Origin of the sequence: Xenorhabdus aichiensis, from assembly GCF_028598775.1 — a bacterium.
Classification (GTDB): Bacteria; Pseudomonadota; Gammaproteobacteria; order Enterobacterales; family Enterobacteriaceae; genus Xenorhabdus; species Xenorhabdus bovienii.
On record NZ_JAQRFO010000017.1, the window covers coordinates 1 to 93,018 of the forward strand.

The following is a 93,018-nucleotide window of genomic DNA, read 5'->3' on the forward strand; positions in this document are numbered from 1 at the left end:
ATAGAAAATATGAGTAATTCTATTAATTAAAAAATTACATTTCATGGTATATCAATTCATTCTTATTTTAGTTATTTACTTTTTTGAGGAAAAATAAATGTCAAACACGATTCAGAGAAGCTGGTTTGATCAGTATATGGTCCCTTGTTTTTCACCGGCTCAATTTATTCCTGTCCGAGCTAAAGGCTCTCGTGTATGGGATCAGGAAGGGAAAGAGTACGTTGATTTTGCTGGTGGTATCGCGGTGAATTCATTGGGACATGCTAATGATGAGTTAAAGAAAGTATTAGCTTCTCAAATAGAAAGTATGTGGCATGTTGGTAATGGTTATACGAATGAGCCCGTTTTGAAACTGGCAAAAATACTTGTCGAAAATACCTTTGCTGATAAGGTTTTTTTCTGTAATTCGGGTGCTGAAGCGAATGAAGCCGCACTAAAGATTGCGAGAAAATATGCTTTAGATAAATATGGCAGTCATAAGAACGAAATCATTTCATTCGAAAATTCCTTCCACGGTAGAACATTATTTACCGTGACTGTGGGCGGCCAACCCAAATATTCACAAGATTTCGCACCATTGCCGCAACAAATTAGCCATCTTCCCTATAACGATATTGACGCTATCAAAGCTCATATTTCGGAAAATACTTGTGCTGTGATTGTGGAACCTATCATTGGTGAAGGCGGTGTTATTCCTGCTGATCCTGCCTTTTTGAAAGCCTTGCGGGAACTGTGTGACCAACATCAGGCGTTGTTGATTTTTGATGAAATTCAAACAGGAGTCGGCCGGACAGGGTATTTTTATGCTTACGAAGAAACAGGTGTTGAGCCAGATATCCTGACTAGCGCCAAAGGCCTTGGTGGAGGCTTCCCTATCGGAGCCATGCTGGTTAAACAGTCTATAGCAGAAGTTTTCCAGCCGGGTTCACACGGTACAACATTCGGCGGTAATCCGCTGGCGGCGGCGGTTGCCAATCAGGTAGTTGCTTTAGTCAACCAACCGGAATTTCTGGAGGGAGTACAAGAGCGCCATCATGAATTCATCAAGCGTATGTCAGACCTGAACCAACGTTATCACGTGTTCAGTGAATTACGTGGAAAAGGCTTGCTGCTGGGAGCCGAACTGGAGAAAAAATATCAGGGTAAGGCTAAAACCCTGAGCAATATCGCTGCGGAAGAGGGGTTGATTGCCTTGATTGCCGGTCCAAATGTGTTGCGTTTTGCCCCTGCGTTAAATATCGAAGAGCAGGACATCAATGACGGTTTCGCCCGTCTTGAAAACGCCCTCAAGCGATTTGTTCAGGAATAATACAGGTTTGAGGTGATATCATGATGCTATTTAGATCCGTTCAACATCAAGATTTAGGGGATATTCTCGATCTTTCGTCCCGTGCTGGCGTTGGTCTGACATCGCTGCCACACAATCAGGAATACCTGACGGCACGGATTTCACGCAGCATTGATTCATTTAACGATGTAAAGGGACGAGCACAGCAGGGATTCCTATTTACTCTGGAAGATACGGAGAAGCATCGTGTTGTTGGTGTTAGTGCACTGGAAGTTGCGGTAGGGCTGGAAGAGGCATTCTATAATTTCCGTTTACAGCGGTCGGTGCGTGCATCCCGTGAACTGGGCGTTTACAACACATTTGAAACGCTTATGGTGGGGCAGGATTATACGGGGTGCAGTGAGTTATGTACGTTGTTCCTCGACCCTGATTATCAGGGGGGAGGTAATGGTGTTTTCCTTTCCAGAAGCCGCTTCCTGTTTATTTCGGCATTCAGGCATCTCTTTCCAAAATCTATTTTTGCGGAAATGCGTGGGGTGGTGGATCTACAGGGAGAATCCCCGTTTTGGAATGCCCTTGGGCAACACTTTTTCAATATCCCTTTCGCTCAGGCCGATTACTTGACCGGCATTGGTATAAGAACGTTTATTGCGGAATTGATGCCATTCCATCCCATTTATGTACCACTACTGCCGGAAGATGCGCAGAAAGCCATCGGTCAGGTGCATGAGAATACCGTACCCGCTCGCGCCATCTTAGAAAAAGAAGGTTTCTTCTATAACGATGGGGTCGATATTTTTGATGCAGGCGCCATCTTGCAAGCAGAAATTGATAATGTGCGTTCGATCAAGGCAAGTCGGCTTGCCTATGTCAAAAAAAGCGAAAAGGTCTCCCGACAGAGTGGTGGGGTGCCGTGTATTGTTTCCAATGTGCATTTTCAGGACTTTAGGGCTCTGCTCCTGAATATCCCTGATCCGTTTAGTCATGATGAACTGCAACTGACTCCTGCGGAGATGGAAGTGCTCCATGTGGATGAGGGGGATGCTGTGCGCTTTATTTCTCTTTTTTCTGAGGGATCTTCACAATGAATCATCAAGCAAATTATATCGGTAGTGAGTGGGTGGCAGGGCAAGGCGAACCCGTCATCAAATATTCTCCTCTTGATCAGCGGATTCTATGGCAGGCAAACAGTGCTTCTGCCAGTCAAGTGAATGACGCTTGTCAATCTGCTCGCAGGGCGTTCCCGGCATGGGCGAAACTGACGGCTGAAAAACGCATAGCCATTATTCAGGTGTTTGCTGATTTACTCACACAGGAAAAAGAGGCCATTGCCCGTGTGATCAGCGAAGAAACCAGTAAGCCTTTGTGGGAAACAAGGACAGAAGTTCAGTCTATGATCGGTAAAGTTGCTATTTCCATTGAAGCATGGCAACAGCGGACTGGCTATTCAGAAACGCCTATGCCAGATGGCAAGGCGATATTGCAGCACCGTCCCCACGGTGTGATGGCAGTTTTCGGCCCTTATAATTTCCCCGGCCATTTACCTAACGGCCATATTGTTCCGGCGTTGATTGCCGGTAATACACTGGTATTTAAGCCAAGTGAATTGACGCCCATGACGGCGGAAAAAACCGTGCAATTATGGATCAAAGCGGGGTTGCCTGCGGGGGTGTTGAATCTGGTTCAAGGGGGAAGAGAAACAGGCGGTGCATTGTTGGATAGCCGTGAAATTGATGGTGTGTTGTTTACCGGCAGTGCAGCGACAGGTTTTCATTTCCACCGCGTGCTTGCGGGTCAGCCTGAAAAAATGCTGGCGCTGGAAATGGGCGGCAACAATGCTCTGATTGTGGATGATTATGACGATCTTGAGGCCGCGGTTTACACCATCATCCAATCTGCGTTTATTTCTGCTGGGCAACGTTGTACCTGTGCCCGCAGGCTGCTGGTGAAACGTGGAGATAAGGGGGATGCTCTGATTCAACGGCTACTTGATACCGCAGGTCAGATTATTCCATCTCGCTGGGATGCCGATCCCCAACCGTTTATAGGCGGGGTGATCTCGTTGCCCGCAGTAGAAAATCTGCTGGATGCTCAGTCACGATTGCAGACATTGGGCGGGGTTTCGCTGCTGACTATGACTCAACCTAATCCTGACTCAACGTTCATGACACCCGGCATTATCGATCTGACCGATGCCAAAGAGGTTCCTGACGAAGAATATTTCGGGCCTCTGCTAACCTTGAAGCGTTATGACACTTTTGAGGAAGCTATCTCCATCGCAAATGATACGCGCTTTGGTCTTGCAACGGGGTTGATTTCGCCGGATGCCACTCTATTCGAGCATTTATTGCAGGAAGCGAGGGCAGGGATTGTGAATTGGAACAAGCCGTTGACTGGCGCCTCCAGCGCTGCCCCGTTCGGTGGCATTGGTGCATCGGGTAATCATCGTGCCAGTGCGTACTATGCCGCAGATTATTGTGCTTGGCCAATGGCATCTCTGACGGCAGACAGGCTGGTTTTGCCTGATGCACCTGCGCCGGGTCTGGATTTTTTCCGTTCTTGATTTTTGTCACTAATAGCTTAGAGAGCAGAGGTAATTATGTCGGGAATTGAAGCAAATTTTGATGGACTGGTGGGGATGACACATCATTACGCCGGGCTGTCAATGGGGAATGAAGCCTCGATGACCCATCGGGGGCAACAGTCCAATCCCCGCAAAGCCGCGCTTCAGGGATTGATGAAAATGAAGTCGCTGTCTGATATGGGGCTGGTTCAGGGGGTTCTGCCCCCGCAGCAGCGTCCTAATCTTCCTGCACTGCGGCAGTTGGGTTTTACTGGCAGTGATGAGCAGGTATTAAGCAAAGCTGCACGGTATTCACCCTTGTTGCTGTCTAATCTCAGTTCCGCTTCTTCCATGTGGACAGCAAATGCAGCAACGGTTTCACCTTCTGCTGACAGTGCTGATCAACGAGTCCATTTTACGGTGGCGAACCTGAATAACAAACTGCATCGTTCATTGGAAAGTACAGTCACCGCGCGAGTGCTGGAAGCCGTCTTTCCTGATCAGGCTTGTTTTGCCCATCATGATCCTTTACCTCAACATGGTGATTGGGGAGATGAAGGTGCGGCAAACCATAATCGTTTCTGCGGCGAATATGGTGAAGCGGGTGTGCAGCTATTTGTGTATGGCCGCAGTGTGTTACAGGAAGGCGCGGCCCCTAAACGCTATCCGGCAAGGCAGACATTGGAAGCCAGCCAGGCGGTCGCTCGTCTGCACCAACTTGAGGCCGCTCAAACGGTATTTGCCCAGCAGAACCCTGTCGCTATTGATAGCGGGGTGTTTCATAACGACGTGATCGCTGTCAGTAACCGCAATGTTTTTTTCCATCATCAGCAGGCACTGGTGAATCAGCAGTCCGTATTAGCTGAACTTGAGGAAAAAATGGCGCGGCTTGGGCAAAAATTGATTGCGGTTGAAGTCCCTTCATCACAAGTGACGCTTCAGGATGCGGTTGGATCCTATCTTTTTAACAGTCAGTTATTGAGCCAACCTAATGGCGATATGATGCTGATCTTGCCAGAAGAGTGTCGCCAGAATGTTAATGTCTGGGCATATTTGCAGGCTTTGGTTGCTGGTGCTGATTCCCCTATTAAGAAACTCCACTTTTTTGATTTACGGGAAAGTATGCGTAATGGCGGAGGCCCTGCCTGCCTGCGGTTGCGCGTCGTCTTGAAAGAACAGGAGTTAGCGGCGGTGAATCAGGCTGCTCTGATGACGCCGGAACTGTATCAACGCCTGACCTCTTGGATTGAACGGTATTATCGCGATTCCCTGTATACCGCAGATTTGGTTGACCCCCAATTGCTGAGTGAAGTCTATTTTGCCCTTGATGAACTGACCCAGATTCTCAAGCTCGGTTCGATCTATGAGTTTCAGCGTTAATCAGGAGAAAAAATGGATTTATTGACCTTATTACTTGAAAAGAAACTTGAGAAGGCTCTGCATTTCCCTCCTGCTTTAAAAGCCTCATGGCTGGCGGAGGGAGTATTGCAGTTGCTGCCACAGGAGAGCAAAGCGGATACGTTGATTCTTTCCGTCGGTATCCACGGTAATGAAACCGCGCCCGTGGAGATCCTGATTCAGTTAGTGTCGCAACTGGCTCAGGGAAGCCTACCGTTGCAGCACAACCTTCTGCTGATTTTTGGCAATGTCCCCGCCATGCGTGAAAATAAGCGTTATATTGATAATGATCTCAATCGCATGTTTGGTGGTCGCCACCAGAATTTTCCTTTAGGGAATGAATCGAAACGAGCGATGGAGCTGGAAGCGGTTGTTCGCCAGTTCTTTCGTGAGCCAGCGGTTATGGCGTCAACACGGCGCTGGCATCTTGATCTGCATACGGCGATTCGCGGTTCCTGCCATGAACAGTTTGCCTTGCTGCCGTTTCAGGCGCGTGAATATGCATCTGATTTCCTACAGTGGCTGGAGGGGAGCGATATTGACGCTCTGGTCTTCCATAACGCAGCAGGCGGGACGTTCAGTCACTTTACCAGTGAACATTTCAACGTAGAGAGTTGTACGATGGAGGTGGGTAAAGCGCGTTCTTTTGGGCAGAACGACCTGAGCAGATTCAATAATATTACGGTGGCATTACGCGATGTCGTGGCGGGTTCGTTTTCGATTAAACGGGAAAAGCCGGCAATGAAGCGTTACCGTGTAATCGATGCGATTATCAAACAAGGGGACAGTTTTCGGCTCCATATTCCTGAGGATACGAAAAACTTCACTGCGCTGCCGGACGGGTTCGAAATTGCCAGCCAGCAGAATCAGTTCTGGAAAATCACTTCTCCTGCAAACTTTATTCTATTTCCCAACGCTCATGTTGCCATTGGGCAGCGTGCGGGTCTATTGCTGGTGCAATTAACGTAAAGAAGCCGATGGAGGTTATCGATGACGAGAACGGTAAAAACACCTGTGGAGCAATCCGCAGGTGCGCAGAAACTTCACCGCGGATTAGGCAAACGTCATGTTCAATTAATTGCTATTGGAGGAGCTATTGGTACAGGGTTGTTTATGGGAACGGGAAAAACCATTGCCGTGTCAGGCACTTCAATAATCCTGACTTACCTGCTGATCGGTTTTTTTGCTTTCATGGTCATGCGGGCAATGGGAGAACTGTTGCTCACAAAATTGGATTACCGGACCTTTGCTGATTTTGTAGCGGATTATCTCGGCGAGAAAGCCAGTTATTTTCTTGGCTGGACATACTGGATGAGCTGGGTAGTCAGCTGTATTGCGGATGTTGTAGTGTGTGGTGGCTATATCCAATATTGGTTTCCTGATGTTTCACTCTGGTTCACGGCTCTGTCACTTTTGGGGCTGATATGTTTGAGTAACTTCTTTTCGGTAAGGTTATTCGGCGAAACTGAATTCTGGTTCGCTATGATCAAAGTCGTGGCAATCGTCGCACTGATTATCGTGGGTGTCGGCATGGTGTTTGTCGGATGGACATCGCCTAATGGTGTGACAGCGTCTGTTCGTCATCTGACCGATCCTGAAGTGTTCTTGCCGAACGGGATGTTTGGGTTTCTGGCCGGCTTTCAGATTGCCATTTTCTCTTTTACTGGCATTGAGCTGGTTGGCACCGTGACTGCGGAAACTAAAGAACCAGAAAAAGTCTTACCGAAAGCCATCAACACTATTCCCATCAGGATCATCATTTTCTATGTGCTTTCTATTATGTGCATTATTGCCGTAACTTCGTGGCAGAATATTTCCCCTGAAGTCAGCCCGTTTGTGACGCTGTTTGCGTTGGCTGGGTTGCCTGCGGCGGCGGCAGTGATTAATTTCGTGGCTCTGACTTCGGCGATGTCCTCGGCTAACAGTGGCTTATACGCGTGTACCCGGATGCTGTATGGCTTGTCCACAGAAAAGCTGGCGCATGGTAAATTCGCGCAACTTTCAGTGAGCAGTGCAGTTCCCATCTTCAGTTTGATATTTTCTGTTATCTGCATGGCAAGCGGGGTATTCCTGTTGTTCATTGTTCCCAACGTGATGAAATTATTTACCATTGTCTCAACGGTGGCGGCTATTATGGTCATTTATAGCTGGGCAATGATATTGATTGCTTATCTGGCTTACCGTAAAAAACGCCCTGATCTGCATAAAATTTCCATCTATAAAATGCCTATGGGCATACCAATGACATGGTGTACCTTGATCTTTTTTGCCTTCACGGTAGTGATTATGGTGTTTGACTACGATACCCGCGTTGCATTATATGGCACACCCATATGGTTTGTGATATTGGAAGTTTTGTGGCGTATGCGGAAAAATCGAAAGCAACGTGTAATAGAAGAAAGAGTGGCAAATTAATCTATAGTTAATTAAATGGAGCAAAGGGATTTATATTGGTCTTTAATATTATGGTTTTTATAAAAAGGCTTATCGAATATTTAATTGATTATTACTATAAAAAAATAACCCCAGCCAAAAAGAATGGGGTTATTTTACCTGTCTCAGTTATCTCATCATGTTTCTCACAATCAGATAAAACGACTCAAGAAATAGAAAATTACGCATTTTCTTGTTGAGCCGCCTGAATCGCAGTTAGTGCAACGGTATAAACGATATCGTCAACCAATGCGCCACGGGACAGGTCGTTAACTGGCTTGCGCATTCCTTGCAGCATTGGCCCGATGGAAACCAGATCCGCAGAACGCTGCACTGCTTTATAAGTGGTGTTACCGGTGTTCAGGTCTGGGAAAATGAACACGGTAGCCTGACCCGCCACTGGCGAATTTGGTGCCTTGGATTTTGCTACGTCTGCCATGATAGCGGCGTCGTACTGCAATGGACCATCGATGATCAGATCCGGACGTTTTTCCTGTGCCAGACGCGTCGCTTCGCGAACTTTCTCTACATCGCTGCCCGCGCCAGAGTTACCCGTGGAGTAGGAGATCATCGCAACGCGAGGATCGATGCCGAATGCTTTGGCTGAATCCGCAGATTGGATGGCGATTTCAGACAGTTGCTCTGCGGTTGGATCCGGGTTAATCGCACAGTCGCCGTAAACCAGTACTTGTTCTGGCAGCAGCATGAAGAAGACAGAAGAAACCAGTGAACTGTTTGGTGCCGTCTTAATTAACTGCAACGGTGGGCGAATGGTGTTTGCCGTGGTGTGAACTGCACCGGAAACCAGACCGTCAACTTCGCCTTGTTCCAGCATCAGCGTACCCAGAACAACGTTGTCTTCCAGTTGCTCACGTGCCACAACTTCGGTCATGCCTTTACTTTTACGCAATTCAACCAGACGCGGAACGTAACGTTCGCGCACAGCGGCTGGATTAACAAGTTCAATGCCCGCGCCCAGTTCAACACCTTGAGCCGCAGCGACACGGCGGATTTCTTCCGGATCACCCAGCAGGATACATTCCGCAATGCCACGTTCAGCACAGATAGCCGCTGCTTTGACCGTACGTGGCTCGTCGCCTTCTGGCAGAACGATACGTTTGCCAGCCTGACGTGCCAATTCGGTCAGTTGATAACGGAATGCAGGTGGAGATAAACGGTTTGGACGCTCAGAAGTTGCTGCCAGAGAATCGATCCACTCGCTGCTGATGTGCTGTGCAACGTAGTCTTGCAGTTTTTCGATACGCTCGTGATCATCCGCAGGAACTTCCAGGCTGAAGCTTTGCAGGTTCAGGGAAGTCTGCCAGGTGTTGGTTTTCACGGTGAAAACCGGCAGGCCAGTGCTGAATGCGCGTTCGCACAGTTCACGGATAGAATCATCAATCGCGTAGCCGCCGGTCAGCAGAACTGCACCTACGTCAACACCATTCATTGCGGCCAGACATGCCGTGATCAGCACGTCAGGACGGTCAGCAGAAGTGACCAGCAGGGAACCCGGACGGAAGTATTCCAGCATGTTAGGAATGCTGCGAGCACAGAAAGTCACCGATTTAATACGACGGCTCTGAATGGCACCTTCGTTGATAATGTCTGCTTTCAGGTGTTTCGCCATGTCGATTGCACGGGTTGCGATCAGGTCGAAACTCCACGGAATGCAACCGAGAATAGGTAGTGGGCTGTTTTTGAATACGGTTTTTGGATCGATGTAGGCAACGGTCGCTTTGGAGGCTTCGTCGAAGATTTCTGACAAATCCGGGCGAGTACGGCCTTGATCATCAACAGGTGCATTCAGTTTGTTAACAATCACACCGATGATATTCTGGTTTTTGATACCACCGTATTCTGCGCGGCTCAGTTCAATCTGCTCTTTCAGCTGTTCTGGAGAATGAGTGCCCAGTGCAGTGACAAATACAATTTCCGCATTCAGCGTTTTGGCAATTTCATAGTTCAGGGATTGGGCAAATGGGTGCTTGCGAGTTGGCACCAGACCTTCAATCAGAACCACTTCAGCGTCTTTGGTGTTTGCGTGGTAACGAGCTACGATTTCTTCCATCAACACATCTTTCTTATTGGTGGTCAGCAGGGATTCCACATGTGCCATCTCCAGTGGTTCAGCAGCGTGAATGCTGGAGTGAGAACGGATGATAGATGTGGTTTGATCCTGAGAACCATTATGACGTGGTTGTGCGATAGGTTTGAAAACATTCAGGCGAACGCCTTTTTGCTCCATGGAGCGAATTACGCCCAGGCTGACACTGGTTAAACCAACGCTGGTGCCAGTAGGGATCAACATAATTATACGGGACACAGAAACCTCTTTAACGATTGCTCGTCAGTCAATCAACGTGACTCAATGCTATATGAATAGATGAAAAATGAGTCAACGCAATAGATATCAATGAAATATTAATCAATGCATTCGTGAATAGAGAACCGCCAGCAATGCTGGCGGTTCTTGAAATCATGTGACTTATGCGGTCAGGCGCGCTGCATCCTGAGCGATCACCAATTCTTCATTGGTTGGGATCACCAGAGCAGGACGGCTGTTATCAGTAGTGATAACGCCAGATTTGCCGAATCGGGCTGCAATATTACGCTCGTGATCATATTCGAAGCCCAGCAGAGCGACTTTTTTCACTGCCAGTTCACGAACCAGTGAGGAGTTTTCACCGATGCCGCCAGTGAAGATAATCGCATCCAGACGGCCTTCCATCAGTGCACTGTATGCGCCGATGTATTTCGCCAGACGGTGGCAGTAAACGTCCATTGCACGTTTAGCATCAGTTTTGGTTTCGTAGTTATCTTCTACATAACGGCAGTCGCTGGTGACTTCAGTCAGACCCAGGAAGCCAGATTCTTTAGTCAGCAGAGTATTGATCTGATCAATGCTCATGCCCATTGCATCGTGCAGGTGGAATACGATAGCAGGATCGATGTCACCACTACGAGTCCCCATCACCAGACCTTCCAGTGGAGTCAGGCCCATGGAAGTGTCAACACACTGACCGTTAACAATAGCAGAAACAGAACCACCATTGCCCAGATGGCAGGTGATGACGTTCAGCTCTTCCACTGGCTTGTTCAGCATTTTGGCAGCTTCACGAGTAACGTAGAAGTGGCTGGTGCCATGTGCGCCGTAACGACGGATGCCATGCTCTTTGTACAAGTTGTATGGCAGAGCGTACAGGTACGCTTCTTCAGGCATAGTCTGGTGGAATGCAGTGTCAAATACTGCAATGTTTTTCTCAACCAGATGAGGGAACCCTTTTTTCGCTTCTGCGATACCAATCAGGTGAGCAGGATTGTGCAGTGGTGCGAATGGGATAGCAGCTTCAATACCTTGGATCACTTCATCAGTGATAACAACGGAAGAAGTGAACTTTTCACCGCCGTGAACGATACGATGGCCGATGGCTGAAATTTGCGCAGAAAGTTCTGGCTTTTCAGACAAAATAGTATTAACAATGAAGTTCAGTGCTTCACTGTGTGCTGCGCCGGCACCTAAAGCAGCTTCGTTTTTCGCGCCATCCATTTTCCATTTAATACGGGCTTCAGGCAGGGTAAAGCACTCTGCTAAACCAGAAAGATATTCTTCACCATTGGCAGGATTGATGATAGCGAATTTCAGGGAGGAGCTACCGCAGTTAAGAACCAGTACCAGCTTACTTGACATGGAAATACCTATTATCTTGTTGTGATCTAATCTTGAATAAGAATAATGTTAAAAAATGAAATAATCTGTTAACAAACTGAACCAACGTGTTGCGAAAAAGGGCAATTTTTCTGTTTTGCTACTGCAACAACATAAAAGTCTGTGTAGGATACCGTTTGCTAGCAATAAAGACAAAATATACTTAATAGTATTAATACTACAAAAAAGATTTTATCTGTTGTAGGGATTTTTTAAAAATTATACCTTTAATTGATTGAGGTCATGATGAATACGACGCCACCTGTCAACCAAGGTTGGTTTAAGAGAGTACAATTAGGGCAGCAATATTTGAAAACGTGGCCGCTGGAAAAACAGCTCGCGCCGGTTTTCCCTGAAAATCGCATTATCAGAGCGACCCGGTTTGGCATTCGTTTTATGCCGCCGCTGGCGATTTTTACCTTGACGTGGCAAATTGCATTGGGTGGGCAATTGGGGCCATCTGTCGCAACTGCGCTGTTTGCCTGTAGTTTGCCGTTGCAGGGATTATGGTGGTTGGGAAAACGTGCAGCAACGCCTTTACCAGAAGGGCTGCTGAAATGGTTTTATGAAATTCGTGAGAAATTTGCCGAAGCGGGGATTGCCATGATGCCTGTGGAAAGCACACCAACCTACTTCTCGCTGGCTGAACTGCTTAAACGGGCATTCAAGCAATTAGATAATGCTTTCCTTGATGATATTTGAACCGTCAGATTCCCGCCCTGACGGTTGCTGAATCAATTAACTGATAAACCCCCTTTCAGATCAATAAATGGTTGTTTTGCGCTACTCATAAAAAATGGGTAGTGCGATGATGTGGTCAAGATAGATCCTTCTCTTTAAGGAATTCCACAATGGAAATGACCCATGCACAACGCCTAATTCTCTCTAATCAATACAAAATCATGTCCATGCTGGAGCCTGAACATACGGAACGCTATCGTCGTTACCAGACCGTCATCGAACGGGGCTTTGGGTTACAATTGCGTGAATTAGATCGTGATTTTGGTGAATTATCTGAAGAGACTTGTCGCCTTATTGTCAATATCATGGAAATGTATCATGCGCTGCATGTTTCATGGAGCAACCTGAAAGACAAGCAGGAGCTGGATGAGCGTCGCATGGTATTCTTGGGCTTTGATGCAGCCACTGAGCCGCACTATCTTGCCTATGTTCGTTTCATGGTGAATACAGAAGGGCGCTATACTCATTTTGATTCCGGCAGTCATGGGTTTAACTCGCAGACGCCGATGTGGGATAAGTATCAGCGCATGTTGGCGTTATGGCTGTCCTGTCCTCGCCAATATCACCTGAGCACCGTTGAGATATGTCAGATTATTAACGCATGATTGAGTTTGGAGGGGTTGGGTGTGGTACTGAAATGCAGAGGTTTCTTATTCGATCTGGATGGTACGTTGATTGATTCATTACCGGTAGTTGAACGTGCATGGTGCCAGTTTGCAGATAAAATGAGCATCGATAGAGATGAAGTGTTGAGTTTTGTTCATGGTACTCCGGCCATGATATCACTACGTCATTTTATGCCTGATGCAAGTGAAGAGGAGATCAATCGCACTTTTAAGTGGATTGAAAAAATCGAATCAGAAGATACAGAAGGAGTTACTGCCTTACCCGGTGCGGTTGCGCTGATTGATAAACTCAATGCGCTGGACATTCCGTGGGCGATAGTAACTTCGTGTACGGTTCCCCTTGCTTCTGTCCGCCATAAAGTGGCGGAGTTGCCTGAACCCGCTCATTGGGTGACTGCTGAGAGTGTCAATAATGGGAAACCGAACCCTGAGCCTTATCTGCTGGGAGCCAGTATGCTGGGGCTGCCGCCAGAGGAGTGTGTGGTTTTTGAAGATGCTGCTGCTGGTATTCATGCTGGTTTGGATGCCGGCTGTCAGGTGGTGGTTGTCCATAATTTGCCGGGTATTCCACGTCGTGATGAACTTCATCTTGTGCTCAATAATCTGGAAGACATTGAAATTAGCAAATCTGGCGGCTATGTAACAATTTATGCCTCAAATGAGGAAAATTGTTGATCTTAACGAGGGATTTATCCTGAGAAAAATGGTCTACTTACGCGCTTAATGCCTATACCGATAGGCTCTTGATAACGCCCAATCTGCCTATCGGCAGATTGGTATTGCTGATGGGATATTCCTTAAGGTATAGCTGATTAGATACTGTTGATAGAGGCCATATTGAATAGCGAACTGTTGTGGGTATTGACCCTGCTATTAGTAGCCATTGTTCTTTTCACCACCAATAAAGTCAGAATGGATGTTGTGGCGTTATTGGTGATCATCGCATTTGTCCTGAGTGGCACGCTCTCCCTGAATGAAGCTACTATCGGTTTCAGTGATCCGAATGTCTTGTTGATTGCTGCTCTGTTTGTCATTGGCGAAGGGCTGGTGAGGACAGGTGTTGCCTACCAGATGGGGGATTGGCTGGTTCGTGTTGCCGGTAGCAGTGAGACCAAAATGCTGGCTCTGCTGATGCTGTCAGTTGCCGGGCTGGGGGCTTTCATGAGCTCCACGGGGGTTGTGGCTATCTTTATTCCTGTTGTCCTGAGTGTCGCCGCTAGAATGAAAACCTCTCCAGGCCGGCTGATGATGCCGTTGGGCTTTGCTGGCTTGATCAGTGGCATGATGACGCTGGTCGCAACACCACCCAATATGGTGGTCAATAGTGAATTGGTGCGTGAAGGTCTGCGGGGCTTTGACTTTTTTTCCATTACGCCGATAGGTATTTTAGTGTTGCTGGCGGGAATTGTTTACATGCTTGTTACCCGTCGTTGGCTAGGTGTGAAAACGCCTCAGAAACTGGACGAACGTTACCATCGTACGTTCCGTGACTTGATCCGCGACTATAAATTAGCTGGCCGTGCCCGCCGTCTTGCTATCCGCGAAGGTTCCCCATTGATTGGCCGTGCTCTGGATGAATTGAGTCTGCGCGCCCACTATGGTGCCAATGTGATTGGTATTGAACGCTGGAGGAAGTTTCGTCGGGTGATGGTAGCGGCCACCGGCGAAACCGAGTTACATCAGCAGGATGTGCTGCTGGTGGATATGTCCGATAGCGATGTGGATCTGCGAGAATTTTGCAGTGAGCAACGATTAGAGCCGATGATATTGCGTGGGGAATATTTTTCGGAACAGTCCCGTGATGTGGGAATGGCCGAAGTTTCTGTGATCCCTGAATCAGAACTATTGGGGAAATCGTTGCGTGATATGAAATTTCGCACACGTTATGGTCTCAACGTGGTGGGGATTCGTCGTAGCGGTAAAGCCATTGTTGACAAATTAGTCGATGAACCTGTACACCTTGGTGATACCTTACTGGTGATTGGCGATTGGAAACTGATTCGTGCATTGAAAACCAAAACACCTGATTTCATTGTGTTGAACCTGCCCGTTGAAGTAGAAAGTGCCGCTCCCGCAGCATCACAGGCGCCTCATGCTCTGTTTTGCCTTGCCCTGATGGTGGCGATGATGCTGACCAATGAAATTCCCAATTTTGTTGCTGCCTTGATTGCCTGCCTGCTGATGGGAAAATTTCGCTGTATCGATATGGAAAGCGCCTATCGCGCCATTCACTGGCCGAGCATCATTTTAATTGTCGGGATGATGCCTTTTGCTCTGGCACTACAGAAAACGGGTGGTATTGATTTAATTGTCAAAGGTTTGATGGATATTGCCGGCAACATGGGGCCAAGGGTGATGCTGTTGTGCCTGTTTGTACTTTGTGCGCTTATCGGCTTGTTTATCTCCAATACAGCGACTGCCGTATTGATGGCACCGATTGCTATTGCTGCGGCGAAACAGATGTCTGTTTCACCCTTGCCCTTTGCGATGATTATTGGTGTTGCGGCTTCGGCTGCGTTTATGACACCTGTTTCATCTCCCGTTAATACGCTGATACTGGGGCCTGGTGGATATCGATTTGCTGATTTCCTGAAACTCGGCGTACCTTTTACGCTGATCGTTATGGGGATTAGTGTGGCGATGATCCCGATACTTTTTCCATTCTGATCTTTTTCCCAATCAACTGTTTCAGGGATTTCAGTTGGCTAAGTTTAAATAGTGCAGCTTCCGCATCAAGGAAGCTGCATTGTGGTTACAGGCTGATTTCATCAAGGGAAAGACTGAAACTTGGCACAAACACTGTCAGAAAATAATCCATCTCTTCACTGTGGCGTTCGGCCAATGTTTTTTCCAAGCGTGATTTGGCCTGATTGAATTCAGCGTTGCCAGCCGATAGTTCCTCCAGACATTTCAAATAAGCACATAACGCATCGGCCTGTTTGACAATGGCAGTTTCTTCATCCGTGTGAAGCTGATCATCCAAAATAGAGCGAAAATCATCCTGTAATTCAGAAGGCAGCATAGCCAATAATTTATGTTGGGCGATTTTTTCTATTTTTTTATATTCGTGGGCAATTTGGGGATTGTAATATTTAATTGGGGTAGGCAGATCTCCGGTGATGACTTCGCTGGCATCATGGTACATGGCCAGCAGGGCGATCCGTTCGGCATTGATACTGCCGTTGAATTTACGGTTTTTGATCACTGCCAGTGCGTGGGCGACAAAAGCGACTTGCAAACTGTGCTCTGAAACATTTTCTGTACGCACATTTCGCATGAGAGGCCAGCGATTGATCAACTTCAGGCGAGATAACTGGGCGAAAAAATGACTCATAATTTTCTCTTGCTGCGGGACAATGTGATTAATTGTGGGCGGAGCCAGGATGGAAGTAAACCCATTAGGAGCCAAAATAAGTTCTGAAAGGCAACTGGAATCTGTACTGAATGAGGATGTGGGGATATGTGCGGCATAGGGATATTAGAGCCGTTTAGGCTCTAATATTCACGCAGGATGGTTATGCTTATTGACGATAATTGCCGATAAAGCGAGCAAATTTCTCAATCGCTATTTGCAAATCAGTAGTATGTGGCAGTGTGACAATACGGAAATGGTCAGGTTCTGGCCAGTTGAATGCCGTACCTTGAACCAGCAGCACTTTTTCCTGTAATAACAGATCCAGCACCATTTTCTGATCGTCATGGACATTGAAACGTTTGGTGTCTATTTTCGGGAACATATACAGGGCGCCCATGGGTTTCACGCAGGAAACACCTGGGATCTGATTAATCAATTCCCATGCGCGATTACGCTGTTCATAGAGGCGGCCACCCGGAAAAATAAACTCACTGATGCTCTGATAGCCCCCCAAAGCCGTTTGAATGGCGTGCTGCATTGGGACGTTGGCGCAAAGACGCATGGATGCCAGCATTTCCAGCCCTTCAATATAACCTTTTGCCTGTTTTTTCGGGCCATTCAGTACCATCCAGCCTTGACGGAAACCCGCAACGCGATAGGTTTTTGACAGGCCATTAAAGGTAACGGTAAAGAGATCGGGTGCCAGTGCCGCGATGGAATGGTGCTGGGCATCATCGTACAGAATTTTGTCGTAAATCTCATCGGCGAAAATAGTCAAATTATGCTGACGGGCAATTTCCACGATTTCCAGTAGCAGCTCTTTGCTATATACCGCTCCCGTTGGGTTGTTCGGGTTAATAATGACAATCCCCCGGGTACGCGGGGTGATTTTACGGCGAATGTCATCTAAATCAGGGAACCAGCCTTGTTGTTCATCACATAGGTAATGAACAGCCTTGCCGCTGGAAAGTGATACCGCTGCTGTCCAGAGAGGATAATCCGGCGCAGGCACCAGCATTTCATCCCCAGTATTGAGCAGAGCTTGCATGGATTGAACGATCAGCTCAGAAACACCGTTACCAATAAAGATATCTTCAACGGTAATATCCAGCATATTTCTGGCTTGATAATGCTGCATTATCGCCTTACGCGCGGAGTACAGCCCTTTCGAATCAGAGTAGCCCTGAGCGGTTGAAAGATTGCGAATAACATCGACCAAAATTTCATCGGGTGCTTCGAAGCCAAATGGCGCCGGATTACCAATATTTAATTTCAGTATCTTATTGCCTTCTTCTTCAAGTCGCTTGGCTTCTTTGAGGGTATTACCCCGGATGTCGTAGCAGACATTATCTAATTTGCTGGATTTATTAATGGAAAACATAGAGTGCCTTAACCTCGTGGCAAGAAGTGGGTTTTACCTGGCATACAAAGTGTGGTGATTAAAGTGTAATGATCAATGTACTCCTCTCAGTCTGTATTTTGAAGATGCTTTGATATCTTTGGTGAAAACGGTTGTTTTAAAGACTAATGTATAAGTTTGCCCTCTAAAAATGCGTATTTTATTGGTGTTTTATTCTTATTTTTTATTTATTTTTGGTTTTTTATTTTAAGTAATGGCGTGTTTTTAGTTGGTTGAATAAGGAATAGGTAATTTAATGATGAATTTTTAGTCTGCAACATTAAAGGCAACTCGAATTGTCAATAAAAGTAAGAAGATTTGTATAATGTATTCTTATAATTTATCTTTACTGACGTAAAGTTAATTAAGGTTTTTATCACATGATACTTTTACAATGTTTTTGAATTTTTACCCGTAACATTTTCAGGTCTTTTCAATGAAAAAGTTAAACCATTAAGAATATTAATATTTTTGGGTTGAGATAAATTTTCTTCATTCAGTTACGCTATTCTTTGAGGTAAGTCAGAAAAAGGATATTTGTACTGGAAATTGGTGATTATGTGATGTAAATAGAGTTTTATCTCCGCTTTAATTTGGAGATTGCATAAATTTTGTTAAGAAAGGAGAAATTAAAACCCATGATTATATAGATAGTAAAAAAAAAAGCAGTAAACCTTTGCCCTCTTTAATAGAGTAGAGTAATGTCACAATCGGTATTATTTTATTTGATACTGCTGAAGTAAAAACACCAGGTTAGTTAGTAATTAAAATCAAAAAAAAGTGATGAATAAACAATGATAAATGCAAATCGTCAGATAATAAACCTCGATCTCGATCTGCTAAGAACTTTTGTTGCCGTTGCTGACTTAAATACTTTTGCAGCCGCAGCAGCAGCAGTTTGTAGAACGCAATCGGCTGTGAGTCAGCAAATGCAACGTCTGGAGCATCTTGTGGGGAGAGAATTGTTTGCTCGCCACGGACGTAACAAGCTCCTGACTGAACATGGGCTTCAACTTCTTGGTTATGCACGTCAGATTTTGCGTGCCAATGACGATGCTACTGCATCATTGACGTACAATGATGCTGACGGTGAATTAAGAATAGGGGCATCTGATGATACTGTTGATACCCTTCTTCCTTTCCTGTTAAATCGCATTGCTTCTGTCTATCCACGCATGGCTGTTGATGTGCGAATCAAACGCACTCAGTTTATTGAAAGCATGCTGGATAACCATGAAATTGATTTGGCATTGACCACAGCAAAAATTAATCACCATCCAAAAACGGCTCTGCGCTCTTCGCCTGTATTATGGCACTGTGCGCCTGATTTTCAGTTGCAGACGAACGAAGCTGTACCGTTGGTTGTAATGGATGAAACCAACCCATTCCGTCAGATCGCGCTGGATACGCTGGATACGGCCGGTATTTCATGGCGTATTGCTTATGAAGCGGCTTCCCTATCAGCTGTTCGGGCAGCTGTGAATGCTGAAGTTGGCATTACTGCCCGCCCTCTGGAAATGCAGAATGCAGATCTAAGAATTTTGGGGGAAAGTGAAGGGCTGCCACGCCTGCCAGAAATACAATTCTTCTTGTATCGAAACAGTAACGAACAGAATGAATCTGTCCTAACTGTTTTTGATGCGATAGAAAATAAGAAAACACCTTATACCGTAACTACTGTCGAAGCTGATGAAACCGACGAGATTGATGAATCAGTTGAAATATCCTCTGTTGAAAATATAGACGAGTAAGTATTACGTGTTTTATAGGCTAATATTTCCATTTTATTTGTGGAGATATTAGCCTGTTTCTAAACTGTTATTAATAATTCTTTCAGGTTTTCGTTTCCATTTCTGATATTTCCCTCCAAAAATATGCCCTATTAATTTTCCTATCTCTTTCGAATTTTAGTTAAAGGAATGTTGTTTTGTTAACAACTTTCATTTTTCTAAATTGATAAAATAAATTCGCTCTTGGAAATAGTTGCTAGATTGCGGTTCTACAGTCCTTTTTAGAAATAATTTATTAAGGATTGAATGAATTACATTCAAGTGTTGAATATTTTTCAATGAAATTGTGCACTCGATCATAAAAATACTCTGAGTAGTGCGGTGGAAAGACAGGTTTTTCCTGAGATAATAGTGTAGTAAAGTCGAGTTATCGGTTAAACTAGTTATGGCGCGTTGGTGGTTTTTTACTCGACTGACACGTTTTAGCGATATATAAGCACAATCTGTTAATTAATGGTTTTTTGTTTGTAAATAAATAGGTAGTCGCTTTTGCCATGCGGGCAAAATATTGTTTAGAGGAATAAAAACCAAGACGATTCAAGCTATTAATGATATTGATTAGCACTGTTTCATATTTGGTTGTTATCCCTTCCCATGAATCGATGTGGTGCAACACTGCCGGCAAAAAGAGCAGATATCTTGACACCACTTTTGATGAGTAAACAACGAGTATGTCTACATCCACTGGAGTTTTTGCCCATCACTGGGCGTTTGCAGTTTTCCTGCTAGGTGCTTTTGGTCTGTGTGCGCTTATGTTATTGGGTGCATACTTCCTGGGGGGCAGGTCGAAAGGCAGAGCGAAACACATACCTTATGAATCGGGTATCGATTCTGTCGGCAGCGCCCGTCTCCGCCTGTCAGCGAAGTTTTATCTGGTCGCCATGTTTTTTGTCATCTTCGACGTTGAAGCCCTTTACTTATACGCATGGTCAGTTTCTATCAAAGAAAGTGGCTGGCTGGGTTTTGCCGAAGCAAGTATTTTCATTTTGGTGTTATTGGCAGGCTTGGTTTATCTGGCTCGCATTGGAGCACTGAACTGGACTCCTGCGCGCTCACAACGTCAAGTCAGTAAACCCAGTGCTGACATTCATACCAACAACAGTCATATGCAGTAATAGCGAGGCATAAAGATGGATTATACGCTCACCCGCATAGATCCGAACGGTGAGAATGACCGTTATCCCCTGCAAAAACAGGAACTTGTCAATGATCCCCTAGAGCAGCATGTTCACCGCAGTGTCTATATGGGCAAACTGGAACATGCTTTGCATGACATGGTGAACTGGGGAAGAAAGAATTCCCTATGGCCTTATAACTTCGGACTTTCCTGTTGTTATGTAGAAATGGTCACGTCATTTACTGCCGTTCATGATGTTGCGCGTTTCGGCGCGGAAGTATTGCGGGCATCTCCACGTCAGGCCGACTTCATGGTGATTTCAGGAACCTGCTTCGTCAAAATGGCTCCCGTTATTCAACGTTTGTATGACCAGCTGCTTGAGCCAAAATGGGTAATTTCCATGGGTGCCTGTGCAAACTCCGGCGGTATGTACGATATTTATTCTGTCGTTCAAGGGGTCGATAAATTTATCCCTGTTGATGTTTATATTCCGGGCTGTCCTCCCCGCCCCGAAGCCTATATGCAGGCACTGCTGCTGTTGCAGGAGTCTATAGGCAAAGAGCGCCGCCCTCTATCATGGGTTGTCGGCGATCAGGGGGTTTACCGCGCCAATATGCAATCAGAAAGAGAACGGAAGCGCGGTGAACGTATTGCAGTGAAAAACCTGCGTACCCCAGACGAAATTTAAGGCTTTTAGCCATATAGCGTACGTAACCAGAGCAATGTGTTGCGATCACAATAAACCCTGATCAAGCGTTGTGGTGAAGAATGATGACAGATCAGATAGCGCAAGAAAGCGCACTGCCTGCTTGGGAAACACGGGATCACCTTGATGATCCGGTCGTAAGCGAGCTTAATCGTCAATTTGGCCCGGATGCCTTTTCCGTCCAGCCTACCCGTACCGGTATGCCGGTTGTCTGGGTTAGGCGAGAACAATTACTGGCAGTAATAACGTTCCTGAAAAAATTGCCCAAACCTTATGTCATGCTGTTTGATCTGCATGGTGTCGATGAGCGTCAGCGCTCTCACCGACAGGGGCTTCCTGCGGCAGACTTTTCGGTGTTTTATCACTTGATTTCCATTGAGCGTAATCGTGACATCATGCTGAAAGTCGCACTCAATGAAAAAGACTTGAATGTCCCAACCGTCACGTCAATTTACTCTAATGCTAATTGGTATGAGCGTGAAACGTGGGAGATGTTCGGGATTACATTCAATGGTCATCCGAATTTGCGTCGCATCCTGATGCCGGATACATGGGAAGGACACCCGCTGCGCAAGGAATATTCCGCACGCGCTACGGAATTTGACCCTTTCATGTTGACCAAGCAGAAAGAAGATCTGGAAATGGAAGCACTGACTTTCAAACCAGAAGAGTGGGGCATGAAACGTGGTACCGAAAATGAGGATTTTATGTTCCTCAACCTCGGCCCTAACCATCCTTCAGCTCACGGCGCATTCCGCATTGTTCTTCAGCTTGATGGCGAAGAAATCATTGATTGTGTTCCCGATATTGGCTACCACCACCGTGGTGCGGAAAAAATGGGTGAACGTCAGTCATGGCACAGTTATATCCCTTACACTGATCGTGTCGAGTATTTGGGAGGATGTGTCAACGAAATGCCGTACGTGCTGGCCGTTGAGAAGCTGGCTGGCATTGATGTGCCTGATCGCGTGAAAACCATCCGCGTCATGCTGTCTGAGCTATTTCGCATTAACAGTCATCTGCTCTATATCAGTACATTCATTCAAGACGTTGGCGCAATGTCTCCAGTGTTCTTCGCCTTTACAGACCGTCAGAAAGTTTACGATGTCGTCGAGGCGATTACCGGATTCCGTATGCATCCAGCATGGTTCCGTATTGGTGGTGTTGCCCATGACTTGCCCCGCGGCTGGGATAAACTGCTGCGAGACCTGCTTGACTGGTTGCCAAAACGTTTGAACTCCTATGTCAAAGCGGCACTGAAAAACAGTGTTCTGAAAGGGCGTTCTGTAGGCGTAGCTTCTTATAACTCCAAGCAGGCATTGGACTGGGGAGTGACAGGTGCAGGTCTGCGTGCAACCGGAATCGGCTTTGACGTGCGTAAATGGCGTCCTTATTCCGGCTATGAAAACTTCGATTTTGAAGTGCCAACAGGTTACAACGGCGACTGTTACGACCGTGTCATGCTGAAAGTGGAAGAGATCCGCCAGAGCATGCGCATCCTTGAGCAGTGTCTCAAGAATATGCCAGAAGGCCCGTTCAAGGCTGATCACCCGCTGACCACGCCGCCACCCAGAGAGCGTACCCTGCAACACATCGAAACCATGATCAACCACTTCCTGCAAGTGTCATGGGGGCCGGTCATGCCTGCCAATGAATCATTCCAGATGATTGAAGCAACCAAGGGTATCAACAGTTATTACCTGACCAGTGATGGTAACACCATGAGTTACCGTACCCGCATCCGTACACCGAGTTTTGCTCACTTGCAGCAGATCCCATCGGTGATCCGCGGCAGTCTGGTTTCTGACCTGATCGTTTATCTGGGCAGTATCGATTTTGTTATGTCTGATGTGGATCGCTAACGATGCAAAGTGAATTTAACGCAAACAAGCAAGTACGTCTTGATGTGATTAACGTAACGGACGCTCAGACACAGGGTGCGTTTGTACTGAGTACCGCAGAACGTGATGCCATCGAGCAGGAAAAACACCATTACGAAGATCCGCGTGCCGCGTCAATTGAGGCACTGAAAATTGTACAGAAACAGCGTGGTTGGGTGCCGGACGGTGCCATCTATGCCGTTGCTGAAGTTTTGGGTATTCCCGCCAGTGATGTGGAAGGGGTGGCGACGTTTTACAGCCAGATTTACCGCCAGCCAGTAGGGCGCCACATTATTCGCTATTGCGATAGCGTTGTGTGTCACATCACAGGTTATCAGGGTGTTCAGGCAGCGATAGAAACGCACTTGAACATTCGTCCGGGGCAAACTACGGCAGATGGGCGTTTCACACTGTTGCCAACCTGCTGTCTGGGGAACTGTGACAAGGGGCCTACCATGATGATTGATGAGGACACTCACAGTTACGTGAAACCAGAAGAAATTGAAAAACTACTGGAGCAGTATCCATGACAACGCACTCAGGAGTGAAAGAAATTATCCGCGCAGCGGAAACTCATCCCCTGACATGGCGGTTGCGTGATGACCAACAACCTGTCTGGCTGGATGAATACCGTAGCAAGAGTGGTTACAAAGGAGCCGAAAAAGCACTGAAGGGCATGGTTCCTGATGAAATTACCACGCTGGTGAAAGATGCTGGTTTGAAAGGGCGTGGTGGCGCAGGTTTCTCCACGGGCTTGAAGTGGAGCCTGATGCCAAAAGATGAAAGCATGAACATTCGCTATCTGCTGTGTAACGCGGATGAAATGGAGCCGGGAACCTACAAAGACCGTCTGCTGATGGAGCAGCTGCCTCATCTGCTGGTGGAAGGGATGCTGATCAGCGCATTTGCGTTGAAAGCCTATCGCGGCTACATCTTCCTGCGTGGAGAATATGTCGAGGCGGCGGTACATCTGCGCAGAGCAATTGAAGAAGCTAAAGCGGCCGGTTTGCTCGGTAAAAATATTCTTGGTAGTGGTTTTGATTTTGAACTGTTTGTTCATACTGGCGCAGGGCGTTATATCTGTGGTGAAGAAACCGCGTTGATTAACTCTCTTGAAGGGCGTCGGGCGAATCCCCGTTCAAAACCGCCATTTCCGGCTACGTCCGGCGTATGGGGTAAACCAACGTGTGTAAACAATGTTGAAACCTTGTGTAACGTCCCTGCGATCCTTGAACATGGTAAAGAGTGGTACATCGGTCTGAGCGAAGGCAAAAGTAAAGATGCCGGCACCAAACTGATGGGCTTCTCCGGTCGGGTCAAAAATCCGGGCGTTTGGGAACTGCCTTTTGGCACCACTGCCCGTGAAATTCTTGAAGATTATGCGGGTGGTATGCGTGACGGTCTGAAATTCAAGGCTTGGCAGCCCGGCGGAGCGGGAACCGATTTCCTGACTGTGGATCACCTTGATCTGCCGATGGATTTTGAAAATATCGCTAAAGCAGGCAGCCGCTTGGGAACTGCACTTGCAATGGCCGTTGATCATGAGATCAACATCGTTTCTCTGACCCGTAACCTTGAAGAGTTTTTTGCCCGTGAATCCTGTGGCTGGTGTACGCCATGCCGTGATGGTTTGCCGTGGAGCGTCAAAATCCTCCGCGCCATTGAGAACGGGAAAGGTCAGCCTGGTGATATCGAGACTTTGGAACAACTCTGCCGTTTCCTCGGCCCCGGCAAAACTTTCTGTGCCCATGCGCCCGGCGCTATGGAGCCTTTGCAGAGTGCTATTAAGTATTTCCGTGATGAATTTGAAGCGGGAATTGTCACCAAAGACTACGGCAACACCAGTCTGATTGCGGGCATACAGCCAAACCTGCTCAAGCAGCGTTGGTAAGGCTTGTTTGCAGGAACGGTTCGCTAAAGCAGAATTTTTGATTAACGCCTGCCACGGCAGGCCATTGGGAAGCATGCTGACTATGGCTACGATACATGTAGACGGCAAAGAATATGATGTAAACGGGGCTGATAACCTGTTACAAGCCTGCCTCTCATTGGGGCTGGATATACCTTATTTTTGCTGGCATCCAGCGCTGGGAAGCGTTGGCGCTTGCCGCCAGTGTGCGGTGAAGCAATATCAGAACGCGGAAGATACGCGTGGTCGTCTGGTGATGTCTTGTATGACACCAGCGACAGAAGGCACGTTTATCTCCATTGATGATGAAGAAGCGAAGCAATTTCGCGCAAGTGTCGTGGAATGGTTGATGACCAACCATCCCCATGACTGCCCTGTCTGTGAGGAAGGGGGTAACTGTCACTTGCAGGATATGACGGTGATGACGGGGCATTCATTCCGTAAATACCGTTTTACCAAACGTACTCACCAAAATCAGGAACTGGGGCCATTTGTTGCCCATGAAATGAACCGCTGCATCGCCTGTTACCGTTGCGTTCGCTACTACAAAGATTATGCGGACGGCACGGACTTTGGCGTTTATGGTGCGCATGACAACGTTTATTTTGGTCGCACTGAAAGTGGTACGCTGGAAAGTGAATTTTCCGGCAACCTTGTTGAAATCTGCCCGACAGGGGTATTTACCGACAAGACCCACTCAGAGCGTTACAACCGTAAATGGGATATGCAGTTTGCGCCAAGCATCTGCCAACAGTGCAGTATTGGCTGTAACACCAGCCCCGGTGAACGTTATGGTGAAGTACGCCGGATCGAGAACCGTTACAACGGCACCGTTAACCACTACTTTATGTGTGACCGTGGTCGTTTTGGCTACGGTTATGTTAACCGTGACGATCGTCCTCGCCAGCCACAGCAACTGCGTGGTGATCAGTGGATTTCACTGAATGCCGAGCAGGTTATGCAGGGTGGGGCGGATATTTTGCGCCAAGCCAAAAATGCTATTGGTATCGGTTCACCACGCGCCAGCATAGAAAGCAACTTTGCTCTGCGTGAGCTGGTTGGCGCAGAAAACTTCTATAGCGGCATATCAGTGGAAGAACAGAACCGACTCGATATGATGCTGGAAATTCTTCAGCAAGGCGGCGTCTATACTCCATCCCTGCGTGAGATTGAAGGTTACGATGCAGTGTTGATTTTGGGTGAAGATCTGACCCAAACGGGGGCTCGCATGGCACTGTCTGTACGCCAGGCGGTCAAGGGCAAGGCACGTGAAATGGCGGCGGCTCAGAAAGTGGCCGATTGGCAGATTGCCGCAGTGATGAATATCGGTCAGCACGCCAAATATCCTTTGTTTTTAACCAGCGTTGATGATACCCGACTGGATGATATTGCAGCATGGAATTACCGTGCACCAACGGATGATCAAGCCCGGTTTGGTTTTGCTGTGGCACATGCCCTGAACAGCATCGCACCTGCCGTCAATGATCTGCCGGATGAGTTGAAAACGAAGGTAGAAATTGTTGCACAGGCACTGCGTGATGCGAAAAAACCATTGATTATCAGTGGCAGCAATGCTGGTAGTGATGCATTGATTCAGGCGGCGGCCAATATCGCATGGGCACTGAAAGACAAAGGCGCAAATGTTGGGCTTTCCTTTGTTGCGGCTTATGCTAATAGCCTCGGTCTGGCGATGATGGAAGCACAGCCGTTGGATGTTGCTTTGCAGCGTATTGCCAAAGGCGATTCTGATACCGCGATTGTGGTGGAAAACGATCTCTATCGTCATGCGGCAGCCGATAAGATTGACAGTGCATTAGGCAGCCTGAAAAATCTGATCGTCGTTGATCATCAACGTACTGCTATCATGGATAAGGCTCACTTGATTCTGTCAGCTGCCAGCTTTGCCGAAAGTGACGGTACGCTGGTGAATCAGGAAGGCCGTGCCCAGCGTTATTTTCAGGTTTATGAACCGTCATTCTATGACAAATCTATCGTTATGCTGGAAAGCTGGCGCTGGATGCATTCCCTGTATACCACTTACACACAATGCCAGACTGACTGGGCGCAACTTGACCATGTGATTGAAGCTTGTGTCAAAGCTATGCCTCAATTCAAAGGTATCGTCAATGCCGCTCCGGATTCCACATTCCGTATCCGTGGTCAGAAATTGGCTCGTTCACCTCATCGTTACAGTGGCCGTACGGCAATGCTGGCCAATGTCAGTGTCCATGAGCAGCGCCAACCGCAGGATATTGACACGGCATTTGCTTTCTCAATGGAAGGGAACAACAGCCCGTTTGCCGAACGTCAGCAAATCCCATTTGCATGGGCGCCCGGCTGGAACTCCCCGCAGGCATGGAACAAATTCCAGGCGGAAGTCGGTGGCAAACTGCGTTTCGGTGATCCTGGTATGCGTTTGATTGAAACGACCGATGGTGGGTTGAACTACTTTGACAGCATTCCGGCTGCATTTGCTGCACAGAAAAACCAATGGTATGTCGCGCCTTATTTCCACCTGTTCGGCAGTGAAGAATTGTCACAGCGTGCAGAAGTAATACAGGAACGTATGCCTGAGCCGTATGTGATGATGAATCATCAGGATGCTGAACATCTGAATGTGAAAGAAGGTTCCATGATGGAATTTGACTGTGCGGGTCAACAATTGCGCCTGGCTGTGCGCTTAAGCGGCAATCTGGTGCAGGGTCAGATTGGCCTGCCGCTGGGAATGCCTGGTATTCCACCTGTTCTGGCGGGTAAATCAGTCAATAACTTACGGGGGATTGCACAATGAGTTGGTTTACTCCCGATGTGATTGAAGTCTTGATTACTATTCTGAAAGCGGTTGTCATTCTGCTGGTTGTTGTTGTTTGCGGGGCGTTCATGAGTTTCGGCGAACGCCGCCTGCTTGGGCTGTTCCAGAACCGCTACGGGCCAAACCGTGTGGGTTGGGGCGGTTCATTGCAGCTCGTCGCTGACATGCTCAAAATGTTTTTTAAAGAGGACTGGGTACCGCGTTTCTCCGATCGGGCTATTTTCACTCTGGCTCCAATCATTGCTTTCTGCTCGTTACTGCTGGCGTTTGCTATCGTGCCAGTCAGCCCAACGTGGATGGTGGCGGACCTGAACATCGGCATTCTGTTCTTTATGATGATGGCTGGTTTGTCGGTTTACGCGGTGCTGTTTGCCGGTTGGTCGAGCAACAATAAATATTCCCTGTTGGGGGCAATGCGTGCATCGGCACAGACACTGAGCTATGAAGTTTTCCTTGGTCTTGCTCTGATGGGCGTCGTAGCACAGGCTGGCTCCTTCAACATGGTGGATATCGTCAATTCACAACAACATATGTGGAATGTCATTCCCCAGTTCTTTGGTTTCCTGACCTTTGCTATTGCTGGTGTGGCGGTGTGTCACCGTCACCCTTTTGACCAGCCGGAAGCAGAGCAGGAATTGGCGGATGGTTATCACGTCGAATATTCCGGCATGAAATTCGGTTTGTTCTTTGTCGGGGAATATATCGGTATCGTGACGGTATCTGCTTTAATCGTCACATTGTTCTTTGGTGGCTGGCATGGGCCTTTATTGCCTTCCTTCATCTGGTTTGCGTTGAAAACGGCATTTTTCATGGTGATGTTCATTCTGATCCGTGCTGCATTGCCGCGTCCGCGTTATGACCAAGTGATGTCATTTGGCTGGAAAGTCTGCCTACCGTTAACTTTACTCAACTTGCTGGCGACCGCCGCAGTAATTTTATACAACGCTCAATAAAGGGGGGGATTGGACCATGACATTGAAAGAGTTAGTGGTTGGTTTCGCCACCCAGGTACGCAGTATTTGGATGATAGGGCTTCATGCCTTCCATAAACGCGAAACAAAAATGTATCCGGAAGAGCCGGTTTATTTGCCACCCCGTTACCGTGGGCGCATCGTTCTGACGCGTGATCCTGACGGTGAAGAGCGTTGTGTCGCCTGTAACTTGTGTGCGGCGGTGTGTCCAGTAGGATGTATCTCACTGCAAAAAGCCGAACATAAAGATGGCCGATGGTATCCTGAATTTTTCCGTATCAACTTTTCGCGCTGTATTTTCTGCGGACTGTGTGAAGAGGCTTGCCCAACGACCGCTATCCAGTTGACACCGGATTTCGAACTGGGTGAATTCAAGCGTCAAGATCTCGTATACGAAAAAGAAGATCTGCTGATTTCAGGACCGGGTAAATATCCTGATTATAACTTTTACCATAAGACAGGCATGGCGATTGATGGCAAAGATAAAGGGGAAGCGGACAATGAAGCTAAACCTATCGATGTTAAAAGCCTGTTGCCGTAAGGAGCGATATTCATGGAATTTACATTTTATGTCGCAGGGCTGGTTGCCATCCTCGCTACACTTAGGGTGATAACGCACACTAACCCAGTACATGCGTTGCTGTACCTGATTACTTCTCTGTTGGCACTTTCGGTCGTGTTCTTTTCACTGGGCGCATATTTTGCCGGTGCACTGGAAATTATCGTTTACGCGGGTGCGATCATGGTGTTGTTTGTCTTCGTCGTGATGATGCTCAACCTCGGTAAATCTGTTGTCGAGCAAGAGCGGGCATGGTTGCAGCTCAGCGTTTGGATCGGCCCGGCTATTCTGGCTACTGTGCTGCTGATTGTGTTGATCTTTGCTATCAGCAGCCTGCCAACGGCTGAGATCAGTGGTGAAGTGGTCAGTGCCAAAGAAGTGGGCATTAGCCTGTTCGGGCCTTATGTCCTGGCAGTAGAACTGGCATCACTGTTACTGCTGGCAGGTCTGGTAGTGGCTTATCACATTGGCCGTGAAAATCGTCAGGGTGAAGTGATCAGTAATCGTACGGAGGACCAACAATGATACCTTTAGAACATGGTCTGATTCTGGCGGCTATTTTGTTTGTATTGGGCTTTGTTTGCCTGATTGTCCGCCGCAATCTGTTATTTATGCTGATCGGGCTGGAAATCATGATCAATGCTTCGGCTCTGGCGTTTGTTGTTGCCGGCAGCTATTGGCTCCAGCCTGATGGTCAGGTGATGTACATTCTGGCCATTACTCTGGCAGCCGCCGAGGCGAGTATCGGTCTGGCACTGTTACTACAGTTGTACCGTCGTCGCCAGAGTCTGAATATTGATATAGTCAGTGAGATGCGCGGATGAACCTACTCTATTTAACAATTCTACTGCCACTGCTGGGTTTTTTACTATTGGCATTCTCTCGTGGTCGCTGGTCTGAAAATCTGTCAGCTACCATTGGGAGTGCTTCTGTTGGGCTGGCAGCATTAGTCACATTCTGGGCCGGGATGGATTTCCACGCTCAAAATGAGACAGGGGGGCTGGTTTACAGCCAAACGTTGTGGAACTGGATGGCGGCAGATAACTTTAGTATTCCGGTTAATCTGGTACTGGATGGGCTATCTCTGACCATGCTGAGTGTTGTGACAGGCGTTGGTTTCCTGATCCACATTTATGCTTCATGGTATATGCGCGGTGAAGAAGGTTACTCCCGTTTCTTCGCTTATACCAACCTGTTTATTGCCAGCATGGTAGTTTTGGTACTGGCGGATAACATGCTGCTGATGTACCTCGGTTGGGAAGGCGTGGGGCTGTGTAGTTACCTGCTAATCGGGTTCTACTATAAAACGCCTGCCAATGGCGCAGCGGCAATGAAAGCCTTTATCGTAACCCGCGTAGGTGACGTGTTCCTTGCTATTGGGATGTTCATCCTTTATGACCAGCTTGGTACATTGAGTTTCCGCGAATTGGCGGTATTGGCACCGCAGCATATCGAAGCAGGCTCTACGGCGATTACTTGGGCAACCTTGATGATTCTGGGTGGTGCCGTGGGTAAATCGGCTCAGTTGCCATTGCAAACGTGGCTGGCAGATGCGATGGCAGGCCCGACACCGGTTTCTGCCTTGATCCACGCGGCCACCATGGTTACTGCCGGGGTTTACCTGATTGCCCGCAGCCATGCGTTGTTCCTGATGGCGCCGGATATCCTGCATCTGGTTGGTACTATTGGTGCTATTACCTTGCTGCTGGCAGGCTTCGCAGCGCTGGTGCAGACCGATATCAAACGCGTGCTGGCCTATTCCACCATGAGTCAGATTGGTTATATGTTTCTGGCTCTGGGCGTTCAGGCGTGGGATGCCGCCATCTTCCACCTGATGACTCACGCATTCTTCAAAGCACTGTTATTCCTTGCTTCTGGCTCCGTGATTCTGGCTTGTCACCACGAACAGAATATCTTCAAAATGGGTGGCTTGAGTAAGCGCATTCCGTTTGTTTATCTCTGCTTCATCGTGGGTGGTTCGGCACTGTCAGCGCTGCCACTTCTGACTGCGGGTTTCTACAGTAAAGATGAAATTCTGTGGGGCGCACTGGCGAATGGTCATATGAACTTGATGCTGGCGGGGCTTGTCGGTGCTTTGATGACATCACTGTATACCTTCCGCATGATCTTTATCGTGTTTCACGGTGAAGAAAATACCAAGGCTCATCCAGTCAAAGGGATTACCCACACCTTACCTCTATCGGTACTGCTGGTGCTCTCTACTTTTGTGGGAGCGCTGATTGTGCCACCGTTGGCGGGAGTTCTGCCGGAAAGTAGTACAACAGCAGGGCATGACGACAAACTGACATTGGAGATTGTTTCTGGTGTGGTTGCTGTTCTCGGTATCTTGCTGGCAGCAGCGTTGTACTTGGGCAAACGTGCTGTGGTTAAGGCCACTGCAAACAGTGCACCGGGGCGTTTCTTCTCTACATGGTGGTTCCATGCATGGGGATTTGATGCACTGTATGATTGGGTATTCGTGAAACCATTCAAAGGCATTACGCAACTATTACAGAATGATCCTTTGAACTCATTGATGAATATTCCTGCCATATTGTCACGTTGGGGCAATAAGGGGCTTGGCTTAAGTGAGAACGGTCAAGTCCGTTGGTACGCTACCTCTTTGGGGTTGGGTGCAGTGCTGGTTTTGGCTCTGCTGCTTTTGATTTAATTAAGGGACACATTGCGCCATGCTACTACCTTGGCTAATTCTTCTACCCTTCATCGGCGGCTTGCTGTGCTGGCAGACGGAGCGCTTCGGCACCCGTATGCCGCGTTGGATAGCGCTTCTGGCGATGGGGCTGACTCTGCTGCTTTCCCTGCAACTTTGGTTGCAGGGCGGTTATACGCTGACCAACCCACAGGGCATTCCACAGTGGCAATCAGAATTTCTGATCCCGTGGATACCTCGCTTTGGCATCTCCATTCATCTGGCTTTGGATGGTTTATCACTGCTAATGGTGGTCTTGACAGCACTGCTGGGCTTGATGGCAATTCTCTGTTCGTGGAATGAAAACCAGCCATATCAGGGATTCTTCCATCTGAACCTGCTGTGGATACTTGGCGGTGTGATGGGTGTCTTCCTTGCCATCGACCTGTTCCTGTTCTTTTTCTTCTGGGAAATGATGCTGGTGCCGATGTATTTCCTGATCGCTCTGTGGGGACACAGAGGTTCAGGCGGCAAAACCCGTATTACGGCAGCGACGAAATTCTTCATCTATACCCAAGCCAGTGGTCTGGTGATGCTGATTTCGATTCTGGCATTGGCCTTCGTTTATCACGATGCAACGGGAGAATGGTCATTCAGCTATGAAAAACTGCTGAATACACCGATGTCACATACCGTTCAATACTTACTGATGCTGGGTTTCTTCATCGCATTTGCTGTAAAAATGCCCGTTGTGCCTCTGCATGGTTGGTTACCGGATGCCCATAGCCAGGCACCGACTGCGGGTTCAGTTGACCTTGCGGGGATTTTGTTGAAAACGGCGGCGTATGGTCTGTTGCGTTTTAGCTTGCCTCTGTTTCCACAAGCCTCTGCGGAATTTGCGCCGATTGCGATGTGGCTGGGTGTCATTGGTATTTTCTACGGTGCCTGGATGGCCTTCAGCCAGACTGATATCAAACGCCTGATTGCTTATACCAGTGTTTCTCACATGGGTTTCGTACTTATTGCCATCTACACCGGCAGCCAACTGGCTTATCAGGGGGCGGTCATCCAGATGATTGCACATGGTCTGTCAGCCGCTGGCCTGTTTATCGTGTGTGGGCAATTATATGAACGTCTGCATACCCGCGATATGCGTAATATGGGCGGTTTGTGGGCAAGAATTCAACTGTTGCCTGCGATATCGCTGTTTTTCGCTGTGGCGACACTGGGTATGCCGGGAACCGGTAACTTTGTTGGTGAATTCATGATCCTGTTCGGCAGTTTCAGCAAATTCACCCTTATTACTACCGTATCCGTATTTGGTTTAGTTTTTGCCTCCGTTTACGCACTGTATTTAATGCAGAAAGCGTATTACGGCACGCCAACAACTGATAAGCCACTACAACGGATGGATGTGCGTGAAATCTCCATTTTGCTACTGTTGGTCGTCTTGCTGGTGATTGTGGGTGTCTATCCGCAACCGGTCCTTGATACCTCAGCGGCGGCGATGAGTAACATCCAAAATTGGTATTCAGCTTCACTTTTAACTACAAGGCCGTAACTCGCCATGACAATAACTTCTGAACAATTGATCGCACTGTTGCCGCTATTGATCGTCGGATTGACGGTGGTGGTTGTGATGCTGTCCATTGCGTGGCGACGCGATCATTTGATCAATTTCACCTTAACGGTAATTGGTCTGAATCTAGCCCTGCTTTCCCTCTATTTTGTTGGACAGCAGGAGCCGATGGATGTCACGCCACTGATTCATGTGGATAGATTTGCAATGTTTTATACCGGCCTTGTGCTGATTGCGAGCCTTGCAACGACCACATTTGCTTACTCATGGCTGGAGAATTATCCCGATAACAAAGAAGAATTTTATCTGTTGGTGCTGATTGCGGCTGCCGGAGGAATTCTGCTTTCTTCTGCTAACCACATGGCATCACTGTTTATCGGTATTGAATTGATTACCCTGCCATTATTCGGCTTGATTGGTTATGCGTACCGCCAGAAACGTTCACTGGAAGCGAGTATTAAATATATGCTGCTGTCCGCAGCGGCGTCCTCGTTCCTGCTATTCGGTATTGCACTGTTGTACGCAGAATCAGGTGACTTGTCCTTTGCGTCACTGGGTAGAAGCCTGAGTGATAGTCAACTGCATGAACCGCTGATCTTGGCAGGGCTGGGAATGATGCTTGTGGGGCTGGGTTTCAAACTTTCCCTCGTACCTTTCCAACTTTGGACACCAGACGTCTATCAAGGCGCCCCGGCACCTGTATCGACTTTTCTGGCGACAGCAAGCAAAGTCGCTATCTTTGCGGTGATAATGCGTTTATTCCTCGAAGCACCTGTGGCTGAAAGTGAAACGCTGCGCATTGTGCTGACCGTGATGGCAATTGCTTCCATCCTGTTTGGTAACTTGCTGGCACTGACACAAAGTAATATCAAGCGTCTGCTTGGTTACTCATCGATTGCGCACTTGGGTTACTTGCTGGTGGTCTTGGTTGCCATTCGAAGTCACACATTGGCAGAAGAAACGGCGGGTATTTATTTGGCGGGTTACCTGTTTGCCAGCATCGGTGCATTTGGGGTAGTCAGCCTGATGTCCAGTCCATACCGAGGGCCAGATGCTGACTCACTGTACTCATACCGTGGCTTGTTCTGGCATAAACCGATTCTGTCAGCAGTCATGACCACCATGATGCTGTCTCTGGCAGGAATACCGTTAACATTCGGGTTTATCGGTAAATTCTATGTTATCGCTACGGCCGTAGAAGCAGAATTGTGGTGGCTGACGGGGGCTGTCGTGCTGGGTAGTGCCATTGGCCTTTACTATTACCTGCGAGTGATGGTTAGTCTGTATCTGCCTGCACCGAAGACACTGAATCGCGATACGCCAAGCAACTGGGCGTTGACTTCAGGTGGGATCGTTGTGTTGATCTCTGGGTTGCTGGTGTTGATCCTCGGTATTTGGCCACAACCAGTGATTGATATCGTTCAGCAGGCGAAAAGCGTTATGTAGGGCATAATCTTAATAAAACTTCATTGAAGACTCAGCCGTTTTTGGCTGGGTCTTTTTTTTGAGGTATGGGGAAGATATCATGAAATAGCATTTATTACGGTAATAGCATCAGAATGGTTTCTACTATGCAGCAATAAGAAATCATCAATGTGTATCACTTGTTCAATATTAAGGATGAATGATGAAACTAAGTAAGCTATTTATCACTCTTTTTTTCTTTTCTGCTGAAGGTTCCGCTCTGATAAATACGGAAAATGCCATATGCCAGGAAGAGGATATGGTTGACTTTTCGCATGTTATTCCGTGTTACCGTGCGAAATTGGCTGCGCTTCCGGTTAAATATTCGCTCCAAGGCAAAAAATCACTACCTAATATTGAATTGCTAAAATATGAAATGACATCACAACGATGGTCGCCGGGAAATTTGGTATCCCCTGATAGCTGGCAACATGACGTTGACATGTATATCCCGGATAACCCTAAATCGCAACATGCGCTCGTCGTGGTAAATAATGGAACAAATTATGATGATGGCAGCAAAAAAACAAGCCAGCCAACAAATTTCAGCGAGAAATCACTGGCAGAGATTGCGCGGTCCACGAGTACGATAGTTATTTCTGTCAGTAATATTCCGAATCAGTACATTACATATGAAAATAATAAACCACTCAAAGAAGATGACAGCGTTGCGCGTAGCTGGGCATTGTTTATGGATGGGCCGGAACAGAGAGAATTAATTCCGTTACATATTCCTATGGCTGTTACTGTATCTCAGGCTATGAGGGTGGCAAAACAGGAACTGAAGGAATGGAATATTAATAAATTTATTGTCACTGGAGCATCAAAGCGCGGGTGGACAGCTTGGTTATCTTCTATTTCAGATCCTGACGTTGATGCTATTGTGCCCTTTGTTATGGACTTACTTAGTACCGACTTGGCTCTTGAGAATATGTATCGTACTTACGGTGGAAACTGGCCGATTACCTTTTCCCCCTATTATCAACAAGGTATCGACAAGTTAATAAAGACACCCAATTTCCTAAAGTTGATGAAATTAGAGGACCCATTACGATATCTGGATTCAGATTATCAGTCACGTCTCACCATACCTAAATATATCATCAATGCCAGCGGAGATGATTTTTATGCTCCTGATAATTCTCGTTTTTATTATGATAAACTTCCGGGAGAAAAGTCCCTGCGTGTTGCTCCAAACTCCGATCATTATGGTATTCAGGGAGTCGTAGAACAATCTTTAATTTCCTTCATAAATCGTTTTCAGAATAAAACAGCACTTCCGAAATTAATGGCAACTGTTCACGAAAACAAAACGGAACGCACACTCACCGTGAATTTTTCAGAAAAACCCGTGAAAGTTACTCGTTGGACGGCTATAAATCTAGCTGCAAGAGATTTTCGTTACGTATGTGGTATCAGATATACTTCTTCATCACTTGAAATTAGCACAGGGGAAAGCGTTAAGATCCCATTGAGTTATAAAGCACCCGGTTGGGAAGCTACTTATATAGAAGCAACCTTTCATGATGGATATGTGGCAACAACGCAGGTTTATATCACTCCAGATGAGAAATACCCAGTAGTGGCTCCTCCTTCGAATGGTATAGCATGCCAAACTCTGCCCGGCCGTGGGTTAGGGGAAAGTAAACCGTGAGTAAATAGCATCTTGTCAAGAAAGAGCGAAGCGAAAGTCCCAGGACAGAAAATCTACAAAAAAGGTTTATGTGCCGGATGTCGTCAAATCGTAGCTTCGCTCCCAATGGATCTTTTTCTAGTAAACTTCGCTGATATGGCAGCCACGGGGTTGAGTGAGAACAAAACCATTGGCCTCGATCGGGTGGATAATCTCCTGTTACATGGATATTCTCATTGCTTAATTGATGAAATATTCTGGCAAAAACCACTCATAGCATGTCTATCGGTGAAACTATCCCAGATTTGTACCTTCTACAAGCCCTTTACGGCACTGGGTACAGGGGATGAAATTGACATACCCCCAGTCTCAGTCCATGAATCTGCTGGCTGACAGTTTGACACAGGCCGCCACCGCTCCCGTTCCAGAAAATAATACCGAATGCTGGAAGAAAGTTATCACGAAATCCGTCATTTTAAGGCTCTTGCCAATGATCTGGGTATCGATAAATCTTTGGCAACAACGATTGACCAGCATATGCAGCAAAAATGGATAGCACTAAATATTAGGCATAATAGTAATAATTAAGGTTTAAATTGGCCTGTAATTGTTACCATAATAACAGAAAAAGTGAAGAGTATTTGGAATCTGTTTCATTCTTAAAGCCTGTACTGCAAGTAGCAAGAGTAATACAGAGGAAACAATTCCGATAAAACAGGTGTAACTGAGCAAGGCCGGAAAATTGTTGTGATGATATTGCCAAATGAGTCCCAAATAAAATATTTTGAAATTACGGTGATTTGACATAGGAAAAAAGATCAAGATGGTCATGGTTTTACTGATCCTTGTGAAATCGTCTTCTGGTCGAAAATTCTGAACTTGAAACAGGCACTTAGTTCAATTTTTTATCCAAAACCCAGGTAAATTACCTCTTTTTTGTTTTTTGAGTATTTTTTAACATATACCTTATTCACTAATAGGGTCAAAGAGGTTACAAAAAAACGTGTAAAACCCTCACATTTTTGGAATATGCTGATCAAATAATCAGTAACGCTTATTATTGTTAGGGATGGCTTGTATTAAAAATGAGCGTATAGTGTTCTTTTGGACTCCATTGCTGATATATTATACTTATCAGAAAGCACTAAAGGAGGAATACATGGATCGCGTTATCTATAGCGCAAAATTCGGTGATAAGACGGTCAGGTTTGTTGTGATTAAAATGGAACTTTATGTGTCACGTACTGATATTGTCGAAAGCTTTCGTGAGTGCGCAGCTGATTATGTAAAGCTCGAAGTTAATTGTTTAGTGGACAATTGGTTAAAAGGGATGGCGGATGCTCAAGATAGAAAATCAGCCATGTTGGGTGAAAGTAGTATCGGGCCAGTTGTACATTTTTATACTATTAGCCATCTACTTCATACTATGTCTGATTTCAATGAGTCTAGAAATGATGAATTGATAGCGCTAGGACGCAGGATTAATACTCTTTTTAGATGGTTTTCTGATGCTTCTTACCAGGCTCATGAGCATTTCGGTATAACGATCTTTGAGATGCTTAATTCAGTTAGTAAAAGATTAGACCGGCTTAATGATTTTTTTGTTGTGAATGTTATCCATGATGGTGATGTATGGGTTGCTGAGTGCGATGAACTTGGGCTGGTTACAGAAGCTAAGACTTATGATGAGTTAACAGAACAAGTTTGGGAAATAGCGTCTGAATTGTATGAGCTAGTCGGCGATTCTGAGTACATTCGTATCAAGTTTGTTCAGGAACAATCATCTGATTCAAGGATAGCCCTCTGACATGGGATCTGGCTTATATCCACCTAACTAAAACCGTCCAACTTTATGGGGTCAGTTCATTGCGGGGCTTTTTGTTGATTATTTTTTCCTATGCGCAAAAAGGTTCTGTCGCATTAACAAAGAAAGTACAAGTGAAGATAAGGTAAGAATGGAGATATTAGGGCGGGATTTTACACCAGTTTTACACCAAGCAAATTTCAGGTATAAAAAAACCAACCATAATAGGTTGGTTTTTCTAGGGAAATTTGGTCGGCATGATAGGATTTGAACCTACGACCCCCGACACCCCATGACGGTGCGCTACCAAGCTGCGCTACATGCCGATGACTTTTCCTATAGTACCGTTTTTTATTTTCAAAGCAAGCCCTCAATTTAGTGAGTGCTTGATTTTTCGACGATTAGTTTGCTAAAAATCGTTTAACCTCGGTTAGTATTTGTAATAACTGGGCCAGGTTAGGCTTGGCTCCTTGAATTTCATTACCCTCCAAATCATACAGATAATATTCTCCGTTCTTGGAAAGATAGATGGTATTTGTAGCCGTTGTGACAATTAATGAGCCGTCATCACCCGTGATTAACCATGGGTTATCTCTCTGGGCGGTAAAGAGATCTTCACCTTGTGAATAGTCATCTGGAGAATTACTGACATGTAATAAACGTTGCATCAGAGTAGTCATGACATCCTGATGACTGGTTAATTTGTTGATGACCTGTGCAGGTGTACCCGGCCAGTGAATGATGAGTGGGACATGTATCTGTTCACGATTGAATTTGTCGCCAGTAAGCCATTTTGGTGAGTGTCCTGCGGACAATCCACTGTGTTTGGCTGTAATAACCACGATGGTTTTATCCAGCATGCCTTTATTGGTCAGTGTCTCTAAAACATTATTGATTTCGTTATCAAGTGCTTTTTTGTCAAATTGGCCCGCTGAGGGTGTAAAACCATTAATGTCCAAAAATGAGAACCACGGGGTAGTGCCATGATTGAGATCCAGCCACTGACGCCATTTTGCCACGGTTAGGCTATCATCTTTCTTGGTTGGGGTAGGGAATGAGTAATCGGTCAAAAGAGCCTGGCGGTAAAGAGGTGTTTGGAACCCATCCGAAGAGAACAGACCAAATTGATACCTCTGGTGAGTTAGTGCATCAAGAAGCGCTGAGGATTTTCTACTATTAAGAATGCCATCTAGATAGCCTGATGATATGCCATAGAATAATCCAAACAATGCAGTATCGTTTTGAATGCCAGTACTGAAGTGCTGTGTAAATTGGATATTGTTCTGAGTAAAGCGCTCAAGGGACGGCATGGCGTTGGTGATATCTTTGTTATCCAGACCATCCACAACTAGCAACAGTAAATTATAGCCTTGGCTGTTATCTTGGTAGGATAAGCCATTCAGTGGATATTCAACGGTTAGGGCAGCCGGGTTTCCTTGTTGATTCATACGGCGCTGGTATTCCTGTTGATCCAGTAATCCGTGTTTTTCAAGGAATTTGCGTGCTGTCATTGGATAAGACAGTGGTAAATTTGAACGCTGCATGGTAATTGAGCGGTAGAAGTTAGCATCTGCCCAGATATACATCAGATGGGAAGCGATAAAAGCCGTAATGAATACCGCCGCCAATGGCTTACCGAACCGTTGGCGATTCAGGCTACGTAATTTTTGCCAGCTCCATGTGCCAAATAGCATCTGCACTAGAAAAATAGCCGGTATGCAGATGAACATCAGTTGCCATTCCCTTGTCAGCTCGCCCTGTTCTGGGTTGGTGACTAAGTCCCAAACCAAGGGTGTCAGGTGCAGGTGAAAGCGAATATAGATAGAGGAATCTAATATCAGCAGAGTTAGCCCTGCCGTGGCCAGTGCAGCGGAAAGAAACCTCAATAACCGCTGTGACATCACAATAAACGTCAGCGGAAATAAAATAAGTAAGTAAATGGCAAAGACAATGAAACTAAAATGACCGAGCCAACTGAGTAGCGCATAGATGCGACCAAACAGTGAACCCGGCCAGTCAGACGCAAATAAATAGCGACTGCCCAGCACAAGACTGAACACAATATTGAACAGTGCGAACCAGTGTCCCCAGCTGATCATCTGAGAGACTTTTTCGCGGTAATGCTGACGGCTAGTCACCATATTTTTTACGTTAAGGTTTTAATGAAAAATTAATGCGCTTTGTCTTCATTAATCGAGGACTGTAACGCGCGTGCAAACGAGTCTGCGATGTGCCTGCGCTGCGCAGGGGCAATGCTCGTATTGATTAAATTCGTTACCATATTGCCCAAGATCATCAGGGACAAATCAGTAGGTGTATGGTTTTTCTCGAAAACATTTACCAACTCAGCTAATAAATGTTCAACTTTTTCATCGCTGTAGCGAGACGACTGTGGCATAAATCAAAGATCCTGGATATACAAAGCCCTATATACTACCGTATAGAAGGGCAATTTTCTGCTTTTTTATGACAAATTAATTTTCCGACTGTGTGAGTTGTTGCCATTCTGAAGTCTGTTGCATCAGAAAGGTAACGGTGTTTGAATACGCCGCTAACCGCAAGGCCCAAGGGTCAAAGCTGCAAAAGGAGTATAAATAATGAGTCTGGAAATTACCCAGATCGCGTTACACCGGTTGATTAAACGTGATGAACAAACACTTGAAGTCATTCTGCGTGATTCTTTGCTGACCACCAATCAGGTCGTAGAAGATATGATGGCTGAATTACATCGTGTGTATAGCGCAAAAAGCAAAGCCTATGGTTTATTCAATGATGAAAGTGAACTGGCGGAATCGCTCCGTCATCAACGTAAGGGAGATGAAGACTTTCTCGGTTTTAGCCGTGCTGCAACCGTTCGCTTGAAAGATGAATTGACAAAATATCCGTTTGCGGAAGGTGGTACGGTGTTATTTTGCCAGTATCGGTATCTGGCCGTAGAGTATTTACTGATTTCGGTTCTCAATAGTTGCAACAGCATGTCTGTCAATGACGAGCTGGATGTGAACACTACGCAGTATCTTGATATTCCTCATGCTGATATCGTTGCGAGAATTGACTTGACTGAGTGGGAAACTAATCCCGAATCCAGTCGTTATCTGACTTTTCTGAAAGGGCGGGTAGGGCGTAAGGTTTCTGACTTTTTTATGGATTTTCTGGCTGCCAGTGAAGGCATGAATGCCAAAGTGCAGAATAAAGGGTTGTTGCAGGCGGTGGACGATTATTGCGAATCAGCCCAGATTGATAAAAATGAACGTCAGGCTTATCGCCAGCAGGTTTACAGCTATTGTAATGAGCAGTTACAGGCAGGTGAGGAGATTAAACTACAAGAGTTGTCTCAAGAATTGCCACCATTGGGCGAGCAGAATTTCCAGCAATTTTCGCAGGAACAGGGATACGAATTGGAAGAGAGCTTCCCAGCAGATCGCAGTACATTACGTCAATTAACAAAATTTGCTGGCAGTGGTGGCGGGTTGACCATCAACTTTGATGCAATGTTGTTGGGAGAGCGAATTTTTTGGGACCCAGTGACGGATACTCTGACGATTAAAGGCACGCCACCAAACTTGCGTGACCAACTGCAACGTCGTGGCAGTGGTAATCACTAACGCCTATCAGCAGTAAGAATAAAACAGTAGAAATAAATAACGCCGCAAATGCGGCGTTATCTACTCGGCGTCCCGATAAAAGCTCGATTGTGGCTAATTAAGCACGCAGGAAATCGATGTGCGTCAGCTTAGGTTTAAACGGATGACGCTGTACTGCCTGCACTTTAACTGTAATTTCTTTACCATCAACAACCAGATTCAGGACTTCATAGAATTCTGGTTTACTTTCATGGTTGATAACTGCATCGTGATCCAGTTCGATAGAAACTGGTTCTTGGTTACCACCATAGATGATAGCTGGGAACTTGTTAGCTCTACGCAGGCGGCGGCTCGCACCCTTGCCCTGCTCTTTACGTACTTCTGCATTAATAGTTAACATTATTTTTTCTCTGTAAAAGAAGAAAATAAATCCTGCTACAGGCGACCCAGCAGCAGGTTCGAGACTTGGCTTAATATAATGTACTACACTAAGCGGGCGGCATTTTAACGAAAAACCTATATGACAGCAAATAGAAAGTACTTTTGGGTTGATTTAATCGGCTCAGTACAGATCATCTGCTCGGCGAAACCGTCCTTGATAGTCAAAAACCTTTTCCCGAATTTGCCAGAACTGACCTTTTTTTCGTGCGACAACAAAGTCGGGATGTCGTAATAGAGGAAGCTGTTGTGCAATGTCCTCAGCTGTTTTCCATTGCAGAGGGATACCCGGCGCACGCTGGTGCTGGCGCAGGAAGTGAAGCTCAAACACTTTTCTCTGAGCAGGTGTTGCTAAACGGAACCGTTCTGATACGCTCGCACCATCTTCATCGTAATAAGTGATTTGCAGCCATTTCCCTTTACTATCATGACCCGACGTTAATTGCATACCGCCACAACGTAGTACCAGTGCATTCTTGAGCTTAAGGGCGGCTTTCAGCATATCATCAGGATCGACCAGGACTTCCTGGCAGCGGTGACAGCGTCGTGCAGCGATATCATTTTCTGCACCGCAATGTGGGCAGGATTTGAAACGAAAGCGGAAATCACATTGATGTCGTTTGCCGCTTTCATCTTCTTCCCATCCTTGGCAACGACGGCCAAAATGCTCAATGATTTCACCTTCCGCTGTACATTTCCCCCAGAAGGTATTGGCAAATTGGCAGATAGGGCAAAATACCTGTATAGGCTGGTTTTGAGAATTGGGCTTGCTACTACCGACTTCGGGGGAATAAATATCATGGGAATTTCCGGCGTAATCCAGAATTAAGCACTCTTTTTTGTCAGGGGATAAGCGTAATCCCCGCCCGACGATTTGTTGGTAGAGACTGACGGACTCTGTTGGACGTAATATAGCGATTAAATCGACATGAGGCGCATCAAACCCTGTTGTCAGCACGGCGACGTTGACCATATATTGGAGTTGTTGCGCCTTGAAAGCAGTGATCAATAAATCCCGTTCAGTTGCTGGCGTATCTGCGCTGACCAATGCGGCCTGTTCAGTAGATAGCAATTGGAAGATCTCTTTAGCATGTTCCACTGTGGCAGCGAAAATCATGACTCCTTTGCGGTCTTGGGCATATTCGATGATTTGCCTGATGATATGAGGAGTAATGCGCTTTTGTCGTTTTATCTCCCGATTCAGGTCAGCTTCATTGAAAATTCCCTGCTGGCTGGTACGCACCTGACTGAAATCATATTGCATTACGGGCATATCCAATCTTTCTGGGGGAACCAGAAAGTGATGTTTAATCATATAACGTAACGGAAGTTCATAAATACAATCACGAAAAAAACAGTGTTCATCTCCACGTATCATGCCATGATAGTGATATTGATATATCCAACCAGAGCCTAAACGGTAGGGTGTGGCGGTTAAGCCCAAGATACGTATCTGGGGATTGTTTTTCTTGAGTTGCTGGATAATTTGCTGATACTGACTGTTTTCATCATCACTGATGCGATGGCATTCATCAATAATTAACAGTGAGAAATGATGATCAAAACAGTCCAGATTGCGAGCAACGGATTGAATGCTACCAAAGACAACTTTTCTTTCACTCTGCTTTTGATGCAATCCCGCAGAAAAAATATCCGCTTGCAGGTCATAGGCACAATACTTGCTATGGTTTTGTGCAACAAGTTCTTTGACGTGTGCCAATATCAAAACTCGGCCGTGAGCCAGTTTTGCTAATTCTGCGATGATGAGGCTTTTACCCGCCCCTGTTGGCAAAACAATGACCGCAGGATCTTTGTGCTGACGAAAATGGCGGATGGTAGCATCTACCGCTTCTTGTTGGTAAGGGCGTAAAGTAAAAGCCATTTTTATGTTACTGTCATGGGTATTAGATAAAAGATAGTTGATAGAGAGGATAACATTTTTCCTGTGGTCTTGCCGTCGGGAAAGCGCTTTCCATTTAGTTACTAAAGTAAGATGGTTATAACATGTAGTTTATTATTGTTATAATTATTGATGTTATGATGACTCTGAATATTATCTGTTTAATCTTGTACTCCAATAGTGACCCTTGAAGTGCTTGTAATATCAAGGGTGTGTTCATATGTGTTTATTTTTTGTCAGGTACATCTATTCATGCGATTGGATAAATTTTTATCACAGCAGTTAGGTATAAGTCGTAACGATGTAGGTCGTGAATTACGGGCTGGTCGGGTTACTGTCGATGACGAGGTCATCAAGAGTGGGGCGTATAAATTGAAGCCTGATCAGCAGGTAGCCTATGAAGGTTCAGTATTGGAACAATTAGATGGTTCCCGCTATTTTATGCTGAATAAACCACAGGGATATGTGTGTTCGACGGATGATCCAACAAATCCGACAATCTTGTATTTTATCGATGAACCTGTCGCCCATAAACTACATTCAGCAGGCCGTTTGGATGTTGATACCACAGGCTTGGTTTTGCTGACAGATGATGGGCAATGGTCACATCGTATTACGTCACCTAAACATCATTGTGAAAAAACCTATCTTGTTACACTGGAACATCCAATATCAGACGATACCGAGATGAAATTTCTTGCAGGTGTGCAGTTGTATGGCGAAAAAACACTGACAAAACCAGCGAAACTGGAAATTATCGAGCCTCAACGTGTACGTTTGAGTATCAGTGAAGGACGATACCATCAAGTAAAACGGATGTTCGCCGCAGTGGGCAATCATGTTGTTGAGCTTCATCGTGAACGAGTTGGTCAAATTTATTTGGACTCTGCATTGGAGCCAGGAGAATATCGAGCATTGACCAAAAACGAAATTAACAGCATACAGGTGCCAACACCTTAACCTTCTTTTATCCATCTATTTAACAAGTTGTTACGGGAGTTAAAGCGTGCAACAACAACGATTATCCTATTTGGGGTTAGTCTTGATCCTTGGTTTGCTTTCTATGTTGATGCCATTGGCAATTGATATGTATTTGCCGAGTATGCCAACGATTGCCACCAATTTTGGCGTCGATGCCGGTCGAGTACAAATGACGCTGAGTAGTTACATTTTGGGTTTTGCCATTGGGCAGATGGTCTATGGGCCAATGTCAGATAGTCTGGGACGTAAACCAGTCATTGTGGGTGGTGTGATTGTTTTTGCCATTGCTTCTGCTGCGTGTGCTTTGTCACAAAATATTGATACCTTTATTTCCATGCGCTTTCTGCATGGGTTTTCTGCTGCAGCAGCAAGTGTTGTGATCAACGCCTTGATGCGAGATATGTTCACGAAAGATGAATTTTCCCGCAGTATGTCTTTTGTGACCTTGGTGATGATCATTGCGCCGTTGTTGGCTCCCATGTTAGGTGGGTTGATGATGGTATGGTTCAATTGGCATGCTATTTTCTGGTCAATCTCGATTGCTGGAGTGATAACCGCGTTTCTTGTTGCTTTCTTTATCCGGGAAACATTACCGAAAGAGAGAAGGCAGCGATTCAATCTAAAAACTATTTTTAACCAGTTTGCTATGTTATTTCGGCAGCGTCAGGTGCTGTTTTACATCTTGGCAAGTGGATTTTCTTTTGCAGGCATGTTTTCTTTTCTTAGTGCCGGTGCATTTGTTTACATTGACTTGAACGGGGTTTCTGCACAACATTTTGGTTATTATTTTGGGTTGAACATTATTTTTCTGTTCATTATGACCATGATTAATAGTCAATGTGTCCGCAAATATGGCGCATCGAAAATGCTGCATTTTGGCGTGTTTGTGCAATTTGTCATGGGTTTGTGGTTATTGTTTAGCACTGTACTTGATTTAGGGTTTATTTCTCTTGTAATTGGTGTTGCAATTTATATCAGTGGGATTTCCATGATCACTTCTAATGCTATGGCTGTTGTTCTGGACGATTATCCTCATATGGCTGGAACGGTTGCATCACTGGCTGGAACTATTCGTTTCAGTATTGCTGCTCTGGTGGGCGCAATTTTGTCTTCAGTATCTGCAAAAAGCGCATGGCCGATGGTGGGCTCAATGGCATTATGCGTAATATTGGCAATGTTACTTATTATTTATGCGAATAAGGCCAAAAAATAAAATAATCAGAGGGGCTATCAGGTAGCATAAGGTAGCCTCTGTTTTTTTAATTCATATATTGCTTCCTTACACTTGCCGTACTGCCTATCTCCACATTAAAAAAATCATAGAGTTATTCCAATATTTTTTTATCCTGTCCTGATAGTGGCTGGATTTAGATATAATCCCCAAAAATCTTGAAATAGCAAAAGAAGTTATTGATTTTTTGGGTAGACAAAAAATACCGATCAATCAGCAGACAAATGTAGACATTTGTTAATTTGATGATGCTAATCAATATTGGGTTGTTGATTTTTTGTTAACTTCATGCCATTGGATTCATGACTATAGATTAAAATGGTTTTATTGTTAATTAACTGATTGTAATATAAAAATATTATTTTTTACAGTACGTGGCATGGCTTAATACACACAGATATGTAAATGAAATTTGAATGAGAAGTTGCTTATTTGCATAAAAATAAGTTGAATTTTTTACCTAAACAGTATAAATATATACAAAATGCGAGTTTGATCTCATTTTTCTAAAATGGAAGATGAAAATCGTGTGATAAATCGGATTTTATTTTAACTTTTTGTTTACTTTTTTGTTTGCTTTTTGTTGGGGGGTTATTCGGTTTTGATGAATCGATAGCCTACAGCTGGTGGTTAGATGTATTAATGTTGTTTCTGATAGGAATAATACGTGGATAATATCCAACTTTCGGTAGTACATAGACTGCCGCAAAGTTATCGGTGGTCATCTGGCTTCGTTGGTACGAAAGTTGAAATTTTACCAACAGAAGAAACAGATATAGGAAATAGCCTGATGGGGCTGAAATTGTTAAGCCATGAAGGTGAAAATGCTCGGGTTATTTTGCATAGTTTGAATCAATCTATTGCTGATATGCAAATATTGAGCGCAGTAATTGAGTGGGAAGGTGAGCCATGTTTGTTTTTTGCTAAAGAGGATGAGAGTGCAGTGATATGTCGGCTCAAGACATTAGGTGCTGCGATTGCAGAAAACATAACGGCGTTGTACCCACTTTAGTGGATAACAATTGGATAAAAAAACGCTTCCCTTTGGAAGCGTTTTTTTATGTCTGCAAGGGAATTAAGCTTATAGTCAGGAGACTTTGTTCACATCTCGCAGAACTCGTCTTGCGCCGTAGTACCGTTTAGTCCAGTAGGTATCGGTCAATTTGGAAACGATCACTCCATTACTGGTCGAGGCATGTACAAATTGGTTATTGCCGATGTAAATACCAACATGGCGCATATAAATACCTGTTTTGAACAGAACTAAATCACCTGCCCGTAATTTAGAACGGCTGACGGTTTGGCCAATTTTTTGCTGCTCTGATGTAGAACGTGGTAGATCTATATCGAACTGATCATGGAAGGTACGTTGGACAAAAGCAGAGCAATCAATGCCGCGCTTTGTATTCCCACCAAGCCGATAGGCAACACCTTTCCAGTCTGCATATTGGTTAAGGATTTTGGATTTAGTATCCAAATTTTTAACTAGAGTCTCAAACTCATCCTGAGACGCTTGCAGTAAGAAATGCTTTTGGCTGTTTACTGCATGAGTATCCGCTTTTTTACTACGCATTTGGGAGTCTGGCGAACTACATGCGGTTAGTACCACTGCCGCGAGAATTGCAGGTATTAGCCGCAATATGTATCTCAGTATTGGTTGAGACTTGACCATTATATTGATTTTCCCTTGCAGCCCTTAAAGTGACTTATCGCCATCATGGAAACACTAAACGTTTTAAAGCGTAGTCAGAAGATGGTGAATTAACAAATTTTCTGTCCCTAAAGTGTGCGAAGCAACACATTTTATTAATATCTTTACAAAACATGTTATTTTAATAATAGGGTACAGTGAAGAGTACAGAAATGATGAGTAAAAAGCGAGATACAAAAAGCGTTCTTTACAAAAAATTAGATTAGGAACTAAGGAGTTAGAATGATTGTTGCTATTTTATACCTGTTTGGTAAAAATTGTGTAGTTTTGAGGAGATAAGCAATATCTCCTCATCATTACTATTTTAATTAGTACGCCTAATATACGGCAGTTTTTTATCCAGCCATGTTGCCATAATATCGCTTAAGGGTGTCAGTAATACCCAGCTCATTCCAATTAATGTCAGGGATAATGAACCGATAGCAATATCTGTAAACCAATGAGCACCTGCCATAATGCGCGGGAGGGCAAAGGTGATCATAATCAGCAGGGCAATGAAAAATGCGCCGCGAGAGATATAGCGAAGAATAAAACAACTAAAAATCAATAGCATTAATCCATGATCACCAGGGAAACTGTTTTTGGAAGAATCTTTTGTATGCCAACTTATCATGTCGTCCACGCGATTAATATTTTCGAATGTTAATGTTGGGCTTGGGCGGCTGACGGGGATTTTGTGGCCTATTTGATTAATAATGACAGCAGTGACTAACATTACCAGCCCTATCATGAAAAGACGGCGTTTACCCGCATAGTCCTGTTTGCGAAATGCGCTGTAATAGAGTAAGCCCATACACAGAAGTGATATGACATCAAATGTCCTGATATTCACGATGGCGACAAACAGTGCAAATCTGGAATTTGGAAGCAGTTTTTCATTAAAGAAATGAAAAATAGCTGCATCAATGTGAAACCAAAAACCGTGATTCTCAGGCAAGTACCATGAGAAAAACAGGGCGATACCGAGCATATTAAGTATAAATATAGATAATGGATTACTGCGGGTCATGAGATACCTATTTAAAACGAAAGTAGATTTTGGTAGTCAAATTAACTGGGTGAGTACTATAGCAAAATTTATAGCAAAGAGTAATCGCTCTGGCACGTCGTTGCTAACGCATGGAGATATCAGCATATTTATACAATTTGCAGGCTGGCGTAGCTATCATTAGTATGTAAATAATTTCGTAATATCGGAAAAATAGCTAAATCCCTACTTCGGTACCGATAATATATATTTGTCTCAATTTTGAGCACTGACTATTATTAAATAACTACAAATTGGTTTTACCATATCCTAACTTGTTAGAATATTATGTCGAATTGTGGTCTGTATAAATAAAAACTATAAAGAAATTGTTTCATTTTCCGTTATATCGTTATATAGATAGCAGAGCGTTGTACCATTATCTGGCTTTCTAATTTAGCGTGGGGCTAAAGCTGAAAAAAAGATAATAATATCTGTAGTGGAGGTTAAATGCTTATGTTACGAAAAATGACGACTTTTTTATGTACATCCTTGTCTTATCCTGTAATGGCGTATGATCTACCATCCTCAAGTTCTGGATCTATTCAATTTTATGGCGCTATTGTTGAGTCTCCATGTCAGTTTAATTGGGATGAAGAACGTACTGAACTAACCTGCTGGAACAATGGCGAACAGATTAATCAAGATAAAAATATAGAATATCAAAAAAATAATGACTACCTATTACCAAAGCATATTGGAATAAAAGAAATAAGGTGGATGGAAGAAAACAAAAAGTTAGCAAGAAGTTAGCAATTGTCACTGTCATTTATCACTAAAAATCATATAACACCTTTCTAATCATATTGTTTATTTAATCTATAAATATAAGTATAAGTATAAATATTAATTGTAAAATTTTTTTATAATTTTGTTTAAATAATAGTTATTAATAATCGACTTGTAAATCACTTAATAAAAGTAATGTCTTTTTTTGAGCTAAAAATTCATTTTTGATATGAATCAATAAAAAGTGTCAATGTTGTATTTTTTTTCATGTGAAATAATTATGATGGAGATGAAGGAATAAAGGTAACTGAGTTTTAGTTAATGGAAAAACGAAAGTGAGGTGACCATGCAAAATTATCTTAAATTGTTAATTAGCTGTTTGTTGGTTTCATGGATATCTTATGGATATGCGCAACCTACCGGAGGACAAATTCAGTTTTCAGGTTCTATTGTTGACCCAGGATGTCAAGTTGTCGTATCGAATACTCAGGCCAATATCTCTTGCTATCGGTTGGGGAAAAACCTCACTGTAAAGCAAATCATTTCAACTCACAAAACAACCGGCGAGGTCATGCTTCCTGGCAATATAGGCGTTTCCAGTGTGAAGTGGACTGATAGTCAAAAACGTGTGGCGATCGTTAATGTGGATTACTTCTGATTTTAATAGGTGATGAATTGCTCTTTCCCTTTTGATAAAAAGAGCAATTCATATTTTAAGGATATAGAATTAATCACAACGTCCCATATAACGACGTTCTGCAATGTGAATGCGGATTTTTTCGCCTGAACTCAGGTATTCAGGCACTTGAATAGTGAGTCCTGTACTCATTTTAGCGGGTTTTGTACGAGCACTTGCTGATGCTCCTTTAATACTCGGCGTGGTTTCTTCAATGATCATATCAACAGTTTGTGGTAATTCGAGAGCCAGCAATTGCCCATCCATTGTCAAAACTTGCATTCCCGGCAAACCTTCTTCAGGAATAAACAGTAATTCTTCTTCGATTTGATTTTTCTTAAAGTGATAAGGGGTGAAATCTTCATCATCCATGAAGATATATTCATCACCATCAATATAAGAAAAATTGACACTGCGGCGGGTCAATGTGATGGTTTCGAGAATATCATCACCTTTGAAGCGCTCTTCCACTTTCTGACCAGTTCTAACATCAGTAAAGCGCATCTTATACAGTGTGCTGGCACCACGCGCACTGGGTGTCTGAATATCGATGTCTTTAACTAATAATAATTTTCCATTGTGACTGATTGCAGTTCCGCGCTTAATTTCATTGGCTTTAGCCATAGATACCTTCCGTAAAAATAAGGAAATAATGGAATGAATGTTGAAGTGGCGACAAAATTACTCGCAGTCAGCGCATTAGGCAAGAGATGATATGAAAACCCCAGTAAAAATACTGAGGCATGGGGACACATCAATGATAAGCAGGTAATACATCAAATAGGGAGAGAATGTGAGCTGTAGCATTTATCAGTCCGAACAGAATGATAAAGACAATCAGGAAATTACCGCCGGGAGCCTGATAGCTGGCGTTTGGATAGCGCAAACGGCTAGCACGAGCCATCAGGGCTGGAACGATAACCGCCCAAATCGTTGCCGCTAGCCCTGCAAAGCCGATCGCATATAGGAAACCGTTCGGAAAGATTAACGCCAGTACTGTTGGTGGAATGAATGTCACCAGTGCGGTTTTAAAACGACCTTTTCCACTGTCGTTGAATCCGAAAAAATCAGCCAGATAGTCAAACAGACCCAGAGATACACCCAAGAATGAACTTGCCAATGCCATATATGAGAAGGTATTTAAAAGTTGGGCTACGGTAGTATTATTGGACGTATTATCCATCTGTTGCAGTAAATTAGCGATATTACCCCCATCGGCGATGATCTGCTTGAAGGCTTCACGGGGAATATTTCCCTGAATCACATACTGCCACAAAATGTAGATGACCAATGCGATTAATGTGCCGTAGAACAGGCTGTGTGCAACGGCTTTACTGTCTTTATGGTAATATTTCACCAGACCCGGGACATTACCGTGATAGCCAAATGAGGCCAGCAGATAAGGTAGCGCCATGAAAGTATATGGTAAATAGCTGGCTTCAGTATTGGCTTGATCAAATAAGACCGTTGATTTGACTTCGGTAAACATGCCTCCAACTGACATGATAAATGTTATTACCATGCCGCCTATCAAAATGGTACTTAAGCGATCAACTGCTTTGGTGGACATCCAGACAATAAAGGCAACGATCAGTGCAAACAGCAACCCAGTTCCTGATTGAGGCAGGGGAAGGAGATGCGTAATATTATGAAACAAAATCGAGCTGCCAGCTGAAACATAAGCATAGGTCAGGATATACAAAACGAAGGCGATAGATAAACCATTGAGGGTACTCCAACCTTTACCCAGTAAATCTTTAGTAACAGTATGGAAACTAGAGCCAGACGGATAATTCAGATTAGCTTCCAGAATCATTAAGCCAGAGAAGTACATACATGCCCAAGTATACACCAGCAAAATTATTGATCCTGTAAACCATACGCCTGAAGTAGCAATAGGAATGGAAAACATACCTGCACCGACAGCAGTACCGGCAATGATCATTGCGCCTCCAAGTATGGAGGGACGTTTTAAACTTTGCGTTACCTCAATGGTCATATAGACTCCTAATTAATAGTACTACCTTGTACTAGCTTGACGATACGTTAATGAATGATATGTGTAAACAAATATTTATGGATGATAAGTAAATTCCTTTTGTTGTATTTTTCATACAAATGTGGGAGCAGGTTATATAAAATAACCCGCTTGAAAAGCATTTGAGAAGATGGGTTGTTTTAAGCGATAAGATAGAGTTTTTCCATTTGCCATAGCTTGATGGCATTACGGCTGGCTTCAAAGTGGGGTTCTGGTAGCTGATTAGGATCACACCAGATTAACTGCTCACATTTTTCAGGTTCCATTAGTTGTGGCTCGCCTCCAGGGTGATGTGCCAATAAACAGACAGAAACTGTATGTTTTCCTTCTTCATGGTAGGTTTCGAGGTTATTGCAGACGCCATAGACTTTAGGATCTTGAATCGTTAATCCAGTTTCTTCTTGAATTTCCCGGATGGCGCATTCTTCAAAAGTTTCACCTGGATCGACGTGCCCACCAAAGATTGACCAATAGGGTGCGTGCTTGCTGGTGCGTTTTCCCAGCAGGACTTCACCTTTATCATTAATAATGATGACACCAACTCCGACAACAACTGACACTGTATATTCCTCCGGCTGGAACTTATTCATGATGATGATGAAGATAGATTTTAAATTATCTGTAGTAGTTTTATTTTCGTCATCTGACGAAAAATCTTCTTTCGGCATATTTTTACTTTTGGATCGAGATAACACAACGATCAATCAAGTGGTAATTTTAACTGAAACGATTCAATTTTGATGTTATAAATAACAGAGAAATCTTAATATTACTTATGATTGTTTACTCAGGAGACACCGGGCAAGATGAGTCGTCGAGTTGCCACAATTACTTTAAATCCAGCTTATGATTTAGTTGGCTTATGCCCAGATATTACCAAGGGAACAGTTAATCGCGTACAGACCGCAGGGTTGCATGCTGCTGGTAAAGGGAACAATGTTGCGAAGGTGCTGCGTGACTTGGGCATTGACGTTACGGTCAGCGGTTTTCTGGGACGAGAAAATCAGGAAGGATTTCAGCAGTTCTTTGGTGAAAACAACATGGTAAACCGCTTTCATTTGGTCTCAGGCCGAACGCGTATCAATGTGAAATTGACAGAAAAATACGGTGAAGTGACGGATTTCAATTTTTCAGGTTTCCATGTGACAGCAGAAGAGTGGAACCATTTTGTCAGTGATTCTCTCGACTGGCTGAGGCAGTTCGATATGGTGGTGGTCAGTGGTAGTTTGCCAGAGGGCATTTTACCGGAATCATTTGCAGATTGGATGCTGCAATTGAAACAGCGTTGCCCCTGTATCATTTTTGACAGCAGTCGGGAAGCCTTTGTTGCTGGTCTGGAGGCGTCACCGTGGCTGGTAAAACCTAATCGTTATGAATTGGAAATTTGGGCTGGTAAGCCATTGCCTGACTTGGATAGTGTGATTAAAGCCGCCCATGAATTGCGTAATAGAGGGATTGCCCATGTCGTTATTTCATTGGGAGAGCAAGGGGCGTTATGGGTCAATGCCTCAGGCGCATGGCTGGCAAAACCACCGCATTGTGAAATAGTCAGTACTGTTGGGGCTGGAGACTCGATGGTGGGAGGATTAGTTTACGGCTTATTAATGCGTGAAACCAGTGAACACACTTTGCGTCTGGCAACCGCAGTTTCTGCACTTACGGTCAGCCAGCCGAATGTAGGGATCAGGAGCCGCACTGAACTTGCATCAATGATGTCAAAGATCGAGCTGACTTCTTTCAGGTAATCAATTCTGTTGGGATTTCAGCCAAGCAATTTCCTGATCCCAGATGCTTGGATTGATCGTTTCAAGAACCAATGGAATGCCATTGAAACGGTCATCTTTCATAATGTAGCTGAACGGCGTATTGCCAATATTGCCTTCTCCAAGGCTATGATGGCGATCAACACGACTGGAAAATTCGCTTTTAGCGTCGTTGAGATGCATAGCTCGCAGGTACTTGAACCCAACAATTTTATCGAATGCCTCGAAAGTTGCTTCGCAGTCTTTTTCCGTGCGTAAGTCATAACCTGCCGCAAAAGCATGGCAGGTATCAATACAGACGCCAACACGGTTTTTATCTTCAACACCTTCAATAATGGTTGCGATTTGTTCAAATTTAAAGCCGAGATTGGTTCCTTGACCGGCAGTGTTTTCAATGACAGCGGTTACACCCTGTGTTTTGTCCAGCACGATATTGATAGACTCGGCAATTCGGGCGAGGCATTTATCAATATCGATTTTTTTGAGATGACTTCCTGGATGGAAGTTAAGTAAATCAATGCCTAGTTGTTCACAACGCTGCATTTCATCAAGAAAGGCGGAGCGGGATTTTTCCAGTGCTTCCGCTTCGGGATGACCAAGGTTGATCAGGTAACTGTCGTGGGGAAGGATTTGTTGGCTGCCATAGCCATAACGTTCACAATTGGCTCTGAACTTATCAATGACATCTGCCGATAACGGTGGGGCATGCCATTGGCGCTGATTTTTCGTGAACAAGGCGAAGGCGGTTGCCTGTAACTCATGCGCTCGGATCACCGCCTGATCAACACCACCAGCAGCGCTCACATGGGCTCCAACAAATTTCATATTTTTTCCTCTTCTAATTTTGTTTTACTATTATGGCATTGTTCATCTTGCCAATAAAATCTCTGTCAGAAACAGAGAATGCAACTTGGCGTTTGTTCCCACTTAACCCAATAAATGTTGGATTCCTTGATTGACGATTAATCCTCCAGCCATCAGCCAAATAAACAGGAAGAATGCCAGCAGAATCGGCTTAACTCCAGCCTGACGAATGGTGCTGATATGAGTCGTTAAACCTAATGCAACCATTGCCATCGCTAGCATGATGTTATCGGCGGTAATGATATGTTTGATAAGGGAGCCAGGTAATAAATGAAAAGAGTTTAGACCTGCTGTAGCAATGAAAAATATAGCAAACCACGGAATGCTGATCGGGGATTTATTTTGATCACTACCAAAGTTTTTAGCCTCCATCCGACTAATATAACCAGAGAGTAGTAACAGAAAGGGAGCCAGCATCATGACACGGATCATTTTGCTGATGACGGCTGCATTCCCGGCATTGTTGCCTAATGCATGCCCAACAGCAACGACTTGAGCGACTTCGTGAATCGTTGAACCAGAAAGGATACCGAATGTTTCTTGAGAGAAAGGAAGCCATTGGTAATGGGCATTGAGCTGGTAAAACCATGGATAGATAAATACTGCGAGCGTCCCGAAAATTACCACGGTAGAAACTGCAACAGCCACTTTACTGGCAGATGCCTTAACCACTGGCTCGGTTGCCATGATGGCTGCGGCTCCACAAATACTGCTCCCTGCACCAATCAATACTGCGGTTTGACTATCCAAGCCCAAAAAGGTCCGTCCAAGCCATAAGGAGATGAAAAAGGTGGAAGAAAGCATAATGGCATCAATCAGTAACCCTGTTGCACCAATATCTGTGATTTGTTGGAACGTTAGACGAAAGCCGTAAAGGATGATACCAGCGCGCAGCAGGTAGTATTTAGCGAAATGAACCCCTTTATCACAAGTGGGCTTCAAGAGAGGATAAAACGTATTTCCGACAATAATCCCCAAAAGAATTGCAAGTGTCAGGGCACCTAATCCCATATTGATAAACCACGGCATGCCGCCTACATGGATAGCGATTGCAGTCAGAACTGCGGTTAGTGTGAATCCGGGAATTAATATCAGTACCGGATTGTGCTGGGGACTGTCGATTCTGCCAAGTTGACTTTCAGACATTATTGCTACTCATATTGCTTATGTATTTTGAGAATAAGCATATGCCAAGCTTTTTAATCAATAAAATTGATAATATTTATATATATAACCAGTAAAATGGATTAATTAAGTGTGACTTTTGTTAAGTTGCTTAATACTGTCTAGAATCAAGATTATCTTACACTTTTATTTTTGCTTCCCGCGAGGCCATATGCGTATCACTCTGAGACAACTGGAGATTTTTGCAGAAGTTCTGAAAAGTGGTTCAACGACACAGGCTTCTCAGCATTTAGCGTTATCACAATCTGCGGTGAGCGCTTCACTGACGGATCTCGAAGGGCAATTGGGTGTGCAGCTTTTTGATAGAGTAGGAAAGCGGTTAGTGACCAATGAACATGGCCGTTTGCTGTATCCCAAAGCATTAGCATTACTTGAACAGGCTGGTGAAGTAGAACAGCTTTTTAAACTGGAATTGGGAGCGCTGCGGTTAGCGGCCAGCAGCACCATTGGCAATTACATGTTACCTGAAATGCTGTCGAAATATCGTCAGGACTATCCTGATACACCATTGGAATTGAATATCAGTAATACCGAAGATGTCATAAAGGCGGTTGTCGAATTTCGCGTCGATTTAGGATTGATTGAAGGCTTATGTCACAATCCTGAATTGATTACCCAACCGTGGATGGAAGATGAGTTGATTATCTTCTGCTCACCGAAAAATTCACTTTCACAGCGTGACTTTACTGTGGAAGATTTGATTAAAGAGCCTTGGATATTGAGAGAGAAAGGTTCAGGCACAAGGGAAGTGCTGGATCACCTTTTGTTCTCGCAAATGCCTCGATTCAATATTGCGATGGAATTGGGAAATTCGGAAGCGATTAAACATGCAGTTCAGTATGGTATGGGCATCAGTTGCCTTTCGCGGCGGGTCGTCCAAGAGCAATTGAAAAATGGCACATTAGTTGAGTTGGTGATCCCTGAACTGAATCTTTATCGTACACTCTATCTGATTTATCACCGTCAGAAACATATGTCCAATGCACTACAAAAATTGTTGAGCTATTGTAAATAATAACGATCTAGTATGCCTACATGGAACTAGTAATACGAAAATAATCGTGTAGCTTATAATCGGCGGTCAATTATGAAGGTATCTTATAATCGCTAATCGCCGCTATTCTCGATACGGGGATTTGTTACAATTCCACATTAGAACTACTTTCAATGATATAGGGATAGAATGTCTCAAGAACAAAGCACACCAAGGGATCAGGCTCCAAGAACCCTGCGCCGTGAATTAAAAGCGCGACATATGGCGATGATTGCCATTGGAGGGTCAATTGGCACAGGGTTATTTGTTGCTTCCGGTGCAACAATTTCACGGGCGGGTCCTGGTGGAGCCTTACTTTCCTATGCATTAATTGGCCTGATGGTTTATTTCCTGATGACCAGCTTGGGCGAATTGGCAGCTTACATGCCAGTTTCGGGCTCATTTTCAACTTATGGCTCCAAATATGTTGATGAAGGTTTTGGCTTCGCGTTGGGATGGAACTATTGGTATAACTGGGCCGTTACGATAGCTGTTGACCTTGTGGCAGCACAGTTGGTCATGGGGTACTGGTTCAATGATGTACCGGGTTGGGTATGGAGTGCGTTGTTTCTTGGCATAATTTTCCTGCTGAACTTCATTTCTGTTAAAGGTTTTGGTGAAGCTGAATACTGGTTTTCCCTGATCAAAGTCTCTACGATTATTGTCTTCATTATTGTTGGTATTTTGATGATCACCGGTATCATGAAAGGTGCTGAAGGTGCGGGCTGGCAGAATTGGCAAGTGGGTGATGCACCATTTGCCGGTGGGTTTGCTGCCATGATTGGAGTGGCAATGATTGTCGGTTTCTCATTTCAGGGAACCGAACTGATTGGTATTACGGCAGGGGAATCAAAAGATCCGGCGAAAAATATTCCGCGAGCTGTACGCAAGGTATTCTGGCGGATCTTATTATTTTATGTTTTTGCCATTTTGATTATCAGCTTGATCATTCCTTATACTGACTCCAACTTATTGCGTAATGATGTGAAAGATATCAGTGTCAGCCCGTTCACGCTGGTATTTGAAAATGCAGGGTTGTTATCTGCGGCTGCGGTGATGAACGCAGTGATATTGACGGCTGTACTTTCAGCGGGAAATTCGGGAATGTATGCTTCTACCCGCATGTTGTTCACGTTGGCGAGGGAAGGTAAGGCCCCTAAGATTTTTGGTCATTTGTCACAAGGGGGCGTTCCACGTAATGCACTTTACGCGACTACTGTGGTCGCAGGGTTGTGTTTCTTCAGTTCAATGTTCGGCAACCAGACTGTATATCTGTGGCTATTAAATACCTCAGGTATGACAGGGTTTATTGCGTGGCTTGGGATTGCAATCAGCCACTACCGTTTCCGTAAGGGTTACATCGCGCAAGGACGGGACTTGAATGAGCTACCCTATCGCTCAGGTTTTTTCCCTATCGGGCCGATTTTTGCGTTTGTGTTGTGTTTAATGATCACATTGGGGCAGAACTATCAGGCGTTTTTGCAAGATAATATTGATTGGTACGGTGTAACTGCGACTTATATCGGTATTCCGTTATTCCTGATTATCTGGTTCAGCTACAAACTGAAAAAGAAAACGCGGTTTGTTAGATGTAGTGAGATGGAATTTCCATCGTTAAAACTTACAGACAATGAATAATTTGTTAATAAACATCAACAAATTGATATTTATTAATTAACTTATTATTATTTATATATTACAAAAAACCGCCTCTTCTGTGATGAAATTGGCGGTTTTTATTTCTCATGGTATTACGGGAAGAATATAGTCAGTAAATTGTGGAGATCCTGAGTTAATCGCATTGATAAGTATTCTTATTTGCTTTATTGTTAGCGCCATAATTGTCGTATGAAGAGGCTAACTAAAGTGAAGTTTGTATTTCGAGCAGTCGTGAAGGGTATGAGTATCAGTCTACTGGCAAGCTCCGCTATGATGGTGAGTTTTGCATCTTGGGCTGAAACAGTCACGGATGTTGCTGGGCGTACTGTTGAGGTGCCTGAAAAAGTCAATCGTATTTTGTTGGGAGAAGGGCGTCTATTCCATTCCCTTGCACTATTGGAAGGAGACAAACCTTTAGCGCGTATCGTTGGCTGGCAAGGTGATTTTCGTAAACTGGACCCACAAACTTACTCTATTTATAAAGCTAAATTCCCTGAAATTGATAATATTCCCCTGATAGGTAACACCAGCGCTGACAGTGTCAGTTCTGAAAAAGTTCTGACGCTCAATCCAGATGTCGCTATTTTCGGCTTGTCTGGGCATGGGCCAGGAAAAAACAGTGAGCTGGTTAAGCAGTTGGAAAAAGCAGGTATTCCTGTTGTTTTTGTCGATTTCCGCAACGACCCTTTGAAAAACACATTACCGAGCATTCGCATGCTGGGTAAAATGCTGCATCGTGAAGAGCAAGCTAACGCTTACGCTGATTTTTATGAAAAGAATCAAAAATTAGTCACTGATATCACTGACCGCATAGCGGAAGCTCAGAAACCTTCAGTCTTTATTGAGTTGAGAGCAGGTTCCAGTGAAGATTGCTGTGGTACGGCAGGTAATGGCAACATGGGGAATTTCATTGACTTGGCTGGAGGCAAAAACATTGCCAAAGATGTATTGCCATCACCATTGGGAGTGATGAATCTGGAAAAAGTAATTGCCGCAGATCCTTATATTTATATTGCAAGTGGTGCTCAGGATCCGGGTGAGAAAGGTGAAGGCGTTCAAATGGGTGCCAAAACTTCTGCGGATATTGCCCGCGCTGGGCTGAAAACTATCACTGCACGTAAAGGTATCAACACCTTGACTGCAGTGAAAGAAGGACGTAGCTACAGTATTTGGCATCATTATTACAACTCACCTTATAACGTTGTGGTGACTCAGGTCTTTGCTAAATGGTTCTACCCTGAAAAATTTGCTGATCTAGATCCACAGCAAACATTGAAAGAGCTTCATAATAAATTCTTGGCTGTTGAACCAGCAGGCACGTATTGGGTCAGTGAGAAGTAAGCAGTAAACGGGTAATAAAAATGAGCATCACTACCGAACCTATGCCAATGGTGAAACAACAATTGAGTGAGTGCGATGTAAAAGCACGCTATCGTCATATTTTGCATCGACGTATTGCATTGATATTTTTCATTATTTTGGTGATTGGTGCCTCTTTGGTACTGGATTTTACAATGGGGCCATCAGGGTTATCACTGCAAGCCCTTTGGCAGACACTAGTTTCGCCGGAAAGTGTTGATGCAGGAACGCGGGTGATCGTTTGGGACATTCGATTACCCTATGCCTTGATGGCGGTAGTCATCGGCCTGTCGCTTGGATTGGCAGGTGCTGAAATGCAGACCATCTTGAATAACCCACTGGCCAGTCCATTTACCTTGGGTGTTTCCAATGCTGCCTCATTTGGTGCGGCATTGGCCATAGTGCTTGGCATTGGTATCCCAGGAATACCGGATCAATGGCTTATCTCTGCAAACGCCTTTATCTTCGCCTTACTGGCTGCCTTGATGCTTGATGGCATTACACGCTGGACAAGAGTGGCAACGTCTGGCGTTGTGTTGTTTGGCATTGCGATGGTGTTTACCTTCGAAGCGCTGGTTTCTATGATGCAGTTTATCGCTACAGAAGACACTTTACAGGGTCTGGTTTTTTGGACGATGGGTAGCCTTGCAAGGGCTACATGGGAAAAGCTCGGCATTATGTTGCTGGTATTTCTCATGATTATGCCTATCTCAATGATGAACTCTTGGAAGCTGACAGCATTGCGCTTAGGTGAAGATCGTGCAGCCAGTTTTGGTATCAACATCAGCCGTCTTCGTCTGGGAACATTGCTGCGCATCAGTATCCTAACCGCACTGGCGGTAGCGTTTGTCGGGCCGATTGCGTTTATCGGGCTGATCGCCCCTCATATTGCCAGAATGATGTTTGGTGAGGATCACCGTTTCTACTTACCTGCGAGCGCATTGATTGGTGCATTAGTGTTGTCGATGGCGTCTATTGCATCCAAAAACCTGATCCCCGGAATTATCATACCGGTGGGCATCGTCACATCGCTGATTGGTGTTCCGTTCTTCCTGAGCATTATTTTACGCCATAAGGGAAGTATATGAATCAGGGACTGAAAATCAACCGACTCACGGCCGGGTATGCTAAACATCCGGTGATTGAAAATCTGGATGTTAAGTCATTGCTTCGTGGTCAAATCACGGTATTGCTGGGGCCTAATGGCAGTGGAAAGTCCACACTTCTTCGTTCATTGGCGGGGCTTAATAAAGCTAGAGGTGAACTGTTGCTCAATGGGCAGGATTTGATGCAGATGAATTTCGCTCAACGCGCTCAGGGTGTAGTTTACCTGCCTCAGTCGTTGCCGGAGGGGGTTCATCTCCATGTACTGGAATCCGTGATTGTTGCCCAGCGAGCATCAGGTGGTGTAAGCAGCAAACAATGTGAGAATGAAGTCATGGAACTGTTACGTCAGCTTGGTATTGAACATTTAGCGCTCAGCTATTTGGATCAATTATCAGGTGGACAGAAGCAGTTAGTGGGATTGGCTCAATCATTAATCAGGAAGCCGACACTGTTATTATTGGATGAGCCATTAAGTGCGCTGGATTTAAATTACCAGTACCACGTCATGGATTTAGTAGCACGTGAAACTCGTCGCCGTAATATTATTACGATTATTGTTGTTCACGATATTAATATTGCATTGCGTCATGGTGACCATGTATTAATGCTGAAAAAAGGTGAGTTAATTGCCGAAGGCACACCTGAGCAGGTAATTACATCAGATAGTCTGGCACAGGTTTATGGTGTAAAAGGCCGCATTGAACATTGTTCTCAGGGCGTGCCTCAGGTATTAATTGATGGTTTAGTGACGGAATTGGCTAATTAGAGTAATAAAGACAAATAGATAGTTTTATTAAAACTAAAGCTTAATAAATATAACACTGACAGGGATAAATAATTATCCCTGTACTTTGAGCGTATATCGATTATCCATATTAATTATTAAATAATTTTATTCTGCCTTTTGGAGAACTGGGAATGGCTGTTTTTGTAAAAAGAAAAATCGTATTGGGAATTATTGCCGCTATTTCATCCGGCACAGTCTTGGCTGCCAATAATGGTGAAGACAAAATTGTTGTAACTACAGCAGCAGGTTTCCAGCAAAAGATTGAAGATGCACCCGCTTCTATTTCGGTAGTTAGTCGTGAACAGTTAGAAACGAAATCTTATCGTGATGTCACGGATGCACTGAAAGATGTACCAGGGGTAGTTGTGACTGGTGGTGGTAGTGGTAGTGATATCAGTATTCGTGGTATGGCTTCAAAATATACTATGATTCTGATTGATGGTAAACGTGTTGATACTCGCAGCACCCGCCCAAATAGTGATGGTTCTGGTATCGAACAGGGATGGTTGCCACCATTAGCATCAATTGAACGTATCGAAGTCGTGCGTGGGCCGATGTCCTCTCTTTATGGTTCTGATGCTATGGGCGGCGTAATCAATATTATTACCCGTAAGGTACAGAAAGAGTGGCATACCAGCCTGCGTGCAGATACTACTCTGACTGAACGTAAAAATTCAGGTAATAGCTACCAGACCAGTGCTTATGCTGCGGGGCCATTAATTGATGGTCTGTTAGGATTGAAAGTCAATGGTCTGTTTTCTCATCGCAATGAAGACAAGTTTCTTGGTGGCTTTAGAGAGCAGGAAATGCGTAATGGTGCAGCAACTTTCTCTCTGACACCTGATGAACAGAATACTTTCGAATTTGAGGCTGGGCGTTATGAGCAGGATCGAGACTCAACCATCGGTAAAACTCGCGATTGTCAGCCAAAATCTTGTAAAGATGACATAAGCCGCTATAAACGTAATAACTATTCGATTACCCATAATGGCGTTTATGACTTCGGTACAATGACTTCTTATGTTCAGAGGGATGAATCGCGTAACCCTGAGCGTGAAATGAAATATAACGATACGTTATTTAATAACCAAACTACGTTTATATTAGATGATCATACGTTAAGTGTAGGAGGTCAGTATCGCTATGAAGATTTACGAGATGCTGGTAATAAATTAGATTCAGCAAAAGATGTCAGTAAATTAACTCGTTGGAGTTGGGCATTGTTTGCGGAAGATGAATGGCAAATGACCAATGATTTTGCTCTGACGGGTGGTGTTCGATTAAATAAAGACGAAAACTTTGGGGCACACTGGACGCCTCGTCTGTATGGTGTATGGCATGCAGATGAACAGTGGACGATTAAAGGTGGTGTTTCTACTGGTTATCGTTCCCCTGAATTACGACAGGTTGCCCCTAATTGGGGACAGGCAACGGGTGGTAGCTCCCTTAATGGAATGATTAAAGGGAATTCGGAGCTCAAGCCAGAGAAAAGCGTCAGTGAAGAGATTAGTGTTATCTGGAATAACCAAGATAACTTTAACGTTGGTGTAACTGTCTTTAATACAGATTTTAAAGACAAGATCACTGAAGTTGGAGAGTGTAATAAGGATACTGGTAATCCGTGTAAATCAGAAGGTGATGTCACTTATGACTTTATCAACAAGCGTACAAACTTGGATAAAGCGAACATCCGTGGTATAGAAGCCACCATGAGCTGGGATATCGTAGAAAACGTGTCCTTGGCTGCAAACTATACTTATACCGAGTCGGAGCAGAAAAGCGGTAAGTATAAAGGTCAGTCATTGAATAAAATGCCAAAACATATGGCTAACTCTACCTTGAACTGGCAGGCATTACCAGAAATGGATACGTGGGCTCGCATTAATTTCAGAAGTAAATCAACAAATTATGTATATCGCTCTGGTGTGAAGAATGGTACACCATCTTACACTTTCATTGATTTGGGGATGACGTATAACTTGACGAAGAATTTGCGCGTATTGGGTGGTATCTACAACGTCTTTGACAAGCGTGTTACTGAGAAAACTCATGATGCTGTTCTAGATGGCCGCCGCTATAACATCGGTATTAATTATGATTTTTAATTAATACTTCGGTTTTTTATTAGTATTAGTCATTTAAATTAATATTTAAACGTAATATTAAATCAACCTTTCATCAGTTTTATGATGAAAGGTTGATCTTTTTGTGGTCACAATTAAATAGCAAGTAGTTTCCCTTTGTGCTAAAAATTTATTAAACGCCAAACAAGGGATATGATAGCGTTAAGTTTCTGCACAGGTTCGGTGAAAGCCTATTTCATTAGGCTTTCCGGTATTGTAAAAAATAATGAATTTTTAGTGTGATAGCTCTTGCTATTTCTAGGCGTGAAATGCAAAATGCGTGCACTAAAAAATAGCTGGTGTGTAAATATGCACCAGTTATTTTTTTGCTTTGAGTTATTTTTCACAACACCAAGAGGCCGGATTTTGTTCCGGATCGATACTGACCATAAGCGGCCATTATAAGAACGGGCTGCTGTACTGAGGAACGCAAACATGGAGCAATTATTCACTTTTGCACTCGTGCCAATTGGCGCTTGCTGCTGCAACGATGATTATGGGGCATGGTCCTCCGTCAGTTCGCTGTCTTCTAATAACTCTTCTTTCTTTTCTGTCTATAGACAGATGCGAAGTCTACCCACTAACTATCGATTAAGTAGTTGTATTAGGACCCAAATCGAAGTTATGGGAGATTTCGCTCATGTCGCATAATACTACTCTCACACTTGACACTAACCAAACCAGTGCAAGCAATCGTGTTCAACTAAGAAGAACACTGACCCTGTTTCAGGTGGTCATGATGGGGCTTGCCTACATGCAGCCAATGACTATCTTTGACACCTTCGGCATTGTTTCTGGATTGACCAGCGGACACGTTGCGACATCTTATGCTCTCGCGCTGATCGCCATTTTATTTACAGCATTGAGTTATGGGAAACTGGTAAAACGCTTTCCATCAGCAGGATCTGCCTATACTTACGTACAAAAATCAATAAATCCCCATCTTGGGTTTATGGTAGGTTGGTCATCATTGCTGGATTATCTGCTTATGCCGATGATCAATATTCTGCTGGCGAAAATTTATCTTCAGGCTCTTTTCCCAGGCATTGACCCATGGATTTTCGTGGTTACGTTGACAACACTGATGACGATTTTCAACCTGAGCGGCATTAATGTAGTCGCGAATCTCAATGGTGTTATTGTGATTGTTCAGGTTGTCGTTATGTTGGTACTCGTCGGTTTCTTGGTTCATGGTGTCTACAATGGAGAAGGAGTTGGAACATTATTGAGTATTCAACCGTTCACATCAGATGAAGCGAAGTTGATTCCAATGATCACTGGCGCGACGATACTCTGCTTCTCATTCCTCGGGTTTGACGGTATCAGTTCTCTGTCAGAAGAAACACCTAATGCTGGAAAGGTGATCCCTAAGGCGATCTTCATGACTGCATTAATCGGTGGGGCCATCTTTATTACAGTATCTTATTTCTTACAGCTTTATTTCCCTGATATTTCTCGGTTTAAAGACCCAGACGCCTCTCAGCCAGAAATTATGCTGTATGTTGCTGGCGCGCTGTTCCAGTACATTATTCTTATGTTCTCTTGTGTTACGGTAGTGGCTTCAGGGATGGCAGCACATGCAGGTGTATCCCGTCTGCTCTATGTGATGGGGCGTGATGGTGTACTGCCTGAAAAAGTATTTGCTTATATTCACCCAAAATGGCGTACCCCATCAATTAATGTCATATTGGTTGGGATTGTTGCTCTGTCAGCGGGTTGGCTGGATTTGGTAACAGCAACCGCATTGATCAACTTCGGGGCGTTAGTCGCATTTACTTTTGTTAATCTGTCAGTGATTTCGCAGTTCTACATTCGTGAAAAGCGTAACAGCACACTGAAAGATACGATTCACTTTTTGCTCCTGCCAGTTCTTGGGGCTGCGACAGTGGGGGTATTGTGGATGAATCTGGAGTCAAGTTCGATGAAGTTAGGTCTAATTTGGGGAGGAATCGGTATTATTTATATGTTCTTCCTGACCCGCAGTTTCCGTCAGCCAATGCCACAATTCACTGAATCAGTGTAAGCTTTATTCGTATATTTCTTTATAAAACAGCACTTTCGGGTGCTGTTTTTAATTGAAATAAAAAAAAGAATATCAATGGCATAAAAACCACCAAAAGGCGTCATATAATAAATATCAACTGTGCCATGCGTGATTTCATTAAGAGCCTATATATCTAGCGCTAAGTAAAGGTAAGAAAACCATTATGAATGATGCTAAAAGTCCTCAAAACCAGCAACTCATTACAATTCTCACTAATATTGTTGGATCTTCTCATATTCTCACTGAACCTCGAAAAACAGAACGTTATCGCAAAGGTTTTCGCTCTGGACAGGGAAATGCCCTTGCTGTTGTATTTCCAGCTTCATTATTAGAGCAATGGAAAGTGTTCAAAGCCTGTGTTTTAGCCGACAAAATTATTTTAATGCAGGCAGCTAATACCGGATTGACGGAAGGTTCCACACCCAACGGTGATGATTATGACCGCGATATTGTTATTATCAGTACACTGCGGATGGATAAAATACAGGTTCTTAAATCAGTCAATCAGGTCATTGCATTTCCTGGCAGTACATTGTGGCACCTGGAAAAGGTCTTGAAACCGTTAGGTCGTGAGCCTCATTCTGTTATTGGCTCTTCCTGCATTGGTGCGTCAGTTGTTGGGGGGATCTGCAATAACTCTGGCGGCTCTTTGGTCCAGCGTGGCCCAGCTTATACAGAAATGGCACTGTATGGCCGTGTGAATGAGAAGGGGCAAGCTGAACTGATTAATCATTTGGGTATATCGTTAGGGGATACGCCAGAAGATATTCTGACTTGCCTGGAAGAACAGCGTTACCGAGCTGAGGATATTCAGTTGGATGACCGAGTTGCTTCTGATCATGAGTATGAGCAGCGTGTTCGAGATATCAATGCAGATACCCCATCACGTTTTAATGCCGATGAGCGTCGGTTGTTTGAAGCCTCTGGTTGTGCAGGTAAATTAGTTATTTTTGCTGTCCGTTTGGATACTTTTCCCGCACAGTCTTCTTCTCAAGTTTTCTATATCGGTACCAACCAACCTGAAGTATTGACAGAATTACGCCGACATATATTAGCTAATTTCCAGCATTTACCGATTGCTGGCGAATATATGCATCGGGATATTTTTGATATCGCTGAAGGGTATGGTAAAGACACTTTTATCATGATTGATAAACTCGGTACGGATAAAATGCCAATGTTTTTCAGCCTGAAAGGGCGTATAGATGCCATGTTTAGCAAAATTCCTTTTTTGCCATCACACCTGACAGATCGCGTAATACAGGGCTTGAGCCATTTATTACCTTCACATTTGCCCGCACGTTTGAAAGAGTACCGAAATCGCTTTGAACATCACTTGATGTTAAAAATGTCTGGTGAAGGCATAAAAGAAGCTAGTGAATGGCTGGAAAGCTACTTTAAACAGGCCGAGGGAGAATTTTTCGTCTGTACGCCAGAAGAGGGCGCAAAGGCATTTTTACATCGTTTTGCTGCGGCGGGAGCGGCTATTCGGTATCAAGCTGTTCATAGCAATGAAGTTGAGGATATTTTGGCATTGGATATTGCCCTGCGCCGCAATGACCATGAATGGTTTGAGCATCTACCGCCAGAAATTGATGAAGCATTGGTACATCGTCTGTATTACGGACACTTTATGTGCCACGTATTCCATCAGGATTACATTGTTAAAAAAGGCACAGATGTTCATGCACTGAAAGTAAAAATGTTGGAGATCCTGAACCAGCGAGGAGCAGAATATCCTGCTGAACATAACGTTGGCCATTTATATCAAGCTAAACAGCAGCTTAAACAGTTCTATCAGATGACTGATCCCACTAATACTTTGAATCCGGGTGTTGGCAAAACCTCCAAGCTGAAAAATTGGGGAAGAGAGGATGGAAAGTGTGATTGTCAGCTTTCCGGCCATCGACATGGTTAAACCATAATCATGCTGGAGTGAGGATAAAAAAAGACAAAACAGAGCATCTTGTCTTTTTCTTTTTCCAAAATAAGCCAGTATGATGCGGGGCCGTTAGCCAGCCAGCTGAACTGCATAATCAACCAGCGCTTTTAACTGGCGGCACTTTTCTTCATCAGATTGATATTCAATAAATAGCTGTTCAATGGTCGCAAGATATTGGCTGATACTTTCCTGTGTCAATATCTCCCGACGATGATATAGCCAGCGCTGTTGTTCATCATAATCTAGCGTTGCCGGATAGTTTCTGGCGCGGTAACGGAACAGGAGTGTTTTAATACGTGGATCCTGAAATGTTAAATCCAGTGCAGGTAAGTTTTTGGGTGCGGTTTCACGGATAATTTCCATCGCAGTTTTATCGGCATCACTGAAAAAACCGCTATACAGCTTGGCATCGACATTATCGGACTCAGGGAATTCCTCTGGTTGAGAAAATAGCTCAACCACTTTTTCCCTGATTTGCGGGTTACTGCGCAATATAGCCAGATTTTTTGCACATTGATCGCGATTCAATCCCACTCGCTCCGCATCTTCTGTCCGTAGCGTATTTTCAGGAGCAATAATCGGACATTTATTGATATGCACTAATTTAATGGGTACTGGAGCTTGGCCCGTCTGTAGCTCATTACGTCGGGTATACAAGCGTTCGCGCAATTCGTCTGCGCTGAGTTCTAGTAGCGGGGAAATATCACCAGCCAAATCACACATGATGATCGCATTGCGGTTTGTCGGGTGCCATGCCAAAGGGGCAATAAGGCTGATATTGCTGCGCAGAGTTCCGAACATCCCTGATACATGAACCAGCGGCTTCATTTGCAGAATATCAATCTGGTTACTGACCTTCTGTTTGTTTCTTAATTGGAAGAAATAATCAAACAAGCGAGGTTGGGCTTTTCTTACCCGTTTTGCCATCGCAATAGTGGCATAAACATCGGACATGGCGTCATGGGCCTGAGTGTGTTCAACTCCGTTGGCTTTCGTCAGGTTTTCTAGCTTAAAACTGGGCAGACCATCCTCATTTTCTGGCCAGATAATACCCTCTGGACGCAGAGCATAGCAGGCACGTAATACATCGAGTAGATCCCAGCGGGAGTTGCCTTTTTGCCAGCTATAAGCATAAGGATCGTAAAAATTGCGATAAAAGATATTTCGGCTGACTTCATCATCAAAACGAATATTGTTATACCCGATAATACAGGTATTGGGTTTACTGAACGCTTCATGGATCTGGCGGGTAAATTCGGCCTCATTGACCCCTTTTTTTAATGCTAACTGTGGTGTAATCCCCGTGATCATCACAGCTTCAGGATCAGGCAGGTAATCGTCAGCAGGCGAACAGTACACCACCAAAGGCTCTTCGATGATATTAAAATCACTGTCGGTGCGAATTCCCGCAAACTGGGCTGGGCGATCTAAGGCAGGGTGCTTGCCGAAGGTTTCATAATCATGAAAATAGAAAGTGGGGTTTTTATCGTTACTCAAGGCAATTCTGCATCCGTTGGTTATTGGTTTAATTAATTTAATTTCAATGTATTATCTTATTTTTGTGTATTGGTCATGTTGATATAAGTTTTATTGCAGGGTTTAGTTTATGACAAGTTATGTACTAAATCTTTGGTTTCTACGAGGCTAAACGATGCAAAAAGATATGGTAAACCATATCTTGGACAATCTGAACTCTCTAATGATATAGGGTGAAAATCGTTGATTATCATTTCGCATGTTTCTAATGTGGAGAAAAGTCTCTTTTCGGATAGGCACTGAAACCTATCATGGCAGCGGAGACTCTTGGTCATCAGATGCTGGGACGATGAAAATGATTGATTAAGGAATATACTTAAAGTTTATCATGTCAATAAATTGTCGAAACTGACTTGTCTATTCGTTACCTGAAATTGTATTGTGTAGTCAGCATAAAAATTATCGGTCTGATTAAAAAAGGTGTAAAAATGGACAACGCAAATAAACCAACATTCCATAATGTACTGGAATTTGTGCGTATATTTCGCCGCAAGAATAAATTACAGCGCGAAATAGTAGACAACGAGAAGAAAGTTCGAGATAACCAAAAGCGTGTATTATTGCTGGATAACCTGAGCGATTACATTAAACCGGGAATGTCAGTTGAAGATATTCAAGGAATTATCGCTCATATGCGCAGTGATTATGAAGAACGTGTTGATGAATATATCATCAAAAATGCGGAGTTGTCTAAAGAGCGTCGTGAGCTGTCTAAAAAACTTAAGGCAATGGATGGCGGAGTAAAATAAAATTTTGTTGTAACCACGCCCAAAGGGCGTGGTTATTTTGTCAGCCCCAGTGAGGTTTTAACTCTGGATCGACTAAAGCGTAAATCTGGTAATAAGTTTCCTCATCTTCAGCCATCAGTGCCAATTGTTGTGCTACATCTTCTCGGCTCACCATACCGTGAACTTCACCTTGATAGCGTTGGCAATGTCCAGTACCTGATTTATCAGTGAGTCCACCGGGACGAATGATCGTAAAATCCAATTTGCTGGTTTGCAGGTAACTTTCTGCCAGCGATTTATGTCTGACTGATTGCCCAAATAATGATTTGGCACGTGGTGACAACGTTTTCCAACTGTCTCCACATCCGATGGATGTAACCAGTAGCATGCGTGAAACTTCAGCTTGTTCCAATGCATCTATGATGGTCATATTACCATGGTGATCAGCGTCTCCGCCGCCAATGGTTGAGAAAACAATAGGGTTTTCTCCGGCCTGAGCAATGGCTTTTCCGATACTCTTTTTGTCACAGGCATCGCCATGTATCACATTAGCGCCCATTGTACTCAGTTCTACGGCTTGCTGTACATTACGAATTAATGCCGTAACGGGGCGGTTTTGTTGCAGTGCTATAGTGGCTAAATGGCGTCCAACGCCTCTGCCAGCACCAAAAATTAGCCAAGATTTCATAGCTGGAATGTTCTCCATAAAAATCAACCACTCTAAATGATAATGATAACTATCTAAGTTTATTGAAATCAGAGAGTGATTGAAATGAGATAGGCAGGTTTTTTATAGAATGAATGATAAAAAAATGGCTCCATAAAGAGGAGCCATTTTTGATTTTTTTGAAAATCACAACATCCAATTATTATTCAAATGATTGTGGTTTTGACATCGCAGATGTTGCGACATTTGTTGCAGAGTGTCCACCCGCGCCGCCTTTTCCTCTGAATGGATAAGCAGGGCGTTGCCATTCGCTGACAATGACAGGCTGTGCTACTAAGTCTGGTGCTGGTGCCTTTTTCATTGGGGAAGAAGCGTGATGATTTTTTTCCACGATAATCGGAGATTCAGCAATTTTTGTCTCTTCCGCTTTAACTTCCTCTGCCTTAGAGCATATTTCCGTTGCGACAGTTGGCTGTTCTTCATGCTGTTCCTGTTCAGCGATAGACGTCACAATGATTGGTTCTGCTATGTGACGTGTTTCTTCCGTGTCATGTAAGGCTTCAGGCTGATGTTTAGTTTCATGGTTGACGACGGGTTCCAGGTTTTCCGGTGCCGAGACTTCAGATTTCTCTAGCATGGGCTCTACGGATGCCACAAGCGGATAACCATTGGTTGCAAGCTTAACATCGTCATGAGTGGCTGCATTTTGCTCGGTAACCTGAGTATCAGCAACAGTTGAAACTGACACTGATCTAGCAACAGCAGGTATCGGCATGACACTCCCTTGCTGATCTGACGCTGTTTCTTCCACAGCAGATATTTCTGGTTCAGCAGGCTTTGTCACAGGTGTAACAGGGTAACGCACCCAAACTTTACCTGATGCCAGCTCTGGAGACGCAACTGCCATTGCCAGTGGAACAGGTGATTGAGTCAGGTTACGCTCATCACGATAACGACGACGACGCTGACCGCTGACACGTAAATGGCGTGGTGAACGGCGAGAGCGGCGAGGCATGATGTTGTCTTGCTGCTCATTATTTTGCGTGATTGAGCCTTGTGGTATTGAAGGCTGATTAGCCGCTTCTACATTCGTATCGATAATGGCTGGTACAGAAACTTTTTTCTCTTCTTCTGTAATCGCCGGAATGACCACCTTTGTTACAACCGGTAAAGAGACAACAACAGCTTCTTCTTTCACGTTATCTGTGATACGAATTTTTTGTTCAAGCTGGCGACGCTGACGACGAGGCATTACAGGTTGATGCTCCTCGACTTCCTCTTCTGTAATTTCAGGTCTACTCGTCTGTTGAGCCTTGGTTTCCAGTTGCTGCTGACGTTTTTCTTCTTGACGACGGCGCTGGCGTTCCGCCCGTTGTTCACGGCGCTGTTGCTGCTGTGCTTCACGAGCTTCATTATCTATATCTACATTTACCGCAATATTATCCGGCGCGTTGTTTTTCTGCTGAACATTGCGACCCTTACGCTGTTCATCGCCGCGCTCACGGTTATTGCGAGTGTCATTCTCGTTACGCTCACGTCTTTGATTCTGGCGACGTGAATTGCGGCGTTCTGGGGAACGTCGGTTATCGTTACTAGAAGATTTATTGCTCTTTTCCTGCGCCTGTTTTTCTTCTTCACCACTTTCACCACTGAACATTTTTTTCAGGGCGCAGAGGAAGCGACTGAACAGACCTGGTTGTTCAGTTTGCAGATTATTGCTCACTGCTACTTTTTTCTCTTTTGTTTTTGCTGCCACAGGGGCGGTAGTTTCTGCAGGCAGATCAAAAGTTGAAATAGCAGGTTGCTCAGGACGCTTGCGTTCATGTTGTCCATCATCCTGAGCATTCGTCATTTCTGCTTCATGTATTTGTGGAAGCAGATAACTCAGGGTAGAAATTTCTTCACCTTTACGAACACGTAAAACAGAGAAATGCGGAGTTTGCATCTGATCGTTTGGTACGATAACAACACCTACATCACCTTGGCGATGTTCAATGGCGCTGACCGCCTTACGTTTTTCATTCAGCAGGTAGGACGCAATCTGAACGGGAACAATCGCATGAACCTGATGTGTATTCTCTTTCAGTGCTTCTTCTTCGATCAGGCGAAGAATCGACAGAGAAAGTGATTCGTTGTCACGAATGGTTCCTGTACCGCTACAGCGAGGGCAGACGTGGTGACTGGATTCACCCAGAGATGGGCTTAAACGCTGGCGTGACATTTCCAGCAGGCCAAAGCGGGAAATGCGGCCAATCTGAATACGGGCACGGTCTTGACGTACTGCATCACGTAAACGGTTTTCAACCTCACGCTGGTGGCGTACAGGTGTCATATCAATGAAATCGATAACGATAAGACCACCGAGGTCACGCAGGCGCAATTGACGTGCAATTTCATCCGCAGCTTCCAGATTGGTGTTAAAGGCTGTTTCCTCAATATCTCCCCCACGGGTTGCCCGGGATGAGTTGATATCGATTGCGGTCAGAGCTTCAGTTGTATCAATGACTACTGAACCACCAGAAGGCAGCCGAACTTCACGCTGGAAAGCTGATTCAATCTGTGATTCTATCTGATAATGACTGAACAGGGGAACTTCACCACTGTACAGTTTGATTTTGCTGGCGAAATCAGGGCGTCCAAGCGCAGTGATATGCTGGCGTGCCAAATCGAGAATTTTAGGATTATCGATCAGAATTTCCCCGATATCCGGGCGTAGGTAATCACGGAAGGCGCGTACGATAACATTACTTTCCTGATGGATCAGGAACGGAGCTGGGTGATTATCTGCGGCTTTCTTGATAGCTTCCCAGTGTTTCAGACGGAAATTCAGGTCTCCCTGCAAAGCTTCGGCGGATTTGCCTACTCCGGCAGTACGAACGATAAGCCCCATACCTTCGGGTAATTCAAGAGAGGAGAGCGCTTCTTTTAATTCGATACGGTCATCACCTTCGATACGGCGAGAAATACCACCTGCTCTGGGGTTATTTGGCATCAGAACTAAATAGCTACCAGCCAGACTAATAAAGGTTGTTAAGGCTGCACCTTTATTGCCTCGTTCTTCTTTATCAACCTGGACGATGACTTCCTGACCTTCTTTAAGGATATCCTTAATGTTAGGTCGGCCATGAGCATGATAATTACTGGGGAAATATTCGCGAGCAATTTCTTTAATGGGCAGGAAACCATGACGTTCCGCACCATAATCGACAAAAGCAGCTTCCAGACTAGGTTCAATCCGTGTAATTTTACCTTTATAGATATTTGCTTTTTTCTGCTCGTGTCCAGGACTTTCAATATCCAAATCATAAAGACGTTGCCCATCAACAAGGGCGACACGCAACTCTTCCTGTTGAGTTGCGTTGATTAGCATTCTTTTCATTCTAACTTACTCATTATTTTTTACATTGGTATAGAGCTGCGAGCAAAAAGAGATGCACTACTGGTAACCGATGGCCTCGTGTCTTTTACAAAGCCGCCAGCCTCACGGCTATCGTTTGTATAGAGGCGCCTATATTTGTCGGCGAGTCTGAATTTCATTTAAATACAGCACTCTTTATTGGGATACTGTAATAAATCGGTACAGATTTCACCCAATCCAGTAAGCTGCAACTCGCAGCCCATAAATTGTTTGATTAAACATTACGTCTTATGCCATTGCTGCGTTTTTGTTCGATCAAACAGATAACAAACAATTTCAATCTTGCCATTCATAGTTTAGTAAACTGTGGCCAGAAAGCATTATTCCATTGCTATTGGGGTGATAGCAAGGTGACTTTATCGCTTTAGCAGTTTTTTATCAGGAAATAGTGATAAGTTGTTAATCTTTGGTCTTTATCCTAAGACATTAGAAACAATGAGAAATGAAACTATGGATGTTATTTATACATATTTAAAAATGAGTGGCGCTCTGGTTGACGGATAATTAAAATCTTGCTTATGAAAACAAATAATCCAATTGTACAGTTTGTCACTATTGATGACGATGAAGCCGGTCAGCGAATTGACAACTTTTTGCTGGCGCGCTTAAAAGGTGTGCCTAAGAGTATGATCTATCGGATCTTGCGCAAAGGTGAAGTTCGAGTTAACAAAGGAAGAATCAAGCCTGAGTATAAATTAGCAGCGGCTGATGTTGTCCGTATCCCACCAGTCAGGGTAGCGGAAAAACAGCAGCCACCTGTATCTGCCAAGCTGGGCAAAGTAGCAGTTCTGGCAGAATGCATCCTTTATGAAGATGACCACATACTAGTCATTAATAAACCATCAGGTACCGCGGTGCATGGTGGAAGCGGATTGAGTTTCGGTGTAATCGAAGGGCTTCGTGCATTACGTCCCGAAGCGCGTTTCCTCGAACTGGTGCATCGTCTCGACCGTGATACATCGGGTGTTCTGCTGATTGCGAAGAAGCGTTCTGCATTGCGTGCACTGCATGAACAGTTGCGTTTAAAACAGATGCAGAAAGATTATTTTGCGCTGGTACGAGGGCAGTGGCAGTCACATTGCAAAGTGGTGCAGGCACCTTTATTGAAAAATATCCTGCAAAGTGGTGAGCGGGTAGTGAAAGTCAGCGGCGATGGTAAACCATCGGAAACACGTTTTAAAGTTGAAGAGCGGTATGAGTTTGCAACCTTGGTGCGCGCAAGCCCAGTAACGGGACGTACGCACCAGATCCGTGTGCATACCTTACATGCTGGTCATCCTATTGCATTTGACGACCGCTATGGTGATAGGGCGTTTGATGCACAACTGACAGAAACAGGGCTTAACCGATTGTTTCTGCATGCCAGTTCATTAAAGTTTACTCATCCATCCACGGGAGAAACTCTGCGTTTCGAAGCTCAAATGGATGATGAGTTACGGCAATGTTTAACAATATTACGACAAAATAATTATTGATAACACACCGTCAGTGGGTTTATCCCCTGACGAATGAGCATTTCTGTCAGAGTAATCAATGGCAAACCGATTAGGGTGTTGGGATCTCTGCCATCGAGTTTTTTAAATAACGTAATTCCCAAACCTTCACTTTTAAAGCTACCTGCACAATTAAATGGCTGTTCTTTGTTTAGGTAGCTGATAATTTCGGGTTCTGTCAGATCTCTGAAATAGACATGAAATAATTCACAGCGGGTATCAGTGTTTCCTGTTTTGCTGTTAAATAGCGTAATTCCAGTATAAAAAGTGACACACTGCCCACTGGCTTTTTTGAGTTGTGCGAAAGCGTTCTCAAAATTGTGTGGTTTACCTGTAATTTTTCCACTTAAAACGCAAACCTGATCTGAACCTATAATCAGATGGCTGGAATAACTCGGTTGTAATGCGGTAGCTTTTGCCTGTGACAGGCGCATCACCAGTTGTGTGGGGCTTTCATTCTCTTGTGGGCTTTCGTCAATATTGGGACCAGCACAGACAAAAGGTAACCCCATTTTTTCCAACAACAGACGGCGATATATCGATGTTGATGATAAAACAATCGGAAGCATCATTTTTTCCATAAAATACGTAGAGAAATATTCTCAGACATTTTAAACTATACCCCGCTTAATAAGCGAATTTTTGGCGGAAAGGTGCAGATGTGTGGCCTTTTTCTTTGACTATGTTCCATTACAAAGATAATATGCGCGCCTTATGCAGAAGGTAAAATTACCCCTGACCATTGATGCGCTTCGTGCAGCTCAGAAAAGCTTAGACTACGAAGGTAGTTATTCTGCTGAACAAGCTTCTCGTCTCGCAGAGTCTGTGGTCAGTGTGGATGGTGATATAAATAGCTCATTATCATTTCAAATTGATAATCTGCGTCTGGCAGTTGTAAAAGGGCATTCCGATGTGGATGTTACACTTGCCTGTCAGCGTTGTGGCAGTAATTTCAGTCATCATGTTCACACAACGTATTGTTTTAGCCCGGTCGTCAATGATGAGCGGGCCGAGGCATTACCGGAAGAGTATGAGCCAATTAACATTAATGAATTTGGCGAAATAGATTTGCTGGCAATGATTGAAGATGAAATAATTCTTTCTCTGCCGGTAGTCCCGGTACATGATTCTGAACACTGTGAAGTGTCCGACGCGGAAATGGTATTTGGTGTACTGCCTCCTGAAGCAGAAAAACCAAACCCATTTGCCGCATTAGCCAGTTTAAAGAAAAGTACTTAAGGAGTAAGGTCAATGGCCGTACAACAGAATAAACCAACTCGTTCTAAACGTGGTATGCGTCGTTCTCATGACGCACTGACTGCAACACATGTCTCTGTAGACAAGACTTCTGGTGAAACTCACCTGCGTCACCACGTGACTGCTGACGGCTACTACCGTGGCCGCAAGGTAATCAACAAGTAATTCAGCTAACTATTAGCAAGTTGATATCTTGGCTAATCTAACCTTAGCGTTAGATGCTATGGGCGGGGATTTTGGTCCTCGCGTTACGGTGCCTGCTGCATTGCAGGCACTGGCATCTAATCCGCAATTAAAATTATTGTTGGTCGGAGATCCCGAAACCATCTCCCCTTTGCTTGCAAATAAAAATGCTGAGCAGCTTAGTCGTTTGCAAATTATTCCTGCGGAACACGTTGTTTCCAACGATGCAAAACCTTCTCAGGCGATCCGTTCCAGTCATGGTACTTCGATGCGTATTGCACTAAATTTAGTTAAAACTGGTGAAGCGCAGGCATGTGTCAGTGCAGGAAATACAGGCGTATTGATGGGACTGGCCAAATTGATGCTGAAATCCATTGAGGGTATTGAGCGGCCTGCATTGATGACAATGATCCCTAATTTAAAACAGCAGAAAACTGTTATATTAGATTTGGGAGCTAATATTAATTGTAATAGTCGTATGTTAGTCCAGTTTGCCATTATGGGAGCAGTAATGGCAGAAGATGTTGCAGGTGTGAAAAATCCGCGTGTGGCATTACTCAATATCGGAGAGGAAGAATCCAAAGGGCTGGATAATATCCGCGAAGCTGCTATGACCTTACAGAATACCTCAGCAATCAATTACATAGGTTATGTAGAAGGGAATGAGTTACTGACGGGGAAAACCGATGTACTCGTGTGTGACGGCTTCGCAGGTAATGTTACGCTGAAGACGATGGAAGGTGCGATCAGGGTGATTTTATCTTTGGTAAAATCACCGGATGGTCAGAAGAAAAAATCATCGTGGTTGAGGAAAGTATTCAAGAAGTGGTTGTTAAAACAGATATTAAAACGCTTCGGCCACCTAAACCCTGACCAGTATAACGGCGCAACACTATTAGGATTGCGTGGTATCGTCATAAAAAGTCATGGTGCCGCGAATGAACGTGCGTTCAAGGCTGCTATAGATCAAGCAGTTCAGACCGTACAGAATCAGGTTCCTGATAGAATCGCTGTCCGGCTGGATGCAGTATTACCCAAGAGTGAATAAGCATAAATGTATACAAAAATCTTAGGTACAGGCAGTTATTTGCCTCCGCAGGTGCGTACTAACGCAGATTTAGAAAAAATGGTGGATACGACTGACGAGTGGATTGTTACTCGTACAGGCATTCGTGAGCGTCGTATTGCGGCTGAGGGTGAAACCGTTGCCACCATGGGATTCAAAGCAGCCGAAAAAGCTATTGAAATGGCTGGCATCGATAAAACACAAATCGATTTGATTGTTGTAGCAACAACAACTTCATCCCATGCGTTTCCGAGTACGGCTTGCCAGATTCAGAATTCATTAGGCATTCGAGGTATCGCCGCCTTTGATGTTGCGGCAGCTTGTGCTGGATTTACTTATGCGTTAAGCATTGTCGATAAATTTATCAAGGCTGGCGAGGTTAAACATGCCCTGGTTATTGGGGCAGATATTATCTCAAGAGTTGTCGACCCTGAAGATCGCAGTACAGTTGTCCTCTTTGGTGATGCAGCAGGCGCAATGATAGTAGGGGCTTCAGAAGAGCCGGGTATACTGTCAACCCACTTGCATGCTGATGGCCGCTATGGCGATTTACTGTCATTACCTAATCAGGATCGATCGAAATGGGATTCACCTGAATACGTTACGATGGCTGGCAATGAAGTATTTAAAGTTGCTGTCCGTGAGTTGACCAGTATTGTTGATGAAACACTGGAAGTAAACAATTTGGATCATTCTCAGCTTGACTGGCTAGTGCCACATCAAGCGAATTTACGTATCATTTCGGCGGCTGCCAAGAAATTGGACATGACGATGGATAAAGTGGTTGTAACACTGGATCGTCATGGCAATACTTCAGCAGCATCTGTTCCGACGGCATTTGATGAAGCGGTACGTGATGGAAGAATTCAACGCGGCCAGCTTGTCTTAATTGAAGCATTTGGCGGTGGCTTTACCTGGGGCTCAGCGCTAGTACGTTTTTAATTTAACAGGAAAATAAACATGTCTGATTTTGCAATGGTGTTTCCCGGTCAAGGTTCTCAGTCACTTGGTATGTTGGCTGATTTAGCCACAGAATTTCCGCTGGTGGAACAGACTTTCGCAGAGGCTTCTGCGGTCTTGGGATACGATTTATGGGCATTAGTTCAGCAGGGGACAGCAGAAGAGCTGAATAAAACGTGGAAAACCCAACCTGCATTGCTCGCAGCTTCAGTTGCTATCTGGCGTATATGGCAGCAAAAGGGAGGCAAGCAGCCTTCCATGATGGCTGGCCATAGCCTTGGCGAATACTCGGCGCTGGTTTGTTCTGGTGTGATTGAATTCCAGCAGGCGATCAGGCTTGTCGAATTACGCGGGAAATTGATGCAGGAAGCTGTATCAGAAGGGCAAGGGGCGATGTACGCCATTATCGGATTGGATAATGAATCCATTGCAAAGGCATGTGAAGAGTCCGCACAGGGTCAGGTTGTTTCACCTGTGAATTTTAATTCGCCTGGACAAGTCGTTATTGCGGGTGAGAAAGAGGCTGTAGAGCGTGCCGGTGCTGCTTGTAAGGCGGCTGGCGCAAAACGTGCTCTGCCTTTGGCTGTCAGCGTTCCTTCACATTGTGCACTCATGAAGTCGGCAGCCGATCAGTTAGCTGCTGCATTGCAATCAATTGTGTTTAATCAGCCACAGTTCCCTGTTGTCAATAATGTGGATGTCAAAGTAGAAGAATCTGCTGATGCGATTCGCGACGCACTGGTTCGTCAGTTGTATAATCCTGTACGCTGGACAGAATCCGTTGAATATATAGCGGCACAAGGTACTGAACAACTGTTGGAAATGGGGCCAGGTAAGGTATTAACTGGTTTAACGAAACGGATTGTTGATACTTTAAATGCTGTAGCAGTAAATGATGTATCATCACTCACAGTTGCTCTGAATAAATGACTGAGGAAAACATGAGCTTTGATGGAAAAATTGCACTGGTCACTGGCGCTAGCCGTGGCATAGGTCGCTCGATTGCAGAATTATTGGTTGAACGTGGTGCTCGTGTTATCGGCACAGCAACCAGCGAGAATGGAGCCGAAGCAATCAGTGCCTACCTTGGTAATAAAGGCAAAGGTTTTGTATTGAATGTCACAGATTCAGAATCCGTAGAAAAAGCACTCTCGAATATTCGTGCTGAATTTGGTGAAATAGACATTCTGGTAAATAATGCAGGCATCACTCGTGATAACTTGTTGATGCGTATGAAAGATGGAGAGTGGCAAGATATTATTGACACCAATCTTTCTTCGATTTTTCGTCTGTCAAAAGCAGTAATGCGTTCTATGATGAAAAAACGTTATGGACGTATTATTTCCATTGGATCTGTTGTTGGAACAATGGGAAATGCAGGGCAGGCGAATTACGCGGCAGCGAAAGCAGGAGTCATTGGTTTTAGTAAATCACTGGCTCGTGAAGTCGCTTCTCGTGGCATCACCGTCAACGTTGTTGCACCTGGTTTTATCGAAACGGATATGACTAGAGCGTTGACAGACGATCAGCGAGCAGGCATTTTATCTGAAATTCCTGCCAGTCGTCTCGGTGGTGCAAAGGAAATTGCCAGTGCTGTAGCGTTTCTTGCTTCTGACGAGGCCGCTTACATTACGGGTGAAACATTACATGTCAATGGTGGCATGTACATGATCTAAAAATGAGCGAACTCGCTGTTTCTGATGTATTTTTTATACAAAAAGACACAGTATGTGGTTCGACCAGCCGGGATTTGGTTGCATCTTTTCCTGTATTTTATAAACTACGAAAACCATCGCGAAAGCGAGTTTTGATAGGAAATTTAATAGTATGAGCACTATCGACGAACGCGTTAAGAAAATCATCGTTGAACAACTGGGTGTTAAAGAGGAAGAAGTTGTAAACACAGCTTCATTTGTTGATGACTTGGGCGCTGATTCTCTTGACACAGTTGAACTGGTAATGGCTCTGGAAGAAGAGTTCGATATCGAGATCCCAGACGAAGAAGCTGAAAAAATCACTACAGTTCAGGCTGCTATTGACTACGTTGAAAACGCAGGTAAATAAGCATACATACCTAGGCGGTCGTTCGACCGCCTATGTTCTTCGTCCTAAATTTTTTCCCTCCCTGGAGGATAACCGTGTCTAAGCGTCGAGTAGTCGTGACCGGACTAGGCATGTTATCTCCTGTCGGCAATACAGTAGAGTCTTCTTGGAACGCTGTTTGTGCCGGACAGAGTGGTATCAGCCTTATCGAACATTTTGACACCGCTAACCATGCAACTAAGTTTGCTGGTGTGGTGAAAAATTTTAATCATGAAGATTTCAATATTTCGCGCAAAGATGCTCGAAAAATGGATCTGTTTATTCAGTATGGAATTGCTGCTGGTATACAAGCTATTGAAGATGCAGGAATTGAAGTAACAGAAGCCAATGCTAGCCGCTTTGGTGCTGCTATTGGTTCTGGTATTGGTGGTTTGGGTCTTATTGAAGAAAACCACAGTACATTGCTTTCGGCGGGACCTCGTAAGGTCAGCCCATTCTTTGTACCTTCGACCATCATCAATATGGTTGCAGGCCATCTGAGCATCCTTTATGGTCTTCGTGGTCCTAGCATCTCCATTGCAACTGCCTGTACCTCTGGCGTGCACAATATCGGTCATGCAGCTCGTATTATTGCGTACAATGATGCTGATATTATGCTGGCAGGTGGTACTGAGAAAGCCAGTACTACATTTGGCGTTGCAGGGTTTGGTGCTGCTCGTGCATTATCGACCCGTAATGATGATCCTCAAGGTGCAAGCCGCCCTTGGGATAAAGATCGAGACGGGTTTGTGCTGGGTGATGGCGCCGGTGTTCTGGTTCTTGAAGAATACGAACATGCCAAAAAACGTGGTGCAAAAATTTACGCTGAAATCGTTGGCTTTGGTATGAGCAGTGATGCTTATCATATGACATCACCGCCTGAAGATGGAGCGGGTGCTGCGCTTGCAATGGAAAATGCCTTGAAAGATGCGGATATTTCTCCAGACCAAGTGGGCTACATTAATGCTCATGGTACTTCAACGCCAGTTGGTGATCTTGCGGAAGCTCGTGCGGTAGAATCTGTTTTTGGTGAAGGCACTAAAGTATTGGTGAGTTCAACCAAATCAATGACAGGTCACTTGCTGGGTGCTGCGGGAGCGATTGAATCGATTTTCACTATTCTTGCTTTACGTGAGCAGATTGTTCCTCCAACCATTAATTTGGAAAATCAGGATGAAAACTGCCGTTTGGATCTTGTTCCAGGCAAAGCACGTAAAGTTGAAGGGATGGAATATGCACTGTGTAATTCTTTCGGTTTCGGTGGTACTAATGGGTCACTGATTTTCCGTAAGATATAAAAACGTCCTCTTTTTATGAAGAGCCTCAACATTTGTTGAGGCTTTTTTATTCCTGATTTTTATGATTTTTTTGAATAGGCATTTTTGCACTGCCACGGTTCATATACTATGATAACGCTCCTTAATAGCTGAGGTTATCACGCCTTCTTATCGAAAATTAGAAAATGAAATGATGTATTGGATTAATGGCAAACCGTGTAATCAATTACCTGTTAATGATCGTGCGGTACAATTTGGTGATGGCTGTTTTACAACAATAAGAGTTGAGCAAGGGCAGGCCGCTTTGCTACCTTTGCACATAAAACGGTTACAAAAAGGCGTTGAAAAACTGTTTATGCCCGCACTGGATTGGCTGCAACTTGAGGATCATATTAAGCAGGTAGCTACCGGCTGTGAATCAGGTGTTCTGAAAGTTATTCTCTCCAGAGGAGTGGGTGGTCGTGGTTATGGTATTAGTGATGCTATCGAGCCAAATCAGATTCTCTCGTTGAGTTTATATCCAGAACAGTATGTTACCCAGCGTAAAAATGGTGTTTCACTCGTTCTTAGCCCAATTGTCATGGGTATCAATCCCCATTTGGCGGGTATTAAACACTTGAACCGCTTGGAACAGGTTCTGATAAAAAGATTCATTGAGCAGTCAAAGGCTGATGAAACACTGGTTCTTGATAGTGATGGCTTATTGGTTGAGTGTTGTACTGCCAATATTTTCTGGCGGAAAGGTAAAAACGTTTATACGCCTGATTTGAGTCAGTGTGGTGTAGAAGGGGTGATGCGGCAGAAGATTATGCAATTATTGGCAGAAAGTGATTATAACCTGTCGTGTGTCATGCGTTATCCTGAGGTATTGGCTCATGCTGATGAGGTGATTATCTGTAATTCCTTGATGCCTGTTATCGCAGTAAACCAAATTCAGGCGCACAAAAATCAGCCTGCATGGAAATATCAATCAAGAGAATTGCATGAGTATTTATTGCCTGCATGTTTAAGGCTGTAGTTAATTAATACTCATCATTGAAGGATAGGTCACAGTGATTACCAATGAAACTTAAAAAGCGTATTTTCATTTTACCCAGCTTGATTATTATGATTGTAGCAATCATGTTTTTTTCTTTTGTGAAAAAAATAGAAAATTTTGCTAATCAGAAAATTAATCTTAATCAAGAAATGATATTTACTGTACCAGCAGGAACAGGGCGTGCTGGGCTGGGAATATTGTTGGTTCAGCATAACTTAATCAAAGATCACCAATTGTTATCGTGGTTATTCCGATTAAAACCAGAATTGGCGAAATTTAAGGCTGGTACTTATCGCTTGCAACAAGGCATGTCATTGCGAGCAATCTTGCAACTATTTTCCAGCGGTAAAGAAGTGCAATTTTCTATCCGTTTCATTGAAGGAAGTCGATTGTCTGACTGGGCGAAAATATTACAGAATGCGCCATACTTAAAACATGAAGCAGAGGGCAAATCACCAAAGGAATTGACTGACGCTTTAGGCATGAAAGTAGAAGAACCACTGGAAGGTTGGCTCTATCCCGATACTTACCTGTACACCGCAGGAACCAGTGATGTTGAATTGCTAAAACGTGCTCATCAAAAAATGAACATGGCACTAGAGCAAGAGTGGAAAAATCGCGAAGAAAATCTGCCATATAAGAATGTTTATGAAATGTTGATCATGGCATCCATAATCGAAAAAGAGACAGCAATAGATTCTGAGCGTACAAAAGTTGCTTCGGTATTTATTAATCGGCTGCGGTTAAAGATGCGATTACAAACTGATCCGACAGTAATATATGGGTTGGGGGATAAGTATACGGGTTCTATTTTCCGTAGTAACCTGACTGCTTTTACGCCATATAATACTTATATGATTGAAGGATTACCGCCGACGCCTATCGCCATGCCAAGCCTAACTTCGATTAAAGCTGCAGCACACCCTGCTGTGACAGGGTACTTATACTTTGTTGCAAATGGTAATGGCGGTCATACATTCACTGCGAATCTGGCAGAACATAATAGGGCGGTAAATCTTTATCGTCAGAGATTAAAGCAGGATAAATGAACAGCAAATTTATTGTTATTGAAGGGCTTGAGGGCGCAGGGAAAACCACTGCAATCCGAACAGTGGTTGAAACATTGAAACAGTATGGCATTTCTGATCTGATTTTTACTCGTGAACCGGGTGGAACTCCGTTGGCAGAAAAATTACGTCAACTCATCAAACAGGGCGTTGAAGGTGAATCACTGACGAATAAGGCAGAAGTATTGATGCTGTATGCAGCCAGAGTCCAATTAGTAGAAAATGTTATCAAGCCAGCACTGGAAAAGGGAACTTGGGTGGTTGGAGATCGCCATGATCTTTCTTCTCAGGCATATCAGGGCGGTGGCCGTGGCATTGATCAGAAACTGATGACATCATTACGCGAATCGGCACTCGGTGATTTCTACCCGGATTTGACTATTTATCTCGATTTGCCACCAGAGGTTGGTTTACAGCGTGCTCGTGAGCGGGGCGAATTGGATCGCATTGAAAAAGAATCTTTGGATTTTTTCCACCGTACCCGTAAAAGATATCTCGAGCTTGTGGCACAAGATGACACCATCAAAAAAGTAGATGCGACACAACCGCTGGAAAAAGTGCAGGATGCTATTCGTCAGACCTTATTACAGTGGTTGAAACAACAGGACGTGCAGGCATGAATTGGTATCCGTGGCTTAACCATGCATATCGCTTGTTGATTGAATCCCATCAACAGGCGCGTGGGCACCATGCCCTTTTGCTTCATGCTCATGAAGGAACGGGTGCAGATGCGTTATTGTATGGATTGAGCCGCTGGTTGATGTGTCAGGACAAACAAGGAATGAAAAGTTGTGGCAAGTGTCACGGCTGTCATCTGATGCTGGCAGAAACGCATTCTGACTGGCATGTTCTTGCCCCTGAAAAGGGAAAGAACACCATTGGGGTTGATGCTGTGCGTCAGCTCAACGAAAGACTTTACGAATATTCTCAACAAGGTGGAGCTAAAATTGTCTGGCTACCCTCTGCGGAGTCTCTGACCGATGCTGCTTCCAACGCTTTGCTGAAAACATTGGAAGAACCCCCTCAAAATACCTATTTCTTGTTGCAGTGCCAGCGTCCAGCGCGCTTGCTGGCAACGCTGCGCAGTCGCTGTTTTTACTATTTTCTACCTGTACCTGAACAGCATGTAGGGCTTTATTGGCTGCAAAATCAAATCCCTACAATATCATCGTTGGATGCGCAGACGGCGTTAAAACTTTCACAGGGTGCGCCTCTTGCTGCTGAACAGTTACTTCAGACTGAAAAATGGCAGCAGAGAAATTTGTTTTGTCAGGCAATTGAACAGGCATTGCATAACTGTGATACCCTGTCACTTTTACCATTATTGAATCGTGATGATGCACAGCAATCTTTGTATTGGCTGGTTAGCTTGTTATCCGATGCTGTGAAATGGCAGCAGCAGGCGCAGGATTACTGCGTCAACCAAGATCAGCAGGCTTTGATCCATCATCTGGCTTCCACTCAAAGTGTGGAAAAATTATTAAGTACAGTTGATGATTGGGTACATTGTCGTCATCAATTACTATCTGTGGTGGGCATCAATCGGGAATTATTGTTGACAGGACAATTACTCAATTGGGAAAAGCAGCTTTGTCCCACACGGCAACTCATTTAGATACGAGCATATTATGTTTTTAGTTGATTCACACTGCCATCTCGATTGCCTTGATTATGAAACTCTACACAAGAGTGTGGATGATGTTGTGGCTAAGGCAGCAGAACGGGATGTGAAGTATATGTTGGCGGTGGCGACTACGCTGCCGGGATTCCAGCAAATGAAGGATTTGATTGGTAAACGTGAAAATATCGCGTATTCCTGCGGTATTCATCCATTGAATCTGGATGAAGGCTACGATTTTGATGAACTTGCCCGGCTTGCAGCGGACGATGATGTCGTCGCAATGGGAGAAACCGGTCTGGATTATTATTATCAAAAAGAAAATGCAGAGTTACAGCGAACTTCCTTTCGTGAACATATCCGCATTGGACGTAAATTAAACAAACCTGTCATTGTTCATACCCGCGATGCAAAGGATGATACTCTTTTGGTCTTGCGAGAAGAAAAAGTACAGGAATGTGGTGGTGTGCTGCACTGTTTTACGGAAGATAAAGAGACGGCGAGAGCTTTGCTGGATCTGGGTTTTTATATTTCTTTCTCTGGTATCGTGACATTTCGCAATGCAGAACAGATCCGTGAAGCGGCAAGGTTTGTCCCACTCGATCGGATTTTGGTGGAAACTGACTCACCTTATCTGGCACCTATACCACATCGAGGCAAGCAGAATCAGCCTGCCTATGTACGTGATGTCGCTGAATATATGGCGGTATTGAAAGGGGTGAGTCTTGATGAATTGGCCGCAGTGACAACCAGAAGTTTTTGTGACTTGTTTCATATTAACATCCCAGAAAATTAAGTTATCTAGATAACCTTTTATGTTTTAGTTTAGTATTTCGACTTCGTATTTAGACTTAATCATAAGTCATCTTTAATGACAAAAAAGGAGAAGTGAGATGGCAGAAGAAACTATTTTTAGCAAAATCATTCGTCGTGAAATTCCTTCTGATATTGTTTATCAGGATGATCTGGTAACAGCATTCCGTGACATTACCCCTCAAGCGCCCACGCATATTCTGATTGTGCCAAACGTACTGATCCCAACGGTTAACGATGTCACTCCAGAGCATGAACTTGCATTGGGACGCCTGTTCACGGTTGCAGCGAAAATCGCACAACAAGAAGGCATCGCAGAAGATGGTTATCGCCTCATCATGAACTGTAATCGCCATTCTGGGCAGGAAGTTTTCCATATCCATATGCATATGGTGGGTGGACGTCCATTGGGGCCACTGTTGGTAAAGTAATGTGATTCACCATTATTGGTACACGATAGCGCTGTAACTGGAGTAGGTTAATGAAAAGAATTCTCTTTGTTATATTATCAGCGATGTTTCTGGCGAGTTGTAACTTACCAATACAGTCGCCTGTGCCTGCTCCTGTTAAACCTGTGAAGCCAGAGAAAAAAACGGAACCACAAGTACAGCCATCAGATAAAGTTCCTCAGCCGCCCAAGATTCAGTCGATCAATTGGAATGGTACTGTTCAACCGTTGGTTGCGCAGATGGTTAAGGCCAATGGTGTGGAAACGGGAAAAGTATTACTTGTCGATACTGTTAAAAACAACACTAATGGTTCGCTGCGAGCCCTTCAAGTGACTGATATCATTACTGATGCTGTGAGCCGTAAACAGCTTTTTCAGATTGTACCGAAAAAACAAGTGCATAGCGCTCAACAGGCATTGGGATTGTCATCGGAAGATAGCTTGGGATTGCGCAGTAAATCTATTGGCTTGGCACGTTATTTGAGTGCTGATTATGTGCTCTATTCCGTGGTTTCTGGTAGTAACGATCAACGTAACATAGAAATGCAGCTTATGCTGGTTAAAACGGGTGAAATACTTTGGTCAGGTAGCGGTGACGTTAACTATCGATAACACCTTGCTGAGAATGTTATGTCAGCAATGGCCTGACATTCCAGTAAAAAATTGGGAAATCAGGCGATTAAATGGACTGACACAGGGAAGTTTCTCTATTACCGATGGTGTGCGCCAGATGGTTGGGCGCACACAAACACAGAATAGTGAAACACTGGGTGTGGATCGTCAGCGGGAAAATCAGGTTTTACGCAGGTTATCTTCTACTGGCATCGCTCCTAAAGTAATAGCCATGAACGGTGATTGGCTATTGCTGGAATGGTTTTCGGGAACAAAGATAACTCACGAAACGTTGAACTTACCATTATTGCAGCAGTTACTGGCACAGATACTTGCCATTCTTCATAACCATCACCGATTGGGTTATCCTCTCCAACTCAAAAAGCAAATCGCATCTCAGTGGCAGCAGATTGACCATAGCCGCTTATCTCCTCGCTGGCTGCGTTTACAGAAATTTTTTATGGCAGCCAGAACGCCAACAACCTTGAAAATAGCACCTGCTCACATGGATATTCACCCCGATAATCTACTTATGACTGTAGAAGGGTTAAAATTGATTGATTGGGAATATGCCGCTGATGTCGATATTGGTTTTTCATTGGCTGTGTTGTTTAAAGGCAATCAGTGGGATGAGATACAGCAACAGACTTTTTTAGATTATTATTGTACTTACGCATCAGGGTACGCGGATATCACATTATTGCAGCAGAGAATTAAACGGTGGGAACCGTGGGTCAGATATATGATGCTGATGTGGTATGAAGTACGTTGGCATCAGACGAAAGATCCACAATTTTTAGCATTGGCGCACCCTCTGCGCCAGGGGTTTAAATTAGAGCATTAAACTGGCGTTTTTAACACGCTGGATAGTATCAATCGCCATTAATGACGATGAATTATAGATGGCAACCAATGATATAGAGGTGAGGAATGTTATGGGGCCAGTAATGTTAGATGTTGTTGGTTATGAGTTGGATAATGAAGAACGCGAAATTCTGCAACATCCATTAGTGGGCGGTTTAATCCTGTTTACCCGCAACTTCCAGGATACGCAACAATTGCGTGAATTAATTCGCCAAATCCGTGAAGCGTCCCATCATCGTTTGGTGATTGCGGTTGATCAGGAAGGGGGACGTGTTCAGCGTTTTCATGAAGGTTTTACTCGTTTACCTGCCGCACAGTCTTTTGCCCACTTGAATGACTCGCTTATGGGAGCACATTTGGCGCAAGAATCGGGTTGGTTAATGGCATCAGAAATGATTGCAATGGACATTGATATCAGTTTTGCTCCTGTACTGGATCTAGGACACCAGTGCACTGCGATTGGTGAGCGCTCATTCCACGGAGAGCTTGAACTCGCGGTAATGATGGCAGAAAAATTTATCAGGGGTATGCGTTCCGCAGGGATGAAATCGACAGGTAAGCACTTTCCGGGGCATGGAGCAGTTGTGGCAGATTCTCACAAAGAAACGCCAAGGGACAATCGCTCGATGGATGCTATTAGCTGCCATGATATGCAGATTTTTCGCGATCTTATCCAACGTAACCTGCTTGATGCAATCATGCCTGCTCATGTGGTTTATTCTCAAGTAGATGATCGTCCAGCCAGTGGTTCACCTTATTGGCTGAAATCTATTTTGCGTCAGCAACTGGGATTTGAAGGTGTTATTTTTTCCGATGATCTGTCGATGGAAGGTGCGGCTATCATGGGCGGCTATGCCGAGCGAGGAAAAGCCTCATTGGAAGCGGGTTGTGACATGATTCTGGTGTGCAACAACCTGCAGGGGGCAATCAGCGTGCTGGATAATTTGCCGATGGTCAAATCTGATAGGGTAACACGGTTATATCATCAGGGCAGTCAATACAGTCTGGAAGAGTTGAAGAAATCACAACGCTGGCAACAGGCAAATAAAGAATTGAATGGCTTGTGTGAGCAGTGGTTAAGTTGTATTTAATCATTGTCTTATATATTTATTTTAATAAAATTTGGGATGGGCTTGCTAGTTGGCAATTCCGTCCCTTTTTTGTTTTTCTTCTCGATTTTTCCTTTTTTTATTTCCCGGTGAGACCCCGTTTCTATCAAATCAAACTTTATGTTCACACAGCATTAACATTGTAAATTCTTATTGTTCATAAATAAGATATACATCAAATTAATTGAAAATAAGCGCGAAAATTTCGTGACTGATGTCTAATTAATCAAAAGAATTTGATCGTGACTATTTTTGGTATGACCAACTAATCAGCCATGATATTCTGGAGATATTTGCAGTATGAAACTTATAAAATCTGATGTTATTTAAGAACGTTATTAAAAGAAACGGCTTTAGCGCCTTACATAACATTAGTTGTATTTTCAGTGGGGTAGTCATGACAACGCCAAAGACAAGAATTGTCATTATTGGTGGGGGCGCTGGTGGTTTAGAGCTGGCAACGCGTTTAGGGCACAAATTGGGGCGTATGCAAAAAGCCGAAATTACTTTGGTGGATCGCAACAACAGCCATTTATGGAAACCATTATTACATGAAGTAGCAACGGGCTCTCTTGATGATGGTGTTGATGCATTGAGTTATTTAGCTCATGCCAGTAACCATCATTTTAACTTCCAGTTAGGCACGCTCACGAATATCGATCGTGATGGAAAGAAAATCACTCTGGCGGAAATCCGTGATGAAAGCAATGATCTGCTGGTAGCAGAGCGAGAGCTGACTTACGACATTCTTGTTATGGCATTGGGTAGCCAGTCGAATGATTTCGGCACGGCAGGTGTAAAGGAAAACTGCATTTTCCTCGATAATCCACAGCAGGCACATCGTTTCCATAATGAAATGCTGAACTTGTTTCTGAAATATTCTGCCAACCAATGTGCGGAAGAAAAAGTCAACATCGCGATTGTTGGCGGTGGGGCAACTGGCGTAGAACTTTCGGCAGAACTGTACAATGCCGTTAAGCAGTTCAATAGCTATGGTTTTGAGAGTTTGAATTCAGACGCGTTGAATGTCACTTTGGTTGAAGCGGGTGAGCGTATTCTTCCGGCATTGCCTCCACGGATTTCCAGTGCAGCACATCAGGAATTGACCAAACTCGGCGTCAAGGTGTTGACCAAGACTATGGTGACCAGTGCAGATGAGCATGGCCTGAATACCAAAGATGGAGAGTTGATCAAGGCTTCCCTGATGGTTTGGGCAGCGGGAATTAAAGCGCCTGACTTTATGAAAGACATTGGTGGGCTGGAAACAAACCGCATTAACCAGTTGGTTGTGAAGCCGACGTTGCAGACGACGTTGGATGCTTATGTCTTCGCCATTGGTGATTGTGCATCATGTCCGAAAAAAGAGGGGGGGTTTGTTCCTCCTCGTGCTCAGTCTGCTCACCAAATGGCGAGTCGTTGCTATGATAATATTCTGGCTTTATTGAATGAAAAGCCATTGAAAGAATATGTTTATAAAGATCATGGTTCATTGGTTTCATTATCTAAGTTCAGTACAGTTGGTAGCCTGATGGGTAACTTGATGCGCGGGTCAATGATGGTAGAAGGCCGTATTGCACGTGTGGTTTATATCTCGTTGTATCGTATGCATCAGGTAGCACTGCATGGATATATAAAAACAGGTTTGATGATGCTGGTTGGTGGAATCAATCGTGTCATTCGTCCGCGGTTGAAATTGCACTAATTTACTGAAAATGGTTCATCTGAATTTAATTAACACAGATGAGCCATTTATCTATCCTATTATATTTATTATTATACCCATCATAATTATTATTATCTAATTTAATTCTGAATGATTTATTATAATCAATAAACGTATTTTATTAAATCCAAGTATCTATTTGAATTAATTAATTATTAATATATTTCATGATTGTTTTTTAAAATAATAAATCCAGATTTTATTGATATGATTTAACGAATAAATTTAAATGTTATTGTTGTAGGTTAATTATTTATAGTTAACTGAAACTATTTATCTACATGCTTAATTAATTATTGTAACAGAGCCTGTTTCAGTTAGTTTACTGTAGCATAACAATGTAGTTTAAACTGTTAGGATTGGAGATATTAAAAATGATAAAGGCATGAAATAAAGAGTGTAAATTTAATGATTTTATTATATTAGGCTAATGGAATAGGATTTTTCTTAAATAATGAATTGAACGCATTTTTAGTTCTCTTAAATATTCA

Annotated in this window: 82 protein-coding genes, 1 tRNA gene and 1 pseudogene; 63 read left to right on the forward strand and 21 right to left on the reverse strand. The window is 44.3% G+C overall.

The genetic code is table 11. The annotated features are described in order from the left end of the window. The first annotated feature begins 97 nt into the window (after window positions 1–97). Genes PSI22_RS09435 through PSI22_RS09460 form a run of 6 tightly spaced genes read left to right on the forward strand, consistent with a single transcriptional unit; the run spans window position 98 to window position 7,664 of the window. Window positions 98–1,309 carry an aspartate aminotransferase family protein gene (locus tag PSI22_RS09435; protein ID WP_273579522.1) on the forward strand — a complete coding sequence of 404 codons (1,212 nt, stop codon included), beginning with the start codon at window positions 98–100 and terminating at the stop codon, window positions 1,307–1,309. A gap of 20 nt (window positions 1,310–1,329) precedes the next feature. Beyond that, the gene (astA, locus tag PSI22_RS09440) at window positions 1,330–2,376 is read left to right on the forward strand and encodes an arginine N-succinyltransferase (RefSeq protein ID WP_273579523.1); all 1,047 of its coding nucleotides are present in this window, start codon (window positions 1,330–1,332) and stop codon (window positions 2,374–2,376) included. Further along, the gene (gene astD / locus PSI22_RS09445; protein ID WP_273579524.1) at window positions 2,373–3,851 is read left to right on the forward strand and encodes a succinylglutamate-semialdehyde dehydrogenase; all 1,479 of its coding nucleotides are present in this window, start codon (window positions 2,373–2,375) and stop codon (window positions 3,849–3,851) included. The genes astA and astD overlap by 4 nt, the downstream gene beginning before the upstream one ends. A 36-nt stretch (window positions 3,852–3,887) precedes the next feature. Next, window positions 3,888–5,231: an N-succinylarginine dihydrolase gene (gene astB / locus PSI22_RS09450; protein WP_273579525.1), complete on the forward strand. Its 1,344-nt coding sequence runs from the start codon at window positions 3,888–3,890 to the stop codon at window positions 5,229–5,231. A gap of 12 nt (window positions 5,232–5,243) precedes the next feature. Then, window positions 5,244–6,218 carry a succinylglutamate desuccinylase gene (gene astE, locus PSI22_RS09455; protein ID WP_273579526.1) on the forward strand — a complete coding sequence of 325 codons (975 nt, stop codon included), beginning with the start codon at window positions 5,244–5,246 and terminating at the stop codon, window positions 6,216–6,218. A gap of 21 nt (window positions 6,219–6,239) precedes the next feature. Beyond that, window positions 6,240–7,664 (forward strand): amino acid permease, encoded by a 1,425-nt coding sequence (locus PSI22_RS09460; protein WP_273579527.1) that lies wholly within the window; start codon window positions 6,240–6,242, stop codon window positions 7,662–7,664. A 199-nt stretch (window positions 7,665–7,863) separates the two neighbouring features. Here PSI22_RS09460 and pta read toward each other — a convergent pair whose 3' ends face one another. Together pta and ackA are read right to left on the reverse strand one after the other, a co-directional pair. Then, on the reverse strand, window positions 7,864–10,008 hold the full coding sequence (pta, locus tag PSI22_RS09465; protein WP_273579528.1) for a phosphate acetyltransferase: 2,145 nt from the start codon (window positions 10,006–10,008) through the stop codon (window positions 7,864–7,866). 162 nt (window positions 10,009–10,170) lie between these two features. Beyond that, complete coding sequence (gene ackA, locus PSI22_RS09470; protein ID WP_273579529.1) at window positions 10,171–11,373, reverse strand: acetate kinase; 1,203 nt, start codon at window positions 11,371–11,373, stop codon at window positions 10,171–10,173. A gap of 264 nt (window positions 11,374–11,637) precedes the next feature. Here ackA and yfbV point away from each other — a divergent pair, with 264 nt between their 5' ends. The 4 genes from yfbV (at window position 11,638) to PSI22_RS09490 (ending at window position 15,425) form a co-directional block, all read left to right on the forward strand. After that, on the forward strand, window positions 11,638–12,093 hold the full coding sequence (yfbV, locus tag PSI22_RS09475; protein ID WP_273579530.1) for a terminus macrodomain insulation protein YfbV: 456 nt from the start codon (window positions 11,638–11,640) through the stop codon (window positions 12,091–12,093). Window positions 12,094–12,242: 149 nt separating this feature from the next. Next, entirely contained in the window at window positions 12,243–12,737 is a 495-nt protein-coding gene (locus PSI22_RS09480) for a YfbU family protein (protein ID WP_038192969.1), read from the forward strand. A 21-nt stretch (window positions 12,738–12,758) separates the two neighbouring features. Next, on the forward strand, window positions 12,759–13,433 hold the full coding sequence (locus tag PSI22_RS09485) for a sugar phosphatase (RefSeq protein WP_273579531.1): 675 nt from the start codon (window positions 12,759–12,761) through the stop codon (window positions 13,431–13,433). Window positions 13,434–13,595: 162 nt separating this feature from the next. Then, the gene (locus tag PSI22_RS09490) at window positions 13,596–15,425 is read left to right on the forward strand and encodes an SLC13 family permease (protein ID WP_273579532.1); all 1,830 of its coding nucleotides are present in this window, start codon (window positions 13,596–13,598) and stop codon (window positions 15,423–15,425) included. 85 nt (window positions 15,426–15,510) lie between these two features. Here the strand turns inward: PSI22_RS09490 and yfbR are convergent, their stop codons facing one another. Both yfbR and PSI22_RS09500 read right to left on the reverse strand, forming a co-directional pair. Next, a complete protein-coding gene (gene yfbR / locus PSI22_RS09495; RefSeq protein WP_038246894.1) occupies window positions 15,511–16,092 on the reverse strand; it encodes a 5'-deoxynucleotidase in 582 nt (193 codons plus the stop codon). A gap of 187 nt (window positions 16,093–16,279) precedes the next feature. Beyond that, window positions 16,280–17,494 carry a pyridoxal phosphate-dependent aminotransferase gene (locus tag PSI22_RS09500; RefSeq protein ID WP_273579533.1) on the reverse strand — a complete coding sequence of 405 codons (1,215 nt, stop codon included), beginning with the start codon at window positions 17,492–17,494 and terminating at the stop codon, window positions 16,280–16,282. An 812-nt stretch (window positions 17,495–18,306) separates the two neighbouring features. Here PSI22_RS09500 and hexA point away from each other — a divergent pair. From hexA to PSI22_RS09585, 17 genes are all read left to right on the forward strand, one after another. Next, on the forward strand, window positions 18,307–19,263 hold the full coding sequence (gene hexA / locus PSI22_RS09505; protein ID WP_273579534.1) for a transcriptional regulator HexA: 957 nt from the start codon (window positions 18,307–18,309) through the stop codon (window positions 19,261–19,263). 710 nt (window positions 19,264–19,973) lie between these two features. Then, window positions 19,974–20,417, forward strand: coding sequence for an NADH-quinone oxidoreductase subunit A (locus tag PSI22_RS09510; RefSeq protein WP_038192980.1), 444 nt, complete (start codon window positions 19,974–19,976; stop codon window positions 20,415–20,417). A gap of 15 nt (window positions 20,418–20,432) precedes the next feature. Then, complete coding sequence (locus PSI22_RS09515; RefSeq protein ID WP_038190638.1) at window positions 20,433–21,107, forward strand: NuoB/complex I 20 kDa subunit family protein; 675 nt, start codon at window positions 20,433–20,435, stop codon at window positions 21,105–21,107. Window positions 21,108–21,187: 80 nt separating this feature from the next. Continuing rightward, the gene (nuoC, locus tag PSI22_RS09520; RefSeq protein WP_273579535.1) at window positions 21,188–22,987 is read left to right on the forward strand and encodes an NADH-quinone oxidoreductase subunit C/D; all 1,800 of its coding nucleotides are present in this window, start codon (window positions 21,188–21,190) and stop codon (window positions 22,985–22,987) included. A 2-nt stretch (window positions 22,988–22,989) separates the two neighbouring features. Beyond that, on the forward strand, window positions 22,990–23,535 hold the full coding sequence (gene nuoE / locus PSI22_RS09525; protein WP_038190644.1) for an NADH-quinone oxidoreductase subunit NuoE: 546 nt from the start codon (window positions 22,990–22,992) through the stop codon (window positions 23,533–23,535). Next, window positions 23,532–24,896 (forward strand): NADH-quinone oxidoreductase subunit NuoF, encoded by a 1,365-nt coding sequence (nuoF, locus tag PSI22_RS09530; protein ID WP_273579536.1) that lies wholly within the window; start codon window positions 23,532–23,534, stop codon window positions 24,894–24,896. Before nuoE ends, nuoF begins: the two co-directional genes overlap by 4 nt. 82 nt (window positions 24,897–24,978) lie before the next feature. Next, window positions 24,979–27,705, forward strand: coding sequence for an NADH-quinone oxidoreductase subunit NuoG (gene nuoG, locus PSI22_RS09535; RefSeq protein ID WP_273579537.1), 2,727 nt, complete (start codon window positions 24,979–24,981; stop codon window positions 27,703–27,705). Further along, the gene (gene nuoH / locus PSI22_RS09540) at window positions 27,702–28,679 is read left to right on the forward strand and encodes an NADH-quinone oxidoreductase subunit NuoH (protein WP_012989311.1); all 978 of its coding nucleotides are present in this window, start codon (window positions 27,702–27,704) and stop codon (window positions 28,677–28,679) included. Before nuoG ends, nuoH begins: the two co-directional genes overlap by 4 nt. Window positions 28,680–28,695: 16 nt before the next feature. After that, window positions 28,696–29,238 carry an NADH-quinone oxidoreductase subunit NuoI gene (nuoI, locus tag PSI22_RS09545; protein WP_012989310.1) on the forward strand — a complete coding sequence of 181 codons (543 nt, stop codon included), beginning with the start codon at window positions 28,696–28,698 and terminating at the stop codon, window positions 29,236–29,238. A 12-nt stretch (window positions 29,239–29,250) separates the two neighbouring features. Next, window positions 29,251–29,781 carry an NADH-quinone oxidoreductase subunit J gene (nuoJ, locus tag PSI22_RS09550; protein WP_273579538.1) on the forward strand — a complete coding sequence of 177 codons (531 nt, stop codon included), beginning with the start codon at window positions 29,251–29,253 and terminating at the stop codon, window positions 29,779–29,781. Then, the gene (gene nuoK / locus PSI22_RS09555; protein WP_012989308.1) at window positions 29,778–30,080 is read left to right on the forward strand and encodes an NADH-quinone oxidoreductase subunit NuoK; all 303 of its coding nucleotides are present in this window, start codon (window positions 29,778–29,780) and stop codon (window positions 30,078–30,080) included. Before nuoJ ends, nuoK begins: the two co-directional genes overlap by 4 nt. Continuing rightward, on the forward strand, window positions 30,077–31,927 hold the full coding sequence (nuoL, locus tag PSI22_RS09560) for an NADH-quinone oxidoreductase subunit L (protein ID WP_273579539.1): 1,851 nt from the start codon (window positions 30,077–30,079) through the stop codon (window positions 31,925–31,927). Before nuoK ends, nuoL begins: the two co-directional genes overlap by 4 nt. Window positions 31,928–31,946: 19 nt before the next feature. After that, window positions 31,947–33,467, forward strand: coding sequence for an NADH-quinone oxidoreductase subunit M (nuoM, locus tag PSI22_RS09565; RefSeq protein ID WP_273579540.1), 1,521 nt, complete (start codon window positions 31,947–31,949; stop codon window positions 33,465–33,467). A 6-nt stretch (window positions 33,468–33,473) separates the two neighbouring features. Continuing rightward, window positions 33,474–34,931, forward strand: a complete 1,458-nt coding sequence (gene nuoN, locus PSI22_RS09570) for an NADH-quinone oxidoreductase subunit NuoN (RefSeq protein WP_273579541.1) — start codon at window positions 33,474–33,476, stop codon at window positions 34,929–34,931. A gap of 181 nt (window positions 34,932–35,112) precedes the next feature. Next, a complete protein-coding gene (locus tag PSI22_RS09575) occupies window positions 35,113–36,603 on the forward strand; it encodes a PhoPQ-activated pathogenicity-related family protein (protein ID WP_273579542.1) in 1,491 nt (496 codons plus the stop codon). A gap of 12 nt (window positions 36,604–36,615) precedes the next feature. Beyond that, on the forward strand, window positions 36,616–36,975 hold the full coding sequence (locus PSI22_RS09580; RefSeq protein WP_273579543.1) for a hypothetical protein: 360 nt from the start codon (window positions 36,616–36,618) through the stop codon (window positions 36,973–36,975). A 48-nt stretch (window positions 36,976–37,023) separates the two neighbouring features. Continuing rightward, complete coding sequence (locus PSI22_RS09585; RefSeq protein ID WP_273579544.1) at window positions 37,024–37,170, forward strand: hypothetical protein; 147 nt, start codon at window positions 37,024–37,026, stop codon at window positions 37,168–37,170. Window positions 37,171–37,260: 90 nt separating this feature from the next. Here the strand turns inward: PSI22_RS09585 and PSI22_RS21630 are convergent. Then, window positions 37,261–37,425, reverse strand: a pseudogene (locus PSI22_RS21630) (IS982 family transposase); the annotation flags it as partial. A gap of 316 nt (window positions 37,426–37,741) precedes the next feature. Here PSI22_RS21630 and PSI22_RS09590 point away from each other — a divergent pair. Next, window positions 37,742–38,389: a DUF1902 domain-containing protein gene (locus PSI22_RS09590; protein WP_273579545.1), complete on the forward strand. Its 648-nt coding sequence runs from the start codon at window positions 37,742–37,744 to the stop codon at window positions 38,387–38,389. Between the two features lie 246 nt (window positions 38,390–38,635). Here PSI22_RS09590 and PSI22_RS09595 read toward each other — a convergent pair. From PSI22_RS09595 to PSI22_RS09605, 3 genes are all read right to left on the reverse strand, one after another. Then, a tRNA-Pro gene (locus PSI22_RS09595) sits at window positions 38,636–38,712 on the reverse strand. Between the two features lie 75 nt (window positions 38,713–38,787). Then, window positions 38,788–40,527, reverse strand: coding sequence for an LPS biosynthesis-modulating metalloenzyme YejM (yejM, locus tag PSI22_RS09600; protein ID WP_273579546.1), 1,740 nt, complete (start codon window positions 40,525–40,527; stop codon window positions 38,788–38,790). A 29-nt stretch (window positions 40,528–40,556) separates the two neighbouring features. Further along, window positions 40,557–40,784 carry a YejL family protein gene (locus PSI22_RS09605; RefSeq protein ID WP_012989296.1) on the reverse strand — a complete coding sequence of 76 codons (228 nt, stop codon included), beginning with the start codon at window positions 40,782–40,784 and terminating at the stop codon, window positions 40,557–40,559. Window positions 40,785–40,983: 199 nt separating this feature from the next. On the opposite strand from PSI22_RS09605, the gene yejK reads away from it, so the two are divergent. Continuing rightward, complete coding sequence (gene yejK, locus PSI22_RS09610) at window positions 40,984–41,991, forward strand: nucleoid-associated protein YejK (RefSeq protein WP_273579547.1); 1,008 nt, start codon at window positions 40,984–40,986, stop codon at window positions 41,989–41,991. Window positions 41,992–42,088: 97 nt separating this feature from the next. On the opposite strand, the gene rplY is transcribed toward yejK, so the two are convergent. Together rplY and radD are read right to left on the reverse strand one after the other, a co-directional pair. After that, window positions 42,089–42,370, reverse strand: coding sequence for a 50S ribosomal protein L25 (rplY, locus tag PSI22_RS09615; RefSeq protein ID WP_273579548.1), 282 nt, complete (start codon window positions 42,368–42,370; stop codon window positions 42,089–42,091). A gap of 162 nt (window positions 42,371–42,532) precedes the next feature. Further along, window positions 42,533–44,290, reverse strand: a complete 1,758-nt coding sequence (gene radD, locus PSI22_RS09620) for a DNA repair helicase RadD (protein ID WP_273579549.1) — start codon at window positions 44,288–44,290, stop codon at window positions 42,533–42,535. A gap of 270 nt (window positions 44,291–44,560) precedes the next feature. Between radD and rsuA the strand changes: the two genes are divergently transcribed. From rsuA to PSI22_RS09635, 3 genes are all read left to right on the forward strand, one after another. Beyond that, a complete protein-coding gene (gene rsuA, locus PSI22_RS09625; RefSeq protein WP_273579550.1) occupies window positions 44,561–45,268 on the forward strand; it encodes a 16S rRNA pseudouridine(516) synthase RsuA in 708 nt (235 codons plus the stop codon). Window positions 45,269–45,314: 46 nt separating this feature from the next. Continuing rightward, window positions 45,315–46,502: a Bcr/CflA family multidrug efflux MFS transporter gene (locus PSI22_RS09630; RefSeq protein WP_273579551.1), complete on the forward strand. Its 1,188-nt coding sequence runs from the start codon at window positions 45,315–45,317 to the stop codon at window positions 46,500–46,502. 685 nt (window positions 46,503–47,187) lie between these two features. Continuing rightward, the gene (locus tag PSI22_RS09635) at window positions 47,188–47,532 is read left to right on the forward strand and encodes a YejG family protein (protein WP_038193004.1); all 345 of its coding nucleotides are present in this window, start codon (window positions 47,188–47,190) and stop codon (window positions 47,530–47,532) included. 75 nt (window positions 47,533–47,607) lie between these two features. On the opposite strand, the gene mepS is transcribed toward PSI22_RS09635, so the two are convergent. Together mepS and PSI22_RS09645 are read right to left on the reverse strand one after the other, a co-directional pair. After that, entirely contained in the window at window positions 47,608–48,192 is a 585-nt protein-coding gene (gene mepS, locus PSI22_RS09640) for a bifunctional murein DD-endopeptidase/murein LD-carboxypeptidase (protein ID WP_273579552.1), read from the reverse strand. A 343-nt stretch (window positions 48,193–48,535) separates the two neighbouring features. Continuing rightward, complete coding sequence (locus PSI22_RS09645) at window positions 48,536–49,240, reverse strand: phosphatase PAP2 family protein (RefSeq protein ID WP_273579553.1); 705 nt, start codon at window positions 49,238–49,240, stop codon at window positions 48,536–48,538. 468 nt (window positions 49,241–49,708) lie between these two features. Between PSI22_RS09645 and PSI22_RS09650 the strand changes: the two genes are divergently transcribed. After that, window positions 49,709–50,011 carry a YmdA family protein gene (locus PSI22_RS09650; protein WP_273579554.1) on the forward strand — a complete coding sequence of 101 codons (303 nt, stop codon included), beginning with the start codon at window positions 49,709–49,711 and terminating at the stop codon, window positions 50,009–50,011. A gap of 322 nt (window positions 50,012–50,333) precedes the next feature. Beyond that, window positions 50,334–50,645, forward strand: coding sequence for a YmdA family protein (locus tag PSI22_RS09655; RefSeq protein ID WP_273579555.1), 312 nt, complete (start codon window positions 50,334–50,336; stop codon window positions 50,643–50,645). Window positions 50,646–50,714: 69 nt separating this feature from the next. Here PSI22_RS09655 and yeiP read toward each other — a convergent pair whose 3' ends face one another. The 3 genes from yeiP to PSI22_RS09670 all read right to left on the reverse strand — a co-directional run bounded on the left by yeiP (window position 50,715) and on the right by PSI22_RS09670 (window position 53,261). Then, window positions 50,715–51,287: an elongation factor P-like protein YeiP gene (gene yeiP, locus PSI22_RS09660; protein ID WP_273579556.1), complete on the reverse strand. Its 573-nt coding sequence runs from the start codon at window positions 51,285–51,287 to the stop codon at window positions 50,715–50,717. A 130-nt stretch (window positions 51,288–51,417) separates the two neighbouring features. After that, window positions 51,418–52,662 (reverse strand): tryptophan permease, encoded by a 1,245-nt coding sequence (mtr, locus tag PSI22_RS09665; RefSeq protein WP_273579557.1) that lies wholly within the window; start codon window positions 52,660–52,662, stop codon window positions 51,418–51,420. Between the two features lie 179 nt (window positions 52,663–52,841). Beyond that, window positions 52,842–53,261 (reverse strand): nucleotide triphosphate diphosphatase NUDT15, encoded by a 420-nt coding sequence (locus PSI22_RS09670; protein WP_273579585.1) that lies wholly within the window; start codon window positions 53,259–53,261, stop codon window positions 52,842–52,844. A 246-nt stretch (window positions 53,262–53,507) separates the two neighbouring features. Here PSI22_RS09670 and fruK point away from each other — a divergent pair, with 246 nt between their 5' ends. Continuing rightward, window positions 53,508–54,446 (forward strand): 1-phosphofructokinase, encoded by a 939-nt coding sequence (gene fruK / locus PSI22_RS09675; protein ID WP_273579558.1) that lies wholly within the window; start codon window positions 53,508–53,510, stop codon window positions 54,444–54,446. Here the strand turns inward: fruK and nfo are convergent, their stop codons facing one another. Together nfo and PSI22_RS09685 are read right to left on the reverse strand one after the other, a co-directional pair. Beyond that, entirely contained in the window at window positions 54,447–55,289 is an 843-nt protein-coding gene (gene nfo, locus PSI22_RS09680) for a deoxyribonuclease IV (RefSeq protein ID WP_273579559.1), read from the reverse strand. A gap of 102 nt (window positions 55,290–55,391) precedes the next feature. After that, a complete protein-coding gene (locus tag PSI22_RS09685) occupies window positions 55,392–56,474 on the reverse strand; it encodes a YeiH family protein (protein ID WP_273579560.1) in 1,083 nt (360 codons plus the stop codon). A gap of 190 nt (window positions 56,475–56,664) precedes the next feature. Between PSI22_RS09685 and yieE the strand changes: the two genes are divergently transcribed. The 8 genes from yieE to dld all read left to right on the forward strand — a co-directional run bounded on the left by yieE (window position 56,665) and on the right by dld (window position 68,543). Next, window positions 56,665–57,528 carry a DNA-binding transcriptional regulator YeiE gene (gene yieE / locus PSI22_RS09690; RefSeq protein ID WP_038182388.1) on the forward strand — a complete coding sequence of 288 codons (864 nt, stop codon included), beginning with the start codon at window positions 56,665–56,667 and terminating at the stop codon, window positions 57,526–57,528. A gap of 168 nt (window positions 57,529–57,696) precedes the next feature. Further along, the gene (locus PSI22_RS09695) at window positions 57,697–59,184 is read left to right on the forward strand and encodes an amino acid permease (protein ID WP_273579561.1); all 1,488 of its coding nucleotides are present in this window, start codon (window positions 57,697–57,699) and stop codon (window positions 59,182–59,184) included. Window positions 59,185–59,445: 261 nt separating this feature from the next. Next, window positions 59,446–60,546, forward strand: coding sequence for an ABC transporter substrate-binding protein (locus PSI22_RS09700; protein ID WP_273579562.1), 1,101 nt, complete (start codon window positions 59,446–59,448; stop codon window positions 60,544–60,546). Window positions 60,547–60,566: 20 nt separating this feature from the next. Then, window positions 60,567–61,652 carry a FecCD family ABC transporter permease gene (locus PSI22_RS09705; protein ID WP_273579563.1) on the forward strand — a complete coding sequence of 362 codons (1,086 nt, stop codon included), beginning with the start codon at window positions 60,567–60,569 and terminating at the stop codon, window positions 61,650–61,652. Then, the gene (locus PSI22_RS09710) at window positions 61,649–62,437 is read left to right on the forward strand and encodes an ABC transporter ATP-binding protein (protein ID WP_273579564.1); all 789 of its coding nucleotides are present in this window, start codon (window positions 61,649–61,651) and stop codon (window positions 62,435–62,437) included. The genes PSI22_RS09705 and PSI22_RS09710 overlap by 4 nt, the downstream gene beginning before the upstream one ends. A 152-nt stretch (window positions 62,438–62,589) precedes the next feature. Beyond that, on the forward strand, window positions 62,590–64,563 hold the full coding sequence (locus PSI22_RS09715) for a ligand-gated channel protein (RefSeq protein WP_273579565.1): 1,974 nt from the start codon (window positions 62,590–62,592) through the stop codon (window positions 64,561–64,563). A 658-nt stretch (window positions 64,564–65,221) separates the two neighbouring features. Continuing rightward, window positions 65,222–66,604 carry an APC family permease gene (locus PSI22_RS09720; RefSeq protein WP_273579566.1) on the forward strand — a complete coding sequence of 461 codons (1,383 nt, stop codon included), beginning with the start codon at window positions 65,222–65,224 and terminating at the stop codon, window positions 66,602–66,604. A gap of 184 nt (window positions 66,605–66,788) precedes the next feature. After that, entirely contained in the window at window positions 66,789–68,543 is a 1,755-nt protein-coding gene (gene dld / locus PSI22_RS09725) for a D-lactate dehydrogenase (RefSeq protein WP_273579567.1), read from the forward strand. A 93-nt stretch (window positions 68,544–68,636) separates the two neighbouring features. Here the strand turns inward: dld and sbcB are convergent, their stop codons facing one another. Continuing rightward, the gene (gene sbcB, locus PSI22_RS09730) at window positions 68,637–70,064 is read right to left on the reverse strand and encodes an exodeoxyribonuclease I (protein ID WP_273579568.1); all 1,428 of its coding nucleotides are present in this window, start codon (window positions 70,062–70,064) and stop codon (window positions 68,637–68,639) included. A 467-nt stretch (window positions 70,065–70,531) separates the two neighbouring features. Between sbcB and tmaR the strand changes: the two genes are divergently transcribed. Beyond that, complete coding sequence (gene tmaR / locus PSI22_RS09735) at window positions 70,532–70,852, forward strand: PTS system regulator TmaR (RefSeq protein ID WP_012989266.1); 321 nt, start codon at window positions 70,532–70,534, stop codon at window positions 70,850–70,852. Between the two features lie 40 nt (window positions 70,853–70,892). Here the strand turns inward: tmaR and PSI22_RS09740 are convergent, their stop codons facing one another. Both PSI22_RS09740 and rne read right to left on the reverse strand, forming a co-directional pair. Next, entirely contained in the window at window positions 70,893–71,519 is a 627-nt protein-coding gene (locus tag PSI22_RS09740) for an SDR family oxidoreductase (protein WP_273579569.1), read from the reverse strand. Between the two features lie 181 nt (window positions 71,520–71,700). Further along, entirely contained in the window at window positions 71,701–74,877 is a 3,177-nt protein-coding gene (rne, locus tag PSI22_RS09745; protein ID WP_273579570.1) for a ribonuclease E, read from the reverse strand. Window positions 74,878–75,434: 557 nt separating this feature from the next. Between rne and rluC the strand changes: the two genes are divergently transcribed. Beyond that, on the forward strand, window positions 75,435–76,391 hold the full coding sequence (gene rluC, locus PSI22_RS09750) for a 23S rRNA pseudouridine(955/2504/2580) synthase RluC (protein WP_273579571.1): 957 nt from the start codon (window positions 75,435–75,437) through the stop codon (window positions 76,389–76,391). On the opposite strand, the gene PSI22_RS09755 is transcribed toward rluC, so the two are convergent. Next, entirely contained in the window at window positions 76,385–76,978 is a 594-nt protein-coding gene (locus PSI22_RS09755) for a Maf family protein (protein ID WP_273579572.1), read from the reverse strand. The genes rluC and PSI22_RS09755 overlap by 7 nt on opposite strands. A 145-nt stretch (window positions 76,979–77,123) precedes the next feature. Between PSI22_RS09755 and yceD the strand changes: the two genes are divergently transcribed. The 18 genes from yceD to PSI22_RS09845 all read left to right on the forward strand — a co-directional run bounded on the left by yceD (window position 77,124) and on the right by PSI22_RS09845 (window position 92,506). Next, the gene (yceD, locus tag PSI22_RS09760) at window positions 77,124–77,648 is read left to right on the forward strand and encodes a 23S rRNA accumulation protein YceD (RefSeq protein WP_273579573.1); all 525 of its coding nucleotides are present in this window, start codon (window positions 77,124–77,126) and stop codon (window positions 77,646–77,648) included. A 12-nt stretch (window positions 77,649–77,660) separates the two neighbouring features. After that, window positions 77,661–77,831, forward strand: coding sequence for a 50S ribosomal protein L32 (gene rpmF, locus PSI22_RS09765; RefSeq protein WP_004247080.1), 171 nt, complete (start codon window positions 77,661–77,663; stop codon window positions 77,829–77,831). A gap of 28 nt (window positions 77,832–77,859) precedes the next feature. Further along, window positions 77,860–78,897, forward strand: a complete 1,038-nt coding sequence (gene plsX / locus PSI22_RS09770) for a phosphate acyltransferase PlsX (RefSeq protein WP_071826299.1) — start codon at window positions 77,860–77,862, stop codon at window positions 78,895–78,897. A 6-nt stretch (window positions 78,898–78,903) separates the two neighbouring features. Beyond that, window positions 78,904–79,857, forward strand: coding sequence for a beta-ketoacyl-ACP synthase III (locus tag PSI22_RS09775; RefSeq protein ID WP_273579574.1), 954 nt, complete (start codon window positions 78,904–78,906; stop codon window positions 79,855–79,857). 18 nt (window positions 79,858–79,875) lie between these two features. After that, complete coding sequence (gene fabD / locus PSI22_RS09780) at window positions 79,876–80,805, forward strand: ACP S-malonyltransferase (RefSeq protein ID WP_273579575.1); 930 nt, start codon at window positions 79,876–79,878, stop codon at window positions 80,803–80,805. A gap of 11 nt (window positions 80,806–80,816) precedes the next feature. Beyond that, window positions 80,817–81,551, forward strand: a complete 735-nt coding sequence (gene fabG, locus PSI22_RS09785; protein WP_273579576.1) for a 3-oxoacyl-ACP reductase FabG — start codon at window positions 80,817–80,819, stop codon at window positions 81,549–81,551. 151 nt (window positions 81,552–81,702) lie between these two features. Further along, a complete protein-coding gene (gene acpP / locus PSI22_RS09790) occupies window positions 81,703–81,939 on the forward strand; it encodes an acyl carrier protein (protein ID WP_012989255.1) in 237 nt (78 codons plus the stop codon). Between the two features lie 74 nt (window positions 81,940–82,013). Further along, window positions 82,014–83,255, forward strand: coding sequence for a beta-ketoacyl-ACP synthase II (fabF, locus tag PSI22_RS09795; protein ID WP_273579577.1), 1,242 nt, complete (start codon window positions 82,014–82,016; stop codon window positions 83,253–83,255). A 172-nt stretch (window positions 83,256–83,427) separates the two neighbouring features. Further along, on the forward strand, window positions 83,428–84,252 hold the full coding sequence (pabC, locus tag PSI22_RS09800; RefSeq protein ID WP_273579586.1) for an aminodeoxychorismate lyase: 825 nt from the start codon (window positions 83,428–83,430) through the stop codon (window positions 84,250–84,252). Between the two features lie 44 nt (window positions 84,253–84,296). After that, window positions 84,297–85,322 carry an endolytic transglycosylase MltG gene (gene mltG, locus PSI22_RS09805; protein WP_273579578.1) on the forward strand — a complete coding sequence of 342 codons (1,026 nt, stop codon included), beginning with the start codon at window positions 84,297–84,299 and terminating at the stop codon, window positions 85,320–85,322. Further along, window positions 85,319–85,960, forward strand: coding sequence for a dTMP kinase (tmk, locus tag PSI22_RS09810; protein ID WP_273579579.1), 642 nt, complete (start codon window positions 85,319–85,321; stop codon window positions 85,958–85,960). The genes mltG and tmk overlap by 4 nt, the downstream gene beginning before the upstream one ends. After that, entirely contained in the window at window positions 85,957–86,955 is a 999-nt protein-coding gene (gene holB, locus PSI22_RS09815) for a DNA polymerase III subunit delta' (RefSeq protein ID WP_273579580.1), read from the forward strand. Before tmk ends, holB begins: the two co-directional genes overlap by 4 nt. A gap of 13 nt (window positions 86,956–86,968) precedes the next feature. Continuing rightward, window positions 86,969–87,754, forward strand: a complete 786-nt coding sequence (locus PSI22_RS09820; RefSeq protein WP_273579581.1) for a metal-dependent hydrolase — start codon at window positions 86,969–86,971, stop codon at window positions 87,752–87,754. A 97-nt stretch (window positions 87,755–87,851) separates the two neighbouring features. Then, window positions 87,852–88,202 (forward strand): purine nucleoside phosphoramidase, encoded by a 351-nt coding sequence (hinT, locus tag PSI22_RS09825; protein ID WP_038192231.1) that lies wholly within the window; start codon window positions 87,852–87,854, stop codon window positions 88,200–88,202. A 50-nt stretch (window positions 88,203–88,252) separates the two neighbouring features. Continuing rightward, entirely contained in the window at window positions 88,253–88,831 is a 579-nt protein-coding gene (gene lpoB / locus PSI22_RS09830) for a penicillin-binding protein activator LpoB (RefSeq protein WP_273579582.1), read from the forward strand. Continuing rightward, the gene (locus tag PSI22_RS09835) at window positions 88,788–89,675 is read left to right on the forward strand and encodes a phosphotransferase (RefSeq protein WP_273579583.1); all 888 of its coding nucleotides are present in this window, start codon (window positions 88,788–88,790) and stop codon (window positions 89,673–89,675) included. Before lpoB ends, PSI22_RS09835 begins: the two co-directional genes overlap by 44 nt. Window positions 89,676–89,766: 91 nt before the next feature. Continuing rightward, the gene (gene nagZ, locus PSI22_RS09840; RefSeq protein ID WP_273579587.1) at window positions 89,767–90,786 is read left to right on the forward strand and encodes a beta-N-acetylhexosaminidase; all 1,020 of its coding nucleotides are present in this window, start codon (window positions 89,767–89,769) and stop codon (window positions 90,784–90,786) included. Window positions 90,787–91,201: 415 nt separating this feature from the next. After that, window positions 91,202–92,506, forward strand: coding sequence for an NAD(P)/FAD-dependent oxidoreductase (locus tag PSI22_RS09845; RefSeq protein WP_273579584.1), 1,305 nt, complete (start codon window positions 91,202–91,204; stop codon window positions 92,504–92,506). The last annotated feature ends 512 nt before the right edge of the window (window positions 92,507–93,018 follow it).

Coding starts and splice junctions, on each gene's coding strand:
- PSI22_RS09715 (WP_273579565.1), top strand. CDS start 62,590: ATGGCTGTTTTTGTAAAAAGAAAAATCGTATTGGGAATTATTGCCGCT.
- mltG (WP_273579578.1), top strand. CDS start 84,297: ATGAAACTTAAAAAGCGTATTTTCATTTTACCCAGCTTGATTATTATG.
- PSI22_RS09500 (WP_273579533.1), bottom strand. CDS start 17,494: ATGTTTTCCATTAATAAATCCAGCAAATTAGATAATGTCTGCTACGAC.
- PSI22_RS09685 (WP_273579560.1), bottom strand. CDS start 56,474: ATGTCTGAAAGTCAACTTGGCAGAATCGACAGTCCCCAGCACAATCCG.
- yejK (WP_273579547.1), top strand. CDS start 40,984: ATGAGTCTGGAAATTACCCAGATCGCGTTACACCGGTTGATTAAACGT.
- mtr (WP_273579557.1), bottom strand. CDS start 52,662: ATGACCATTGAGGTAACGCAAAGTTTAAAACGTCCCTCCATACTTGGA.
- PSI22_RS09590 (WP_273579545.1), top strand. CDS start 37,742: ATGGATCGCGTTATCTATAGCGCAAAATTCGGTGATAAGACGGTCAGG.
- fruK (WP_273579558.1), top strand. CDS start 53,508: ATGAGTCGTCGAGTTGCCACAATTACTTTAAATCCAGCTTATGATTTA.
- PSI22_RS09655 (WP_273579555.1), top strand. CDS start 50,334: ATGCAAAATTATCTTAAATTGTTAATTAGCTGTTTGTTGGTTTCATGG.
- nuoH (WP_012989311.1), top strand. CDS start 27,702: ATGAGTTGGTTTACTCCCGATGTGATTGAAGTCTTGATTACTATTCTG.
- PSI22_RS09605 (WP_012989296.1), bottom strand. CDS start 40,784: ATGCCACAGTCGTCTCGCTACAGCGATGAAAAAGTTGAACATTTATTA.
- PSI22_RS09695 (WP_273579561.1), top strand. CDS start 57,697: ATGTCTCAAGAACAAAGCACACCAAGGGATCAGGCTCCAAGAACCCTG.
- nuoG (WP_273579537.1), top strand. CDS start 24,979: ATGGCTACGATACATGTAGACGGCAAAGAATATGATGTAAACGGGGCT.
- hinT (WP_038192231.1), top strand. CDS start 87,852: ATGGCAGAAGAAACTATTTTTAGCAAAATCATTCGTCGTGAAATTCCT.
- lpoB (WP_273579582.1), top strand. CDS start 88,253: ATGAAAAGAATTCTCTTTGTTATATTATCAGCGATGTTTCTGGCGAGT.
- PSI22_RS09515 (WP_038190638.1), top strand. CDS start 20,433: ATGGATTATACGCTCACCCGCATAGATCCGAACGGTGAGAATGACCGT.
- holB (WP_273579580.1), top strand. CDS start 85,957: ATGAATTGGTATCCGTGGCTTAACCATGCATATCGCTTGTTGATTGAA.
- yejM (WP_273579546.1), bottom strand. CDS start 40,527: ATGGTGACTAGCCGTCAGCATTACCGCGAAAAAGTCTCTCAGATGATC.
- dld (WP_273579567.1), top strand. CDS start 66,789: ATGAATGATGCTAAAAGTCCTCAAAACCAGCAACTCATTACAATTCTC.
- yieE (WP_038182388.1), top strand. CDS start 56,665: ATGCGTATCACTCTGAGACAACTGGAGATTTTTGCAGAAGTTCTGAAA.
- acpP (WP_012989255.1), top strand. CDS start 81,703: ATGAGCACTATCGACGAACGCGTTAAGAAAATCATCGTTGAACAACTG.
- nuoJ (WP_273579538.1), top strand. CDS start 29,251: ATGGAATTTACATTTTATGTCGCAGGGCTGGTTGCCATCCTCGCTACA.
- PSI22_RS09435 (WP_273579522.1), top strand. CDS start 98: ATGTCAAACACGATTCAGAGAAGCTGGTTTGATCAGTATATGGTCCCT.
- PSI22_RS09705 (WP_273579563.1), top strand. CDS start 60,567: ATGAGCATCACTACCGAACCTATGCCAATGGTGAAACAACAATTGAGT.
- yfbR (WP_038246894.1), bottom strand. CDS start 16,092: ATGAGTCATTTTTTCGCCCAGTTATCTCGCCTGAAGTTGATCAATCGC.
- ackA (WP_273579529.1), bottom strand. CDS start 11,373: ATGTCAAGTAAGCTGGTACTGGTTCTTAACTGCGGTAGCTCCTCCCTG.
- nuoC (WP_273579535.1), top strand. CDS start 21,188: ATGATGACAGATCAGATAGCGCAAGAAAGCGCACTGCCTGCTTGGGAA.
- mepS (WP_273579552.1), bottom strand. CDS start 48,192: ATGGTCAAGTCTCAACCAATACTGAGATACATATTGCGGCTAATACCT.
- PSI22_RS09510 (WP_038192980.1), top strand. CDS start 19,974: ATGTCTACATCCACTGGAGTTTTTGCCCATCACTGGGCGTTTGCAGTT.
- PSI22_RS09460 (WP_273579527.1), top strand. CDS start 6,240: ATGACGAGAACGGTAAAAACACCTGTGGAGCAATCCGCAGGTGCGCAG.
- astA (WP_273579523.1), top strand. CDS start 1,330: ATGATGCTATTTAGATCCGTTCAACATCAAGATTTAGGGGATATTCTC.
- nuoK (WP_012989308.1), top strand. CDS start 29,778: ATGATACCTTTAGAACATGGTCTGATTCTGGCGGCTATTTTGTTTGTA.
- nuoF (WP_273579536.1), top strand. CDS start 23,532: ATGACAACGCACTCAGGAGTGAAAGAAATTATCCGCGCAGCGGAAACT.
- PSI22_RS09650 (WP_273579554.1), top strand. CDS start 49,709: ATGCTTATGTTACGAAAAATGACGACTTTTTTATGTACATCCTTGTCT.
- PSI22_RS09585 (WP_273579544.1), top strand. CDS start 37,024: ATGCTGGAAGAAAGTTATCACGAAATCCGTCATTTTAAGGCTCTTGCC.
- radD (WP_273579549.1), bottom strand. CDS start 44,290: ATGGCTTTTACTTTACGCCCTTACCAACAAGAAGCGGTAGATGCTACC.
- rplY (WP_273579548.1), bottom strand. CDS start 42,370: ATGTTAACTATTAATGCAGAAGTACGTAAAGAGCAGGGCAAGGGTGCG.
- rsuA (WP_273579550.1), top strand. CDS start 44,561: ATGCGATTGGATAAATTTTTATCACAGCAGTTAGGTATAAGTCGTAAC.
- tmk (WP_273579579.1), top strand. CDS start 85,319: ATGAACAGCAAATTTATTGTTATTGAAGGGCTTGAGGGCGCAGGGAAA.
- nuoI (WP_012989310.1), top strand. CDS start 28,696: ATGACATTGAAAGAGTTAGTGGTTGGTTTCGCCACCCAGGTACGCAGT.
- PSI22_RS09575 (WP_273579542.1), top strand. CDS start 35,113: ATGAAACTAAGTAAGCTATTTATCACTCTTTTTTTCTTTTCTGCTGAA.
- nagZ (WP_273579587.1), top strand. CDS start 89,767: ATGGGGCCAGTAATGTTAGATGTTGTTGGTTATGAGTTGGATAATGAA.
- rluC (WP_273579571.1), top strand. CDS start 75,435: ATGAAAACAAATAATCCAATTGTACAGTTTGTCACTATTGATGACGAT.
- fabG (WP_273579576.1), top strand. CDS start 80,817: ATGAGCTTTGATGGAAAAATTGCACTGGTCACTGGCGCTAGCCGTGGC.
- astB (WP_273579525.1), top strand. CDS start 3,888: ATGTCGGGAATTGAAGCAAATTTTGATGGACTGGTGGGGATGACACAT.
- nuoE (WP_038190644.1), top strand. CDS start 22,990: ATGCAAAGTGAATTTAACGCAAACAAGCAAGTACGTCTTGATGTGATT.
- nfo (WP_273579559.1), bottom strand. CDS start 55,289: ATGAAATTTGTTGGAGCCCATGTGAGCGCTGCTGGTGGTGTTGATCAG.
- pabC (WP_273579586.1), top strand. CDS start 83,428: ATGTATTGGATTAATGGCAAACCGTGTAATCAATTACCTGTTAATGAT.
- PSI22_RS09845 (WP_273579584.1), top strand. CDS start 91,202: ATGACAACGCCAAAGACAAGAATTGTCATTATTGGTGGGGGCGCTGGT.
- nuoN (WP_273579541.1), top strand. CDS start 33,474: ATGACAATAACTTCTGAACAATTGATCGCACTGTTGCCGCTATTGATC.
- yfbV (WP_273579530.1), top strand. CDS start 11,638: ATGAATACGACGCCACCTGTCAACCAAGGTTGGTTTAAGAGAGTACAA.
- PSI22_RS09700 (WP_273579562.1), top strand. CDS start 59,446: ATGAGTATCAGTCTACTGGCAAGCTCCGCTATGATGGTGAGTTTTGCA.
- PSI22_RS09775 (WP_273579574.1), top strand. CDS start 78,904: ATGTATACAAAAATCTTAGGTACAGGCAGTTATTTGCCTCCGCAGGTG.
- fabD (WP_273579575.1), top strand. CDS start 79,876: ATGTCTGATTTTGCAATGGTGTTTCCCGGTCAAGGTTCTCAGTCACTT.
- PSI22_RS09755 (WP_273579572.1), bottom strand. CDS start 76,978: ATGCTTCCGATTGTTTTATCATCAACATCGATATATCGCCGTCTGTTG.
- PSI22_RS09710 (WP_273579564.1), top strand. CDS start 61,649: ATGAATCAGGGACTGAAAATCAACCGACTCACGGCCGGGTATGCTAAA.
- yceD (WP_273579573.1), top strand. CDS start 77,124: ATGCAGAAGGTAAAATTACCCCTGACCATTGATGCGCTTCGTGCAGCT.
- PSI22_RS09480 (WP_038192969.1), top strand. CDS start 12,243: ATGGAAATGACCCATGCACAACGCCTAATTCTCTCTAATCAATACAAA.
- rne (WP_273579570.1), bottom strand. CDS start 74,877: ATGAAAAGAATGCTAATCAACGCAACTCAACAGGAAGAGTTGCGTGTC.
- yeiP (WP_273579556.1), bottom strand. CDS start 51,287: ATGGCTAAAGCCAATGAAATTAAGCGCGGAACTGCAATCAGTCACAAT.
- PSI22_RS09720 (WP_273579566.1), top strand. CDS start 65,222: ATGTCGCATAATACTACTCTCACACTTGACACTAACCAAACCAGTGCA.
- rpmF (WP_004247080.1), top strand. CDS start 77,661: ATGGCCGTACAACAGAATAAACCAACTCGTTCTAAACGTGGTATGCGT.
- PSI22_RS09740 (WP_273579569.1), bottom strand. CDS start 71,519: ATGAAATCTTGGCTAATTTTTGGTGCTGGCAGAGGCGTTGGACGCCAT.
- hexA (WP_273579534.1), top strand. CDS start 18,307: ATGATAAATGCAAATCGTCAGATAATAAACCTCGATCTCGATCTGCTA.
- PSI22_RS09645 (WP_273579553.1), bottom strand. CDS start 49,240: ATGACCCGCAGTAATCCATTATCTATATTTATACTTAATATGCTCGGT.
- astD (WP_273579524.1), top strand. CDS start 2,373: ATGAATCATCAAGCAAATTATATCGGTAGTGAGTGGGTGGCAGGGCAA.
- astE (WP_273579526.1), top strand. CDS start 5,244: ATGGATTTATTGACCTTATTACTTGAAAAGAAACTTGAGAAGGCTCTG.
- tmaR (WP_012989266.1), top strand. CDS start 70,532: ATGGACAACGCAAATAAACCAACATTCCATAATGTACTGGAATTTGTG.
- PSI22_RS09820 (WP_273579581.1), top strand. CDS start 86,969: ATGTTTTTAGTTGATTCACACTGCCATCTCGATTGCCTTGATTATGAA.
- nuoL (WP_273579539.1), top strand. CDS start 30,077: ATGAACCTACTCTATTTAACAATTCTACTGCCACTGCTGGGTTTTTTA.
- nuoM (WP_273579540.1), top strand. CDS start 31,947: ATGCTACTACCTTGGCTAATTCTTCTACCCTTCATCGGCGGCTTGCTG.